This is a genomic window from Bacteroidales bacterium (genome assembly GCA_014860575.1).
Lineage (GTDB): Bacteria > Bacteroidota > Bacteroidia > Bacteroidales > JAAYJT01 > JAAYJT01.
The window spans coordinates 57,672-170,644 of sequence record JACZJK010000056.1; the positions used below are offsets into that span (position 1 = coordinate 57,672).

The 112,973-nt window shown below is 44.0% G+C and carries 91 protein-coding genes and 1 riboswitch (1 of these 92 only partly in view); of the genes, 43 read left to right on the forward strand and 48 right to left on the reverse strand.

Annotated elements, in window-relative coordinates; all coding sequences use genetic code 11:
• The 13 genes from IH597_15060 to IH597_15120 all read right to left on the reverse strand — a co-directional run.
• Positions 1–1,702, reverse strand: the 5' portion of a protein-coding gene (locus IH597_15060; protein MBE0663773.1) for a toprim domain-containing protein. The gene continues 791 nt to the left of window position 1, outside the view; 1,702 of the gene's 2,493 nt are visible here — the first part of the coding sequence; the start codon lies at positions 1,700–1,702; its stop codon lies beyond the left edge, outside the window.
• A 26-nt stretch (positions 1,703–1,728) separates the two neighbouring features.
• Positions 1,729–2,457 (reverse strand): hypothetical protein, encoded by a 729-nt coding sequence (locus tag IH597_15065; protein MBE0663774.1) that lies wholly within the window; start codon positions 2,455–2,457, stop codon positions 1,729–1,731.
• Positions 2,458–2,489: 32 nt separating this feature from the next.
• Positions 2,490–3,425 (reverse strand): phage Gp37/Gp68 family protein, encoded by a 936-nt coding sequence (locus tag IH597_15070; GenBank protein ID MBE0663775.1) that lies wholly within the window; start codon positions 3,423–3,425, stop codon positions 2,490–2,492.
• The gene (locus IH597_15075; protein MBE0663776.1) at positions 3,422–4,006 is read right to left on the reverse strand and encodes a hypothetical protein; all 585 of its coding nucleotides are present in this window, start codon (positions 4,004–4,006) and stop codon (positions 3,422–3,424) included. Before IH597_15075 ends, IH597_15070 begins: the two co-directional genes overlap by 4 nt.
• Before the next feature lie 12 nt (positions 4,007–4,018).
• Positions 4,019–4,354, reverse strand: coding sequence for a DUF4406 domain-containing protein (locus IH597_15080; protein ID MBE0663777.1), 336 nt, complete (start codon positions 4,352–4,354; stop codon positions 4,019–4,021).
• Positions 4,355–4,416: 62 nt separating this feature from the next.
• Positions 4,417–6,069, reverse strand: coding sequence for a DNA cytosine methyltransferase (locus tag IH597_15085; protein ID MBE0663778.1), 1,653 nt, complete (start codon positions 6,067–6,069; stop codon positions 4,417–4,419).
• 12 nt (positions 6,070–6,081) lie between these two features.
• A complete protein-coding gene (locus IH597_15090; protein MBE0663779.1) occupies positions 6,082–6,636 on the reverse strand; it encodes a hypothetical protein in 555 nt (184 codons plus the stop codon).
• Positions 6,629–6,943: a hypothetical protein gene (locus IH597_15095; GenBank protein MBE0663780.1), complete on the reverse strand. Its 315-nt coding sequence runs from the start codon at positions 6,941–6,943 to the stop codon at positions 6,629–6,631. The genes IH597_15090 and IH597_15095 overlap by 8 nt, the downstream gene beginning before the upstream one ends.
• A 17-nt stretch (positions 6,944–6,960) precedes the next feature.
• Positions 6,961–7,134, reverse strand: a complete 174-nt coding sequence (locus IH597_15100; GenBank protein ID MBE0663781.1) for a hypothetical protein — start codon at positions 7,132–7,134, stop codon at positions 6,961–6,963.
• Between the two features lie 2 nt (positions 7,135–7,136).
• Positions 7,137–7,337: a hypothetical protein gene (locus IH597_15105; protein MBE0663782.1), complete on the reverse strand. Its 201-nt coding sequence runs from the start codon at positions 7,335–7,337 to the stop codon at positions 7,137–7,139.
• 10 nt (positions 7,338–7,347) lie between these two features.
• The gene (locus IH597_15110) at positions 7,348–7,506 is read right to left on the reverse strand and encodes a hypothetical protein (protein ID MBE0663783.1); all 159 of its coding nucleotides are present in this window, start codon (positions 7,504–7,506) and stop codon (positions 7,348–7,350) included.
• Positions 7,507–7,522: 16 nt separating this feature from the next.
• Positions 7,523–8,077 (reverse strand): response regulator transcription factor, encoded by a 555-nt coding sequence (locus IH597_15115; protein ID MBE0663784.1) that lies wholly within the window; start codon positions 8,075–8,077, stop codon positions 7,523–7,525.
• A gap of 12 nt (positions 8,078–8,089) precedes the next feature.
• Complete coding sequence (locus IH597_15120) at positions 8,090–8,314, reverse strand: hypothetical protein (GenBank protein MBE0663785.1); 225 nt, start codon at positions 8,312–8,314, stop codon at positions 8,090–8,092.
• A 149-nt stretch (positions 8,315–8,463) separates the two neighbouring features.
• On the opposite strand from IH597_15120, the gene IH597_15125 reads away from it, so the two are divergent.
• The 5 genes from IH597_15125 (at position 8,464) to IH597_15145 (ending at position 13,294) form a co-directional block, all read left to right on the forward strand.
• Complete coding sequence (locus tag IH597_15125) at positions 8,464–8,841, forward strand: helix-turn-helix transcriptional regulator (GenBank protein MBE0663786.1); 378 nt, start codon at positions 8,464–8,466, stop codon at positions 8,839–8,841.
• Between the two features lie 277 nt (positions 8,842–9,118).
• Positions 9,119–10,648 (forward strand): trigger factor, encoded by a 1,530-nt coding sequence (tig, locus tag IH597_15130; protein ID MBE0663787.1) that lies wholly within the window; start codon positions 9,119–9,121, stop codon positions 10,646–10,648.
• Between the two features lie 42 nt (positions 10,649–10,690).
• Positions 10,691–11,368, forward strand: coding sequence for an ATP-dependent Clp endopeptidase proteolytic subunit ClpP (gene clpP / locus IH597_15135; GenBank protein ID MBE0663788.1), 678 nt, complete (start codon positions 10,691–10,693; stop codon positions 11,366–11,368).
• Positions 11,369–11,397: 29 nt separating this feature from the next.
• Positions 11,398–12,639, forward strand: a complete 1,242-nt coding sequence (gene clpX / locus IH597_15140) for an ATP-dependent Clp protease ATP-binding subunit ClpX (GenBank protein MBE0663789.1) — start codon at positions 11,398–11,400, stop codon at positions 12,637–12,639.
• A 64-nt stretch (positions 12,640–12,703) separates the two neighbouring features.
• A complete protein-coding gene (locus IH597_15145) occupies positions 12,704–13,294 on the forward strand; it encodes a DUF4294 domain-containing protein (protein ID MBE0663790.1) in 591 nt (196 codons plus the stop codon).
• 241 nt (positions 13,295–13,535) lie between these two features.
• Here the strand turns inward: IH597_15145 and IH597_15150 are convergent, their stop codons facing one another.
• From IH597_15150 to IH597_15160, 3 genes are read right to left on the reverse strand one after another with little or no spacing between them, the layout of a single operon-like run.
• On the reverse strand, positions 13,536–14,951 hold the full coding sequence (locus IH597_15150) for a sugar transferase (GenBank protein MBE0663791.1): 1,416 nt from the start codon (positions 14,949–14,951) through the stop codon (positions 13,536–13,538).
• A 12-nt stretch (positions 14,952–14,963) separates the two neighbouring features.
• Entirely contained in the window at positions 14,964–15,923 is a 960-nt protein-coding gene (locus IH597_15155; protein MBE0663792.1) for a hypothetical protein, read from the reverse strand.
• A 29-nt stretch (positions 15,924–15,952) separates the two neighbouring features.
• Entirely contained in the window at positions 15,953–16,942 is a 990-nt protein-coding gene (locus IH597_15160) for a Gfo/Idh/MocA family oxidoreductase (GenBank protein MBE0663793.1), read from the reverse strand.
• Between the two features lie 110 nt (positions 16,943–17,052).
• On the opposite strand from IH597_15160, the gene IH597_15165 reads away from it, so the two are divergent.
• Positions 17,053–17,703 (forward strand): protein-L-isoaspartate(D-aspartate) O-methyltransferase, encoded by a 651-nt coding sequence (locus IH597_15165; protein MBE0663794.1) that lies wholly within the window; start codon positions 17,053–17,055, stop codon positions 17,701–17,703.
• 523 nt (positions 17,704–18,226) lie between these two features.
• Here the strand turns inward: IH597_15165 and IH597_15170 are convergent.
• The 5 genes from IH597_15170 to IH597_15190 all read right to left on the reverse strand — a co-directional run bounded on the left by IH597_15170 (position 18,227) and on the right by IH597_15190 (position 26,078).
• Positions 18,227–18,991, reverse strand: coding sequence for a hypothetical protein (locus IH597_15170; protein ID MBE0663795.1), 765 nt, complete (start codon positions 18,989–18,991; stop codon positions 18,227–18,229).
• A gap of 231 nt (positions 18,992–19,222) precedes the next feature.
• Entirely contained in the window at positions 19,223–21,604 is a 2,382-nt protein-coding gene (locus IH597_15175) for a TonB-dependent receptor (GenBank protein MBE0663796.1), read from the reverse strand.
• 200 nt (positions 21,605–21,804) lie between these two features.
• A complete protein-coding gene (locus IH597_15180; GenBank protein MBE0663797.1) occupies positions 21,805–23,421 on the reverse strand; it encodes a T9SS type A sorting domain-containing protein in 1,617 nt (538 codons plus the stop codon).
• A 124-nt stretch (positions 23,422–23,545) separates the two neighbouring features.
• Complete coding sequence (gene miaA / locus IH597_15185; protein MBE0663798.1) at positions 23,546–24,457, reverse strand: tRNA (adenosine(37)-N6)-dimethylallyltransferase MiaA; 912 nt, start codon at positions 24,455–24,457, stop codon at positions 23,546–23,548.
• A 382-nt stretch (positions 24,458–24,839) separates the two neighbouring features.
• Positions 24,840–26,078 carry a glycosyltransferase gene (locus tag IH597_15190; protein ID MBE0663799.1) on the reverse strand — a complete coding sequence of 413 codons (1,239 nt, stop codon included), beginning with the start codon at positions 26,076–26,078 and terminating at the stop codon, positions 24,840–24,842.
• A 90-nt stretch (positions 26,079–26,168) separates the two neighbouring features.
• Here IH597_15190 and IH597_15195 point away from each other — a divergent pair, with 90 nt between their 5' ends.
• Positions 26,169–27,893: an aromatic amino acid hydroxylase gene (locus tag IH597_15195; GenBank protein MBE0663800.1), complete on the forward strand. Its 1,725-nt coding sequence runs from the start codon at positions 26,169–26,171 to the stop codon at positions 27,891–27,893.
• Between the two features lie 26 nt (positions 27,894–27,919).
• On the opposite strand, the gene IH597_15200 is transcribed toward IH597_15195, so the two are convergent.
• From IH597_15200 to IH597_15235, 8 genes are all read right to left on the reverse strand, one after another.
• The gene (locus IH597_15200) at positions 27,920–28,768 is read right to left on the reverse strand and encodes a DMT family transporter (GenBank protein ID MBE0663801.1); all 849 of its coding nucleotides are present in this window, start codon (positions 28,766–28,768) and stop codon (positions 27,920–27,922) included.
• A gap of 378 nt (positions 28,769–29,146) precedes the next feature.
• Entirely contained in the window at positions 29,147–30,025 is an 879-nt protein-coding gene (locus IH597_15205; protein ID MBE0663802.1) for an MBL fold metallo-hydrolase, read from the reverse strand.
• A gap of 79 nt (positions 30,026–30,104) precedes the next feature.
• Positions 30,105–30,848 (reverse strand): outer membrane lipoprotein-sorting protein, encoded by a 744-nt coding sequence (locus IH597_15210; GenBank protein ID MBE0663803.1) that lies wholly within the window; start codon positions 30,846–30,848, stop codon positions 30,105–30,107.
• A gap of 91 nt (positions 30,849–30,939) precedes the next feature.
• Positions 30,940–32,214 (reverse strand): ABC transporter permease, encoded by a 1,275-nt coding sequence (locus IH597_15215; GenBank protein MBE0663804.1) that lies wholly within the window; start codon positions 32,212–32,214, stop codon positions 30,940–30,942.
• Positions 32,211–33,386, reverse strand: coding sequence for an FtsX-like permease family protein (locus IH597_15220; protein MBE0663805.1), 1,176 nt, complete (start codon positions 33,384–33,386; stop codon positions 32,211–32,213). The genes IH597_15215 and IH597_15220 overlap by 4 nt, the downstream gene beginning before the upstream one ends.
• Positions 33,387–33,398: 12 nt before the next feature.
• Positions 33,399–34,091, reverse strand: coding sequence for an ABC transporter ATP-binding protein (locus IH597_15225; GenBank protein MBE0663806.1), 693 nt, complete (start codon positions 34,089–34,091; stop codon positions 33,399–33,401).
• Between the two features lie 29 nt (positions 34,092–34,120).
• Positions 34,121–35,185, reverse strand: a complete 1,065-nt coding sequence (locus tag IH597_15230; GenBank protein ID MBE0663807.1) for a hypothetical protein — start codon at positions 35,183–35,185, stop codon at positions 34,121–34,123.
• A gap of 70 nt (positions 35,186–35,255) precedes the next feature.
• Positions 35,256–35,840: a TetR/AcrR family transcriptional regulator gene (locus IH597_15235; GenBank protein ID MBE0663808.1), complete on the reverse strand. Its 585-nt coding sequence runs from the start codon at positions 35,838–35,840 to the stop codon at positions 35,256–35,258.
• Positions 35,841–35,995: 155 nt separating this feature from the next.
• Here IH597_15235 and prmC point away from each other — a divergent pair, with 155 nt between their 5' ends.
• Entirely contained in the window at positions 35,996–36,883 is an 888-nt protein-coding gene (gene prmC, locus IH597_15240) for a peptide chain release factor N(5)-glutamine methyltransferase (GenBank protein MBE0663809.1), read from the forward strand.
• Between the two features lie 4 nt (positions 36,884–36,887).
• Here prmC and IH597_15245 read toward each other — a convergent pair whose 3' ends face one another.
• Both IH597_15245 and IH597_15250 read right to left on the reverse strand, forming a co-directional pair.
• Complete coding sequence (locus IH597_15245; GenBank protein MBE0663810.1) at positions 36,888–38,912, reverse strand: alpha amylase C-terminal domain-containing protein; 2,025 nt, start codon at positions 38,910–38,912, stop codon at positions 36,888–36,890.
• A 71-nt stretch (positions 38,913–38,983) separates the two neighbouring features.
• Complete coding sequence (locus IH597_15250; GenBank protein ID MBE0663811.1) at positions 38,984–40,492, reverse strand: NAD(P)H-hydrate dehydratase; 1,509 nt, start codon at positions 40,490–40,492, stop codon at positions 38,984–38,986.
• Positions 40,493–40,903: 411 nt separating this feature from the next.
• On the opposite strand from IH597_15250, the gene hydE reads away from it, so the two are divergent.
• Both hydE and rlmD read left to right on the forward strand, forming a co-directional pair.
• Positions 40,904–41,998, forward strand: a complete 1,095-nt coding sequence (hydE, locus tag IH597_15255; protein ID MBE0663812.1) for a [FeFe] hydrogenase H-cluster radical SAM maturase HydE — start codon at positions 40,904–40,906, stop codon at positions 41,996–41,998.
• A 4-nt stretch (positions 41,999–42,002) separates the two neighbouring features.
• Positions 42,003–43,403: a 23S rRNA (uracil(1939)-C(5))-methyltransferase RlmD gene (rlmD, locus tag IH597_15260; GenBank protein MBE0663813.1), complete on the forward strand. Its 1,401-nt coding sequence runs from the start codon at positions 42,003–42,005 to the stop codon at positions 43,401–43,403.
• Between the two features lie 19 nt (positions 43,404–43,422).
• Here rlmD and IH597_15265 read toward each other — a convergent pair whose 3' ends face one another.
• The 3 genes from IH597_15265 to IH597_15275 all read right to left on the reverse strand — a co-directional run bounded on the left by IH597_15265 (position 43,423) and on the right by IH597_15275 (position 49,909).
• Complete coding sequence (locus IH597_15265; protein MBE0663814.1) at positions 43,423–44,673, reverse strand: T9SS type A sorting domain-containing protein; 1,251 nt, start codon at positions 44,671–44,673, stop codon at positions 43,423–43,425.
• 172 nt (positions 44,674–44,845) lie between these two features.
• Complete coding sequence (locus IH597_15270; GenBank protein MBE0663815.1) at positions 44,846–48,967, reverse strand: VCBS repeat-containing protein; 4,122 nt, start codon at positions 48,965–48,967, stop codon at positions 44,846–44,848.
• A gap of 417 nt (positions 48,968–49,384) precedes the next feature.
• Positions 49,385–49,909, reverse strand: a complete 525-nt coding sequence (locus tag IH597_15275; GenBank protein MBE0663816.1) for a shikimate kinase — start codon at positions 49,907–49,909, stop codon at positions 49,385–49,387.
• A 193-nt stretch (positions 49,910–50,102) separates the two neighbouring features.
• Between IH597_15275 and IH597_15280 the strand changes: the two genes are divergently transcribed.
• Positions 50,103–52,022: a RecQ family ATP-dependent DNA helicase gene (locus IH597_15280; GenBank protein ID MBE0663817.1), complete on the forward strand. Its 1,920-nt coding sequence runs from the start codon at positions 50,103–50,105 to the stop codon at positions 52,020–52,022.
• A 238-nt stretch (positions 52,023–52,260) separates the two neighbouring features.
• On the opposite strand, the gene IH597_15285 is transcribed toward IH597_15280, so the two are convergent.
• Together IH597_15285 and IH597_15290 are read right to left on the reverse strand one after the other, a co-directional pair.
• Positions 52,261–52,410 (reverse strand): hypothetical protein, encoded by a 150-nt coding sequence (locus tag IH597_15285; GenBank protein MBE0663818.1) that lies wholly within the window; start codon positions 52,408–52,410, stop codon positions 52,261–52,263.
• 2 nt (positions 52,411–52,412) lie between these two features.
• Positions 52,413–53,258: an esterase family protein gene (locus IH597_15290; protein MBE0663819.1), complete on the reverse strand. Its 846-nt coding sequence runs from the start codon at positions 53,256–53,258 to the stop codon at positions 52,413–52,415.
• A gap of 99 nt (positions 53,259–53,357) precedes the next feature.
• Here IH597_15290 and IH597_15295 point away from each other — a divergent pair, with 99 nt between their 5' ends.
• The 5 genes from IH597_15295 (at position 53,358) to IH597_15315 (ending at position 58,517) form a co-directional block, all read left to right on the forward strand.
• Complete coding sequence (locus tag IH597_15295; protein ID MBE0663820.1) at positions 53,358–54,080, forward strand: esterase family protein; 723 nt, start codon at positions 53,358–53,360, stop codon at positions 54,078–54,080.
• Between the two features lie 39 nt (positions 54,081–54,119).
• Positions 54,120–55,127, forward strand: a complete 1,008-nt coding sequence (locus IH597_15300) for a hypothetical protein (protein MBE0663821.1) — start codon at positions 54,120–54,122, stop codon at positions 55,125–55,127.
• A gap of 43 nt (positions 55,128–55,170) precedes the next feature.
• The gene (locus IH597_15305) at positions 55,171–56,271 is read left to right on the forward strand and encodes a carboxylate-amine ligase (protein ID MBE0663822.1); all 1,101 of its coding nucleotides are present in this window, start codon (positions 55,171–55,173) and stop codon (positions 56,269–56,271) included.
• A 174-nt stretch (positions 56,272–56,445) separates the two neighbouring features.
• Positions 56,446–57,279, forward strand: a complete 834-nt coding sequence (locus tag IH597_15310; protein MBE0663823.1) for a GMP synthase — start codon at positions 56,446–56,448, stop codon at positions 57,277–57,279.
• Positions 57,276–58,517, forward strand: coding sequence for a hypothetical protein (locus IH597_15315; GenBank protein MBE0663824.1), 1,242 nt, complete (start codon positions 57,276–57,278; stop codon positions 58,515–58,517). Before IH597_15310 ends, IH597_15315 begins: the two co-directional genes overlap by 4 nt.
• Here IH597_15315 and IH597_15320 read toward each other — a convergent pair.
• Together IH597_15320 and IH597_15325 are read right to left on the reverse strand one after the other, a co-directional pair.
• On the reverse strand, positions 58,496–60,334 hold the full coding sequence (locus IH597_15320; GenBank protein MBE0663825.1) for a type IIA DNA topoisomerase subunit B: 1,839 nt from the start codon (positions 60,332–60,334) through the stop codon (positions 58,496–58,498). The two genes, IH597_15315 and IH597_15320, sit on opposite strands and share 22 nt — an antisense overlap.
• 348 nt (positions 60,335–60,682) lie before the next feature.
• On the reverse strand, positions 60,683–61,471 hold the full coding sequence (locus IH597_15325) for a sulfite exporter TauE/SafE family protein (protein ID MBE0663826.1): 789 nt from the start codon (positions 61,469–61,471) through the stop codon (positions 60,683–60,685).
• A gap of 535 nt (positions 61,472–62,006) precedes the next feature.
• On the opposite strand from IH597_15325, the gene IH597_15330 reads away from it, so the two are divergent.
• The 10 genes from IH597_15330 to IH597_15375 all read left to right on the forward strand — a co-directional run bounded on the left by IH597_15330 (position 62,007) and on the right by IH597_15375 (position 70,933).
• A complete protein-coding gene (locus tag IH597_15330) occupies positions 62,007–62,801 on the forward strand; it encodes a glycyl-radical enzyme activating protein (protein ID MBE0663827.1) in 795 nt (264 codons plus the stop codon).
• A gap of 127 nt (positions 62,802–62,928) precedes the next feature.
• On the forward strand, positions 62,929–65,292 hold the full coding sequence (locus IH597_15335) for a glycyl radical protein (GenBank protein MBE0663828.1): 2,364 nt from the start codon (positions 62,929–62,931) through the stop codon (positions 65,290–65,292).
• Positions 65,293–65,522: 230 nt separating this feature from the next.
• Entirely contained in the window at positions 65,523–66,434 is a 912-nt protein-coding gene (locus tag IH597_15340; GenBank protein MBE0663829.1) for a DUF3078 domain-containing protein, read from the forward strand.
• A gap of 106 nt (positions 66,435–66,540) precedes the next feature.
• Positions 66,541–66,942, forward strand: a complete 402-nt coding sequence (mscL, locus tag IH597_15345; protein ID MBE0663830.1) for a large-conductance mechanosensitive channel protein MscL — start codon at positions 66,541–66,543, stop codon at positions 66,940–66,942.
• Positions 66,943–67,170: 228 nt separating this feature from the next.
• Positions 67,171–67,641: a hypothetical protein gene (locus tag IH597_15350; GenBank protein ID MBE0663831.1), complete on the forward strand. Its 471-nt coding sequence runs from the start codon at positions 67,171–67,173 to the stop codon at positions 67,639–67,641.
• Positions 67,642–67,791: 150 nt separating this feature from the next.
• The gene (locus IH597_15355; GenBank protein ID MBE0663832.1) at positions 67,792–68,223 is read left to right on the forward strand and encodes a hypothetical protein; all 432 of its coding nucleotides are present in this window, start codon (positions 67,792–67,794) and stop codon (positions 68,221–68,223) included.
• A gap of 127 nt (positions 68,224–68,350) precedes the next feature.
• Complete coding sequence (locus tag IH597_15360) at positions 68,351–68,929, forward strand: hypothetical protein (protein ID MBE0663833.1); 579 nt, start codon at positions 68,351–68,353, stop codon at positions 68,927–68,929.
• A 40-nt stretch (positions 68,930–68,969) separates the two neighbouring features.
• Positions 68,970–69,299, forward strand: coding sequence for a membrane protein insertion efficiency factor YidD (locus IH597_15365; GenBank protein MBE0663834.1), 330 nt, complete (start codon positions 68,970–68,972; stop codon positions 69,297–69,299).
• The gene (locus tag IH597_15370; GenBank protein MBE0663835.1) at positions 69,277–70,122 is read left to right on the forward strand and encodes a hypothetical protein; all 846 of its coding nucleotides are present in this window, start codon (positions 69,277–69,279) and stop codon (positions 70,120–70,122) included. Before IH597_15365 ends, IH597_15370 begins: the two co-directional genes overlap by 23 nt.
• Positions 70,088–70,933: a hypothetical protein gene (locus tag IH597_15375; GenBank protein ID MBE0663836.1), complete on the forward strand. Its 846-nt coding sequence runs from the start codon at positions 70,088–70,090 to the stop codon at positions 70,931–70,933. The genes IH597_15370 and IH597_15375 overlap by 35 nt, the downstream gene beginning before the upstream one ends.
• 221 nt (positions 70,934–71,154) lie before the next feature.
• Here IH597_15375 and IH597_15380 read toward each other — a convergent pair whose 3' ends face one another.
• Complete coding sequence (locus tag IH597_15380) at positions 71,155–72,078, reverse strand: hypothetical protein (protein MBE0663837.1); 924 nt, start codon at positions 72,076–72,078, stop codon at positions 71,155–71,157.
• A 273-nt stretch (positions 72,079–72,351) separates the two neighbouring features.
• Here IH597_15380 and IH597_15385 point away from each other — a divergent pair, with 273 nt between their 5' ends.
• A complete protein-coding gene (locus IH597_15385; GenBank protein MBE0663838.1) occupies positions 72,352–72,807 on the forward strand; it encodes a ferritin family protein in 456 nt (151 codons plus the stop codon).
• A 257-nt stretch (positions 72,808–73,064) separates the two neighbouring features.
• Positions 73,065–73,607, forward strand: coding sequence for a dTDP-4-dehydrorhamnose 3,5-epimerase (gene rfbC / locus IH597_15390; protein MBE0663839.1), 543 nt, complete (start codon positions 73,065–73,067; stop codon positions 73,605–73,607).
• Here rfbC and IH597_15395 read toward each other — a convergent pair.
• The 3 genes from IH597_15395 to IH597_15405 form a co-directional block, all read right to left on the reverse strand.
• On the reverse strand, positions 73,604–77,194 hold the full coding sequence (locus tag IH597_15395; protein MBE0663840.1) for a PAS domain S-box protein: 3,591 nt from the start codon (positions 77,192–77,194) through the stop codon (positions 73,604–73,606). The two genes, rfbC and IH597_15395, sit on opposite strands and share 4 nt — an antisense overlap.
• 12 nt (positions 77,195–77,206) lie before the next feature.
• Entirely contained in the window at positions 77,207–77,623 is a 417-nt protein-coding gene (locus tag IH597_15400) for a response regulator (GenBank protein MBE0663841.1), read from the reverse strand.
• Positions 77,624–77,839: 216 nt separating this feature from the next.
• Complete coding sequence (locus IH597_15405) at positions 77,840–79,939, reverse strand: response regulator (protein ID MBE0663842.1); 2,100 nt, start codon at positions 79,937–79,939, stop codon at positions 77,840–77,842.
• Positions 79,940–80,581: 642 nt separating this feature from the next.
• Positions 80,582–80,784, forward strand: a riboswitch (cobalamin riboswitch).
• 303 nt (positions 80,785–81,087) lie between these two features.
• On the opposite strand from IH597_15405, the gene IH597_15410 reads away from it, so the two are divergent.
• The 3 genes from IH597_15410 (at position 81,088) to IH597_15420 (ending at position 86,528) form a co-directional block, all read left to right on the forward strand.
• Positions 81,088–83,022, forward strand: a complete 1,935-nt coding sequence (locus IH597_15410; protein MBE0663843.1) for a TonB-dependent receptor — start codon at positions 81,088–81,090, stop codon at positions 83,020–83,022.
• Positions 83,019–84,071: a hypothetical protein gene (locus IH597_15415; protein ID MBE0663844.1), complete on the forward strand. Its 1,053-nt coding sequence runs from the start codon at positions 83,019–83,021 to the stop codon at positions 84,069–84,071. Before IH597_15410 ends, IH597_15415 begins: the two co-directional genes overlap by 4 nt.
• Positions 84,072–84,401: 330 nt before the next feature.
• Positions 84,402–86,528, forward strand: coding sequence for a M3 family metallopeptidase (locus IH597_15420; GenBank protein MBE0663845.1), 2,127 nt, complete (start codon positions 84,402–84,404; stop codon positions 86,526–86,528).
• Positions 86,529–86,606: 78 nt separating this feature from the next.
• Here IH597_15420 and IH597_15425 read toward each other — a convergent pair whose 3' ends face one another.
• The 3 genes from IH597_15425 to IH597_15435 all read right to left on the reverse strand — a co-directional run bounded on the left by IH597_15425 (position 86,607) and on the right by IH597_15435 (position 91,410).
• Positions 86,607–87,944: a polysaccharide deacetylase family protein gene (locus IH597_15425; GenBank protein ID MBE0663846.1), complete on the reverse strand. Its 1,338-nt coding sequence runs from the start codon at positions 87,942–87,944 to the stop codon at positions 86,607–86,609.
• Positions 87,945–88,150: 206 nt separating this feature from the next.
• Positions 88,151–89,440, reverse strand: a complete 1,290-nt coding sequence (locus tag IH597_15430) for a glycosyltransferase family 4 protein (protein MBE0663847.1) — start codon at positions 89,438–89,440, stop codon at positions 88,151–88,153.
• Positions 89,437–91,410 carry a glycogen debranching enzyme family protein gene (locus IH597_15435; GenBank protein MBE0663848.1) on the reverse strand — a complete coding sequence of 658 codons (1,974 nt, stop codon included), beginning with the start codon at positions 91,408–91,410 and terminating at the stop codon, positions 89,437–89,439. The genes IH597_15430 and IH597_15435 overlap by 4 nt, the downstream gene beginning before the upstream one ends.
• Positions 91,411–91,914: 504 nt before the next feature.
• Here IH597_15435 and IH597_15440 point away from each other — a divergent pair.
• From IH597_15440 to IH597_15490, 11 genes are all read left to right on the forward strand, one after another.
• Positions 91,915–93,375, forward strand: a complete 1,461-nt coding sequence (locus IH597_15440) for a hypothetical protein (protein MBE0663849.1) — start codon at positions 91,915–91,917, stop codon at positions 93,373–93,375.
• A gap of 122 nt (positions 93,376–93,497) precedes the next feature.
• The gene (locus IH597_15445; protein MBE0663850.1) at positions 93,498–94,061 is read left to right on the forward strand and encodes a helix-turn-helix transcriptional regulator; all 564 of its coding nucleotides are present in this window, start codon (positions 93,498–93,500) and stop codon (positions 94,059–94,061) included.
• A 108-nt stretch (positions 94,062–94,169) separates the two neighbouring features.
• A complete protein-coding gene (locus IH597_15450) occupies positions 94,170–94,511 on the forward strand; it encodes a heavy-metal-associated domain-containing protein (protein ID MBE0663851.1) in 342 nt (113 codons plus the stop codon).
• Positions 94,512–94,578: 67 nt separating this feature from the next.
• On the forward strand, positions 94,579–98,460 hold the full coding sequence (locus IH597_15455; protein ID MBE0663852.1) for an efflux RND transporter permease subunit: 3,882 nt from the start codon (positions 94,579–94,581) through the stop codon (positions 98,458–98,460).
• Positions 98,457–99,689 (forward strand): TolC family protein, encoded by a 1,233-nt coding sequence (locus IH597_15460; protein MBE0663853.1) that lies wholly within the window; start codon positions 98,457–98,459, stop codon positions 99,687–99,689. The genes IH597_15455 and IH597_15460 overlap by 4 nt, the downstream gene beginning before the upstream one ends.
• 2 nt (positions 99,690–99,691) lie before the next feature.
• Positions 99,692–101,464, forward strand: coding sequence for an efflux RND transporter periplasmic adaptor subunit (locus IH597_15465; GenBank protein ID MBE0663854.1), 1,773 nt, complete (start codon positions 99,692–99,694; stop codon positions 101,462–101,464).
• 393 nt (positions 101,465–101,857) lie between these two features.
• Positions 101,858–102,094, forward strand: coding sequence for a hypothetical protein (locus tag IH597_15470; GenBank protein ID MBE0663855.1), 237 nt, complete (start codon positions 101,858–101,860; stop codon positions 102,092–102,094).
• A gap of 30 nt (positions 102,095–102,124) precedes the next feature.
• A complete protein-coding gene (locus IH597_15475) occupies positions 102,125–102,511 on the forward strand; it encodes a DUF302 domain-containing protein (protein ID MBE0663856.1) in 387 nt (128 codons plus the stop codon).
• A 512-nt stretch (positions 102,512–103,023) separates the two neighbouring features.
• Positions 103,024–105,447, forward strand: a complete 2,424-nt coding sequence (locus tag IH597_15480) for a copper-translocating P-type ATPase (protein MBE0663857.1) — start codon at positions 103,024–103,026, stop codon at positions 105,445–105,447.
• A gap of 56 nt (positions 105,448–105,503) precedes the next feature.
• Positions 105,504–105,995: a DUF305 domain-containing protein gene (locus tag IH597_15485; protein ID MBE0663858.1), complete on the forward strand. Its 492-nt coding sequence runs from the start codon at positions 105,504–105,506 to the stop codon at positions 105,993–105,995.
• Between the two features lie 95 nt (positions 105,996–106,090).
• A complete protein-coding gene (locus IH597_15490; protein MBE0663859.1) occupies positions 106,091–108,382 on the forward strand; it encodes a multicopper oxidase domain-containing protein in 2,292 nt (763 codons plus the stop codon).
• A 124-nt stretch (positions 108,383–108,506) separates the two neighbouring features.
• Here IH597_15490 and IH597_15495 read toward each other — a convergent pair whose 3' ends face one another.
• From IH597_15495 to IH597_15505, 3 genes are all read right to left on the reverse strand, one after another.
• Positions 108,507–109,526: a hypothetical protein gene (locus IH597_15495; GenBank protein ID MBE0663860.1), complete on the reverse strand. Its 1,020-nt coding sequence runs from the start codon at positions 109,524–109,526 to the stop codon at positions 108,507–108,509.
• A gap of 61 nt (positions 109,527–109,587) precedes the next feature.
• A complete protein-coding gene (locus IH597_15500) occupies positions 109,588–110,367 on the reverse strand; it encodes a T9SS type A sorting domain-containing protein (GenBank protein MBE0663861.1) in 780 nt (259 codons plus the stop codon).
• 246 nt (positions 110,368–110,613) lie between these two features.
• On the reverse strand, positions 110,614–111,807 hold the full coding sequence (locus tag IH597_15505) for an aspartate aminotransferase family protein (protein ID MBE0663862.1): 1,194 nt from the start codon (positions 111,805–111,807) through the stop codon (positions 110,614–110,616).
• Positions 111,808–111,957: 150 nt separating this feature from the next.
• On the opposite strand from IH597_15505, the gene IH597_15510 reads away from it, so the two are divergent.
• Entirely contained in the window at positions 111,958–112,767 is an 810-nt protein-coding gene (locus IH597_15510; GenBank protein MBE0663863.1) for an SDR family oxidoreductase, read from the forward strand.
• Positions 112,768–112,973 lie beyond the last annotated feature (206 nt).

A 112,973-nucleotide genomic window follows, 5' to 3' on the forward strand; every position in this document is an offset into this window, starting at 1 on the left:
TTTGTGTGAAGGTGATAAACAGCATACGACTGAACAAAGCTATGTCTGCCGTGGGCATTTCTTGTCCTGACAACATTAGCCCAACATCAACACTGGTAGTTTCCTTTTTCTTATCCTTTTCCATGTTCATGCGGGTGCGGCCGGTACCATCCCAGATGCCTTTGAGGAACTCAATTTTTTCGAACTCCATGTTATTTTTATACTCATCAATATGGCAAAGGGCGTTGCAATGCTGTGCAATGTGATCGGCCAGGGCAGCCTTGCTGGTGTTGTTGATGTTTGGCCCACGGTTTTGCTTACCGAAGAAATGCAACATGCTGATGGCCATTTCGGTTTTACCGGCGCCCTTGGGTCCGAAAAGATTAAGCATAGGGAAGAAACCAAAGCGGCCAACAATGATGTCGCGGAAGCAAGTAGCGAGGTAAAAACAGTAAGCAATGCGGGCATTGGGGCCGAACACTTTTTCGAGGCTGAACACAATATCAAACATTTCGGCTGCACCGGGATGGTGGATAAAGCGGCGCTCGCTTACAAAGAGGTTGTGCTCGCCGACATAAATTTTTGAGAACGCGGGGATGTAGTAATTCGACTCGTTATGATCAACAATTCCGAACTCGTTAACGCCATGGTAGGCTCCGTTATAGATGCCGTTGCCCCATGCCCAGAAACCTTCTTTTTGCCAGCCAAGTTGTTTGATCTCGATACAGGTGGCTGTTTTTTCGTAGATGTAACGCTTGAGCTTGTTGAGTTCAACATCGCCGGCTTCCCACAAAAAATTACCAATGCTTTCAACCCGGAGCTTGAAGCTCTGCAGGCTTACCAGGTCGCGCTGGGCTAGTTCAATCACCCGCTTGTATCCAAACTCATTGATGATCTCAAAGAGTCGCTTGGCCTCGTTTACGCTCTCAACATGGAAGAGTGGGCGCATCACAAAGTTGCTGCCCCGGATGATGCCTTTTGAGGTTCGGAAAAAATAGCGGTACTGATCTTCATAAAAACCGTATTCCTCGAAGGTATTTGCATCAACATGCTGGGGAACGATAAAGCGATCTTCTTTTTCGGATTTTGGGGCATCGAGTATGCTGAGCTGCTTGAGTTCGTCGGTCCAGGCTTTTTTGGGTTTGATGAGCTTGCATACCTGCTCAACATACAACTCGTGGCTGCTTTCGGGCAGGCAGTGTATGAGTTCGCTGATGTGACCTATGAGTTCGTGCTTTACATCGGGGCGTTTGGCTTTTTCGGCTTTTTGTTGTGCGAACCAAAGGATGTAATCCTGGTGGTTTTCTTTTTCGTATGCGGCAAAATCGTGGGCGGCGAAGAAGCTATCAGGGTCTTCTTTGCTATCGTCGGGCAGGGTGATCAAATTCACGAACAAACCAAGGCGGATCAATATTTCTGCATTGCGAACCACGGCTTTCTTGCCGGCATCGTCGCTGTCGCCAATGATTGTTACGCGGGTGCATTGTTTTTTGAGCCATTCGGCCTGATCCTGGCTGAGGGCTGTTCCCAGCGGTGCAATGGTGTTGGTGATGCCGATTTCATGCATGCGTATCACATCGGGGTTTCCCTCCACCAGATAAGCGGATCCTGATTTTCGGATCCCGGCAAAGGCTTGCGTGAGGCCGAAGAAGGTTTGCCCCTTGGTGTAGAGGGATGTTTCGCGGGAGTTGATGTATTTGGGAATCGTTGCTGTGTCGGCCATAGTGGTTAGATGTTACAGGTTGCTGGTTACTGGTTGCTGGTTTCTGGTTGATCACCGATAGGATCGCTTGGAGCGATAATATCGGGTGGGATTGGGGTTTTGGATACATCACTTAAATCACGTCCGCTGAAGGCAATCACTTTGCCGTTGAGGTTGGTGATGGGGAACATAAGGCGGTTACGGAAGGTATCAAAGGTTTTGCCTTTGCTTTCGCTGATAAGACCGGCTTCTTTAAGTTCAGCGTCGGTAAAACCAAGGGCTTTGGCGTGGTTTTGCAAGCCGTGCCATTGGTTTGGTGCATAACCCATGCTCCAGGTTTTTATGGTTTCGGGGTTCCAGCGGCGCAGGGCGTAAGTAAAGGCGGGCTTGTTTTCAGGATCCTTTAACTGGTTCACAAAATATTGCTGGGCGTGGTGCATAAGTTCCAGCAGGCGGGTGCGGCGCTCACGCGCCGTTGGGTCAGCTTCTTTTTCTTCTTTAAAGTCAAGAGCAAGGCCATGATCCTGTGCTATGAGTTTGCAAGCTTCGATGAAATCGAGTTGCTTCAGCTCCATGATAAAGTTTATGGCATCGCCGCCTTTGCCGCAGCCGAAGCACTTAAATGTGTTGGTTTTGCCAAATACAATGAAAGAGGGCGTTTTTTCATTGTGCAGCGGGCAGCAGGCTGTATGGTTAGCACCTTGCTTTTTGAGGGCAACGTGTTTCTCTATCACTTCGGCGATGGGGAGGTCGTGGATTGGTTCGGAGATTTTCACAGATTCAAGATTTTAAATTCAAGATTCAAGATTCAAAAAGCAGTCGGTTCAGGGCATGGGGCATGGGGCGAAGGGAATTCAGTATGGGTTTGGCCGTCGAGGGTGTTGCCGGAGGCTTTTTTTCCGGTTTTCCACATTGGATAAACTGGGTATTCAGCATCTTGAAAGTCGGCACCACGAACCAGGTGCTTCCCTGTAAGATCAATACATTTATCGAAATCTCTGCGCCATTCATTACCGGCCAGCCATGTTTGGGCTTTGTTTACCCAATGCTGTAGTGAATGAAAGGGTTGAAAATTGGGTTTGAACTCTCCCCAGGATTTAAAGAAAAACGGGGTGTTGGATTGCTGGCATTGATTGCGAAGTGAGCGGACCCAATCCGGGTGCATGGGGCGGGATGCTGGACCGGTTTCGCCACCGGCAATGATCCAATTTAATTTCGGATTGAGGAAAGAGGTAAGATCAATGGATCCTAATAAGGGTTCGGCGCTGATGAAGCGGATATGAGCAGGAATCTTAAGGAGATAGGGGATACGGAATTCGGCTTGTTCCTGATCTTCCGCACTTACGCCAAACCATACATTACCTGGTAGGATGGTGATATTGTTGCGGCGTAGGAATTCAACGGCACGTTGCGGGCGTTTGGTGAGAATTTGAAAGGTGTGCTGAGGGCATTTCTTAATTGCATAGAGGACTTCACGGATAAATACATCAGTTACATTTTCGTGAAACAGATCGCTCATTGAGCACACAAATACCATGGATGGCTTGCGCCAGCGTTCAGGCCGGAATAGTTCATCTATATGCATTACTACTTCGTTCCCTTTTTTGTATTTCTCGGCTGTGAGTGGTATTTTTTGCAAGCGTTTAGTGATGCGCATTGCATAGCAGTTTTCGCAGCCCCGTGAAGCGAGATCACAGCCGGTTACGGGGTTCCAGGTGCGGTTGGTCCATTCGATTTTGCTCATGATTCAAAATTTGAGATTTCAGATTCAAGATTGGGTTTGCTGGTTGTGGAAATGATTTTGAAGGTTATGACCCAGAGCCAGGGGTTTGCATCCCAGGAACCGGGGCCGTTGATTTTAGTCCAAAGTTTTTCAAACCAATCTACGGGGGAACTGTAATCGCCTAAAGGCTTTGGCATGCCTTCCTGCAAGATGTCCTGATATGTGATATCCTGCAACCTTTCAACCCGGATTTCTTCTATTTGCAGCCAGATGCGGGCGGCGGCTTTGGGCATGAAGCGGGAGGATTTCCATTTGGCATCTTCACCCATTTCTTTTTCTTCAAAAGTCCAATCACTGTCGGCTTTATAACGCCATCGGGTAGAGGATAAAGCAAACGTTTCTTTTACCCAGAGCAGGTCGCCGGGATGGCCGTAGGGGCATTTGATGGGTATAGGTACACAGTCTTCTTCTATCAGCCACGGGAAGTTACCATCATCGTGTGAGTTTGGTTGCGGCTTTATAATTCGCCGGGTTTGGGTTTTGCGGCCATCGAGGATGGCCTGTAGCATTGGGGTTGAGAAAAGGATAGGGGATTCTTTCATAAGTTTATTGTGTTAAGCGGTTATACAGTGTTGCTGTGATGCAGTGGTGGGTTCTTTGTAGCCCTGATAGTAGATTGGGATGTTGAGTTCTGTGGCGATGGCGTGCTCGATGCGGGCGCCTTTGCTGAATTCCCAGTTTGGGAGCATGTAGATGGCCTGGCACTGAAACAAAAGGCGGATGTCTTCAAGCATGTATTCTTCCCATGTGCCGACGTTGTTATGGCCGTGGGTAAGTGGATTTACGGTTTTGTGGCCTTTTGATTTCAATAAGTTTTCGGCGTGGCCGAAGTGTTTGAGCGCTTCGCTTTTTGGCAGGTTTGAGATTTGGCCGGAGATGTAGATTTTCATAGTTGCGTGGTGCTGGTTACTGGTTTCTTTGCGTCTTCGCGTCTTTGCGGTTATTTTAATTGTTAAGCGGTTTTACTCAGTATATTATTTAAGGATCCGGCTACTTCACGGATCAGTATCTCGGCCATGGTGACGTGCACTGCATTGCCGATCATTTTGATGATCTGCTTTTTGTTGAGCTTCAGGCCGGGGCGTTTGAAATAACCTGCAGGGAAACCCATGATGGCAGCTAGTTCATCTTCACTAAGGAACCTCATTTTCACATCGAAATCAATCATGCCGTTGGTGTTGGCTGTGATCAAAGCCTTTTTGTTGGTTCCGGTTAGAATGGTGTTCAGCGGTTGCTCAAGGCTTTGGTTCTGGCTCCCGGGATTGCCGCTGCTGTTAAAATATGCGGTAATGAACTGGAACTTCTCCTTTGTTGTGAGAGCGCCCAGCGGTTGATCAATGGATTTGTTGTTGTTTCCGTTGCTGTTGTTTTGTTGGCTGATGAACTGTGCCCTGGTGCTGATCAGTACATTGCGGTTTACAGTAGTGATGGTTGGAAAAGGAACTTCCACCGGTTCGCAATGATGCTGTACATTGCCGTTCTGACGTTTGCCATTAAAATATTTTGCAATGAACTGGGCCCGGCATGTGATCAATCTTTTGGACCCGCCTGCAACCACAGTGTTGGTGGGTTTGTCAATAGATGAACAAACATTGTCGCGGTTATAGTTTCCATCCATCAGCAATTGCTTTTCAACCGTAATTAGTTGCTTGGTTTGCCTTGTGAGCTGTGTGCGAAGCGGTTCATCAAGCGTATCATGGTAATCCATGTGGCAATAATCCTGAATGAACTGCATCTTCTCAACAGTAATGAGCGCGTGGGATTCGTGGGTTCTTACCGTGTGCAATGGCTCATTAATGCTCTGGCAGTTGTGGCCAGTGCCGTAGTATTTCATAATGAAATGGACTTCCGGAGCGAACTTCTTAATGCCTCCGGCAATGCGGCGAAGGGTGTTCACTGAAAGTGGATGGCGCTTGCCTTTGGCTACGTTTGGATTTTTAGCGCGGCCAAAAATGGAGTTTCCTTCGTTTTCGAGGTTAATATAATCGCGGCACGGAACCCACTGCGGCAAGCCGAAGATGTTCATAGGACTTTGGTGGTGGCTTTGCTCGGGCCAGTTGATTTTGATCCCGGGTTTTGTGAAGATCCCAAAGTAGCGGATCCGGCGTGTGGGAGCTCCAAAATCGGCGGCGTTCAGGAAACGGTATTGGTAGTTGCTCCAACCCATTTCCCTGATGGTATTCACCCATTTAATGTATTCTGAACCTTCTGATTCCTTTACCCTTTTGCCATTCTTCAGCTCTCCCCAGCGAACGAATTCGCTGACGTTCTCAATCATCAGCGAGTCCGGGTTAACTGCGCGCAGGTAGCGGTACAGCTCCCAGCCCAGGGTGAAGCTACCAACGTTCTTTTCTTTACCGCCTTTGGCTTTGCTGTGCTCAGTACACTCTAAAGATGCCCAGAGAATATCAACAGGTTCAAGTACGTTTACGTCCTGGGTGCGGATGTCGGCCTGGTAATGTTTTGTTTCCGGATGAGCCGCAGCGTGTGTTGCGATCGCAACCGGATCATGGTTGAGTGCCCAGGCAACGTAAAGATCAGGCACATTCAGCGCTCCTGTAGTTGTGCCGCCACCTCCGGCGAACATATCTGCAAATTTCAGCATCAGGTTAAATCGTTAAGTGGTAGCGTTGACCCTGAGACTTGTTCTGAAGTAAGGAGGCGCGATAGTTCTTGTGCGCGTTCCCGGAAGTGCCGGCTTGCAGCGCCGAGGATTTTGGATTCTATTTGCCGGTTGAATGCGCGGCGGCTTGATGCGTTGTCTGAGTTCAATTGGAGTGTTTGCTTTTTGGTTTTCATAACCTTTGATGATGAAGGGTAATAATAATGTTTCGGCGTGCTTGATCAAAGGAAGGAAAGCCTTATCCTTCGAATCAATCATATTGTCAACCTGGCGAATGCTATGGAGGACGCTGGCATGATCTTGATTAAAGTGTATGCCTAGTCTCGCAAGGCTGTGAAGGGTGTATTTTTTCCCGAGCCAGTAAAAGGTATGGCGGGCTTTTACTATTTCCCGTTTGCGGGAAAGTTCTCCGCTTTCGTTTTTCTCCCGTAGTTTTTCAGGAGTAACAAAGAAAGCTTCGCACACTGCCTTCTCAATGTTATTGAGAGGTATGTTGTGACGTATAGCGCTGGTGCCCGTGAAGCCGGGGAAACTGTATGCGCTAAACATGCAGATCGAGTTTACGGAGTGAGGCAAGGCGGAGATCAGTCCAGCGTTTGATTCCTTCCACGGTCGCGGTTTCTTTGCCGTTTACATGGCAGGTTATTTCAACCTGGTCGCCAGCGGCAACCCCATCGAGCAGGTTGATGCCTTCGTTAAGGGCTTGCATTGTAAGGACATGCTCTTTGTTGTGTAATTCGCCGTTGGGTTTTAAAGTGGCTTTTTCAACCACTTCCATCTTCTGGATGCTCACTTTGGTGAGGTGCTGCACCGGGTACAGCTTTTTAATGGTTACTTTGGTGGGTCTGGTTCTCATAATAGATATTTAAAAGGTTAATAGGCTGGTTTTTTCTTTTTGCGAACAGGCCAGGCGCTGATCAGTCGCCGGTCGGGTGTGATGCCTGATTGTTTCAGGTTCTCATATACTGTGTTGATTGCCTGGTCGCGGGTTTCGGCTGGGAATACTCCGCTGCCGCGTCCGGCGTAGGTGGTGATGAAAGTTTGCATGGTTATAGCATTTCAGGTAAGTACTTCTGCAAGAGTTTCAGGGTGCGGCCTTGCTGGATTTCAGTAAAATCTCTGCCATAGTATTCAAACTTGCGTTTGAGGCTTTGAAAAAGTTCTCCTATCTCGGGATCATTTTCAATATCGTCTGATGGATATTTTTCGAGAAAGGTGTCGAGGATTACTCCGATGGATTTTGGTAACATACTTTTAAGATTAGAGGTTAAACTTTTGCTCATCGAGGTGAGACAGGTAAAAGAGGTAACTGAGGCATCCGGCAATAATAAATACAATGAATTGCAGGTGATAGCCTAACAGCCCTGCAATAAATGCGGCGATGGCAAGTGCTCCGAAAGCGATACTCCAGAATTTCATGGTTTCAGTATTAAGGTTAACATAAATTGTGACGGATAGCAAAAGAGGCGATAAAGCTGCGGGTGTTTCGTCCGATTTTATCACCAATATGAGAAATGTGTGTTTTCACGGTGTTGCGTGAAATGAAAAGCCTTTCAGCTATTTCATCGTCGGTAAGGCCATCGGCAACTTTTTGCGCGACTTCAACCTCACGTGGGGAAAGATTTCCAAAGGGTGCGTGATAGGATCCTTTGCCGCACAGCACTTCAGAGAAATTGCATTTGCCGGTACCCCGGGCATCGCACTGGCAGTATTCATAATCCTGCCTGTTATTCCGGCCATTGATGAAATCAGGCTCATTGTTCAGATCGCCATGGTAGCAATTGGCAAAATGGTACAATTGATCCACACCGTGGATTCCGGCACGTTCCAGGGCAGCTTCTTTTTCCGGGAAGCGGTCAAGATCCCGGCGAAGCATTTCAAGTTCGCTGCTTTTGATTTCATTCCAGGGATGTACTTTGCTATCCCGAATGATGTTGAGTTCGCCGTTGAGTTTAAAGAACTCAATTCCTTGTGTAATTGTAATTTGCATGATTAAAAGGTTTTAGGTTAGTGTATTGATGCGCTCCTGCAGAGCGATTTTTTTGCATTGGTTGATGTGGGCAAGTTCAATGGCTGCATCAAGGATTTCATCATTATTGCGATCGCCGCGCAAGACTTTTTCTATAAGGCTTTTTGACCATTGCCCTTTAAGGGTTTCAAAAAGGGTTTTCAGGTGGTTTGATGGGAGGTTTTCTCTTATTTTAATTAGCTCGTCCTGGGTAATCATTCTTTTGAATTATTAATTTGTGTGATCGTTGTGTTATATTTGTGCGTGAATTGTGCGACAAAGATACAGTAAAATGTGTGAAATCCTATTTTAGTGTGTTAAAAAAACTCATTTTAATACTTATTTAGAAAGCATCTAAATATAATTCCATGAATTACAATAAGATAAAAGAAGAGGTTGAAAAGCGATTTCCTTCTCATATAGAGTTTTGTAGAAAAATTGGAATGCCAAAATCAACTTTCGATAGGATTTTTAATGAGCAAAACACCCGTATAAGCACTCTTGAGATGATAAGTGATGGCTTAGGTGTATCACCATCATATTGGTGGGAGGATGAAGAAGCACAACTTACTATGGTAAAAGAAGGAGCTATTCACTATGGGGGTTACATTCCCCGCTCTGTATATCTTGATATGCTTGGAAAATGGAACGAGGACCGGGAGAGCAAGAAAAAACTGGAAGAGCATATTGATTTCCTGCAAAAGCATTTTGATGATCATAAAAGAAAGAGCGCACAATGCGGATAGTGTATATATGCCCAAAATACAAAAATAGCAAAGACAATTATACAAATCAGACAAAACAGACATAACGGGAAGTAAGGAATAGCGCGGAGTACAGAGGGGGGATGAAGTCCCCTCTTCCGCACTTTTTTTTGAAGGAATTAATGAATAGAAAAGACCCAAACAAGGAATTAATAACACGGACCATAAAACCCGGAATCTGAAAACGATCAGGCACGAAATGCCTGAATAAGCAGGCAACCGGTCTCCTATCTACCAAAATATCCCAATTTTTTTATACATGAATATTACAAAAGAACCAAGCAGCGAACTCACCGCTACATTAAAAGTTGAGATCAAAGAAGAAGATTATCTCGAAAAAGTTAATAAGATACTGAAAGATTATCAGCGAAAAGCCAACGTGCCAGGTTTCCGGCCGGGCAAGGTTCCCATCGGAATGGTGAAAAAAATGTACGGTACTGCCGTGATGGCTGAGGAGGTTAACAAGCTGGTTTCAGAAGAATTAACCAAATATCTGCGTGAAAATGAGGTAAAATTGCTTGGATACCCAATACCCAACGATGAAAAAACCGGCATGGTTGACTGGAACTCCCAAAGCAGCTTCGATTTGTATTTCGATATAGGCCTGGCTCCCGAATTTGAACTTAATTTCTCGGATCAGATCAGTGTGGACTATTTCAAGATCAAACCCGACAATGAGCAGATTGATGAAGAAGTGAAACGCCTGGCACAGCAACATGGAAGAATGGATAAGGTGGAAGCTTCCGAAGAGACTGACTGGATTGACGGTCACCTGGTGCAACTTGCTTCTAACGGAAATGAACTTGAAAAAGGCTTTAATGTTGACACTTACATTTACCCGCCTTCCATCAGCACAGAGGAACAGAAAGCTCGTTTTATAGGACTTAAAGCTGATGATATACTCGATTTTGACCTACGAGAATTGTTTCCTGAAAACAAAGACATTGCACGTTTGTTAAAAATAACTGAGAAAGAAGCGGCAAACAAATCAGGAATGTTCCGGTTCACGGTGAAAGACATATCAAGGATGGTTCCGGCTGAAATTGACAATGAACTTTTCAATAAGGTATATCCCGGAGAAGAAAGTCTTGATGAAGAAGCTTTTTGTGAGCGGCTTGCAGGGCAAATTGAGAAGAACTTTTCAACAGAAAGCGATAAAAAGTTCTTGCAGGATGCTGTAGATAAGATTATGGAACTTAACAGCTTTGATTTACCCGAAGATTTCCTGAAACGTTGGATGCTCGAAAGCAATCAGGGAAAAGTAACAGAACAGGAAATTGAAAAGGACTTTCCAAACCTTGCTAAAAGTCTGAAATGGGATCTTGTAAAACAAAAGATTGGAAGACAATACAACATCAGGGTTACGGAGGAAGATCTTGAAAATTATGTGAAAGCCTATTTCACCGGAAGGTTCGGGCAAACATTCGATGAAACTGACGACAGGATGAAGGACCTCATAAAAAGGGTTTTGAGCAAGGACGAAGATGCTGAGCGTATTGAAGCTGATATTTTCAATGGCCGATTGCTGCAGGTTATGAAAGAACAATTAAATCTGCAAACCAAAGAACTTTCATTACCAGAATTCATTGCGTTGATGGGCGCAAGTCACCATCATGACCACGATCACGACCACGATCACGACCACGACCGCGATCATGAGCACGACCACGACCACGACCATCATCACCATCACGACCACGATCATGACCATCATCACCATCACGGCCATGATCACAACCACGATCATGATCACGATCATGATCATGACCACGAAGGACATCGCCATTAAAAGAACACGTGATACTAAATTGATTTTTGAAATACAGAAAATATGAAACAGGACGAATTCAAAAAATACGCCACCAGGCACATGGGCATTAACAGCCTCACCCTCGATCATTACACTTCAACAGTGAACGGCTATATATCGCCAACCATTATTGAAGAACGCCAGCTCAACATCGCCACTATGGATGTTTTTTCAAGACTGATGATGGATCGCATCATCTTCCTGGGCGTACCCATTGATGATTATGTTGCTAATATTATTCAGGCCCAACTTCTTTTTCTTGAATCATCTGATGCAAAGAAAGATATACAGATATACTTGAACACCCCCGGTGGTTCGGTGTATGCCGGCCTTGGGATTTATGATACCATGCAGTACATTGCCCCCGATGTGGCAACCATTTGCACCGGTATTGCAGCTTCAATGGGCGCAGTACTCTTGTGTGCCGGAGCACCGAAGAAAAGAACCGCACTGAAACATAGCCGCATCCTCATTCATCAGCCGATGGGTGGTGCCCAGGGACAGGCTTCGGACATTGAAATAACAGCCCGGGAAATTCTTAAGCTTCGCGCTGAATTGTATGAAATCATTGCATCGCATTCGGGGCAGAAATTTGAAAAAGTAGAAAAAGACTCTGACAGGGATTACTGGATGACTGCCGAAGAAGCTAAAACTTACGGCATGATTGACGAGGTCTTATTTAAGAATGTTAAAAAATAGTTGGCTTTAGCCGGCTTAAACATTTACACATGGCAAAAAATTATGAACGCTGTTCGTTCTGCGGAAGGGAAAAACGCGATACCAACGTTTTGATAGCTGGTATTGATGCCCACATCTGCGATTTCTGTATTTCGCAGGCTCAGGAAATTATTACTGAGGAAGCAGGCGCAAAAAGCAGAAAGTATTCAGCACATATCGAGTTACTCAAGCCTGTGGAAATTAAAAAATACCTCGATCAATATGTGATTGGGCAGGATGATGCCAAAAAGGTGATCTCAGTGGCAGTTTACAACCATTACAAACGTATTCTGCAGCCCAAGGGCAAGGAAAAGGCTGATGATGTTGAGATCGAAAAATCGAACATCATTATGACAGGCGAAACCGGAACCGGGAAAACATTGCTTGCCAGAACCATTGCCCGCCTGCTGAGGGTTCCTTTTTGCATTGCCGATGCTACCGTGCTTACTGAAGCGGGGTATGTAGGAGAGGATGTTGAAAGCATCCTGGCACGCCTGCTCCAGGTAGCAGATTACGATATCGCTGCTGCCGAACGCGGAATTGTTTTTATTGATGAGATTGATAAAATTGCACGCAAAAGCGATAACCCGTCCATCACCCGCGATGTTTCAGGCGAAGGCGTTCAACAGGCATTATTGAAAATGCTTGAAGGAACAGTTGTGAATGTTCCGCCACAGGGTGGCCGCAAGCATCCCGAACAAAAAATGTTGCAGGTGAACACTCAGAATATCCTTTTTATTACCGGAGGCGCATTCGATGGTATTGAGAAAATCATTGCTTCACGCTTGCAAACCAATGTGGTTGGATTCAAAAAAGAACAGGACCGGCAGGACTTCGACAAAGGTAACCTTACCCAGTATGTGGCTCCACAGGATTTGAAACGTTTCGGTCTGATTCCGGAACTCGTAGGCCGTTTGCCTATAGTTACCTTCCTGAATCCCTTGGATCGAGATACATTAAAAAGGATTTTGGTTGAACCGAAGAATTCATTGATCAAGCAATATGAGCGTCTGTTTCAGATGGACAATATTGCACTTAGTTTTAGTCCCGGTGTTTACGATTTCGTGGTTGATAAAGCCGTCGAGTTCAAACTGGGTGCACGCGGTTTACGTTCAATCCTTGAAGCAATAATGACCGATGCCATGTTTGAGATGCCTTCGCAGGCAAACCATGCCCATGAACTGAAAATCACAAAGCGGTACGCCGAAGAAAAGCTCAACCATTCAAGCATTGCAAGGCTTAAAGTTGCCTGATCCTTTAGCGTTGGCATACTTATTGCCTATTTCCCGGCGTTTGAACTTCAAACCTATTTGGTCAATGATGAGAGCGCTACTTTGCACAATCATATTTTTTTTATTGGGCATTTCATCTTCATACTCCCAAAATGTATGGCCCGTAATAAGCGAAGCCATTATTGACGAAAATGGAGATACCTTAGCTATTATTACCCTGCCCGAGTTTGTGAAATTTGCGCCCCCGGTTTTCAAAAATGCAGCCGAACAACGCCGCTACGACCGATTAGTAAGAAATGTAAAAATCGCTTATCCTTATGCAAAACTTGCCAGTATCCGGTTAATTGAATATGAAAACCAGCTTGCACTTGTAAGCACTGATTGGGAAAAGAAGGAACTGATGCGCGAGGCAGAAGATCAGATCCGTGAAGAATTTGAAGAAGACCTGAAACAACTAACTTTTACTCAAGGCTGGATTGTGCTGAAACTGATTGACCGTGAAACCGGTAATACTTCCTATGATTTGGTGAGTGAGTTCAGAGGGAAATTCAGGGCATTTTTCTGGCAGTCTTTTGCAAGGATTTTTAGCTTCGACCTCAAAGTGAAATACGACCCGTTTGGCACCGACAAAGACATTGAACATATTGTAAGAATGATCGAAGCCGGAGCAATCTGAAATAACAGCGATTCAGTCCACGGTTCAGAAGATTGGTTGCATGTTACTGCTGGCTGCTTATCTCTTCCTCTCTTTGTCTCCCCATCCTTCGTCTCTTTGTCTGTTCGTCTCCTCGTCCCTTCGTCGCCTTCTTCTCTCTGTCTCTTCGTCCCTCGTCCCTTCGTTTCTAAGTCCCCCAATCTCATCTTCTCATTTTCTCACCTTCTCCAATTCTCCAACTCTCCACTTCTCCCACTCCCAACTACTTCCCCCTGCCCATTGCCACAATCAGCACTGTATAGATCATGATCTTGATATCCATGGCTATGGACATGTTTTCGATGTAGAGGATATCATATTTCAATCGTTCGATCATTTCGTCCACATTTTCGGCATAGCCAAACTTTACCTGGCCCCAGGAAGTAATTCCGGGTTTGACTTTTTGTAATATTCTATAATGTGGTGCACGTTGAACAATCTGGTCAATGAAAAACTGGCGCTCCGGGCGAGGTCCTACCAGCGACATATCGCCGATTAAAACGCTAAAGAACTGCGGTATCTCATCCAATCTCACTTTACGGATGAACCGGCCGAAAGGTGTGATACGGCTATCCGCCCGAGATGAAAGCATCGGAACACCTTTTTCTGCATCGGAATACATTGAACGGAATTTATGCATCTTGAAAGGTTTTCCATAGATGCCGATGCGCTCTTGCGAATAAATGATGGGCCCTTTGGAAGACCATTTAACACCAATGGCAGTGGCAATGTAAACTGGTGATAAAATAATTATTGCCAGAATTGATAGTACTATATCCATAGCCCTTTTGATGCTTTGCTGCCAGGGTGGCATCAGATCAGGCGAAATTTGTATAAGAGGCGTGTGGAAAATGGATTGCACCTTAACGGTTCCCAAAAGAAAATCCTGCATATCGGGAATAACCTTGATGATCACATTCACGTCCTGCAGTTGTGTGATAATCATTTCAATGGTTTTATGCTCCGACCGCTCAATGGCAATAATCACTTCTTCAATCTTATTGTCTGTTACGATCCTTTTCAGGTCGCTTAGATCCCCAAGGTGTTTCAAATACTTTTCGACTTTGTAATTATCGTAGGATTCAACATTTACAAATCCAATGAATTTATTGCCGGAAGAACGCTCCTGGTTTTCAATGTCATTAAATACTTTTATAGCGTTGCCATTGCTTCCTACAATTACAGTATTGAAACCAATAAGTTTATGATGGATTTTATATGCCGTAATTGAGGTAATAATTAACCGGATGGGATAAGTGATCCCAAAATGCAAGGCATATAGAACAAGAAATGATTGGTAATAAGTTTTGTATGAAATTACGATGTCGTCGAGGATTAGGGCGAAGAAGATGATAATAACGCCCAGCAATGTGATGAAGAGTGTTTGACCGAGCTCTTTAAGCCGCGATTTACGGTAAATACGCCGGTAAGTCCCCGCCATTGTGTAGAGGATGAGCCAGAAAAGAGGAACGACTGTAACGCCAATATAGTAATTGGCATCGGCATAAATCTGACCGTAATTTTCCTGAATTTCAATATCGTGAACTGATTTTCTGTAAAGAAAGAACAAACTCCATGCTATTGCGGCTGTTAAAAGATCTGCAATAACGTACTTGGCAACTTGTCGTTTTCTGTTCATGTGGTTCGAGGGTTAATAAACAAGCTTGAGATTGTCGAAGTAGATGGTGGCTGTTTCAGTTTCAGGAGTTCTGAGTAAACCTATGAAAATCCTGAAGTCGGTAGCATTGTAAAAGTATGATATTGTCGGCGTTAAATTGATATAAATCTTATTCCAGGTTTCAGAAGGGTTGAGTACCAGCAGCGCTTGCTGGACAGTCTGGCCTGATGAAACCATAGTCAGGCCAACCGTAAGATTATGATTGTTTTTGTAATTCATCTCGAGGAATACAGGTTTGCCGCCTTCAGGGAACTCAAGACTTTGAATAGTAGCACATTCAAACAAAAGGGTATCGCCCGAAACTGAAGCCATGGCTGAATAATCGTTTGGCTCGTTATCGAAGCTGAATATAAGATCCGGATCGGAGATTCTTACCAAATTGGTTTCGCTGTTTGAAGTTGTGTCAATGGAGAGTGCACCGTCAAAGTCCTCCATCCACGAAAAAGTTGTTTCAGGATCGTAAGAAACTACTGCATTGCTGATGGTGTCAACAACACCAGGCGTAAGGTTCACATCAACGATTATGGGCGTGAAAAACGGGTAAGCCGAACGTGTAGCAGCAATTCCATTTATTTTGATGCCTGCATAAATTGTAACTTCCTGATCACCTTGTTGCAGTACAGGAAAGGTAGCTGGCAACTCAAAAACGCCAATTAATTTCATGTCAATATACACCCAGGCATCGGTGATCTTATGCGAAGCAGTTCCCTGTCCAGGTTCCGTTGTTAGTCCGATTTCTTCGATGTGGATATACGCCGGAATTCCATCATCACCTTTTGGATCGCAAGCATTGAGAGCGGTGGCGATGAGAAATAAAATTAAATAGCGTTGTAAAGAAGTGGGTCGCATAGCGTAACTTTCCGGTGCTGTGGAGTCTTGCGAAAGGAACGCATATCCGGAGCTTATATTGCGCCTAAATGGAGCTGAAGGCATAATGAAAAATTCAAGGATTAAACTAGGAATCAGACAATATTCAATGCCGTTTGATTGATCTTTTTAATAATCTGATGTGCGACCTCCAAAGCAATGTAGCCATCGTTGATGGTCACCGGAGGTGTTTTGTCGTTTTGGATCGCGATTTGAAAACTTCTCAATTCTTCAACGATTGCATTTACAGCCGGAACTTTCGGCCTGTCGAAAAATAACTGCCGGGGTGTTTTTCCGGAGCCCATATCAAGGATCATTGCCAGGGGGTCAATATCTGCTGATTCAACATTTTTCATGCGAATGATCTCAACGGCTTTGTCAAGAAAGTCAACGGATATGTAGCTATCACGCTGGAAGAAACGGGATTTGCGCATGTTTTTCATTGAAATGCGACTCGCAGTCAAGTTGGCAACACAGCCATTTTCAAATTCAATGCGGGCATTGGCAATATCGGGCGTGTCGCTTACCACTGATACCCCGCTGGCATTGATTTTTTTAATGTTCGATTTAACCACACTCATTATAATGTCAATGTCATGGATCATCAGATCGAGTACCACGGGCACATCGGTTCCGCGTGGATTGAATTGTGAAAGCCTGTGTGCTTCAATAAACATTGGGCTTCCAAGGTAAGACTGGGCTGCAAGAAATGCCGGGTTGAAGCGTTCAACATGACCAACCTGGACTTTCACACCGGCTTCGGTGGCAATGTCAATGAGTTTGAGCGCTTCATCGGGAGTTGCTACAATGGGCTTTTCAATAAATACATGACGAAACTTGCGGAGAGAACGTTGTGCACAATCGAAATGTGAAACCGTTGGGGTCACAATATCCACCACATCAACGGCATCAATCAGGTGTTCAATATCATCAAAGAGTTTGACGCTTTCTTCAGCTTCCACTTTCCTGGCAATTTTTTCGCTTGGATCGAAAAAGCCAACCAACTCATATTCCGGGATTTGTTTAATACATCTGATATGGATCTTGCCAAGGTGTCCTGCGCCTAGAACGCCAATCTTTAACATAGGTGTTTTTTTTGCAAATCTAATATTTTTCCCGAACCGAATTACTACTTTTGCCATGTGACCGCATTTAAGCTGAAAATTTTGTATTTCAATATATTATGGCTTTAAACCTGGAAGATAATTACCGGCACAAAGGACTAAGAAAGAAACTTGTTGAAACAATCAGGAGTAAAGGCATCGCCTCCAGGGAAGTACTTTCGGCTATTGACGCAGTGCCACGGCACTTTTTCTTTGAATCTTCTTTTCTTGAATTTGCTTACGATGACAAGCCATTTCCTATTGGCGCCGGACAAACTATTTCGCAGCCTTATACAGTAGCTTTTCAAACCCAGTTGCTTGAAGTTAAAAGAGGCGATAAAATTCTTGAGATAGGAACCGGTTCCGGTTATCAGGCAAGCATTCTGGCAAGCATGGGAGCCAAAGTGTTTACCATTGAACGCCACAAATCCCTGTATCAGAAAGCCAGGACTTTTCTGCCCGCCATCGGATTTAACACAATCAAAGTCTTTTACGGCGATGGGTTTGTTGGGTTACCTTCTTTTGCACCTTTCGATAAAATCCTGATCACCGCTGCAGTTTCATTTATTCCCGAACCATTGTTTGAACAGCTCAAAGCCGGAGGCTTGTTAGTCCTGCCCCTGGGCGCTGAGGATGTTCAAACCATGACCGTGGTTCACAAAACCAGTGAAGGCGAAATGCTCAAAGAAAAGCATGGCACCTTCAGGTTTGTGCCGATGCTGCCGGATAAGAGTGAGGGTTGAAGGGAAGAAAGTGAGAAGGGGAGAATGGGGAAGAAATGTGATGCTTTTTAATTGTGATGCAGTGATGCGGTGATGCAGTAAGTTAGTGTGCGATTGGTTAATTAGTCAATTGGTTGATTGAATTGGGGTGATGGAGTAATGGGTTAATGGAGTGTTGGAGTGATGGAATATTGTGACAATGTCTGCGAAGAACTCATCTCCCTTTGAAAAAGGGGGGCAGGGGGGATTTGTATTTTTGTAAACTTATTTAGTACAAGACTAACCTATAGCATTATCAGCAACCACCTTGTATTGAGCTCAGCCCCCTTTGAAAAAGGGGAGCAGGGGGGATTTATTAACTTAGGATATTTTGTGATGCAGGGTTACAGTGTGTGATTGGTTAAATAGTCAATTGGTTGATTGAATTGGAGTGATGGAGCAATGGAATGATGGAGTAATTGGGTGGTGGAATCTTTTGACCAAGTTTGCGAAGAGCTCATCCCCCTTTGAAAAAGGGGGGCAGGGGGGATTTAATTGAGTATCTTCAGGGTAGCCGCACAATTACTTTTCCAACAATATTCAATGCTGTCGTAAATGTTGAAAGCTCGGTGTAAAGTTCCCCGTCTTTGCCTGAGTAATGGCTGTGGCCAATGGGTTTCATTTCAAATTCCTTTTGCCCGGAAGCCGTATTAACGATGGATTCATAAACCAGCGCCGGCTGACTGGATGTTTTATAATCTTTATCATCGGGATATTTATTGTTGGTCCAGTAATTATTCCAGTCCCAGGCCTGGTTGATTTCCATCAATATCCTGAATTGCTGGGGCAATTTCCCGTCAGCGCGTGTTTGTAGAATAAAATCTGATGTTGGTGTTGCACCAGTGTAGGCATCTGGAACCGGGTTCTCAGGCGAAGGAAGGTACAGCCCATCATCAGCCTTGATCCCACGCTGGTGAGCCCAATATGGCAGCGATGCCGGACGACGCACCACCGCTTCATCCCAATGTCCCCAACCGGCCTGTCCGTGGCGAAATACACTGGTAGCTATGGATTGCGAAACATAAAGCGTTTGAATGTAATTACCTTCCTCGTCTTCAACCCAGATAGCGAGCAAAGGATAATTATGCGATTTGCCTTTCCAGAATTCAATAATGATCTCACTTCCATTGCCTTCCGGATTGGTGATGATCACTGCAGGTTCTTCGGCCATTTTTTTCTTTTTTTGAGGATCAAACTCCTCTCCAGCCATAACCGGACTTGTCATTAAAAGCGAAGCCAACGCAAATGCCAGGTTTAGTCCAAACTTCATTTTCATTATTTTAAGATTCAAAATTCCACATTCAAAATTCAAGATTCAAAATTGAGCCTATTCCGAAAAGTCACAAATTGCTGATTTTTATCGTTTTTAGCCCTGATCTGCCGCGGCGGAGAAACGCTAAAAATCAGAAATTTGTGAAAGTCCCCTTTAGGGAATTTAGGGGCGAATTGTCTATTATGAGAGGTCTCAATATTCTCCCTCAACACTCTATATTTTTATAAGTTAAAATTCCACAATAATCCCAATCGTCGGTAGCACGGTTCCACTTAAATTTTCAAGTTCCCGGAGGCTGTATCTGCCATCACTGATCAACGGATTTCCATTGGCATCAAATTCCCGGACCAGGATATTTTGGTCTTTCACCTGGAAATTATATGCATTTTGAATATCTGTGTAAAGCATCAGCGACCAGCGGTTGAAGAAAAACGATTTATCAATGCGGATATCAAGCTGGTGGAAATTTCCAAAACGTAGCGAGTTAAAGCGGTTAAAATCAAGATAGCCGCGGCTGTTGGCTTCCCATGCATCTATGCGTGAGGATTTCTCTATATCCCATGGCGTATAAGGCGCCCCGCCAACAAAACGCCATTTGGCGCCGATATCCCAGTTGCCTTTCAGTTGCCTTCCAACGGTGAGGTTAAGAATATGCCGGTTGTCCCAGGCCGAAGGTATATATTCATTGTCCGTATTCTGAAATTCGCTCCTCACAAAGGTGTAAGCCATAATTATATTGAATCCTGCCAGGTCTCTTTCCTGCAAAAGCACTTCCATTCCATAGGCGCGGCCTTTTGAGATCGAAACAACCTCTTCGTCGCCATAGGTTCCAAAATCGGCGCCCTTATTGGCGATTGAGATAGAATCAGCAACAGAGAACGGATAATTGCGGTAGTTTTTAAAAAACCCTTCGATGGTGAACTTTGCCTCCTCGTTGCGCTGGTATTCAATGCCTGCCACCAGATGGTCGGCCGAAATATATTTCAGATCATTGTTTTTATTTACAAGTTCCCGGTCATTATTCCTGAACCCCAACGATGTATATGGCGGCAACTGGTAGAACCTGCCGGTATTGAAATTCAGGTAGAATTTTTCAGTAAGGGCGTATGAAGCCGAAAACCTGGGTGAAAGCTGGTCAATCAGGTTTGACATGCTTTTGGAATAGCTGTTGGCATCGGATCGGAGGCCCAATGAAAGGTTCAGTTTTTCCTGCAATACACTTTTGCTTACCTGCCCGAAAACGCTCCACTTGAAAAGGTCAATATAAGAGTCGTAATTGATCGCAAATGCTTCGTTACTGCGGAAAATTTCCCGGTAGGTTTCATTCAGGTACTTTGCATATTCGGTTCCGGCACCATAATTAAACCGAAAACCGTTGAGGGTCACATTGCGTTCGTAACGAAATTTATTTTCAATTTCATCAGAATCGTAGTCGAAAATCCTTGCTTCCGTTTCATCGTTGTTACGGAATTTGAAGGCAGCATTGCGCAGCATATTCCGGCTGAGCACAAACATGTGGTTGCCGTTTTGGGTAAAATGACGGTAAACCCCGCCAATGGTATAATTCCATTGTTCGTTCACCGGAAGGTAATCCAGGATGTATTGCTGGTTTTCGTCCGGATTTTCAATGCCGGTGTTTAACCTGAACTGGTCAATGGCGCCCAGCCCGATGATGGTAAGTTGGTTCCGTGTATCGAAATTGATGCGGTATCTGGCCTGGAAATCATTATAGGTTGGAAGGAAAGGAAGGCCAATGGCATCAAAAAGAAACTGCAGGTAGGATCGCCTGGCCGACATGATAAAATTGGATCGCTCACCCAAAGGTCCATCGAGCGTAAGCGCCAGATCAGATGCACCCACCGAGCCACGAAAATTTACTTTGTCGGGGTTGCCATCGGTCTGCCTCATTTCAAGAACCGCACTTAATGCATTGCCGCGGTTTGACGGAAAAGCACCTGAATAAAGATCCACTTCCCTGATAAAATCAACATTGATAATGCCCACCGGTCCACCCGAAGCGCCTTGTGTGGCAAAGTGGTTCAGGTTTGGGATCTCAATGCCATCGAGGTAAAAACGGCTTTCACTGGGGCCGCCGCCACGCACGATCACATCGTTGCGGTAAGCAGGTGTGGAAGCCACACCGGGCAAGGATTGGATCACACGGCTGATATCGCGGTTCCCACCCGGATTTTTTTCAATCTCCTGAATGCCCAGCGTTCGCATGGAAACCGGGCTTTCCTCCTTGCGTTTGAATAGCGAGGCCTGAACCACTACCTGTTCAAGTTGAATTGCGATTTCACGCATTGGAATTTCGATGGTGGAGGTTCTTGCATTGGTAACAAGAAATTCGGTGGTGGTCACGGATTCGAACCCAACGAAGGAAGCCGAGAGTTTGACAAAACCCGGGGTTATGCCGGTAAACAAAAAATTGCCGTCAAGGTCGGAGGTTGAACCAATGCTTGTTCCGAACACAACGATATTGACAAATGGCAATGGTTCGTTGGTTTTTTCATTGAAAACCCTGCCGCGGATGGTTCCGGTTTGGGCAAGCAGCCATGCAGGCAGTAACAGAAGTAAGGCGAGTAGTAATATTAGCTTAGCAAGTCTCATGGGTTAATCTTTGGGTTGTGATGTTTAAGAAAATTTATAAATCATTAAACACATATTGAACCAAAAAGTTTAAAGATGGTCAGGTTATTTTGGAAAATTCCGGAGGATTTCCTTTTCCCGTCCGACCGCTCCCAGCGGTCTGACGGATATTATTGCCTGGGTTTTTTACCCATCCGATCGCTGGGAGCGATAAGATGGGGCTACTGCACTACAAACTTCCCTCTCCCCACCGACCTGCCATCGCTATACACCACCACCACATACATTCCCGGTGGCCAGGCGCTTACGTTGGCGCTGGCTTGCTGCTGGCCGCGGAGTATTTTTGTTTGATGTTGTTGTACTCCCAGCAGGTTAAAGCACCGCATCTCTATATTGCGGTGGTGCTCTGTGTTTTCCAGGGCAAAAGTAATGTGGTCTTTTGCCGGGTTGGGGTAAATGGTGATGGGGATGGTGTTTATTCTTGCCCTGTAATCCGCTGCTGTGGGCATTTCCGTGCCCAGCACTATATCGCAATCATTTAGGTAAATAAACCCGCTTTGTGGTGGACCGGGGATGCAAAGGCTATCATAAGTAAGGTTGCCGGTGTAAGCCGTATCGTACTCTAAATTGAGGTTGAGTTTGGCGAGGAAGATATCGTAGTTGGTGGAGGAATGCCGGTACGTAGAACTGCTAAGCAGTTTATTATCATGTGATACTCCGTTGAAGTAAGGGTATAGATTGTTATTACTCAACTTTATGATTGCTGGTTCTACTGTGAGTTCATCAATATCCAAATTCAAAATACAATCCACTATCACCTGATGATTGGGGTTGAAAGAAAAGGAACCACCGGCAAAAACGATTGAGTCTAAAAGTTTTACTTTGTTGAATGCTCCTGCATAAAAACCTGAATCTATTTGGTGATTCTCGAAGTATCTGAACATCAATTCCTGACCATCGTTATTAAAAAACAGAAAGCTCGGTTTTGTAGCATCATAATCAATAAACGCACCTATCCCCATGAACAATGTGTCATTTATTTCAATAACATCCAGGGCTTTACCAAGGATGGTGTCATTGAGACCAAAAGGCAAGACCCATTCTTCGTTTCCATCACTGTCGGCCATTGCAAAGAAATGTCTGATAGCAAACACTCCCTGTGGGTTCCATGGATCACGCCAGTAACCGTAGCCGCTCATCAGGTATTTATCATTGGAAGTGATCATCAGGCTTTGGCCAAACTTCATGTGTGAGTTTGGATGGTTGTAGGTGGTTGCAAAAGCTTGTTGCCATAATACCTCGCCGCTGGCGCTGAGCTTGAACAAAATCAGGGTTTCAGAAGGATAACTTCCAAACTGGTTTAATAGTACAACGATCTCTCCGGAGTCTGTTACTTTTATATCCCGAGCTGAAGGAAGCGCTGTTTGGCTACCCGTAAAAACTTTACACCACTCTTTTTCACCACATGCATTGAACTTGGCAATCAATGGATTAATGACATTCTCAATCAGTGTAACGTTGCCACATAAAACAAATCCACCATCATGAGTTGTCGCAATGGAATTCGGATTAATATACTCTAAAGAATTTTCTAGTATCTTGTCCCAAATTATATTCCCATTTATATCAGTTTTTATTATCCAGGCCCATCTTTTTGTATAGTCGTTACTAAAGTAGTCACCACAGATCAGGAATCCGTTATCATAGCTCTCAATTAGAGCTTTGGAATATTCAGGCCTATTTTGCTGCCCGTAGTATTTCGGCCATGACTGGGAATGCACATCCCCAATTATGAATGTAATAATACAAGCCAAAATGTAAAACTCTTTTCTTAACATAGCTTTGTGGATTAAAAAGCCGTGCCTTGCTGGGTGCAAAAGCAGGTGTAAAAATATGAAAATCCTGCGGATTGCAGTTCGGTTTAGCACAATAATAGCTTTGTGCTTTATGGCTGCTTATCCGTTAGACAGCCCGCAACTCCATTATCCTGGAAACCTTATCTTCAAGGCTCATTTCCCCTTCCAGCCAGTGAATCTGAAATCCTTTGCGTTCCATACGGCGGAACCAGGTCATCTGCCGCTTGGCAAACTGATGAATAGCGGTATTAAGCAGGCTGAACATTTTATCGTAGGTGATACTGCCAAGGATATACTGCGAAAGGTAACGGTATTCAAGTCCGTAATAATCAAGTTTTTCAGCGCTGATCCCCTGGTTCATCAGCGCCTCAACTTCTGCAATCATGCCGTACTCCAGCCTGTCGCTCAGCCTTTGTGTGATCCTTTGCCGCAAGGTTTCGCGCTCGTAGGCAATGCCGATGATCAATGGGTTCAATACAGGAATGGCCTTGTGATTATCCGCGTTTTCATTTTCATAGGTAGCAATTTCAATGGCCCGGATGCAGCGTTCACGGTCAATGGTGTCGGTGGTGTTGTGCAGGGGACGGAGGGAAGCCAGGTAAGCCACAAGCTGTTCCTGGTTTTTACTTTTAAGAAATTCACGCAGCGTTTCATCTTCCGGCGCTTCGGCAAGTGTGTAACCTGCCAGTACCGATTCAATGTACATGCCGGTGCCACCGCACATTACAGCCGTCTTGCCACGGCTTATTATTTCATTGTAAACTTTGAAAAAATCCCGCTGATACCTGAACACATTGTATGCTTCGCCGGGTTCAAGGATGTCAACAAGATGGTAGGGAATCTGCTTGCCATCAACAAGGTAATCGTCGTAATCCTTGCCTGTTCCCAGATTCATACCACGGTACACCTGCCGGGAATCGGCGCTGATGATTTCGCCGTTTAGACGGGCAGCCAGCAATGCAGCCAGCCGAGTTTTGCCGCTAGCCGTGGGGCCGAGGAGGGTGAGAAGCAAGTTCATAGTTCGGGGTTCAAGGTTCAAAGTTTCGGGTTTGAAGTTCATGATTCCAGATTCAAAATTCCAGATTGAGTCCACTCCGAAAAGTAAATCTGCCCCTAAATTACTCACTTCGTTCGTGAGATCGCTTCGCTAAGTTCCCTAAAGGGGACTTCCACAAATTGCTGATTTTTAGCGGTTCCCCTTTTGGGGTCAGGGGTCAAAAACGATAAAAATCAGCAATTTGTGACTTTTCGGAGTGGGCTCCAAATTCAAAATTCAGGGTTTGGGGTTCATAATTCGAATGTTCTATTGTTCTACTGTTCTATTATTCTATTGTTCAATTATTCTATTATTCTCCTTTTCTCTTTTTCTCCATTTCTCCATTTCTCCTTCTCTCCTTTTCTCATTTTCTCCTCTTCTCCCAGCTTTCCCTCAACATCCCATCTTCTTTATTAACCAACATCTCCCTTATCATGTTCAGCGTTTCTAGTGGAAGGGTTGAGAAGTTGAATTCTTTTATTGCCGGGAGAATGGATAAAATGTTTTCATCAGGATAGTGTTGTGAAAGAAATTCAATAAGCGATTCAGCATCGGATACAGGAGCTTGCCGCTGCCGCCATTTCAGGTATTGCAGTACCCGCAGGCCGTCAATCTTTTCATGGCAGGCGCGGATGAATTTATCAACCGAAGCAGCATTTTTACGGAGTTTTTCCCAGATCATTTCCCCGGGGAAGGCTTCTGCAAGAAACTGATCCATTGGGGTAGCTATGTCCTGTGCATAAAGCGTTGGAAAAAGATCGTAAGTTGCCTTGATTTCAGTGAACCAATCCTGATGATAGATGGGATAGCTGCTCCAGTCGCCGGCAGCGCCTTTGATCATGGCAGGGCCGGTGCCGAAGTAAACGCGGTCAGAAAAACGGGCCGCCGGGTAAGCTTTTTCTTCATTCCATAACAGCAAAGGCCCTTTCTTCCGGAGTTTCTGCAAAAAGTAAAAATCCTCACCACTCATTTTGGGTGTGATCCCACCAATACCTTTATAGTTTTTTACGGTCAGGGCAATGGCAGAACCCAAGGCTGTAAAAGCATAAGGCGAACCAATAAGAAGCATGTTGATGGCATAGCATCGCATGTAAATTTCATAACGAAGTATGGCCCGGTCAGCAATTTCGTTACCGCTAAGATGGTGGTAATAAGTAACGGAAAGCGCCGTGGCTTCAGGGTTTGCTTTCAGAGCTTTTGCAACTGAGCTTAAATAAGCTTTGCTGAAAGTTGTATCCGCATCCAGTGAAATAATTACATCGCTGTCGTTTGCGGTTTCAATAATTGCCTGCATCACTTCGCGGCGGGCGAAGCCTACACCATGCTGTCTGCCCACCCAGCCCTTTCCTCTGCTACTCCTGTCAATGATTTTGATATGCTGATCGTCCAGGCTTTTTAACATGGCCAAACTCCTGGCATTATCAAGGCATACAGGAAGTTTTTCGGGCTTATCCCACCATTCGTCGGGTTGGTTCACACAAACAAAAAGATTTACCTTTCCGGCATAGTCCTGTGCCTGAATGTTGTGGAGAAAAGCAGGCAGATTTTCGTGTTCGCACAAAACCGGTAATGCAATAAAAATGGCTGGTGTTTTTTTTGTCATTGCGAAGCCCAAATCTAACTTTTTACTGATTTTGTTGTTGAGTTATTAAGCAAAATTCCTGCTGACTGCAAATCTACAAAATACCACACGATGGAATCGAACGAAGTTTTGGACAAACTCCCCCGTCACCTCATGTCGTTGGTAATTGACCAGCCCTACAATGATTACACGGCTCAGGATCATGCCATCTGGCGTTATGTGATGCACCGCAATGTGAAGTATTTGCCGCAGGTTGCCCACGGTTCTTACCTCGATGGTTTGAAAAAGACCGGTGTAAGCATAGAGAAAATTCCCCACATGTATGGTATGAACCGCATTCTCAAGGAGATTGGCTGGGCTGCGGTGGCGGTGGATGGATTTATCCCTCCATCAGCATTTATGGAGTTTCAGGCGTATAATGTGCTGGTGATTGCAGCCGATATGCGCCCTATTGACCAGATCGAATACACTCCTGCACCCGATATAATCCACGAAGCCGCCGGTCATGCTCCCATCATCGCCAACGAAGAATATGCCGAATACCTGCGGCAGTTTGGCTGGCTTGGCGCCAGGGCATTTTCCTCGGCAAAAGACTATGAACTTTACGAAGCCATCCGCTATCTATCTATCTTAAAGGCAAATCCTTATACTCAGCCTGCTGAGATCACGGCAGCGGAGCAAAATCTCGCCGGCCTTGAAGCCAGCATGGGCGAACCATCCGAAATGGCGCTGATACGCAACCTGCACTGGTGGACGGTGGAATATGGCCTCATCGGCGATCTGAACAAGCCAAAAATTTACGGAGCAGGCTTACTATCCTCTATCGGTGAAAGTTTCAACTGCCTCAAGGCCCATGTGAAGAAACTGCCTTACACCATTGATGCTGTCAATTATAGTTTCGATATTACTAACCAGCAACCTCACCTCTTTGTTACACCTGATTTTGAAAACCTGAACACGGTGCTCGGGCAGTTTGCCAATACAATGGCCTTGCGGGTTGGTGGAAAACACGCTGTTGAAAAGGCAATTGCATCGGGCAACACGGCAACCTGTGTATACAGTTCCGGATTGCAGGTTTCCGGCACATTTAGCGAAGCAATTTACAAAGGTGGTTCGCCAATTTATGTGCGAACCGAGGGCCCAACTGCTTTAAACTTTAACGGAAGCATCTTGCCTGTCCATAGCAAAGATTATCATCAGGATGGTTTCGGTTCACCAGTTGGTAAACTAAAGAACAGTAGCAAACCGATTGAAACCATGAGCGATGGCGATTTATTGGCTATTGGCATTGAAAAAGATACATTTTGCGAACTCAGCTATGAATCGGGCGTAAAGCTGAGCGGCAAATTGCAAAAGATCCTTCGCAAGAGGGGTAGCATACTGCTGATGAGTTTCAGTGATTGCAAAGTTGTTTACGAAGATCAAACCCTGTTCGAACCATCCTGGGGAATGTATGACATGGCAGTAGGGGAGAGGATTGTATCGGCTTTTTCGGGCCCTGCCGATCCGGATACTTTCGGGTTGAGTTTTGAGGTTCCAAAAGTGAAGACCATGAAAATTCACCATTCTCCGGAAGCGGTTCAATTGCATGATTTGTATCAGGAAGTAAGGGATATCCGAGAAGGTTCGTGGAGCCATAGCGATTTGAGAAATATATTTGAACAGTTAAAAATTAATTATCCCCACGACTGGCTGTTGCCGGTTGAAATCGCTGAATTGCTTAAACTCACCGGTTCCGACCCAAAACTTGAAAAAGAAATCAGGATGTATCTGAACATGTTCGCTTACCAAAGCGCGGATCACAGAGAACTGGTATTGAGCGAACCCGGGTCATGACAATGACGCTGGCCGGATGTTTCAGATCAAGCCAGCATTAGCAAAATAGCCACCACAGCAAGCGCAACACCCACCCAATTCAATGGCCTGAGTTTTTCTTTAAATGCAAAGTAACCGATCAAGGCCGCAGCAGAAACAATGCTGATATTGATCATTGGGATCACAAAGCTAACATCGTATAAATCCAGGCCGAGTAACAGGAAATATCCTGAATACCAATTCACCAGTCCGATCACAACACCTGCAACCAACTCTTTGTAAGTGAAACTGGCCTGCTGTGGTTTGCGCAGAAAAAGGAAAATGATGCCGAACACAAGTGCGGCAAGAAAAACCGTTGCAAGGAAAAGTGTGAAATCGCCACTGATGTAGTATTGCTGCCCGATTTTCATGGTCAGATCGCTGATTCCATGAACCATAAGCAAAGCAATGGGGAGGAAGATAAGTTTGCGGTCAACTTCCACCATGCGGTCGCGGTGAAACGTAAAATAGAATGCTAAAATACCCAGCAGAATACCGGTAAACCTTAAAATCCCGGGTTGGTCGCCAAAAACAAGCAATCCGGCTATTACCGAAACAATCAACGACATTCTGCTGGCCATTCCGGTTAAAGCTACACCGGCATGATGAGCTGATAAGGCAAACAAATTGAACCCAACTATAAAAAGCAAACCTGAAATAATTGATAGCAGGAACCATGGTCTGGAGGGTATTTCGGACAACAGAAAGCTGTTTGGTTCGCTCAGAAACCCAAATATTGTGGCTACTACGTAGTTAACCAGGATAGTGTAAAAAGTATTGATTTTCAGTTTGCTGAAAATCTTAAACAATACGATGATGCTGGTAGATGAAGCAATGGCGAGGATCAGATAGAGCATACCGTATCAGGCAATAAATAGTGATTTGATTTTTGGCTTGTTTCAATCATAAAATCTCTCGTTAAGATGGGAGGAAAGTTTAGAGGGTTTAGAAGTTTAGAGGGTTTAGGGGTTGGTTACTGGTTACTGGTTGCTGGTTGCTGGTTCGAGGTTAATAATTCTAATGTTCTATTATTTTAGTGTTCTATTGTTGGTTCAAGGTTCGAGGTTCAATGTTCAAAGTTCCGGGTTAAGAGAGATTCAACTATTTTGTGAACTGCTGCTGCCGCTGCCTACTGCCGGTTTTCAGGGTTCATAAATCGAATGTTCTATTGTTCTATTATTGGTTCAAAGTTCAAAGGCTCAAGGGTTAAAAGTTTAGAAGGTTTAGAGAAGGAATTATTCATTTCCAACATAAGGAAATACGGTATCAATCCAGCGGTCTTCGGTGATAAAGAATGAACCGAAGCTTTCCCATTTTGCAAGAATACGGTTTTCTTTCATTTGCGCTGCGTTGAGGCCATCCTGTTTTGCATCTGCAATAATTTCAATGGTTTCTTCGAGGTTCGATAACCATTCCTGCAATTGCTGCATGTTGTAAACCGGGCCATGTCCGCCAACAACCACTGCATCCTGTGGGAAGTGTTTAATAATCCATTTCACATTGTTGATGTAACCCAATGGATTTCCACCTTGGCCGGTGTCAACGTAAGGGAAATAATCGGCAAAAAGCAAATCGCCTACCATCAGCACATTTGATCCGCTGAAATAAATGATCACATCTCCTGCTGTATGGCCTTCCGGAAGGTGATACATTTGCAACACCTGTCCGTTAAATTCCATGTTAAATGTTCCCTCGAATGTGAAGTTTGGAATACCTTGCTGGGGCATAGGGCCGGGAACGCGATCGCCCTGTTTTCGGTCGGAGGTAAGCCATGTTTTAACAGAATGATGCGAAATGATGGTAGCGCCTTTGCCAAGTTCAACATTCCCACCGGTATGATCGCCATGCAGGTGGGTGTTAAGCAGGTATTTAACAGTATGACTGGTAATGCGTTTGAGTGTATCCAGCAATTGCGAAGTGGTTTGTTCATAGGCAGCATCAATCACCATAAGGCCGTCATCGCCTGTAAAGGCCACCACCGTAACAATATCGCCAACAAACAAACGGTGGATGCCGGGAGCCAGCTCAGTGTGGCTGACATGCATTGTTGAATAATCTCGTTGGGCAAAACCAAGGATGGGAACCAGAAGAATAAGATGGATAAGCTTTTTCATAATCCGCATTTTTGTTTAACTCTAAACAATAAAATTCAGTCCTTGTTCTTTGGCTTCACAAATACTGTAACTCAGAAGCTTACTGTTTCAAGGCTGCTTTAGTGAAAATGTATTCAGGAATTTCCTGATTAAACCTGATGTTTGTTATTTTAAAAGCAGTTCCCTCACCTTCCTTTAGCATGTCTTTGAAAATCATCGTAGTCGGAAACCAACGCCCTTCAATTTTCTGAACATCCTTCAATTCAGTTCTTTTCAGAAGCTGGCCGCTCTTTGCAAACATTTCCTGCAACAAGGGTACATAACGTTCTGAATCAACCCAGACTTTCTGGGAATGGTAGGCGGCGTCGCTGACCTTCGCTGTAAGTTCGAGCACCAGGGTGTGACGATCTTCAATAATTTCTTCGCCGGTAATCACTGCATTGTAGATGTCGGTGAGTTTTCTGTCATCCATCATGTCTTCGTAAGAGAGATCGGAGCCCATCACCGATTGTTTCAGCATATGACCTGAAATTTGTATGGTGCGATCGGTAGAAGGGGAATAGATCCATAGCTGGTTTTCCAGTTTAAGCATTTTTGTTCCCTGTTCCCTTGGTGGAGATAAATACTCTGTAAATGCTTGTTTCTCGCCAACCGAATAGGTTCGTGAAGTTATAGTCCGGCTGCTTCGCCTTCCATGAATCGTCATACTTGATTCTACTATCCGGTTTTCGGATGACAGGTTCTGATCCACTTTTTCAAGGATTTTATCGGCATCCTGAGCGCAAAGACCCAAGGTAATGGTACTTAATAGAAAAATACCGAATCTTAATTTATATACTTTCATTTCTTTTAAGTTTCTGATGATTAACAATTTATTTACCAACTCTATAGAATAACTTTAAGTTGCAAACTGTTTTTCCTGTTGCCAGCTTTTTTCAAGCTTCCAATTCTTTAAACAGTTTTGCCGTTTGCCGCTTATAAATCCCAATTCCCGAAAGCAAAGTTCCTATCACGGTAGAGAGCAAGCCTGGCACAAACCCGATATAATAATCCATCGGTGTGATACGGGCCCGTATTTCTGAGGGCATCATGATTGCAGCACCTTCCATCATGCCGCTGATATCAATGCCATAAGTCTGGATCAGCCACGCAAAGAACAAGCCAAACATGGTTCCTACAACTGACCCTGCAAGGCCGATAAAAACTGATTCGTAGATCATGGTTCGGTAAACATGTCCTTTTTCTTCACCCATAGCCAGCCTGATCCCGATTTCGCCATAGCGGCGCAAACCTCCCAATAAACCGGCATTCCACAAAACAAGCGACATAGCAAACACAAATACCATCGAAATGTAAAGCGCCCATACTTTTGAAAGTGCAACATAGGTTCCCAAACCACCCTGCTGACTAAGGCTTTTCATTACAGGTGCAAATTCATCCGTGAGTTCTTCATGCTTTTCGTTGAAAGTTTTTGCAGTTTTTATGGCCAGGTCATCATCATAAAAATTTCCGGACAGGAAACCCACAATTTCACCTGCGGCATCATTCATATCGAGTGCAAATCTCACATCTTCGATATCAGCAATAACTGCGCCCCTGTCCATTGCTTCAATCCCAAAGGCCACGGTACCAGATATCTTAAAGTTGTGCATAATCATCGCAGCATTCATGGTTGAACTGATCAGTGTAACATCATCACCTGGAAATACATTGAGTTTTTGTGCAAATTCATCGCTCAATAATATTTCACCCGGGTTTTGGGGCAGCCCTCCCCGAACAACTGAGTTTCTGAGGTTCAAACGCTGTATTTCCTTCGAAGATGGTGATAAGAGATCAATCCCAAGCCCAAAGGCCGGGCCTTGAGACCTGGTCTCACCAGATTCATTGGGGGCGTCAATTAAACCACCAAACTGAATTCTTGAGGTCCAATCCATTAGAGGAAAATCACTTTGCAATTCTTCTTGAAGACTGCTGACTTCCAGTAGGGCAAGGTCGTTAGGGATCATGTCCATATTTTCTGCATAAGCTCGGGTCATCACCTTAACATGACCTGCGTTAAACCTGGCATTCATTTCAATGGCGTCGCCCATGAATCCGGTTATATATGCATGCATTAGCACAGTGAGCATCACACCTATGGCCACCACAATGATGGGCAACCTGCTGCGACTCTTATCGCGCAGCAATCCTTTGATCAGAAATTTTATCATTGCAGTTTCCCCCTTAATGCTTCAGTTGGGTTCATTTTTGCGATTTTCCTTGAAGGAATGTAGCTTACCACTGCCGTTGTGAGTGTTAGAAGTAATACGGTTGACACCACCAGCCCGACACTGTAAACCGGGAAAAGTGTTGGTGCCATCGCCATTCCAAACTGGCTGCTATCAACAGGCATGGTCCACCCGACTTTTGCCTGCCAGGCGAGAAACGGGATTCCGTAGGCAGCAGCAACGATGGCTGCCATCACCGCATGCATGGTTCCTTCAACTGTAAATAACCCCACTACTTCTCCTCTTGTATATCCAAGCGCAACATAAGTTCCGATTTCTTTCTGACGCCGGAAGATGGAAAGTACCTGGGTGTCGAAGATGGCAAGCATGGCAAGCAGGATTAAAATTCCATACATGATTGACTGGCCTACTGTCTTGCTCTTTATCATATCATCAACCTGTTTTGTCAGTTCTGACTTTGACTTTAGCATCCAGCCTGCGATTTCGGGCCGGGCAACTTGTTCGTTGCTGATAGTCATAACTGTGGCGTGATTTGGCAATAACATCATGTCCCATAGTTTTTCCAGGGGTATATAGATTTGTGAAGCTTCCGCTGCAGGAACATTGCTTGAGAAGATTTCCACGATCACTATTTCAGTTGCATCGAATGTGCCGTTCACATCGCGCCAACGCAAGGTTGTGTAATCACCAATTTTAAGACGGGCGCTGTTTGCGGTCATGGAACCTATAAAGACCGGGATCGCATCTGTTAAAGTATCAAGTTTATGCGAAGGCAATTTAAAGATGTTTTGCTCAGGGCGAATTCCTTTGATCATAATTGATTGCGTGCGCCCTTGCGGAAAAATACTGCCCTGCACGATGAGAAAAGGTTCCATTTCACCATTTGCGATTTCGGTACTAAATTCATCAGGAATTTGTGCATGGCTGTCAGTTAGGGTAAAAGGATCGAAAGGATCATAGTCTTCATGCCAATACTGGCCATGCCCGATTTCGTAGTTAGTCATATCGTTCTTGGCCTGGTAATCCCAACCGGTCATTACTCCTTTGAGCCAAATGATGATCACAAAGGAAAATGACAACACTATTACATTGAGCCAGGTTCTTAGCCCGGCGCCTATCAGATTGCGGTATGCAAGTTTGATTGCTAATAACATTGTTGCCGGATTTTAATTTGCTGAAATTATTTCGTCTTTATCAACCCTGCCGTCTAGCAGGAAGATTTTCCTTCGCAGGTAACTGATCACTTTGTCATCATGGGTGGCAAATAGAAAAGTTGTGTTTAGCTCACGGTTCAGATTTACCATGGTTTTAAGGATGTTATGCGAATTGGTTGCATCGAGGTTGGCGGTGGGCTCATCTGCAAGAACCAATGAAGGCCTTTTAACCATGGCTCGTGCAATGGCTACTCTCTGACATTCTCCACCTGAAAGCTGCGGCGGCTTTGATTTAACCTTATCTGTCAACCCAACCCATTCCAGTGCATCCATCACCATTTTTTTCCTCTCTGATGCCGAATAGCTGAGGAGCAATAACGGAAACTCAACGTTTTCAAATACTGTGTGAACCTGCAAAAGGTTGTAGCTCTGAAAAATGAACCCAAGGTTTTCTTTACGAAGCCGTGCAGCTTCCCTGGAGCTAAGTTTCCCGATTGATTTTCCAAGTACATTCACATCGCCCGAGGATGGCACATCCAGTGATCCTATTATGTTTAGAAGCGTTGTTTTTCCAGAGCCACTTGGACCAATCAGGCCGGCAAATTCCCCCTTCTCGAAATTCAGGTCAATGCCTTTAAGAGCAACAAACTCACCTTTTCCCATTGGGAATTTCTTGGTGAGATTTTGAATTTGAATTGTTTCCATTTTTTAAGTTTTATAGTATAATAAAATCGTTAATGATTATATACCACCATCACCTGCAACCCTTTACCGCCATAGAGCATCCTGTCAGTATTTTGTGCAGGCATGTTGTAAATTTCCGGATTCCAGTAGGCCATCAGGTTGAAATCGAACTTGTTAAATTGTTTCCCCCAGTTAATGAAGTTGTAAAATGAGTTATTCATCCAATCGTAGTAGATGATTGCCTGCAGATTATCAAAAATACTTACCGGATAACTGGTTGCTAAACCTGAGAACCAGTAGTTAGCGCTGAAAGCAAATGGTTTGCGGTCGAATGAAAAAAGAAGTTGCTCAAAAACCATGTTTAGGCCGTTCCCGATACCGAAAGTGTAATCCAAACCTACGTTGAAAATCTGCTGGTTCGTCAAGCTGCCCACATTTTTACTTTTGGTAATCCAGGCAGCTTCGAACCAAAGGCCAACTCCAACATCCCATTTGCCATCAATGCCGAAGCGGTTTTCAGCAACTTCATCAAAGGCAATTGAAGGGCTGTCAAACTTCCTCGTGTCAGCAACCCTGAAATGGTAGGTAAACGCAGTTTCTCCGCCGCCTAAGGGCGATTGATACCTGCCGCCAAATTCCGGATACTGTTGATCGGTTTTGCCGGTTTCCCACATTTTGGGTTCTTTGTTGCCCCATAGGCCCCAGATCCAGAGGTTCGCATTATTGAGAAAGTAATATCTTCCGAGTAATCCCCAAACACCATCGGTGAGCTGCAAGGGGTCGCGCGGATCAACCTGGTCGAACCACATGAGTGGCCTCAGCATCATTGCCGACCCGAAGTTTATTTTCTGCAAACCCAGGCGCAATTCAAACTGCTTGCCCGAATAGCGGGCCCAGGCACGATAGGGTTTGAGGTTGCCATCAGTTTCAAACTGACTAAATGGCTCCATACCCACATTACCGTATATGTTTGCCGATGCCTCAAAATCAATAAGGTTTTTTTGTGGAAGGTTTATACTATAGTTGAGTTGGGGAATGTAACGGCCACCTGTCCAAAGTTGCAATTCATTAGTTGGATTGTAATGCGTATAGGCTGATAGCTGCCCTTTGAATATAAGCGTATCTTGAGCGTTCGACAGGATCGCAAAAGAGAACATGAGCAATATCAGGTTTATTGTTTTCATTTCAGTTGCGGGGGGAAATTCCGTAAGCAATCAGATTGGCCAGTTCCATTATTAATTCCTGCGGATTGGCATACAGTTGCTGAACTTTCTCATCATTGGCAAGTTCAATCAGTTTCTGACCTGCGAACAGGATTATTTCTGGCTTAAAATCTTCACGAAACCAGCCCTTGTTTTGTCCCGATCTGAAATCTTCAATAATGTTTTGCCAGTATTCATTTGTTTTTTGCTCAATATAAGTTGATAAGCCCAGGTCGGGGTTGCGATAGAAATCCTGGATAAACTCATGGCTCACATCGGCTGTCCCTTCCATTTTAAGCGTTAATAATCCATGCATACGTTCGTTTACTGTCAGATCCTCAGTCATCAAATTCTTGAATTTATCCATCGCGCCCTCCACCACTGCATCAAACACAGCTTTTGCCAACTCAAGTTTGTTGGGGTAGTATTTGTAAAATGTCATCTTACTTATGTTGGCCTTCCGGCAAACCTCCTCGATGGTGACACGTTTGAAACCATGCTTCCAGAATAGATCGTGGGCGGTTTGCATCATGGCCTTGTATTTTGCAACGTTCTTAATAATATTCATTTGTTTAATCTTACGAATTGACAGCTAATGTACGATAAAATTAATATCAAACAATAAACGTAAGAAAAATATTTTTCTGTAATTTAAGTTCACATATTAAACCCCAGGTTCCTACACTTTTTTTTTCTAACCCCAAAGCATAATAACTTTGCGCCATGGCAAAATTTACAGAAATATCTGCAACCCTTCTATTTCGGCAAATGCGTTCACAACTTGAGTCAGAATACTCGCCCAATGAATCAAGGCAATTTGCCATGATTTTACTTGATCATTTTGCCGGAATAGATATCAGGGAAATGATCATCAATCCAGGCCGCATCGTGGAAAGATCAACGCAAGAAAAGATTAATCAATCTGTTTTACGGTTATTGAAGCATGAGCCAATTCAGTACATTACCGGCATCGCTCATTTTTGTGGCTATGAGTTTCGTGTAAACCCGGACGTGCTGATCCCAAGGCCAGAAACCGAAGAGCTGGTACGCTTGGTGCTGGAAGATTATGCTGATCAACACAATTTAAAGATTGCTGATTTGGGAACCGGCAGTGGCTGCATCGCCATTTCGTTGTGGCTCAGATTCCAGGATGCAAGTGTGGATGCTTTTGATATTTCTGCTGAAGCGCTAACAATTGCCAGGAAAAACAATATTGAATTTGGTGCAAGGGTTTCTTTTTTTCAAACTGACCTTTGTGATCCGAACCTATGGCCAAATGAAAACTATGATGTAATCGTAAGCAATCCGCCGTATATCCCGATTAAAAACAAAGAATTATTGCCCATCAATGTTGCCTGGTTCGAACCGGCGACTGCCCTTTTTGTGCCTGATAACGACCCGCTTCTATTTTATAGGATCATTGCTGATTTCGCAAACTCACGGCTTAAGAAAAATGGGCAAGTATATATGGAAGTACACGAAGATTTTGCCGATAAGGTTGTTGAGCTGTTTGTAAAATCAAGTTTCGATCCTGTAGTGCTCCGTAAGGATATCAACGGTAAGAACCGTATGGTGAAAGCACGGAAGTCAGCAGACCATACAGACTATTGAAATACTAGAACTTCTCAAAAACCAATACGCTACGGTTCACATTATAGATTTTCAGATAAGAAAGCCCGTTGGCCGGATTGGTGTAACTGAAATGCTCAATGCTTTCATCCACACGTCCCCAGCCTCCATATTCAGCATTGTCGGAGTTAAGCACAATGCGGTATTTGCCAGGTTCGGGAACCATAAATTCATAATCCGGAATGGAATTGTAAACATGGAAATTGAAAACGAATACCAAGCCACCCTTCTCAAAGATCATGGTTTTATTGTTTTCGTCCAGCATAAGCTGTTGGCCATATCCGGCTTGCAGGATTCGATGTTCTTTTATGACCGCTAGCATATCCTTGTCAAATGCAGCAAGGAACTTGTATTTCAGATCAGGATTATCCACCAACGACCATTGCCTACGTGCATACCAATGGCTCCAGTTATTGCCTTCCCTCGGAAAGTCTAACCATTCGGGATGGCCGAACTCATTGCCGATAAAATTCAGGTAAGCCTGTCCGCCCAGTGCAATTGTAACAAGCCTAATCATCTTATGCAGGGCGATACCGCGTTCAATCACGGGATGGCGATCGCCAACAGTCATGTGATCATACATTTCCTTATCCATAAGCCAGAAAGCGATAGTTTTATCGCCTACCATCGCCTGGTCGTGCGATTCGCAGTAGGCGATTGTGTTCACGTCTTCTTTCCGGTTGACCAGCACGTTCCAGATATCATTCACACTCCAATCCTCATCGCGTTTGTTTTTAAGTGTTGCGATCCAGAAATCGGGTATGCCCATGCCTAGCCGGTAATTAAACCCGATGCCGCCATCACGGATCGCACTTGTAAGACCCGGCATGCCAGTAACATCTTCAGCGATAGTAATTGCTTTAGGATTAATGGCATGTGCAAGTTTGTTGGCAAGTTGCAGGTAGGTTACAGCATCAAATTCAACGCCATCGGTAAAAAATTTCCATTGATCAAAATCACCGGCATTGCCAAAATGAAAATACATCATTGATCCCACCCCGTCAAAGCGGAAGCCATCGAAATGGAATTCCTGCATCCAGTATTTGATATTGCTCAGCAGGAAGCGTTGCACTTCTGTTTTACCGTAATCAAAAAGCCTTGAATCCCATTGCGGATGATTGCCACGCTCGCCACCATGACTGTAATGAAAATCGGTTCCATCAAAAGAATTGATACCTTCGAGAAAGTTTTTAACGGTATGACTGTGAATCATGTCCATGATTACAATCAGACCCATTTCATGCGCTGTTCTGATTAGCGTTTTCAAGTCTTCGGGAGTGCCAAAACGCGATGAAGGTGCAAAGAAATTCGAAACATGATAGCCGAATGAGCCATAATAAGGATGCTCCATCACCGCCATCAATTGTATGGCATTGTATCCGGCAGCCTTGATACGGGGAAGAACATTTTCTGTAAACTCATTCCAGGTTCCCACACCAGGATTTTCCTGAGCCATGCCTGGGTGACATTCATAAATAACCAGATCAGTGAGTGTTGCTAATGGAGATTTATCACCTTTCCAGTCAAACGGTTCGGGAAGCCAGACCTGGCCTGAAAAGTTTTTCGATTCTTCATCCTGCACTACCCTGCGGATATAAGCCGGAATGCGCTCGTATCTTCCGTTGGCGCCGTCAACAAGTACCTTTATTTTGCTGCCATGTGTGAAGCGGTTTTTATATTCTTTTTCCGTCAGAAATATTTCCCATATCCCAAAAGGGTTTTTCTGCATTGGGTGCGAACCGTAATCCCAATCATTGAAATCGCCGATGAGTTGCAGGGCAAAAGCGCCGGGAGCCCACTCACGGTAAATCCAGCCTTTGCGTTTGCTGTCGTAGTTTATGCCGAAGTGCTTATAGCCGTCGGCGAATTTCAATAAACTGCCAAAATCATTTTCAATCTGACTCAAACGTTGGCGGTAACGTTCCTGCCGCATCCAAACACCTTCGGCAACGGGTTCGAGCCAGGGATCTTTTTTAACAAGGGCCGGGATTGGGAAATTCTTGGTGTCCATATTTTATTGATCTGTTTATAGTGGCCAAATCTACGTAAAATTAATCATTGCAAGGTCTTGAGTTTTTGTGTCTACAACTTTAAGAATGCCTTGCCCAGGTTATCAATAATATCGCTCGCTATCAAAGCTTCGTAGCCTCTTTTTGCTGCGGCAAGATCGCCGGCAAACCCATGCAGGAAAGCGCCAGCCATACAAGTTGTAAGCGGTGAATAGCCTTGTGCCAGTAAGCCTAATAAAATACCGGTAAGCACGTCGCCGCTACCGCCGCTTGCCATACCCGGATTTCCCGTAGGATTAAAATAGCACGTCCCATCAGGGGTCGTAATTGAAGTAAACGCTCCTTTCAGGATCACGAAAACATTGTACTTAGCCGAAAATTGTTGCTGTAATTCCAGCCTGTCGAGTGAGTTATTGGATTTGGATGCGATGCGCTCAAATTCCTTAGGATGAGGGGTAAGAATTGATCCGGGTGGAAGAAATGATAACCAAGTCTTGTTCTCTCCAAGAATATTCAGGGCATCTGCATCGAGAATAAGCGGGGCGCGACAGTCTTGGATCAGTAGTTTTAAACCGGTTTTCGTCTGTTCCGCTGTCCCGATTCCCGGGCCAATTGCAATGGCATTGTATGGCTGAAGGTCTTTCACCCCTGAAAAATATTCCTGCTCTTCATCAATGCTTACCATAGCTTCGGGGAATGCTGTTTGCAAAATGTTATAACCTTTTGCCGGGATATGTGCCGTTAACAATCCGGCACCAGTTCGCATGCATGCCTTTGCAGCCAAAATAGCAGCTCCCATTTTTCCGTATGAACCTGCCACAAGCAAAGCATGCCCGAAATTGCCTTTGTGCGAAAACCTTTTCCTGGGTTTTAACAAAGCGGCAATGTCCCCGGCTTCAACAAGGAAATGATCAGTATCAGTAGATTGAATAAAATCAGGGTGCAAACCAATAGGCAATACTTCCCAGATTCCTGTATATTGTTCGCTTTCGGCAAAAAAGAAACTTAGTTTTGGAAACTGGAAAGTGAGTGTGTAATCAGCCTGGATGATGGCTCCATTCCTGCTATCAGGCAATTGATTGGCAAACATGCCCGAGGATATATCAATCGCGATCACCACCGCCCCGCTTTTGTTGATATGTCCGATAAGGTTTTCAGGGAAGGTATTTACTGGCTTTGATAATCCTGTGCCAAACATGGCATCTATCACCAGTTCATCCGGTTCGATAACCGGCAATTCATCACCACTTAGAACATCCTGGATCGGTGAAGGCCCTGATTCCTGCAACCGTTGCAGGTTAATAAGGAAGTCGTCGGAGCATTTTTCGGAGAATTTTACGAGGAAAACTTCACAATTATAACCTGCTTTTGTAAGCAAGCGGGCAATAACAAGCCCGTCGCCGCCATTGTTTCCGGTTCCGCAAAACAGTTTAATGCTTTTGCCAAATGGTTTCTTTTTTACGATCCAATCGTAGCAAAGGCCTGCGGCTCTTTCCATCAGATCAACCGAAGCTATTGGCTCATTGGTGATTGTAAATGTATCAGCCTCACGGATTTTTCCGGCTGGAAGTATTTTAATCATATTTGGTTCAGGTATGTGGCCTAATTTCTAATCTTGTTTTCGATTGCGTAAAGTTAGGGTAAAACTTGGAATCACACCACAAGGATGCCGAGAGTCAAACAAAACCCTCTTAAAAACAAGAACCCGCCGGAGCAGCGGGTTCCTGAACGATATGATTATTAGGAGGGGGAGGGAGGGAAAATGAACCTTTTGGTTCACCAGTACATCAGGCATCACCCTGCTGTACCATTTATACAAATCCTGCATGCAAATATGTAACATTCCGAAATGCCAAATGGAACAAATGTATATTCGTAGGGGTTTATTTATTATTCGTAGCACTTTTGCCAGTATTCGTAAAATTGAACACATTTTTTTCTCGTCTGCAAAGTGTATTTTTGCAGAAAATTGCAGCCAATTTCGAAAAAACATATGATTCAGGAATTACTCAATAAGGACTTTCTCGAAAAAGATGATCTTGCCGAGCTTTTGAACACCGGCGAGCAGGATCGAAAACTGATTTACCAGAAAGCTGCTGATGTGAAAGCTGCGTATGTTGGGCGCAAAGTGTATTACCGAGGGCTGGTAGAATATTCGAACCGTTGCAAGAAAAATTGTTTTTATTGTGGTGTGAGGGCAGGGAATCATAAGCTACATCGTTACGAACTCAGTGAAGAAGAAGTACTTGAAACTGCTAAATTCGCTTTTGAGAACAAATATGCATCTATGGTGATCCAATCCGGCGAGCGCTCCGACAAGTCTTTTATCCGTAAAATCGGTAAGATGCTTGTGAAAATCAAAGAACTCTCGGATGGGAAACTGGGGGTTACACTTTCATTGGGTGAGCAAACTGAAGATACCTACCGTTATTGGAACGAATGCGGTGCTCATCGTTATTTGCTCAGGATCGAAACTTCTAACCGTGACCTTTACAAGCGTCTGCATCCCGATAATATGCTTCACAGCTACGACAAACGAATTGAAGCCCTGCATTTTCTGCGTAAGACCAGCTACCAGGTTGGAACCGGCGTCATGATTGGCTTGCCCTTTCAAACTGTTGAACACCTGGCTGACGATTTGATTTTTTTCCGGGATCTCGATGTGGATATGGCAGGCATGGGACCTTACATTGAACATGAGCACACGCCATTGTATAAATATAAGGATCAGCTTCTGCCCAGGATTGAACGCTTCAACCTGAGCCTGAAAATGGTGGCCCTGCTTCGCATCATCATGAAAGACATTAATATTGCTGCCACCACAGCCATGCAGGCCATTGATCCACAAGGCCGTGAAAAAGCACTGATGGCAGGCGCTAATGTGATAATGCCCAACCTCACTCCCGTAAAGTACCGTGAAAACTACAAACTCTACGAAAACAAACCCTGCATTGATGAAGAAGCAGACGAATGCCGCAATTGCCTCGAAATTCGAATAAAGATGGCTGGCGACACCATAGGTTACAATGAATGGGGAGACTCAAAACACTTTATTGAACGCAAACAAAAAGCACGGAAAGAATCATAAAAGCATGGCCAGAAGAAAGTTACCGCTGCTTGAGAAGGCAGAAATAGTCAGTGCAGGTGCCGAAGGCAAAGCCCTGGCAAAAGTGGGAGGTATGGTTGTGTTCGTGCCCTTTGCTGCTCCGGGCGATATTGCCGATATTCAGGTAGTAAAAAAGAAAAAGTCATATTATGAAGGAAGGGTAACCAGGTTTCATGAATATTCTTCGTTGCGAACCAAGCCATTTTGCGAACACTTTGGTCTTTGTGGCGGATGCTCATGGCAACATATGGAATACCGGCATCAGTTGGCTTTCAAAAGACAACAAGTAATTGACAGCTTCCAGCGAATTGGCAAGTTTGAGTTCCCTGAAGTGGAGCAAACCCTGGGTTCGGAAAATGAAACACATTACCGCAATAAGCTGGAGTATACTTTCTCCACCCGTCGTTGGCTTACTGACCCGGATGGCCCCGATGTGGATCAGCAAGATATGAATGGCCTGGGCTTTCATATTCCCCGCCTTTTCGATCGCATACTCGACATCAACACTTGCTATCACCAGCCCGAGCCTTCAAATAGCATAAGGCTGGCCGTGAAAGCTTTTGCTCAGGAAAACACTTATGATTTTTACGACCACCGGAACCGGAAAGGCTTTCTCCGCAATCTGCTCATCCGCAATTCGAATACCGGCGAATTTATGGTCATACTTGTTGTGAACCACAACGACAAGGAAAAGATATTTGCCATGCTCGACCACCTCGGCTCACTGTTTCCACAAATCACATCGCTGGGATATGTTGTGAACACAAAACTCAACGACAGTCTGGGCGATCAGGTAGCGGTTCACCATCGCGGGAAGCCCTACATAACGGAGAAAATGGAAAATCTGCAATTCAGAATTGGTCCGCTCTCGTTTTTTCAGACCAACAGCAGCCAGGCCTATCAGCTTTACAGCATCGCCCGCGAAATGGCTGCATTAACAGGAAATGAAATTGTGTATGATCTTTATACAGGAGCTGGCACGATTGCCAATTTTGTAGCCGCTTCGGCAAAGAAAGTTATTGGCATTGAATACGTTGAAGCTTCTGTAAATGATGCCATTGAAAATGCAATGATCAACAACATTTCAAATACCAGCTTCTTTGCCGGTGATATGGCCAGGGTGCTGAACAACGACTTTGTTGCTGAGCACGGCACACCTGATGTGATAATTACCGACCCGCCCCGTGCCGGTATGCATGAAAATGTAATTAAGATGTTGCTGGAAATGATGCCTGCAAAAATTGTTTATGTCAGTTGCAACCCTGCAACCCAGGCCCGCGACATTGCATTGATGTCAGCACATTACAAGGTTCTGAAAGTGCAACCGGTTGATATGTTCCCGCACACACATCATATTGAGAATGTGGTGCTGCTGCAAAAACATTAGGTTTTAGAAAAGGAGTGCATCAGTCTTTTATACAGCGGACGGAAAGCCCTGAAATTTTTTCATCATCGTCCCGTTCCACTCCCTCGTTCTCAGATGCTAATAACCTGAACCAGGCATCGTCTCCTCCACTCTGGCTGGCCGACCACCAACTGCCTTCCTCGTTTACAGCCTCAAAGTTTCCGTTATCTTTTCGTATACCGCCAGGCAAGGCTGTGAAACCTGATTCGTTTGTTGCCCCTGTGTTGGGGTCTTCCCAATGAAAAATGCCGGTTTCTTTCAGTTTTCCACCTGCTATTCCATCACCACCAAGAAAATCCGTTAATATTGTCCAGTCAGCATCCGTAGGAACATGCCATCCGGTGGGACAGAGCATGCCAGTGTTTACTGCGAACCAGTTGTATAAGGCTCCATAGGAAACTCCAAAGAAAGCTTCGTCGTTTTCATACCAGCAGTAAGCTGCTGTGTTTAAATCCCGCCATTCATCACGATCGGTCACAAGCGGTATTCCATTGCCGTTATTGTATGTTGTTGTTTTCATGTTTTTAGCCATCCAGGTTTGTGTTCCGATGGTCACAACAGAGTAATTGTTCTCATCTTCATCGGTACATGCCACGAATTCAAAATTGACAGTCTGGCTTTGCGTAGGCAGCAAAGTGTACACAACTGTATGATCGCCTGAAAAACCTTTAAACAGAATCATTTCCCCTTCATCGTAAGCCATTTGAATCAACTCGGTTGTGTTTTTTAAGTCCTTATTCTGAGAAATTTCACTGCTTCCCCGATGGCGGATTTCCGGATTCCCGGAACTATTACCTAGTGCAATGAGTTTGGAGGAATAACTCCGTTCCGAAGCGACTACCATTACACTATATACGCCAGCACTCAGATTATTAATTTCGAATTTCTGAACTCCACGTTGAAGCGTAAGGCTCTGACCGACGACTAGAATACCTGTTTCATTAATGATTTCAATTCTAACCAACCCGGAATGCAGATTGTCATATTCAAGCCTGGTTGTTTCTATCATAGGGTTTGGGTACAGCCTCATGTTATCAATATCTGCTGTTATAGAGTTTATGCCTAACCCACTCACCAGATTTAAAATATCGTCACCGCTGATGGAAAGTGTTGTGCCCTGCGTCAGGTTCTCAACATAAACGCTATCAACTGAAGTGCTCGCACCCGAAGCAGTAAAATCAATCTGGTAATCCTGTGCTTGCATAACCGTAGCGGCAAGGGTAAATGATGCTAAAAATGTAAAAGTTTTCATAGTCTAAAAATTACAGGTTAATATGGTTTTATTATATCGTTCTGAACCAAAAAGCTATTAGTGTGCGAGCTCCATGAGTATATTGATTTCAAGGATTTGTGCCGTGATTTTTAATAACAGGGAGGGGTATTTATATCAGTATAAAAAATGAGCTTTGGGAACTCATGCTCAATCATTCCAGAACTATCATTTTTCGTGTTTCATTAAACCTTCCGCTTTTCAGCGTGTAGAAATACATTCCAGCTGTAAGCCTGAGATCAGATGTTGTTATTGAGTGTTTTCCGGCAGTTTGAAATTCGTTTACAAGGCTTGCAACTTCTTTTCCGACAAGATTATAAATGATCAATGAAACAAAGCCATCGTGCAGAATCTGGTATTCAATGGTTGTAGCGCTCGTAAAGGGATTTGGATGGTTCTGACCCAAATTATAATTCTGCTCCGTCGCATTCAATGATTCAACAAATGTTGTCCCAACATTAAACTGTCCGGTAGCAACAGTACTACCTGAATACGCCGCGTCAACTGCACGAACCGACCATTCATAAGATCCATCCTGCAGTTCGGTTAAAAGCCACTCTGTCACAGCACTAATACTTCCAGGTTGAGGAAGGCGATTTGGCAAATCTACAGGCATGTTATTGTGGTAAAGTTCGAGATCATAAGTAAGCGCCAGGCTGGGGGTATGATCATCTGTGGCGGCAATCCACGATAGCAGCATAATATTTTCTCCCTGTGGAATTACTTCCAGTCCTGTTGGTGAACTTGGCGGACTGTTCACATTCTCGGCATCATTGCGATAAATATGCATCTGCGCTTCTACAAGGCCATTTCCGCCGGGTACAAAGTATCGGCCTGCAATGAAGTAATCCAGATCGCCATCATTGTCGAGGTCGAACCATGAAAAAGTACCACCGGTTGAACCGCTGGAACGTGGCGCAGGCAAATCGTTTTCTGAATCCGTGAAAACCCCGTTATCATTGATATAAATCTTAGTCCTTCCTTCAATCTGAGAGCCAGGGTTGTAGGTTCCGGCCAAAAGAATATCCATGTCACCATCAGAATCATAATCAGCCCAGGTGGCGGCCGTAAGGTCAAACCAACCTTCACAGGAAATGCATTCAAGAACGTCTATTGTTTCATAAGTTCCGGAATTATTCTTATAGATGCGGAGAACCATGTTGTAAGTTCCATTGGTTTCTTTTATGTTTCCTACAACCAGGATATCCAGATCACCATCGCCATCATAATCTCCCCATTGGGCTTCGCCATGTTCAACACTCAGCGAACCAAGAATATCCTCGCCTGTAAACACTCCGTTACCCTGGTTCGTATAAATCCGAATGAACCCATCGTCGGTAAGTGGTGTGATATTAACGAGTAGCAGATCAAGATCACCATCACCATCATGGTCAGCCCAGGCACTTTGAGCATGCGCAGTAGGAGCAAAAACCGAGTCAATTTCTGTGAAATTCCAACCAGCTGTTCCATTCGGGCCATCATTTCGCATCAATGCGGTTCGGTATGAAAAAGTGTTAAAATCATATACTGAAGGTATGAGTAGATCAAGATCGCCATCATTATCATAATCAGCCCATGTAATTGAGCGCAGGTCAAAATCGGCTTGATCATTATCCTCCCAGTAGCCCGGGAGTTCAGTGTCAGACAATACCAATGTTCCGGCATCGTTGCGGTAAAGCACAGTGTTTCCGTTTGTTCCGACCACTAAATCGAGATCACCATCACCATCCACATCGCTCCAGGCAAGATCGGATGAACCTATCGCAAGATCGCCGAGAGGCACGTCAATGTAAGAAAATTCCCATTCAGCAGCGCCAGCAGGCCCATCGTTACGGATCAAAACCAGTTTATGTTCCACACTCTGATTATAAACCACATAATATCCAAGCACAGCAATATCGAGATCGCCATCATTATCGTAATCGGCAGGAGCAGTAGTAACAACCCAGAAATCTTCTTCCTGTGGAGTGACAAACAATGAATCCCATGGTGTAACTTCAGTAAAATCACCGAATATACCGCCCGGGCCGGGTTGCACTACAATTGCTTGCCCGACGCTCCCGGTTTCTCCATCATCGTCAGTAACCGTAAGATATACAATATACGTGTTCGCTGTATCAAATGTGTGAGTGGGGTTTTGTTCGGAGGAACTGTTGCCATCACCAAAATTCCAGTTCCAGCTAACAACTGTGCCATCGGGGTCGTAACTGGCTTCATCAAAAGCGACTGTAAGTCCCGTGGTGATAAACTCAAAAGAAGCAACCGGTGGTAAATTAAGAGGTGGCGGTGGCGAACCGGTAAAATATTCAATATAACCCTGGTAACCCACTGTCCATGCTTCGCCATCCGGGCTTGCCGCAATTGCATAGAATGATTCAAATCCTTCCGATCCAATTTGCATCACAGCCCAATTCTGACCTCCGGTAGCCGTGTAATATGCTACATCATTGCTTGTGCTTAGCCAGAATTCATTTGGCCCAAGCAGATAGATATCAGTGAAAGTATGATTGCTGTGCGGGGTTGTCAAAATATCCCAGGTAATGCCGCCATCATTCGTACGGAAAACATAACCCCACATTCCTACTGCATACCCAATATTTTCATTGTAAAAGTCCATATCATTGATCTGGAGCGGGTCAGCAGGAAGATCGCCTTGTATCCATGTGCTTCCTCCATCGTGACTTCTATAATACCGGCCGCCAACATTTGCTGCCCAGATGTTCGTTCCAACAACATCCACTTTAACATAGTACCCGAGAAAATCAGTGACAGCTATCCATGAATTACCGCCGTCAGTTGTATGGTAGAGTGCGCCGGTATTAGAACTTTGGCCAATCACCCATCCATCAAGCATTGTTGAGAAGTGTACATCCTTTGCGCTGGCCAGGAATGCAGGTTTGGTGGTAGCAGCCACCCAGGTATCGCCACCATCTGTGGATTTATAAACCCATCCTTCTTCATCTAAAACTACCGCTTCGGTAGAAGAAAGGATATGAACGGCTGCAAGGTCATTGGGGGTAAAAACTTCATCCAGTATCCATGGCGAGGTGCCGTCGCCCTTTAAAAGCGTTCCATTATCACCCACAATGATCATGTCACCATCGGGAAACCGGTCAATATCCTGCAAGGATTCGCCGGTTCCACTTGATATCTGAAACCAGGAAGCGCCGCCATCAGTAGTTTTTATTACGAACCCGGCGCCATAACCAAAGTAACCAACTTGAGAAGATTCGAAGGCCGGAACGGTACTGCTCAAATATCCAGGCTTTTGGCCACGTGATATAAATGATTGGGTCCAGGTAAGACCCGAATCAGAAGAAAAATACATATTCCCTTCCAGTCCTGCAGCTACTATATTTTGCGAACCCGAAACTGTGATAGCGTAAACTCCGTCAGGAATTACCTCATCCAGATCAGTCCAGGTTAGACCTCCATCCGTGGAACGGAACATTCTGTCGTCATAGTCAGGATAATTGCCGCTGCGCCCCCATGCCAGGACAATATCCGCTGAGACAACCACAAGATACTTGCGCTCACGGGCTGAATCAACTGAGCTCCAGTTAAGCCCGCCGTCGGTTGAGCGGATAAAAGTGTCATCAGCGATTCCAATGGCGATGTTGTCTGATAGAAATGCAATATCCGTAGGATTACCTGAATATACGGAGGCAAAGTTAGAACCTCCATCAGTGGTTCGGTAAATGGCGGTATTGGATATTCCAAGTCCGGTTGTGCCGTTAATAAAGTCGAAGGCATGAATTTCATTTGGCGAAACTACCCAATTCATTCCACCATCGTAACTGATATATTGTCCGAAATTACCGGCGGCCAATCCAAAAGAGGCAGTATAAAATTCCATGAAATACGTTGATCCCAGGGATGGGATTTGAGTCCAGTTGGTACCTCCATTGGTGGTTCGGTATTGTTCGTTGCCAAAAGCCCAACCGTTGAGGTTGTCATAAAAAAACAATCCATAGAAAGAGCTACCTAAACTTGCAGGAACATCAAGCTGAACCCAGGTAATCCCACCATCATTTGATTCAAACAGGGAACCGCCATTATCAAATGAATCATCTTCGGTTGCTAGGAATACCCTGTCTGTTGCGGGCGCAGCAGTACCTCTGATATCGAGGTGAGTGGGGACGGGGCTTTGCGTTGTCCACTGTGCACTAACACTTGTTGTTAAAATAGCCAGGGTGAAGGTTAGCAGATAATACAAATTGTGCGATGGGTAAAATCCGCAACCTCCGGTTTTTTGAGGAGTAGTTTTCTTAAACATGTGATGATTTTTCTCGTTATTTTGAATCTATCTAAATAAAACACGGGAATTATCCTTTTGTTCTGAGCTGGATTTTTTTTGAACCGTGTAAGAATGTGTAATTATATTGCTAATCATTACAATACTTCCATTTCGAATTGAAATTTGATATTATATCGTCTAATAAAATATGAGACTTTCATCAACAGTTGCGATTAATTCTTTTTCTCAACAATAAGTCTGTGGAGATCCAACCCAGGTTAAGAAAAACGCAGGAATAGAGGCAGATAAGATTATTATTTCAGACTAAAGTAGCCCGACAAAAGCTCTCCGGTAAGGTCTGGATCAGCTTACTAATACTGTGGAATCAGGCTTTTTGAACGATTCTCAGAAACTTGACAATGTGATAAAAAAATGAGCTGAATAGGCAATACACGATCACTCAGGATTTTCGTGCATCAACAGTTGGCTCAGAATATCATCTGTTTTCATCTCAAACACATCAATAATCACTTTTGCCTGATTGTAAAATTTTTCTCTTTCGATCAGGTGGCTTGTTACCGTTTCCAGCAACTCTTTTTTATCAAGCCCCTTCAGCTTTGGCCTCCGGTAACGGAAAGGTGAGTTGCTGAGGCGGCTGGCAAGTACTGCCGGCGGAAGTTTTAGGTAAACGGTAGTTCCATTACGGTTCATCAAATCTATATTATTGAAGAAACAAGGCGTGCCTCCACCTGTTGAGATCACAATTTTGCCGTGTTTTTCAATTACTTCCTTCAGCACTTCGTGTTCAAGCTTGCGAAAGGAATCTTCGCCGTAGCGTTCAAAAAATAGAGTGATGCTTGTACGGAATTTTTGCTCGAAATATTCATCCAGGTCAATGAAATCCAGCTTCAACTTGTTTGCAAGTCTCTTGCCAAGTGTGGATTTCCCGCTACCCATATAACCGGTTAAGAATATTCTCATCAGCTTTCAGTGAAAGGGTAAAAATAGCAAAAAGCACTCGTCTACGTTTGTATGTGCCGGAATTGTGTAATTTTAATTTTTGAACCAGCAACCAGAACAACTGTATGACAACCATATGACAATTGTATGACCCAAATCGAGTAACCAGCAACCAGTAACCATTAACCAGCAACCAACAACCACTCATCCTCCCATGCCACTAAAAAACATTTTAGTAAAATACTGGGGCCATTCAGCTTTCAGGCCTTTGCAGGAAGAGATCATTCAATCTGTTCTGGATGGGAAAGATACGCTTGCATTGTTGCCGACAGGAGGAGGTAAATCCATCTGCTTCCAGGTTCCTGCCTTGGCAAAAGAAGGCTTGTGTTTGGTGATCACACCTTTGATTGCACTTATGCAGGACCAGGTTGAAAATCTCAAGCGCAAAAATATCAATGCCGTAGCAATCTACAGCGGGATGCACCGCAACCAGATCGAACTCGCGTTGGATAATTGTATGTTTGGCGATGTTAAATTCCTGTATCTCTCACCAGAACGGCTTGAAACAGAAAAGTTCCGCGCGGTGTTGAACCGGCTGAATGTAAATATCATTGCTGTTGATGAGGCACATTGCATTTCGCAATGGGGATATGACTTCAGGCCGCCTTACCTCCGCATTGCCGCCATCAGGGAGTTTTTGCCCAATGTTCCGGTGCTGGCCTTAACAGCCACCGCCACTCCCGATGTTGTAAAAGACATCCAGGAAAAATTAGGGTTCGCAAAAGAAAATCTTTTTCAGAAAAGCTTTGAGCGAACCAATCTAACCTATGTGGTTCAAAATGAAGAGAACAAACTGGGGCGCCTGCTTAAAATCTGCAACCGTATTCAGGGGACTGGCATTGTGTATGTCCGTAATCGTCGGCGAACCAAGGAGATTTCAGATTTTCTGAATACCCAGAAGATTTCATCCGACTTTTATCATGCCGGCCTTGATCCTGCCACCCGGGATAAGCGCCAGACAGCCTGGATGAATGGCCAAACGAGGGTTGTTGTCTCAACCAATGCTTTTGGGATGGGGATTGATAAACCCAATGTGCGTTTTGTGGTTCACATGGATTTGCCCGATAGCCTTGAAGCGTATTTCCAGGAAGCTGGCAGGGGAGGGCGCGATGGCCTTCAATCTTATGCCGTTGTGCTGTATGAAAATTCGGATGTTTTTGATCTCAAGCACAACCTTGCCCTTTCATACCCGGCCATTGATGTGGTAAAGAAAGTGTATCATTCGTTGGGTAATTATTTTCAGCTCGCAACCGGAGGTGGCAAAGACAGGGGATTTGACTTTGAATTATCAGAATTTTGCAATCAATACAAACTAAACCAGGTGATAGCCTTCAATGCGTTGAAATTTCTTGAAAAAGAAGGATACATCATGCTTAGCGAAGATGTTGGAGCGCCATCTCTTGTGCATATCAAAACCAAGAAAGAAAACCTTTATCGTTTCCAGGTTGAGAACCCTGTATATGATGCGTTTATTAAACTGCTGCTACGCTCTTACAGTGGACTTTTCACGATGTTTGTGCGCATCAGCGAAGCAGAAATTGCCCGTCGTATGCCCATGCAGTTAAGCGATGTTATTAAAACCTTGCAGGTGCTGAACCAATTCGGACTTATCACCTATGTGCCCCGAAAAAACAAACCGCAGCTTATTTATCTTACCGAACGCCTCGATGTCAGCTCATTGCAAATATCAAAACAGCACTATCACGACCGCATGAAATCGGCGGAAAAGCGAGTTGAAAGCGTGATCAATTACGTGAGTGGTACAAATAAATGCCGGAGTCAGCTCTTGCTGGAGTATTTTGGTGAAAAAAGCAGCCAGCGTTGTGGCAGATGCGATGTATGCATTGAGCGCAATAAACTTGAACTAAGCGACTTTGAGTTCAAAAAAGTGGCTGAACAACTTGAACCCCTCATCACAGGCAAGGCTTTGAACCTTGAAGAAATTGTTGACAGCATCAAAGGCCTGAACGACGACAAAGTAATAAAGGCATTTCGCTGGCTGCTTGATAACGATAAAATAGTTGCCACGGCTGACAATCGCTTTTTTTGGGCAAGGAAGGGGAATGGGGAGTAGTGAATGGTGTTGGGTTAATTTGTCAATTGGTTAATCGGTTTGGAGTATTGGAGTGATGGAGTAATGGGGTAATGGATTTGTTAATTCAAAATTCCAGATTTAAGATTCGTAAATCTACAAATGATAGCCATTTTGAATCGAACTTTGGATTTCGGACTTTGATCCTTGGTTGATTAGCGCACAGTATACTCAAGGCCGATAGCCTCGCCAGAGGCTAAATATTGGTAGCGAATGATGATCAGCAAACAGTATCTTCAAAACCGATAGCCCCGCCAGGGGCTAAATGTTGGTAGAAAAAAAATAATCCCAAATCCGTTAAGCCCGCCAGCGGCGGGCGACATGTATTTATTTCTTTTTTAGCAATTTCATTTTCTTTTTTCGGATTCATTTTTATTGATTCCGTGTTTTATTGCCATAAGCCCACACCAGAAAATCCTTCATTGCAATAGCCCAGGTTTCAGGATGATGTTTCCCGCCCTCAATTTCCAGGTATTTTATTCTTTCGCCGTTCAGGATATTTTGTTTCTCCAGCTCTTTGATCAGGTCGAGTGTATCATCAATAGAATCAATAACACCGTTGCCATTGCGGTCGCTTTTTTCATCGAGGGTTCCGGTTTGAAACCAAAATTTTAAGCTGGCAGGAGCATTTTCAGTTGTACGAACTATATCATGTGCAATTCTGAATCTATCAACATTCCGCCCTTTTTTCCACTCTCGTGTTCGCCACCAGAAACTACCGGAAAAGCAACCTACATTTCCAAAATGATCAGAGTTGTTCCAAGCAATGTCAAAAGCTGATAGCGCTCCCAGGCTGTAGCCTGCGATGCTATTGTGCGAACTTTTTTCAGAAACTGGTAGCCAGGTTCCCAAATGTGGAATGAATTCGTGCAATAAAAATCGGGTGTATAATCCAGCCTTGGAACCCCGCCCCGCATAGTCGCCTTGTTGCGCAATCCCGTATTCCTGCATTCTTTCACCGGCATAAACTCCGGCGACAATGATGGGTTCTATCAGGTTCTCACCGGTTAATAATTCAAGTGTTTCTTTGATCTTTATCGAACCGCTTTCCTGACCATCGTTCAGGATCAGCAAAGGGTATGTTTTGCCTGCGATCAAAACTTCCGGGTAGAAGACTTTATAAGTGATTCTCCGATCCAGGGCTTTACTTTTACAGTAAGCTTTGAGTTTTTCAGTGTAGCGCAATTTCTTTCCGTTGTGTTGTAAGGCGTGGAACAATATTACACTCTTTTTGTTTATTGCGAATGATTTCAAAACATGTTCTCTGTTTTCATGCAATGAATATTAACCAATCCAAATCCGGCAAAAACTGACTTTATGCAAGAAACTACACATAAATGGTTCTCCAACAATATTGGCGCTGAGATTACTACGCTTTCATTTGGCCATGCCGGATTTCCGGTTGTACTTTTTCCAACTTCAATGGGAACCTATTATGAGAACAAGGATTTTAAGCTGGTAGAATCGGCACGCTGGTTCATTGAGCAGGGATTAATTAAGATTTATTGCCCCGACAGTGTGGATCGCCAAAGTTGGTACAACAAAGGCATTCATCCCTTTGATCGTGCCAGGAACCACATCTGGTATGATAAATTCCTGCTTGAAGAGCTGGTGCCGCTGGTTCGGAATGAAACCGCTGTGCAACGTATAGCATTTGCAGGGTGTAGCTTTGGCGCTTACCATGCCATGAACTTTGCTTTCAAACACCCCGATGCTGCAAGTTATGTGCTTAACATGGGCGGCGCTTACACCATCAAAGACCTTGCTGATGGCTTTCATAATGATGATATTTATTTCAACAATCCTGTTGATTTTATCCCTCAACTGAATGATCCGCGCATCTGGGATCTTTTTGTGATCCTCGGCACCGGCGAACATGATATTTGCAAAGACGACAACCTGCAAATGGCTGAAATACTGCGAAACAAGAATATCGAACACTGGTTGGATGTACGCCCGGGTAAGGACCACGATTGGCCAGTGTGGCGTGAAATGTTCCCTCATTATCTTTCTGCTATTACTGCCCGGCAATTTCGCTAATTTTGAATATTCCTTCATAAAACCAAAACCACAAAAACAATGAAGAAAATCGGAATTTTATTCGGGATGGAAAATACTTTCCCACAGGCATTCATAGAAGAAGTAAACAGGCAAAACATCAAAGGCATCCAGGCCGAAGCAGTCAGCATTGACCAGGTTAAGCAGGGCGAATCTAGCGGTTATGCAGTAATCATTGACCGCATTTCGCAGGATGTTCCCTTTTACCGGGCCTTTTTGAAAAATGCAGCAATTTCAGGTACTGCCGTCATCAACAACCCATTCTGGTGGAGCGCCGATGAGAAATTCTTTAACAATGCCTTGGCCGTCAAAATCGGGGTTCCGGTTCCGAAAACGGTATTGCTTCCATCGCATGAGCGGCCCACTGACACTTCTGAGAATTCTTTCAGAAACATGGCCTTTCCGCTTAGTTGGAATGAGATTTTTAGCCACATCGGATTTCCTGCCTACATGAAACCCCATGCCGGCGGAGGTTGGAAAAGTGTTTACAAAGTGAACAATGAAGAAGAAGCTTTCCGGGCCTTAAGCGAAACCGGGCAGTTGGTCATGATGATCCAGGAAGAGATTCAGTTTACAGAATATTTCAGGTGTTATTGCATTGGTGGGAAATATGTAAAGGTTATGCAGTACGAACCGCGAAACCCCTTCCACCTCAGGTATGTGATTGACGGGCCAAAGCCATCCGCAAAACTCATTAAATTGGTTGAAAATTACGTACTGAAATTGAATCATGCCCTCGGCTATGATTTTAACACAGTTGAATTCGCTGTCAGGGATGGCATTCCTTACGCTATTGATTTTTGTAACCCGGCGCCTGATGCAGATATTAAATCCGTAGGACAGGAAAACTTTGATTGGGTCATAAAGCACGCCGCAATGTATGCGATTGAGCGAGCTAAAGCCCAGAAAGACGGAGTGTTGAACCTCACCTGGGGAACCTTCGTCAAAGCTGCTGTTGATGGTCATGCACCTGACGGATCGCAAAAAGAAAAGCCTGCAAGCGGGAAAGCCAAAGCCGGTAAAAAGTAATACAGAGAATCAAACTGTTGCCAAACCATTAAACCAACACGTTATGTCTGACTTCTCAATTGGAATAGAAGAGGAATACATGATCCTCGACCCGGAAACCCGCGAACTGACCTCTCACGATCAGAAAATCGTTGAGATTGCCTCCAAACTGCTCGACGATCAGGTAAAAGCAGAAATGCATCAGGCAGTAGTTGAAGCCGGTACCAGTATCTGCGAAAATATCAAGGAAGCGAAAAAGGAAATCTGTATGCTCCGGAAAAATATTGCGGAAATAGCCCATAGCCTTGGTTTCAGGCTGGGCGCTTCGGGTTCGCACCCATTTTCTCATTTTACCAATCAACTGATCACCCCCAATCCACGTTACGACCAGATTGTGAATGAACTACAGGAAGCCGCAAGATCAAATCTTATTTTTGGCTTGCACGTGCATGTGGGTGTTAGCGATCGCAACATGGCCATGCATATTGCCAATACCATGCGTTATTTCCTGCCGCATATTTACGCGCTTTCAGTCAATTCGCCCTTCTGGGAAGGACGGAACACCGGTTATATGTCGTTCCGCTCAAAAGTTTTTGAACGCTTTCCGCGAACCGGAATTCCCGATTATTTTACCAGCTACGACGATTACACCCGCTACATAAAATTGCTCGTAAAAACCGGCTGTATTGACAATGCCAAGAAAATCTGGTGGGATTTGCGGGTGCATCCTTTTTACCCGACCATTGAATTCAGAATTTGCGACATCCCTACACGGGTTGAAGCAAGCGTTTGCCTGGCTGCATTGTTCCAGGCTTTGGTCTACAAACTGTATAAACTTCGCCTAAGAAATGTTACATTCATCAATTACCAGCGGGCACTGATCAATGAAAATAAGTGGCGGGCTTCGCGTTACGGCATTGATGGAAAGCTGATTGATTTTGGCAAGGAAGAAGAAGTACGTACGCGCGTGCTCATCATGGAATTGCTCGATTTTGTTGACGATGTACTGGTTGAACTCGACAGCCGTGAAGAAATTAATTACATCTATACGATCCTGAAGGAAGGAACCGGCGCCGATAAGCAACTCGCTGTATTTGAGAAAACCAAAAGCCTCGAAGCTGTGGTTGATTATATCATTGAAGAATCTGTGCAGGGACTTGATTGAAAAGTTGGCAATTGGCAGTGGCAGTAGCAGTAGCAGTCTCAGTAGATAGTAATTTAAAGCTTAACTTTGCATCCTTGAACATTGAACTTTGAACCCGGAAATTTGAACCCAAAACGCCGAACACCGAACGCCACTTCGACAAGCTCAGTTTCCGGAACCTTGAACCTTGAACCTATGACTCAGACTTCTTTCCGCTTTGCGATGATTGATATGTACGATGGCCACGAAAACCAGGGCAAACGCTCTATTGAAACCATCGTTCATGAATTCGCGAAGTCTTTTAACCTTGATCTCACATACGATATTTTTGATACCCGCGGCAAAGGGGAAATTCCTGATTTGTCGTACGATGCCTACCTTTCAACCGGAGGACCGGGAAGTCCGCTGGACAGCGAAGGCTCTCATTGGGAAGCGAAGTTTTTCAACTTCGTGGAGCAACTTAGAGCCCATAACCGCAGCGCTGCTGAGAATAAGAAACCTCTTTTTCTGATTTGCCACTCATTCCAGGTTTTCTGCCGGCATTATGGACTTGCCAGGGTCGGACTGCGAAAGTCAACAAGCTTTGGTGTGTTTCCGATCCATAAAACTTCCTTTGGAAAGGAAGAACCTTTTTTCAATAATCTTCCTGATCCATTTTGGGCAGCGGATCACCGCGATTACCAGGTCACCAAAGTTGACTTTGAAAAAATGGAAGAGTTTGGAGCTAAACTGCTTTGCCGCGAAAAAATCCGGCCTCTTGTTCCTCTCGAAAGAGCGGTGATGGCCGTCAGATTTTCCGACTATATTTTCGGAACCCAATTCCACCCCGAAGCCGATCCTGTTGGCATGCTTCATTACTTTTCGATGCCCGAAAAACGCGAACAGATCATTGAGAAATATGGAGAGGACAAGTTTGAGCACATGATTGCCCACCTGAATGTTCCCGGCCATCTGGTTCTTACACGCAACACCGTTTTACCTTCATTTCTTGAATCTGCGCTCACATACAAAATGATATTGCAGGCATGATCAAGGAATTACGAAGGCAGTTCAACAACTGGTTCAGCCAGGCAAAATTTGATGCTTACGCGCATGAGATGCATACGGATTACAATTGGAAGGTTGGTTTTCGCCTTGCCGAAACCCCTGTTTTTCTTCCGCCTCGGCTTGTTGGGGATATACTTACGGCATCGGAAACGATAGTTGATTTCCTTGTGAACCACGATATCAAATCCATCACCCAGCCTGCGATTGAAAATGAATTTAATGTTCCGAACGAGGATCAGCATACCATGTTCCTGGCTATGGATTTTGGGATTTGCGAAGATGAAAATGGCAACATTGTTCCTAAACTGATTGAACTGCAAGGTTTCCCCTCGCTTTACAATTATATGGTTCAGATTGGGGAAACCTGGCGAAGGCATTTCCCGCTTCCTGAGAATTATGGATATCTCCTCACCGATAAAGGACTGGATTATTATCTTGCCCGCTTGAAGCGAGCCATCTTTAATGGCCACGAACCAAAACATGTTGTTTTGCTTGAGATTGAACCTGAAAAGCAGTCAACCTCCATTGATTTTTATGTTGCTGAAAAAGAATTTGGCATCAAAGTGCTTTGCCTCAGCAAGGTCATCCTCGAGGATCGCAAATTATATTATCTCGAAAACGGGGAGAAGGTTCGCATCAGGCGCATTTATAACCGCGTGATCTTTGACGAACTCAAACAGCGCCCCGACCTTGAACGGCAATTCAATCTCACCGAAGATGTTGATGTGGAATGGGCAGGCCATCCGAATTGGTTCGCAAGAATTTCAAAATTCCTGATGCCTTATTTACCATCCAGCGAATTCATACCCGAAGCACGTTTATTGAGCAGTTTTAAGGTTTTGCCTGAGGATCTTGAAAATTATGTCTTAAAACCACTTTTTTCGTTCAGCGGCAGTGGTGTGGTGGTTGATGTAAGCCCGGAAGATATTGCTTCAATTCCCGAAAATGACCAGCACCTCTTTATGCTTCAGCGCAAAGTGAATTATGCACCGCTTATTGAAACTACTGTGGGCGACGGCGAGAAAGCCAAAATTGAATTCAGGTCGCTTTACCTGTGGCAGGAAGATGAGCCCCGCCCGGAACCCATGATTCACCTGCTGCGCATGAGCAAAGGCAAACTGATCGGGGTGAAATATAACAAGGATAAAACCTGGGTAGGCTCGTCAGTTGCGTATTTTGATCTCGAAAAAGCAAAAAATCAGGCGCGCTCTTCCTCGTAGCGCAGGTTTAGCATAATAAATTGTTGTCTTTCGGGTGTGTTGCGGCCCATGTAAAATTCAAGCGCTTCCTGTATTTCAGAAGATTTTTTCAGGATCACCGGATCGAGGCGCATGGCGGGCCCGATAAAATGCTTGAACTCATCGGGACTGATTTCACCAAGTCCTTTAAAACGCGTGATTTCGGGGTTCTGACCCAGTTCTTTGAGCGCTGCAACCCGCTCTTCGTCGCTGTAGCAATAAATGGTTTTCTTTTTATTCCGGACCCTGAACAGCGGAGTTTGCAAAATGTAAACATGCCCTGATTTTACCAGGTCGGGATAGAATTGCAGGAAAAAAGTGAGCAGCAGCAGGCGGATGTGCATGCCGTCAACGTCGGCATCGGTGGCAACAACAATATTATTATAGCGCAAATTTTCAAGGTCTTCTTCGATATTGAGCGCTGTTTGCAGCAGGTTAAATTCCTCGTTTTCGTAAACAATGCGTTTGCTCAGGCCGTAGCAGTTCAGCGGCTTGCCTTTCAGGCTGAAAACGGCCTGGGTATTCACATCTCTCGATTTTGTGATCGAACCGCTGGCCGAATCGCCCTCGGTGATAAACAAAGTGGTTTCGAGCCGGCGGTTGTCGTTGCTGTTGTAGTGCACCCGGCAATCGCGGAGTTTTTTGTTGTGCAGGCTGGCTTTTTTAACGCTCTCTTTTGCAAGTTTCTTGATGTTCGCCAGTTCCTTGCGTTCTTTTTCCGACTGCAGGATCTTACGGTAAAGCGCCTCAGTCGTATCGGTGTTGATGTGGAGGTAATTATCGAGGTTGCGTTTTACGATATCGCCTATGTAATTACGAATGGTTGGTCCGCCGGTTTCAATGTGTGATGAACCCAGCTTGGTTTTGGTTTGGGATTCAAAAACCGGTTCAACAATTTTGATACTCAGCGCTGCCACAATGGAGGATCGGATGTCCGAAGCATCAAAATCCTTTTTGTAAAATTCGCGGATGGTTTTTACGATGGCTTCGCGGAATGCAAGCTGGTGCGTGCCGCCCTGTGTGGTGTGCTGGCCGTTCACAAATGAATAATATTCTTCGCCATACTGTTTAGACGTATGCGTGAAGGCACATTCAAAATCATCTTCCTTGATGTGGATGATCGGGTAAATCTGGTGGCTGCCGTTGATTACATTCGAAAGCAGATCGTGCAAGCCGTTTTTCGAATAATACGATTGCCCGTTGAAACGGATCGTAAGTCCGCGGTTCAGATAAACATAATTCCAGAGTTGCTTGTCAATATATTCGCTCAGGTAGTGGTAGTTACCGAAAATACCATCATCGGGTGTGAACGCAATGAGGGTTCCGTTGCGCTCGTCGCTGTCGTGCTCAGGATGATCCTTTACAAGGTTCCCGTTTTCGTATTCAACTATTCTGGTTCTTCCTTCACGAACTGATTGCGCCTTGAAATACTTGGAAAGTGCGTTCACCGCCTTGGCTCCGACCCCATTCAAACCTACGGCTTTCTTGAAAACCTTTGAATCGTATTTGGCGCCGGTATTGATTTTTGAAACGCAGTCAATCAGTTTGCCAAGCGGCATACCACGCCCATAATCGCGGATAGAAACCAACTGGTCTTTAATAGAGATATCAATGGTGCGGCCGTGGCCCATTACAAATTCGTCAATGGCGTTGTCAACCACTTCTTTGAGCAACACATAAATGCCATCGTCCTGCGATGAGCCATCGCCAAGTTTGCCGATGTACATGCCCGGGCGCAGGCGGATATGCTCTTTCCAATCGAGTGAGCGTATGCTTTCTTCAGTATATTTTTCAGTCATGATGTGTGAACCCATTTCGGGCTGCAAAGATACAGGAAAGAAACGCAGCAGTAGGGGTTTTGGTGCAGGAGTTGTGAAACGGAGCGGGGAAGTTATTCACAGCTTGCCATGCTAGAAATCAAATGCAGCTACAGCGAAGGCGCGAAGACGCGAAGGCGCAATGAAAGAATCAAATACAGTTAACAGCGAAGGTTTAAAGACGCAATAAAAAGTGACTTAAAACACATAGACACATAGTACGCATAGAGGGTGCACAGTATAATCTATTGATTTAAAACTATGTGTGCTATGAGGCTGTGTGGTAAAAAAGGTATCAGGTTTTTCAGAGTGAACTCAAAATCCAGCCATTTAAATGATTCCAGACCCAAGAAGCACCCCCATCACCAGGATCAAAAACCCAACGGATAACTGAACGGTTCGCATGGTGACTTTTTTCAACATCCTCCTGCCAATAAATGACCCTGCAAAGGCAGCCAAGGTTGCGACCACCACCATCCAGACTGAGTTGTCGTTGCTGATAGCCGCAAAATGTTTTGAGAAAAATGATGTTCCGTAAATGCTAAGCCTCGAAATATCTATCACAATGGCAGCGGCAATGCCTGTGGCGATAAAGCCCTCTTTGCCTAATCCTGCCCTCAACAGAAACAATGAGCGCAGAGCACCCTGGTGCCCCGACAAACCTCCGAAGAAACCAGACAAAGCCCCTCCGATGGGAAGGTATTTGCGGGGCAGGGCCAACTTATCGAAGCGTTTGTCAATTTCAATGATGGCAAAAATGATCAGCAGCAAGCCAATAATAAGCTTGATTAGCGTGACTTCAAATTCCTTGTTGCCAAGATGATAGGTAAACAAAGCGTCATCACTGCTAAGATAGTTCAGCAACAAAGCGCCGCCAATAGCAAACAACGCTGCCGGAATTGCAAACAGGGCAGCAACTTTCAGATTGACGGCTTGCCAGATCAGGCTCATCTTAAAAAGATTGTTGATCAGGTGCACTATGGCTGTCATGGCAATGGCAATCTCCACTGGAAAGAAGATGGCAAATACCGGTAAGAGTATGGTTCCAAGTCCGAAACCCGAAAAGAAGGTCAGCATGGCAGCGCCAAAGGCAACGAGGGCGATGAGAATGTATTCCATTTTTTTTTATGATGCAGTGATACAGTTAAACAGTAATACAGTGTTGCAGTTCCCGAATCAACGCCAATCTAAAAATTGTAGGTTTATGATTAATTATCATCCTGAGTGTAACGAAGGAACTGGTTTTGAAGCTTGGAAGAGATCCTTCACTTCGTTCAGGATGACAAGGTATGACATTTTTAGAGAGAATGATGTTGTTGCAGTCACTGCTCTCTTATTTCTTTTAAACCAAATCTTTGCGTCTCCCGATAGCTATCGGGAGCGTCCTGGCGGTGTGAATTATTTCGGTTAGTAAAATAAACGGACAAAACTAAACTTTTATATCTTTGTATCAATCATTCGCAAAATGAAACACCTCATCATTTCCACCCTCTATCACAACAACGGCAAAGGCCTATTCTCCTGCTGGATTTTATGATTTACGCCTGCCTGTAGGCTTCCTATTATTTTTTGTTTATTTTTTAGCTATTGCCTGAGCCAAACTTCGCAAATCAAAAATCGTTGTTCCTTGTTCTAAAATCAAATTGCAATCGCCGTGCAAGGTATAATTTTCGACATCCGCAGCTTCTCCATCCACGATGGACCCGGAATCCGCCAAACGGTTTTTCTGAAAGGTTGTCCTTTGCGATGCGCCTGGTGCCATAACCCCGAGAGCCAGGAAAATATCACTGAAACCATGACGAGCCACAAGAAACTTGGCGGTCAGACTTTTACCCGGACTGAAGAAGTGGGCAAGCTGATGAGCGTTGAAGGAGTGATGCAAAGCATTGAAAAAGACATTCCTTTTTTCGAGGAATCCGGTGGTGGTGTGACCTTTTCGGGTGGAGAACCATTGATGCAGCCGGAGTTTACAACGGCTTTGCTTACTGCAAGCCGTAAAAATGGGATTCATACCGCACTTGATACCTGTGGTTATGCCGAACCTGAAGTTATTGACAAGGTGTTGCCCCTCACTGATTTGTTTCTTTACGACCTCAAGCTTGCCGATGATGAAGCCCATAAACAATTCACAGGAGTAAGCAACCGGCCCATTCTTGAAAATCTTAATAAGATCAGTGCATCTGGCAAGCCCATCATTATCCGCATTCCGTTGATCCCGGGTATTACCGATACAGAGGAAAACCTTTCAGGATTAAAATATATCATTGAGCAAACACAAGGAATCCAGCGCATTGATCTGTTGCCTTTCCATGCCATTGCCAAAAGCAAATACGAGCGAATGGGCAAAACATGCTGGCAGCAAACTGAAAACGGCTACGATCAGTTTAAAGCGCAGGAAATTAAGGAGTATTTTATGAACTCGGTACAGACAGTTACAATTGGGGCATAATTTTCCATATTCAAAATTCCATATTCAATATTCCCTGAATGAGTGATCAAAGTCCGCAAAATCTTGAATCTCAAATTTGAAATCTTGAATTAAATCTGAAATCGTAAATCGTAAATCCGAAATTCAAATGAATTCCAGAATAACAAACCTCAGAAACCAAAGCCTCGAAGCTGTTAACACGCTTTCCGTTGAGCGGGCATTGCTGATCACAGCATTTTATAAATCCATTGCAGGTCAGGAAGTTCCTGTGCCATTGCAAAGAGCAATGGCTTTCAGGCATATCATGGAAAATAAAAGCATCTGCATTCTGCCTGATGAACTCATCGTGGGTGAGCGTGGGCCAGCTCCAAAAGCTGCGCCTACATATCCTGAAATTTCCCTGCATTCGCTGGAAGACCTCGATATTCTTCATAAGCGTCCGAAAGTCTCTTTCAGGGTTGATGAGGAAACGCGAATTGCTTACCGTGATGTCATCATTCCTTTCTGGAAAAGCAAAACCCAACGCGACCGGGTTTTCACTGCTATGTCGCCGGAATGGAAAGATGCCTATGCAGCAGGCGTTTTTACTGAGTTCCAGGAGCAACGTGCCCCGGGCCATACGGTAGCCGGCAAAAAACTGTTCGGCAAAGGCATGAAGGATCTGAAAGAGGAAATTGCTTTAGCATTGGCAAAACTTGATTTTATTAACGATCCGGAAGCATTGGCAAAACAGCATGAACTTCATGCAATGGAAATGGTTGCTGATGCCATTGTTGCCTTTGCGAACCGCCATGCTGAGGCATTGCAAAAAATGGTTTTAGATGAAATAGATGAAACCCGCCAAAACGAATTGCTTGAAATGATAAGGATTTGCAGGCGCGTTCCTGAAAACGCCCCGCAGACTTTTCATGAAGCGCTGCAGCACTACTGGTATATCCACGTTGGTGTGATCACAGAATTAAATCCCTGGGATTCGTTTAATCCCGGACGGCTGGATCAGCACCTTTTTCCTTTCTACCGCAAGGATTTGGAAGATGGATCGCTGGATCAGGAAAAAGCAAGGGAATTATTGCAGGTTTTCTGGATCAAATTCAACAACCATCCATCGCCGCCTAAAATGGGTGTGACTGCACTTGAAAGCAATACCTACACCGATTTCGCGCTCATCAACCTGGGCGGCGTGAAAGAGGACGGTTCGGACGCGGTGAACGAACTTACCTATCTCATCCTTGATGTGATTGAAGAAATGCGCCTGCTGCAACCCAGCAGCATGGTTCAGATCAGCAAAAAGAACCCCGATAGCTTCGTGAAACGGGCGCTTCAAATTATCAAAACAGGTTTCGGTCAACCATCGTTTTTTAATACCGATGCCATTGTTCAGCAGTTGCTGAGCCAGGGAAAATTATTGGTGGATGCACGAAACGGTGGCGCCAGTGGCTGTGTTGAAACCGGGGCTTTTGGCACTGAGGCGTACACACTTTCCGGATATTTCAACCTGAACAAAGTATTGGAAATTACGCTCCACAATGGGTTCGAACCGAAGAGTGGAAAACATACCGGACTACAGACCGGCGAAGCTGGAAATTTTAAAGACTTTGAAGATTTGTTCCTGGCGTTCGAAAAGCAACTCAATTATTTTATTGACATCAAAATTGAGGGAAATAACCGCATCGAAAAGTTGTTTGCCGAACACATGCCTGTTCCGTTCATGTCGCTGCTAATTGAGGATTGCATTGCCAATGGCAAGGACTATAATGCAGGAGGAGCGCGCTACAACTCAAGCTATATTCAAGGAGTTGGCCTCGGAAGCATCACCGATAACCTGAGTGCGATCCAGAAATGGGTTTACAAAGAGAAGCAAATGAGCATGAAGGATTTGCTTGATGCGATGCGGTTAAATTTCTCAGGCTTTGATGACCTGCGTTACAAATTGGTTTATGAAACACCAAAATGGGGCAATAACGATGATCTCGCTGATATACATGCTGTGCGGGTCTTCAATAGTTTATACAAGGCTGTTGATGGAAGGCCATCGTGGCGGGGCGGGAAATTCCGTATTAACATGTTGCCTACCACCAGTCATGTATATTTTGGAAGTGTGATAGGGGCAATGCCTGATGGAAGGCTTGCCGGAGAGCCGCTCAGCGAAGGCATCAGTCCCGTTCAGGGTGCGGACCAAAAAGGCCCGGTAGCGGTTCTGCAATCGGCAGCAAAGATTGATCATATCAAAACCGGTGGCACCTTGCTGAACCAAAAGTTTTCGCCCTCGTTTTTCGGTTCCGATGAAGCCATTAATAAACTCTGTGCGTTGGTTCGAACCTGGTTTCGCCTCGACGGCCACCATATCCAGTTTAATGTGGTGGATGCCGAAACCCTGAGAGATGCCCAGAAATATCCTGAAAAGCACCGCGATCTGATCGTAAGGGTAGCAGGCTATTCAGATTATTTTAACGATTTGGGCGAATCGCTGCAGAATGAGATCATCAGTAGAACTGCGCATGAAGGATATTGAACCTGACAGTTTATATTGAGCATATCTTCTGGCTTTAACACCGGTATGATGCTGTATCAGTCGCAATCTTAAAAATCTTCGTTGAACATTCGTTCAAATGTTACGTTTCTAAAAGTTTGCCAGATGCTTGCAAATACCTAGCAGTTGTTATACATTGCGTTATTATTTCAAATTGTGATCATTGTTTTTTAAAATATTAAGAACTAATTATTTAACTAAATTCCTACACCATGAAAAAACCTTTATTCATCCTCGTCATTGCATTGTTTACTGCTTCATTTAACTATGCTCAGGTTACTGATGCTGAGGCAGCCCTGAAAAATGTGAAAGAAGAATTGCCTGATGGCTGGCAGAAAGGTGGACTGTTTTCAGTCGGCTTTAACCAGGTTTCGTTGACCAATTGGGCAGCCGGTGGGCAGAATTCTTTATCAGGGAACAGCCTTTTTAACTTATTTGCCGATTATAAAAAAGAATCGCTGATCTGGAACACTTCTCTCGATCTTGGCTACGGCCTGATGAAGCAGGGAAAGGACCAGGTAATTAAGACCGACGATAAAATTGATTTGCTCTCAAAGGTTGGATTGAAAGCCACAGAGCATTGGTTTTATGCCGGCTTGTTGAACTTTAAAACTCAAATGACTCCGGGATACAATTATCCAAACGATTCTGTTATCATTTCGAAATTTCTTGCACCTGGCTATCTTCTGGGCGCCTTGGGTATGGATTATGTTCCCAACGAAAATTTCACAATGTTCCTGGCGCCTCTTACCGGCAAAATCACATTTGTAAACGACCAGGCTTTGGCTGACCTGGGTTCTTTTGGAGTTGACCCCGGTAAAAAATCACGTACCGAATTCGGCGGTTATATCCGGGCTTTGTATAAAAGGGATATTACTGAAAACATTACGTTTCAAACCAAAGCCGATTTTTTCTCTAATTATCTCGATGAACCCCAGAATATTGACGTAAACTGGGAGACCCTGCTTTTAGTGAAAGCCGGAAGGTTTATTACTATTAGCTTTGCTACACACCTCATTTACGATGCCGATATCCTTTTCAACGTAAATGAAGATGGCACCGGCGGAGAATCCAAGGTACAGTTCAAGCAATTGTTGGGTGTGGGATTGTCGTATAAGTTTTAGTTTGAGCAAATTCTCGTCCGACCGTTCCAAGCGGTCTGACGGATAATAGAGAGCAACCATCACAAATAATTTCAAGTATTAACAACCAAATCAAAAAACAAAAATTATGAGCATGATTAAAGAATTTAAAGCATTTGCAATGCGCGGCAACGTAGTTGACCTCGCTGTTGCGGTAATTATTGGCGGCGCTTTCGGTAAAATCGTCGCCTCTTTTGTAAGTGATATTCTTATGCCACCAATAGGAATGCTGTTGGGTGGTGTGGAATTTACTGATCTGGTGCTAGTGCTTAAAGAGGCAACTGCTGATGCCGAGGCCGTGACCATAACTTATGGCGTGTTTTTACAGAATGTAGTTGACTTCGTTATCGTCGCTTTTGCCATCTTTATGATGATTAAAGCCATAAGTGCCACCAAGAAGAAAGAAGAAGTCCTCCCTGAATCCCCTACGCTACCAACAAAAGAAGAGGAATTGCTTACTGAAATCAGGGACCTGCTGAAGAAGCAATAGGTTTCTTTTTCGTATTTTTTATAAGAGGCTGTCTCAAAGTCCCTGAGTATTGTTTTTTGTCATTCTGATCCGCCGTGGCGGATCAGAATTTAGTATACATACAAATAGAGTTCCTTCACTTCGTTCAGGATGACAAGATTTTACGTTTTGAGACAGCCACTTTTTTACGACCCGAAATAAACCAACCCGCCTGAAATACTTATTTTTGTGAGCCACCATGATAAGCTTATGGAAAATCAATTTGATGATGAGCGGGAAATACTGCAACTGTTCCGGAAATCATGGCCTGCTTTTCCGAAGGGCAGGCTTATAAAAACCGAATCTCCTGATTTTATCCTTAAAACCAGCCGTAAAAACTCCATTGGCATTGAGATCACAAGAATAGACACGCCAACTTCCGGCAAACATTTCAACAGCAGCGAAACAAATAATTCTTTAAGCAAGAGTATCTCCGGCGCTGAAACCACACAGTTCATCACCGGGAAGTTTCTGGAATCAACCATAGAGCGCAAAGAACAAAAACTCTCGCTTTATCGCAAGCAAATGTCGGATGCTTACTGGTTGATAATTACCACCAAATCATCAAATTGGGAAGGTTCCAGGCTGCCACAATCCATCCACGAATGGAATTTTGAAACAAAGTTTGACAAGTTGTTCCTCTTCATGCTTCCTGAGTGCAAAGTGTTTGTTTTCAAATAATTTTCAACGATCTTCTTCCATGTCAACAGCAATTCCGCTCCCGAAAAGCTTAATCTATGTAAGTTATTAAGTTTGCCATATCTTTTTTCTAAAATAGTTGGTGAGCTTAAAAGAATTATTATTTTTGCCTTCTAACCAAAACATATCACTATGAGAAAAGCCTTACTATCCTTTACATTGATCGCTGTTGTTTGCTTTGCAAATGCAGCTGGTACCGCCGATGTATTTCGGCTCGACGAACAAAAAATTGCCACTGAGTTGGCTGACCTCAACGCAGTTGAAGCCTATGTGAACAGCAGCAATGCAACACTATCGCAAATGTATGCTGAAAACAACAGCCTTGCAGTCAGGGCGCTCGTTCCTTCCTACGGTGCAACAAGCATCGCTGCTGATGGTGATGGCCCGCCACTGGGTATTCCCAGTATGGTTTGGGGTTTCTGTTTCGGAATACTCGGAGTTGCATTTGTTTACATTCTTACTGAAAGCAAGGGTGAAACCAAGAAAGCATTCTGGGGTTGCATAATTTCAGCCGTAGTTTGGACAGTGCTCAATTTTGCTGTTTTCAGTACGAGCGTTATTTAACGATACTTAGACTTACAGAAACATTTTTATTGTGAATTTTCGCAAACTGCTGCCCATAATTTGCCTAGCGCTTTTTGCCTATGCATCTTATGGGCAGTCTTATTTTCGTATCGAAGCGGATGTTTCGATGAAAACCAAACCAACCGACGAAAAAGGTCAGTTGATTCTTGGCAGGGTTTATTACGACCGCACCCACAAGAAAATGGTGTACAATATCCGTTTCCCCGAAAATGAGGTCTGGGTAATCCAGGATACAGCAGCTTACACATTTCGCGATAATTTACTGGTTCGAACCGACAAGCTTAACCCGTTTATTGAATCAACAATTTTCCATAAATGCCTTGAGGGTAAACTCAGCGATTTTGGACTGCGGGATACTTATTATAAAGTCAGCAAGGTTGAAAAACAGGAAGATTTGGTTGTAACAACATGGCTGCCGCCAGAGAATTTCGTTTTTAAAGGCAGCGTGCTTACTTCAAGTAAAAACAACCTGCTTCATGGAGTAGTTATTTTAAATGAAGAGGGAACCGTGCTTAGTAAGCAGATATTCAGGGAATATCAATTGGTTTCCGGACTAAGGATTCCAACCGAACTGATTCAGGTTGTTTTCATCAATGAGCAGGAAGTCTACCAGACAATCAATCTATCGAATATCAAAATCAACAATGTAAGCAATGAGGATTTTTATAATCATCCTACTCGTTAGTTGTTGGTTTGTATCAACGGCACAAACAAAAAGTGAATTGATGCTGGTTCGAACCACGCAATCCAATGCACTCAAATCCTCAGCGAATGAGCATGAACATGAGGAACACAGCGGAAGTATGAGCAGTTTGATTTTCGGCTTTTATAAGAAGACCCTGTCGTCGCAGGATTATTACTCCTGCAACTTTTCTCCTTCCTGCTCGGAGCATGCTTTTCAGGCTGTCACAAAACAAGGTTTATTTATAGGCATGTTGAATAGTTTCGATCGCCTGACCCGCTGTCACGGACTGAACCGCCACAGTTACCAGGTTGATCCTAAAACACTTTTACTTATTGACCCCGTACGCGATGCCCATTTTAATACGCTGTAAGCCGGCATTGCTTTTACTTATCCTGTTTTTCCCGGGATTTGCCAGCAGCCAGAACCTGTTCGATAGCGTGCATACTGCCCAATATGCAAATTATCTTTTTTTATCAGGCAATTATAAACTTGCCGCCGACGAGTACGAACGCCTTTTGTTCCAATACAAGGCAGATGAAACCCAGGCATTGCGGCTCATACAATCATACCGGCATTCGGGTCAGGAAGATTTTGCCATGCAACGCATGGATTTAATCTGGGACACGCCTTTGCAGATTTCGGGAAATGTAGCCAATGAATATCTCATCCTTCAGATCTTGGCTGGTAATTACAATTTTGTGATCCAAAATTCAAGGGAAAATACTTTGCTTGCGCCTCAGGAAAAACTGTTCTTTGAAGCATCTTCCTTGATGTTGGAGCAAGACTATCCCCAGGCGTTTTCAATGATCTGGTCGGCAGACCAGGAACCAGAACCGGTTTTAAAGTCATACAGTTCAATAGCCGCGGAGGCAATGAGCATGAAACTTAAAAGCCCGGCTTTGAGTGGAATCCTATCAGGGATCATTCCCGGCAGCGGAAAGATTTATACCGGTGAGTGGCAGGACGGACTCACCACTTTTGTGTTCGTAGGCAGCACAGCATGGCAATCATACCGTGGGTTCTCAAAATACGGGATCAGCAGTCCCTACGGCTGGATCATGGGAGCCATCAGCGCTGGTTTTTACGCCGGGAATATTTATGGCAGCGTAAAATCGGCGAACAAATACAATACAGAAAAAAGAAACAATATCAATATCCGTGTTCAGGCAGTTTTTTATAATCATATTCGTTAGCCTAGTTTGCAGCAGCGCTTCGTATGGGCAAAACCTGGATCAGACCCGGGCGCTTGCTGATGAAATGTTTGCTATGCAGCAATATGAGTCTGCGCTGAAGCATTATCACCGTGTAGCCTTTTTTGCCGATGACAGCGTGCGTGGAACTATCTTCCCGCAAATGGCACAATGCTATTTTCAAACCGGTGATTACAGGAACAGCATTTATTACTATGACCTCGCCGCCAATTCAACCATGAACGACAGCCTGGCCAATGAATACCTTTTTGCCCGCATTCTTTGCTTTTATATGCTTGAGCAATATGATTTTGCCCTGCAGTATCTGTATGCTTTTCAAACTTCTGAAAGCGATTATTTCAGGCAGCGTTATCATTTTTACAATGCTATCATCAATATGAAAAAGGGTTTGCCGGATGAAGCCCAGGCTAGTTTTCTTGAATTGGTTGATGAAGCGGAAGCGAAAGAAGCTATAAAAAAGGAATTTTCCAGTGTAAACTTGAATCGTCCAAATCCAACTGTAGCAACAATACTCAGCATTGTCTTGCCCGGAGCAGGCCAGCTTTATGCCGGGGATTACAGCAATGCGGCCAATTCATTCATGCTCAATGGACTTCTGATTGGCCTTACTTATGTGATAGCCATCAATTATTCTGTCATGGATGCTGCCATGAGCACCGCTTCCTGGATGCAGCGGTATTACATGGGCGGTTTTACACGGGCCGGCTATATTGCTATTAACCGTAAGCAGGAAAAAAGGGAACAATTGCTTGATAGAACATTGGGGATTATTGAGCTGTATAATGAAGAGTAAATGCTTAGGGTTCGAAACTAACTCCCGTACCTACGGGATCGCTATTTTTGTGATACAGTGTTGCGGTGATACAGTGATGCAGTATGGGGTTTTTGCCAACCCGTCCGAATGGATTCATCCGGGCGGGCTGCAGTCTGCCAACCCGTCCGAACTGCGTTTAGCCGGGCGGGATGCCAACTTTTCCCTGAAAGGCATTTCTCTGGAACGGAGAAATTAGTAGCTTATTCGGTTTCGCGATCCAATTGACCGATGAGATATGTTTTTTGTTCAGGCATCAGGTTCGAAACGGCAATCATTTGCCTTAGTTCATTCCTGGCTTTCTGCGAACCCAATCCCTGGGAATCGAGTAAATTTATCCACTCGATTTGGTAGATTATATTTCCTGGATTATTCTTAATAAGATGCTGAAGGTAAGAACTGGCGGCAGTCAGGTCTTCATTTATCTCCTTCTCAATTTTATAAAGAAAGTAGGCAGCTTCCGTTGCCATTGCCTGATTTCCTGACTTAGTTAGTTTTATCAGCGCTTCCTTGCCCTGTTCCGGATTTGCAGATGGCATGAGCATAAAAAATGGCCTCAAGATATAATACTGACTTTTCAGGCTGCCGGCAGCATAGTTATATACACCTGCAAGTAGGGCATATTCTTCATTTAATGTAGCATTTGCCAGTACTTCTTTGAGAAAGGGTGAAATTGAGTGAATGGTTTTTAAACCTGAGACCCTGTTGCCTTCGATCCCTGCCAGGCGAATCTGAAAAATGCCACAGCTGAGCTGCAACACATTGTCAGATGTGCCGGTATCTGAAAAGTTATCAGATGTTGAAGCGCATTGGTTTGTCATCACTTTTAGTTCATTGAGAAAAATATTGTTTGGGCCGCTTAGCAGTCCTTGCCACCAGAGTAGGTTCATGGAGGCGAGTTGTTTTTCAATAGGATTTCCTTTAAACGTTTCGATCATTTTTTCAGCTTCTACGAACCTGAACTTCTGGATTAAACCAAGCGAGGTGTAAAAGCCTTCATCACTAAGCATTCGTTTACCGGTTTCCTGGGCGCAGATGTTTTGGGTCGTGATTAGTATTATCAACAAAGCCAGCATCCGGGTAAGAACCAGGATTTGTTTGTGGCGTCGGAAAAAGGCTCGCTTCATGTAGTTTCAGTGAAAGTCTTTGCGGGTGCAAACATAAGAAACGCCAGAGGATCTAACCTGAATAATTCACACCGCCAGGACGCAATGGCGCAAAGATTGATTTAAACGAGAATGATGATTGCATTAAACAACATTATATCTTCTTCCACTGAGTGGCTTATTATGAAAGCCTTAGCGGATTATCATGAAGGAATATGAATAATACAGGTTATCTACTTTTTCTTTACTTTTGGACTTTCTTTACCTAATGTTTAACCAATTTACAAACGACCTATGGAAAAGTTCGGTTCAGTAAACGAGATACTTGATTTTGCGATCCAACAGGAGCAAAACGCTGTTGACTTTTATACAGCGCTTTCAACCAACGCTGCCAATCAGGAAATGAAAGCAACCTTCATTCAGTTTGCGAAGGAGGAAATGGGCCATAAAGCCCGCCTTTCAACAATCAAAGAAACCGGCATCATGGAAGCTTCAAGCGAGCAGGTGGCCGATTTAAAAATCTCTGACTTTGTGGTCAGAACCACTCCTGAACCAAACATGAGTTACGAAGAAGCGCTTGTACTGGCCATGAAACGTGAAAAAGCCGCCTTCAAGCTTTACACCAAACTTGCCGAACGCACTACCAATTCTGAACTCAGTTCACTTTTCCAATCACTGGCCGTTGAAGAATCAAAACACAAGCTCCGCTTCGAGATTGAGTATGATGAATTTGTGCTGAGGGAGAATTAGATGAGAGTGGGAGAAGGGGAGACTTGGAGAAATGGAGAAATTGAGTATTTGAGAAAATAAGACTGAGTGACTGAGAAATAGAAAAGGGGACAAGGGACGAGGAGCCGAGTTGCCAGAAACCTAGTAACCCGCTACCCGCAACAACTGTATGACAACCGAATGACAATGGTATGATCCAAATCAAACAACCCAAAACCCGAAAGGCTGAACGCCGAACTTTGAACCTTGAACCCGTGACCTTGAACTAACCCGCCTGCATGAAAGTAACCTACACCGAAATTCCTGATGTGCTGATCATTAAGCCACAAGTTTTTGCTGATGAGCGTGGATATTTTTATGAATCCTATCAAAGGGATATGTTCAGGGAAATTGGCATCCACGAGGAGTTTGTGCAGGATAATGAATCCAAATCGCAGAAAAATGTGTTGCGCGGATTGCATCTTCAAAAACCACCTTATGCCCAGGGCAAACTGATCAGGGTTATCAAAGGCTCCGTTCTTGATGTTGTTGTGGATGTCAGGCCTAACTCACCTTATTACGGAAAATGCGTTTCCACCATTCTTTCTGAAACCAACAAGCTGTCTTTTTGGGTTCCAGCAGGATTTGCCCATGGTTTTCTGACCCTTGAGGACAATACGATCTTTGCCTATAAATGCACACAGGTCTACAACCGGGAGGCTGAGATGGCAATCCGATGGAACGATCCTTTGCTTGCTATCAACTGGGGAATAGAAACGCCTTTGCTTTCAGAAAAAGACAAGTTCGCACCTCTGTTCAGCGAGTTTATCAGCCCGTTTTAGGAGAGCGAAGCCTCCTCAAGCTGCTTTGGCAGCGTGAAGAAAAATGAGGTGCCTACATCTAAGTTGCTTTCTACCCAGATCTTGCCACCATGTTTCTCAATAAATTCCTTACAAAGGATCAGTCCGAGGCCTGAACTGGGTTCGCCCTCCGTGCCTTGTGAAGACACCTTCATATCAATCCTGAACAGCTTGCAGATAATGTCCTTGTTCATGCCGATGCCATTATCCTTAATTTCAAATTGAACATGATTTCCATTATGTGAATTTGCCAATATTTCAACTTTTCCACAACGACCCGTAAACTTGATAGCGTTGCTTATAAGGTTTCCGGTAATTGACCGCAGCATTTTTTGATCACCATGAATGATGAGATCTTCCGGAACCCGGTTGATGATCTCAATTTGTTTTCTGTCTGCCGCCGCCTTTAAAAATCCAAGACTCTCCCGGATGATTGTATTCGCACGCATCAATTGTGGTTTGAACTCGCTAGACCCACTTTGGGTTCGCGACCATTCAAGCAAATTCTCAAGAAGCTGATAAAGTCCGTTTGCTGCCTTTTGTATGGATTGTGCAAATTCCCGCATTTCATCCATGCTCAGTTCAATGGTTTCGTCGGTCATGAGTTCGGTGAGGCCCAGGAATGAGGTAAATGGACTTCGCAGATCATGTGCAATAACAGTGAAGAGCTTATCTTTTTCAGCATTCAGCTTCCGCAGTTCCTTTTCGTTTGAAACCAATTGTTCAAGCATTCTGGTTCTTGCTACAACCAAAGCGATCTGGTAGGCAGCCATGGTTCCGAGTTCTATTTCTTCTTCAGTGAAATGATGAGTTTTACTAAATCCTATCAGTACAGCACCCATTTTTTTCCCATAGGCAATTAAAGGCAGACCGAGAAGCGACTTTGAAGGAAATTGTGCAGCAACACTGGGACTAATATACGGAGAGTTGAGAACATCTCCTGCTACAAGTACTTTCCCTGTTTTCAACACTGATTCGGTCATTGTTATTTGGTCGGTGCCATATCGAAAACCTCTTAAGCTATTTTCATCTATGCCAGAGCCGGCAACCGGAACAATTTTGTTTGTTTCACTATCCCACAAAGTAATGAAACTAATATCGGAAGACAATAGTGAATGCATGTGGATGGCAAGCAAATTGAAAAGGTCTTGCGAACCCAGCGTTTTTAGCGATAAATTGGTGATCTCGTTCAAATGGGAGAGAAACTGCTCTCGTGACCTAAGCTTATCTTCAATAATCTTTTGTTCAGTAACATCATGCGAAACACCCACTAAGCCAACAACATTGCCCTGTTCATCGCGTATTGGGACCTTGGTAGCCGACATCCAGCGCCACTTTCCACCGGTTTTAAAATATTCCAGTTTGCCTATAACGGCTTCACCTTTTCGCAAAACCTTCTGCTCATCGTCATACGTGATTTGCGCATGTTCAGTGTTGAAAAAGTCAAAATCGGTTTTGCCGATTGCATCGTCGGTGGAGCTTACACCAAGTACTTTTGCCTGTGCTTTGTTGATCCTAGTGAACCTGCTTTCGATGTCCTTGAAATAGATGGTGTCAGGAATATTATCCATCAGAGCCTGAAGCAAATCCCTTTCATACAACAACGCTTGCCTGAATTGTGTACGTCCAAGTGCATGACCCATAACTTCGGCAGTTATCTTAAGAATTGCCAGGTCGCTATCTGACCAGGACATGTGTTTTTTCACAAAATCAAATCCTATAAACCCTTTCAGTTTGCCTTCAACATTTACAGGAAGTACGAGTACCGATTTGATATCCTGCTGTTCGAGGAGTTGCTTTTCCGCTTCGGCCCCGGCTGGCAGGTTACCTACATCTTCAATCATTATTGTTTCATCAGCATAAAGCTTTTCCATCCACCAGGGCATCAGGCTTATTGGAATCCCAATAAGGTTTTCTATCTGGGGTTCAATTCCTGGGGCGCACCATTCATGGGTATTATCCACCAGCTGTTCGTCTTTTCTGATTAGAAACAAATATGACCTGTCAGCCTGACTTAGTGATCCAATTTCAGCTAATGTATCAATGATATCTGTATCGAGATTCAGTGTGGATGCAAAGCGCGTAGAAACTTTTACTGCATATTCCTGGAAAGCCATCCTGCGATTCAATTCAAGTTCAGTTTTTTTCCTTTCGCTGATATCCTGGTAAATTCCGTAAATGGCTTCTTGCCCTGAGTTTACAAATACAGGTTTACCGGTAATTGCAACATCCACCAGTGAGCCATCTTTCCGCTTTCGGGTGGATTCAGAGTAAATTTCCTTTCCATGGGCAATGCTGAATGAAATTCCGGAAGCTTCTTGTTTCAGTTGTTCCGGTACAATCAACGAATTGATTGGTTTGCCTTGAACATCCTCTTTTGTATACTGGAACAGGCTCGTAAAATCCTTATTACAGTCAAGGATCACATCCTCATTGCTAAGCAAAACTATCCCAACAGGTGCACTTTCAAATAGATGCTCATAATAAATCCGTTCATGCTGGAGAGCATTTTCATTTTGCTTCTGGGCGTTGATATCAGCTACCATTGAAATAAACAATGGCTGTCCGTCATGGTTCTCTGTTACTTTTGTTACACTCAGACATCCCCAGATGATATGGCCATGCTTATGGATGTAGCGTTTGTCCATTTCGTATTTGAGCCGTTTGCCATCTACAAGTTCTGCGAATAATTGCCTGTCGGTATTTAAATCCTCAGGGTGCGATATCAGTGGAATGCTATCTCCAAGAATATCTTCCTGATTGTAACCCAGAAAATTACAAAGTGCGTGGTTCGTATGAAGGATAATCCCATCTGCATTAAGAATAGCTATGCCAACTCCGGAATGGTCGAAAACTGTCCGGAATCTTTCTTCGCTCGATGCCAACTCACACGTGCGTTTTGCTACTTCATGTTCGAGGTTTTTATTCGACTGCTCAAGTTCAAGTTTTTTTCTATCGAGCTGAAAACTCAAAAAGAAACTTTTTCGTTTATTGAATTCGATATAGTAAGCAGCCATCATGCCTATCAGGTTCGCCGAAATGAAGAAGAAGTTAAATGCCATTATCACGGCTTGAGGCACTTCGGTGAAACCCCAAATTATCCCATTGAATAGCAACATAATGATCCATCCCGCAATCGAGGCTTGAACAAAACGCAAACGGAGAAAGAAATAACCGGCCATGTAAACCAGCATCAAACCCGGATAGTAAGTCAGGTTTTCAGGAACGAGTTTGATCATTGCAACGATTCCGGCCCCCATGACTATATACGTGGCAAAGAGGACCCATTGCCAGATTTTTTCAAAGAAATTGAGAAATGATAGTATGAGAACAATAGCTAAAAATGGCAATATTGCTCCAAACCTGATAAATAAAAAGTTTTGTTGCTGGTAGGGAACTAATGCTGCATCCAGGAAAACAAAAAGGCTATACACCACTGCGACACAAACAATAGCTATGCGCATAAATTTCAGCGATTCACGAAAATAGTAAGCCCTGTATTTCTTTTCCAGCGTATCAGGAAAAGAAAGATTGAACTTATTTATTTTCATTACTGATATGGGTTGCATGACTCGAAATTTTTACTCAGTGTCAGATTTTAATGAATGGTTGTTCGGTTTGATATATTTTTGAATGGTTGCGATGAGGACATCTTTCTTTACCGGTTTTGGGAGGTAATCATTGCAGCCGAAGTATTTTGCCTTTTGCTCGGTATTCTGAAATGCATAAGCTGTTACCGCAATTACAGGCAATTCCTTGCGAAAGGTTTTAATCTGCGACGTAGCTTCAAAACCATCCATCACAGGCATGTTTATGTCCATAAGCACCAGATCAATATCATTGTTTGCCCTGCAAATATCCACGGCTTCCTGTCCGTTGTTGGCCCGTAAAACATCAATAGGTTCTTTTTTCAGAATGCTGCTGAGGTATAAAAAACTGATTTCTTCATCCTCAGCTATCAAAACGATTGATTTTTGCCCGCTATCATTTATAGTCATCCTACTTTATTATTTTATAAGTTGTTGTTTCTTTTTGCGATCGCAAAGTAAGATAGTAATCCGACCCATTACAGGCTCACTTATTAAACTCTAAATATCCTAATCCATAAACTCTCTAAACATTCTAAACTCTAAGCACTCTAAACATCCTAAACTTATAAACACTCTACTTTTAAACCTTCTTAGCGTCATTTTTGTGAATCATACAGCCTACCTTCACGTGTTTATCCCATATTTGTTCAATGTCATCATGAGCAGGCTTTTTTTCATAGGTTTCGAAAGGTAATCATCAAATCCCGCATCAAGTACCCGGTTTTCATCACCACTCAATGCATAGGCTGTTACCCCAATTACAGGCAAGTCTGCCCTGAAAGATTTGATTTGCTTTGTTGCTTCAAATCCGTTCATCACGGGCATTTTAACATCCATTAGAACCAGATGTGCATTTTTGTGAACGCGGCATAACTCCACCGCTTCATTGCCATCTTTAGCCCGTAAAACTTCAATGTTGGCGCGCTGTAGAAGCACCTCAATATAGTAATAGTTTGAATCATCGTCTTCTGCAACAATTACCAGGGGCTTGCCTGATGTTTTCCCGCTAGTGTCTTCTGCAGTTTTTTCCTGCTTTTTTCCCAGATCAGCATCATACGGAAGGTTAAAATAGAACACCGAGCCTTTGTCTTTTAATGATTCAAGCCATATTTTTCCTCCAAGTTTGGCTATAATCCCTTTGGCTATTGGCAAGCCTAGTCCACTTCCTTCGTATTTCCTGGTATTGGAGTTCTCTTCCTGGTCGAAGGCTTCGAATATCCTTTGTTTCGCATCTTCCCGTATCCCGATTCCTGAATCCTCCACAAAAAACTCAAGGTAACCATTCATGGTTTTGTAACCAAATGTGACCACTCCATGCTCTGTAAATTTTACGGCATTGTTAAGCAAATGCTTGAGCACCTTGGTCAGGAGTTCCTTATCCATATTAATCTGGAAATTATGCGACCCTGCCGGTAATACGAGATTGAATTCGAGGTTTTTGGCTTTACAGGCAGCGTAGAATGATGAGTGAATGCCGGTGAGTAACTGGTTAAGCGGAAAAGCTTTTTTTAAAGCCTTCAGGTTTCCCGAAGCAATCAGCGAAATATCCATGTAATCCGTTACCGTATTGATCAGCCGGTCAATACTGCTTTGGAGAATGTCAATAAATGCCAGGCGCTCTTGATCTGTAACATTGGGCTGTGCAATCATCTGACCGAAGCCCAGGATGCCGTTTAATGGCGTCCGGATCTCATGCGAAATATTATTCATGAAAGCGGTTTTAAGCCGATCGCCTGCTTCTGCCTGTTCTTTCGCATTGCGCAGTTTTGATTCTATTTCTTTGCGCTCGGTAATATCGGTTAATATTACAGCCAATTGGTTGGTGCGTGGCCGGTAAACAGTTACATCGTAGTAACGATCAAGCTCAATGGAGTGGTTCTCATAATAGGCAGGCACGCCGCAGCAGGCTACAGTTTCGAACCTTTCATTCCAGAATTCTTCAGTTTTTGGAAAGACTTCCTGTATGGTTTTACCAATAATTTCGCTTTGCTTTAAACCAGTTAACTTTTCATAATTTGGGTTCACGAGCACATACTCGTAATCAACCGGGTCATTCTTATCATTGTATAGAATATGGAAAACGGCTAGTCCTTGCTGCATTTCGTTCACCAGCGACCTATATTGATTCTCGCTTTCAGTCATATCTTTCAATAGGTTCGAGTTGTCTTCCTGGTCCTTAAGTATTTTTCCAATCAACACGGTTGCAATTGGATAGGTCGCCAGGATGGTAAGCCCCATTGTTTGTAAAGTATACAGCCGCATATCCGATGGCAATGCGATCATGAACAGGATCATAGCAGCATGTACTACCAGGCCGAAGCGAAAAAGATAAAATGCGTTAATTTGCTTGTTGTGTTTATGGCGGATCCAATAATAAAGATAACCAATCACAAACGACGACAATATCACTGAAACGCCCATGTAAATTCCGATCCCGCCAATGTAAAGCCTCATCAGAATTGCCATAACTGCAGCAATGGCGCCAGAAAATGGGCCAAAAAACAAGACGCAAAGGCTAATTACAACCGATCTGCCGTCGAAAATCAATCCTGACGCCAGAACAAAAGGATTAAGCATAGCAAAAATTGCTACCCCACCGAACAACAAACCTTGAATTATCGAACCGAGCCTGGTATTTCGTGGCCAGCGGTTATCAATGAAACCGGCAAGCACACTTACCGCTACAAGTATTGCAAGGTTATAGATAAGGTCTATAACTATCATTTAAAATAATTGTTAAAATTAACCCTCAGCCTGTTTCTTTGCTAACCAGGTAAATATTGATGTGCGATGACAATTAATGTCAACTCCGGGCACATCAAAAAATAATGCCGTAAATGTAATGATTATTTACATCCAGCCTTCAAATCGTGTAAAAATTTCAGTTTGTAGAAAGTGAAGAGATTCAACGGTTCACTTTGTTTTCTAACCGATCTGATGGCCTGAGAATAATATTTCCATGCATTACACTTTTTATGACTCACTGGTTTCTATCTCTAAAAATATTTTCAATGCGCTGCACCATTTTCCTTAGTGATCATCAGGTCGTTCAATGAACTTCCGAATTTCAATTTCTCAGAAAACTGATCTATATCACTTAGCCTGAATAATTCTCCTCGCAAGCGTAAAGCTTTGATTTTGAAGAGAACATAAAAATGACGTAGTTTCCCCATAAACAACGCTCAACCCTCAAAATATCCTAAACACTCTAAACCTTCTTAACAGACTAAACCGTCTAAAATGTCTATACTGTCTAAACACTCTAAACTTCTAAACCCAGGTTCCCTGCTCCTGCATATTAATACCAAACCAGCCGAAAAGTTACAAATTAATTACTACGAACCGTTGCCGGATCCCGCTCAATGTTTAATTTTGCCACAAATTGGTGCTACTGATCTCGAAACAGGGATCGGGCTTAAAAGGGAATCCTGTGAAAATCAGGAACAGTTCCCGCTGCTGTAAGCTCTTTCATTCTTTTTGAAATTATTTGCCACTGTTCGCCCTGGCGGATGGGAAGGCATTCAAAAAGAGAGTAAGTCAGAAGACCTGCCAATTAAACTTTTTTGAATTCAGCGCTTTCGGGACAGAAGCCATGGATACGTTGCTGTTACGCAAACATCAGTTTATTCATCACTTATTTCCTGAATCGTTTTGCCTTTTATTGTTATACAACGGGAAGAGTAATATTGAACAACATTATAGATTTAACTATGAGTCCAAGCTAAGAAAACGAATTACTGATGTTTAGCGTTTTAGCCCCTTACCCCTAAAGGGGAAACGCTAAACATCAGTAATTCGTTTAAGTCCCCTTTAGGGAATAACTTTTCTGAATAAACTCAACCTTCGTACCAAATGAACCCAAAACTCCCTGCATGAAATTATTACTGGTATCACTGTTGCTAATGTTTTCAACGCTTTCCCTGGCGCAGGAACCGCTGATTGACACGGTTCGTACGCTTGAAGAAATAGTTATCAGCGGCAAACGGCTTGAACGCTTCAGTGCAGGATTGCAGGTGAAATCACTCGAGCGCAGGGATTACGGGAATTTTCCTGGTATCCTGCTTTCAGATCTGCTGGTTTCTAGAAGCATTCACTTCATCAAGAGTTATGGCGGCAGTGGGCTGGCAACCATCAGCATGCGCGGAACTGCAACTCAGCACACAGGAATTTACTGGAATGGTTTCAACATCAATCCTCCAAATATTGGCATGGCCGACCTTTCGTTGCTGCCGGTTTTCCTCTTTAACCGTATTGACCTGGTTAGTGGTGGCAGCAGCGCCTTGTTTGGCAACGGGACCATCGGCGGAAGCATTCATCTAAATAGTCAAAATGGGTTTAAGGGAAATAATCTCAAACTGGCTTTATCCATTGGGTCTTACAAAGACCGGCTGGTTGCATTGAAAAGCGATTACAAATTACTGAAAGCACAGCTTTCAAGTTCTGTTTGGTATAATTCAGCTGCGAATGATTTTGTTTATGTGAACCATGCAAAATTTGGCCGACCCAAAGAACGACTTGAAAATGCTGATGCTACCCATATCGGATTTTTACAGGAATTCCATTTACCTCTGAACAGCAGGCAATATATAAATGCAGGATTCTGGTATCAACAGCGGGAAGCCGGAATCCCGCCCAGCATGACAATGCTGAGCAGTGTGGCGCGCCAATCCGACAAAATACTGCGAGGCTATGCGCAATGGAGCCATGAAACCACGAAAATACATTACACCCTGAAATCGGCCTACAGTCATGATTTCCTGGAATACACTGACAAAGCAATTGGACTCAAATCAGAGATAGGGGTAGGGGCATGGACAAACGATGGAGAAGTGATGTTTAAGGTTTCTCCGAAAACGCAGCTTACAAGTGGAATAAGCTTTCAGCAATTCAGGGCTGAGGTTGAAGCCTACCAATCCATAGTAACTCCTTATCAGTTCTCAGTTTTCATGCTTGCAACGCATGAATTCCCTGAATTGAAATGGACTACAACGGCAGGGGCAAGAAAAGAATACAACAGCGATTTTACTGATGTTCCACCCGCACTTTCCCTTGGCTGGAAAGGGCGTCTAAGTAAGTCGCTTGAAGGAAGAATCAACCTTTCTACAAATTACCGGATGCCAACGCTCAACGACCGTTACTGGCAGCCCGGGGGCAATCCCGACTTGAAAGCTGAATCCGGCTTCAATATGGAAGCCGGGATTAATTTTGGGTTCGAAAAGGAAAAAACCAGATTGGCGATGTCAGCAACATTCTATAATAACCGGGTCAATAATTGGATCGCATGGTTGCCGGGTTCATACAATTACTGGAGCCCGGAGAATATAACAACAGTGTTTATTTATGGATCCGAAGCTAACATACATTTCACTTATAATGCAAACAAATTCCGGCACGAGGCTGGCTTGAACTGGGCAGCAGCCAAATCAATCTATGGAGCAAAATCTTTCAGCGAAAGCAAAGGCAAACCCCAGTTGATTTATACCCCGGTTCATACAGCATCAGCTTATTATACTGCTACTTCTGGCAATTGGTCGTTTCAATACCTGCATAAACTGGTGGGAACCAGGTTCACTGACAGGGCCAATACCAACCAATTGCCGGCTTTTCATACGATTGACATCAGCCTGGCACGAAAAACTGATCTTTCAAAACACGTACTTACGATCAATGCTTCAATCAAAAATCTGACAGGCCATGCGTACCAGGTAATTGAATACCGGCCTATGCCCGGGCGGACCTTTAATGTTTCGCTGATACTTGATTTTATATTCAAAGACAAACTAACAACCGAAACCATTCTACAATGAAACCATTTTTCAACATTTTAATCATCATTGCCACATTCGCATTGCTGTTGACTTCTTCCTGCAAAAAAGACGACAATACGCCTTCGGGTAAGTACAGCAAGGGCATTTTAATCAGCAATGAAGGGCCTTTTACCGATGGCAGCGGTACAATCAGTTTTTATGACCCGGCTGCCAAAACTATTGAAAACAACATCTTTGCAAATGTTAACAGCCGGCCGTTGGGCAACATTGTCCAGAGCCTAGAAATTTTTAACGAAAGAGCTTACATTGTTGTGAATAATGCCGGCAAAGTTGAAGTAGCTGATGCTGCAAGTTTTGAGTCAATAGGCGTTATTGAAGGACTCACATCGCCGAGGTATTTCGTTGGGATCAATAATACCAAAGGATATGTGAGCGATTGGGCAGGGCATATTGCAATCACTGACCTGAGCACCCTCACAAAAACCGGCACTATTGTCACAGGTGCAAGCCCCGACCGTATGTTGTTGCATGAGAACCACTTATGGGTCATAAACTCAGCAGGCTGGACATCGGATTCAACAGTAACAATTATTGACACACAAACCGATACACCTTTGCAAACCATCGTTGTGGGCGATAATCCTTCGGGAATTGTGAAAGATGCAAATGGAAAAATCTGGGTTTTATGTGGCGGCATTTCCGATTGGATGAACCCTGCAAACAATACAAACGGTTCGCTGGTGAGAATTAACCCCGATTCATATGCTGTAGAACTCAGCTTAGAAATAGCTGGCAGCGATTTTGGCCCAAGGATCGCGATCAATGGCCCCGGCAATAAAATCTACTTTTCATTCCTTGGCAGCATTTACCCGCATGAAATTGATGCTGTTACAATCAATTCCAACCCTTTAATCAGCAAACTTTGTTATGCATTGGATGTTGACCCGCATTCAGGTGAAATATATTTCTGCGATCCGCTTGATTATGCCCAGCCTGGCGTAATTTACCGCTATGATGCAAACGGCGCCACCATGCTTGACTCTTTGAAAGCCGGGATAATTCCAGGAAATTTTGTGTTCCAAAATTAATTTGACTCGCAGGTTATGATTTGAAACTAATGCATGGCTTGAAGCCAGGCAGGATAAGGAAATCTTTTGGGATGGGGCGATTTCATTTATAGCCTACTCGGTTAAAGTATTGCCCTGTAAATGGCTGTCTCAAAATTGATTAGCTTACTGATTTTGTCATTCTGAGCGAAGCGAAGAATCTAATATACAGACAAATAAAGTTCCTTCACTCCGTTCAGGATGACAAGATATGACCTTTTGATATAGCGCACTTATAGCAGTTTGTGTCTTTTAGGAGTTCAAGTAAAAAACACTAATTTTGTGGCCAATAAATCATTAACTTAATTAGAGATGAAAAAAACAGGTTTAATCTTTTTAACAACATTGCTTATGCTTGCTGCATGCACTCCCGAAGCCGAAGTTAAGAACCCTTTCTTCGCCGATTACAACACCCCGTTTAATGTTCCGCCTTTCGATGTGATCACCGAAGATCATTATATGCCAGCCTTTGACGAAGGCATGAAACAACAAAATGCCGAAATTGAAGCTATAGTAACTAATGTCGAGGCTCCTACTTTTGAGAACACCATTCTCGCATATGAGTACAGTGGCCAGTTGATTGGTGAAGTATCGTACGTATTTTATAATGCCAACTCGGCAAACACCAACGATAAGATTCAGGCCATTGCCCGCGAACTGTCGCCAAAAATGTCGCAGCATAGCGATAATATCAGGTTGAACCCGGTTCTTTTTGAAAAGATAAAAACCGTTTATGATCAAAAGGAAGCATTGAACCTGAATGCCGAACAGGCCAAATTGCTCGAAGAAACCTACAAACGTTTTATCCGTGGTGGTGCCGGTTTACCTTCCGACAAGCAGGAAAGGCTGCGTGAGATCAACCAGGAGCTCTCTATGCTCACATTGCAATTTGGCCAGAACGCCCTGGGCGAAGTCAATAACTTCAGGCATGTGGTTGAAAACGAAGCGGAACTTGCCGGTTTGCCAGCTTCTGCCATCGAAGGCGCTGCCGCTCTTGCCAAAGCAGACACCCTGGAAGGGAAATGGATTTTTACCTTACAAAATCCAAGTGTAATGCCGGTATTGTACAATGCTGAAAACCGCGAATTGCGTAAGGTGATGCAACAGGCATACATTAACCGTGGGAACAATGGCAATGAGTTTGACAACAATGAGATCATTGGTAAAATTGTAAACCTGCGCCTTGAGAGGGCCAACATGCTTGGCTACAACCACCACGCCCATTTTACGCTCGAAGAAACAATGGTGAAGGATATTGAAACCGCTTCAAATTTCATCAAACAGGTGTGGGATGCCGCCCTGCCAATTGCCAAGGATGAAGCAAAACAGCTTCAGGATATGATCAAAGCCGAAGGCAATGATTTTCAACTGGCACAATGGGATTGGAGATATTATTCCGAAAAGGTTCGTAAAGAAAAATATGATCTCGATGAACAGGAAGTTCGTCAGTATTTTGAGCTGAACACGGTTCGTAATGGGATTTTCATGGTTGTTGATAAACTGTATGGGTTAAAGTTTGTTGAACGCAATGATGTTCCCAAATATCACGCTGATGCACAGGTTTTTGAAGTGCAGGAAGCTGATGGTTCGCACGTTGGGATTTTATACATGGATTTCCACCCGCGCGAAAGCAAACGTGGTGGCGCATGGATGAGTAGTTACCGCGACCAGTTTGTTGATCAAAAGGGCAATTACATTTCACCGGTGATTACGATGGTTTGCAACTTTTCGCCACCAACCAGCACACAACCTTCATTACTCACTTATGATGAGATGACCACATTCTTCCATGAATTCGGACATGCACTGCACGGCCTGCTTTCAGATGTCACTTATCCAAGCCTTTCCGGTACTTCCGTTCCCCGCGATTTCGTGGAGCTTCCTTCGCAGATCATGGAAAACTGGGCCAACGAACCTTCGGTGTTGACGACTTTTGCCAAACATTACGAAACCGGCGAACCCATGCCACAGGAACTGATGGATCGCATACAGGCCGCTGCTGATTTTAACCAGGGCTTTGCCACGGTAGAATTTCTTGCTTCGGCGTTTCTTGATTTTGAATACCATACTATTACAGAACCTTATGCCGCTGAGACCTTAAAAAATGTAGCTTCTATCACCGATCAGAAAACCATACAGAATACCGGGATGATTCCTGAAATTCATTTCAGGCACGGAAGCACACACTTCCAGCATGTATTTTCCGGTGGATATTCCTCAGGTTATTACAGTTATGTGTGGTCGGGTTTGTTGGATGCCGATGCATTTGAAGCCTTCCGCGAAAGCGGTGACTTCTTTGACCAAACCACAGCCCAATCGTTCCGCACGAACATTCTTGAACGTGGCGGCACGGGCGATGCTATGGAAATGTATGTAAATTTCCGCGGTAAGAAACCCGAAATCGGACCGCTGTTAAGGCAACGGGGATTGGTGAGATAAGCCAATTTTCAATTGACATTTAAAAAACAAAACGGCTGCCTGTTAAGGGCAACCGTTTTACTTTTTAGAAATTCCGGGCTATTTCTTTTTTGAAGCCTTCGTGGTAGGTTTCTTTTCTGCGGCTTCTTTTTTCTTTGCTGCTTTTTTAGGCTTTTCTTCAACCAAGGGTGCAGACTTCTTCTCAGTTTTAGGTTGGTTCGAGCTAAGCACTATGGTTTCGCTGGTTTGAGGGCAGGCCTTATCAACGCGCAATATGAAATCAGAAATCACATTCATATAATTAATGTAGGCTTCGTAAGGGGTCGGATAGTGGTTGAAAGTTTTGCGAATCTCACCGTCAGAGAACCATTTGGTGCTCATATAAAAGAAATGATCGCTGGTTTGTAGATAATTCCAGTCGCGCAGCAGTTCCGGATCGGTGCAATGCTTTACTTTTTGCTCAATAGAGTAAAGACTGTCAAAAGCATCACTTTGCAGATCATTTCCCGTCCAGGATGTAATATCGCGCTCGGCATCCGCCCACGACATGGGATAGGGCACCTGAACGCTTGAAACCGGTTGCAATTTCTTTGCAAGTTCGGTAGGAGTGTGAAAACGGTATTTCGTTTTTTTCAGGATGATGGTCGGTAAAGCGCGCAGGAAGTCAAAAATTCCGGTATCGGCCCATTGGTGTTCGCCAAAGGTTTCATAATCCATGAACAGGTTTAAGACTTCGTGCTTTGGATCAAGGGCATTCACCCAACCGGCAAACTTGTCGGCTGTCAATGGCCACTCTGACCATCCCTTGTTTGAGAACCTGAAGGCAATATCTTCGCTGAGCTGGAAGTTGCGCATCAGCACTTTAAGCTTTGGGTTCACCGAATTGCAGTACATTAAATTCGGACTTTTCCAACCAAGTATGTGTTTGGCTCCTTCGGTCAGCATGACATCAAACCCCATCCCGGCTACCACAGCGCCGATGGTGTCGGAATAGATCAGCTCGGTATTGCGGAATGCTGTAGGCCTGGTTCCGAAGAGTTTTTCCATTTTGTTTTGATGCAGCTCAACCTGACGGGTGAATTCTTCCTGACTGCGCAGTGACGACAGGTTATGGGAATACGTTTCAGCAAGGAATTCCACACAGCCGGTTCGCGCCAAGGCTTTGAAACTTTCAATCACCTCAGGCGCATACATTTCGAACTGATCAATGGCATTGCCCGAAATAGAAAAGCTTACCTTAAACTGTTTTCCGTGTCTCTCAATAAGTTCGAGCATTAATTTATTGGCAGGCAGATAGCAGCGGGTAGCGACTCTTTTTACGATTGAACGGTTTTGAAAGTCATCATAATAGTAGTGGTTATCGCCGATGTCGAAAAACCTGTATGTTCTGAGCCTGAAAGGCTGATGTACTTGAAAGTAAAGACAGATTGCGCTCATAGAGGGTGTGTTTTTGTTGCTGGTTACTGGTTGCTAGGTTGTTAGGTTGTTAGATTCTCATACTGTGGTTAAGCGATGGCCAAATGGTGTCATATAATGGTCATACGATTGTCAAACATTGGTCATACAGTTGTTATTCAATTGTTTTATAAAACATTCTTTTTTTTCGTTCGCTCATTTCGCGATGTTCGCTTCGTTCGCTCAACTTACTCAGTATAAACTGCTTTATAATAAACATCTATCACCTTCAAGGCTGCGTTTTCCCATTTCAGGTTGTCTACTTCGGCTCGTCCGTATTTCTGGAACATGGCTGTAAGGCCTTTGTAGTTGAGCAAACCGTAAATGTGATCGGCCAATGCTTCTGTATCCCAAAAATCAACTTTGTGGGCATGCGTAAGGATTTCTGCTACACCCGATTGCTTGCTGATCACCACCGGAACATTGGTGCGGATAGCTTCAAGCGGCGCAATACCAAATGGTTCGGAAACCGAAGGCATCACGTACACATCGCTCATGGCATACATGCGATCCACATTTTCGCCCCTTAAAAATCCGGTGAAATGGAAGCGGCTTCCCAGGCGGCGTTTGGCAACCTGCAAAATCATTTTATTCAGCATATCGCCCGATCCGGCCATCACAAACCTGACGTTGGGATCGCGCTGTAAAATCATGTGCGCCGCTTCAACAAAATATTCCGGACCTTTCTGATACGTTATCCGGCCGAGGAAGGTGACAATTTTTTCTTTCACGGCTGCATGTACATCATGCCAATCGGATTTATCGGCCGGCTCAACTGCATTGTGAACAGTGATCACCTTATGTGGCTCAATGCCATATCGCTCAATAACCGTATTGCGAGTGAGGTTGCTCACGGCAATCACGTAATCGGCAGCCTTCATCCCCGATTGTTCGATCCTGAAAACATCCTGGTTCACATTTTCACCTGAACGGTCAAATTCAGTGGCATGCATGTGAACCACCAAAGGTTTTCCGGTGGCGTTTTTGGCTGCGACCCCGGCGGAATATGTGAGCCAGTCATGGGCATGGATCACATCAAAATCATGTTGGGTTGCCAGCACCGAAGCCACCATAGCATACCGTGAAACCTCTTCCATGAGATTATCGCCGTACTTGCCCGAAAAATCAAACTTGGTGCTCAGGATATTATTTACACGTGTTTCGCTGCTAACGTTTTCATACTCAATGATACGTTCAAATTCTTCCGGTCCAACGTAAGGAATCAGGTTCGACCCAATTTCCATATAAGTGATCTTTTCCCAGAAATTCAAAACCGCTTCATCCTTTATATTCAGGGTCACATCGCTGGCGTTGAGAATCCTTACGGCTTCTTCACTTTCGTCGCCATAGGCTTTTGGAACCACAAACAATATTTCGGTATCATGCTTTGCCAGGCCTTTGGTAAGGCCAAAACAAGCGGTTCCCAAACCACCGGAAATATGCGGAGGAAATTCCCAGCCGAACATCAGTACTTTCATACGTTGTCCTCCTTCATTTTAAATTCATCTTCAAACTCGTTGAGCAACTGCCCCATGCGCAACACTTCGGCAACGCTCCAGGCCATTGAAATTGCTCCACCGGGTTTATGTGGCGGATCGCCGTCAAATAGCTCTGATATGGAGCCTATGCCGTGTTCTGTGATGGTTTCTTCGAATCCTGCGTATAAATTATTTATCAGGTGTATGGCACTGCGGCCGTGTATTTTTAAATACGCTTCGGCAAAATGACCCATTAACCAGGGCCAGGCAGTGCCCTGGTAGCAAGCCCGGTCGCGGGCCGATTGATCGCCTGCATATACACTTTGATAGTTTTTGTTTTTGGGTGATAATGTCCGTAATCCCCGGGAGGTTAATAGTTCGGATCTCACAATATCGAGCAATAATTTTCGGATTTCTTCACTTACCGGGCTGTAATCAAGAGAGGCGGCCATAACCATATTTGGGCGAACCGACCAGTCTTTGTATTCACCATGCACGAAATCAGCCAGATAACCTTTTTCAGCATCCCAGAAAGCGCTGGTGAAAGCTTCCGGAATCATATCAGCAATGGGCTGCCATTCATTAATAAAAGTTTTGTCTTTTGCCGATCCGGCACATTCGAGGGCAAACATGATGGCATTATACCATAAAGCATTCACCTCAACAGGCAGCCCAATGCGCGGCAGCAGTGGTTGGCCATCAATAAACGCGTCCATCCAGGTAACTGCGCTGCCTTGTTCGCCTGCAAACAGCAAGCCGCTGTCGAGCATGTGGATATTGTAATCAGTTCCTTTTTTGAAGGCGTTGAGAATGGTTTTCATTGGCCCGGCATACTTCTTCCAAATCTGAACCGTATTCCCGGTATGAATGGCATATTTCTGCAAGGCCCAGAAAAACCACAAAGGCGCATCAACAGAGTTAAAGTTGGCCTTCGTACCATGTCCATCATTTGGAAAAAGTGCTCCATTCATTTCTGAAACCAACGTATCCACCACTTCCCTGAATGTTTTCTCATCATTGATGGTCAGCATCAAACCGGGGAGTGATATGAATGTATCTCTGCTGCGACGACCAAACCACGGATATCCTGCCAATAAATGTACTTTGTCGCCACGCCTTACAATGAACTGTTGCGCGGAGTTATTCATGCAATGTTCAAAACTGCTGCGCGGAATCCTGGAATTTACTTCGGTTGAAAATAATTTTTGAAGGCGTGAAGGAATGATCTCGTTCAGCCCTGCACTGAAATAAATGCTTTCACCTTTTTTGATATCAAGTTCGAAGAAACCCGGGGTATAAAGATCCTCAACTGATTCATATCCCCGAATCCTTTCGCGGATGTACTCGAAATTGTAGTGCCAGTCAGGCACATGTGTGTAGAGGACAGTTTTTGAAAATTGCATGAACAATTGTGTATAACCTGTGTACATGCGTAATTTGATGCCGTTGAGGATGGGTTCGAACTTGGTATCAACAAATACGTTTGCCTTGCTGAGTGAATGTATGTTTCTGAATGCCAGCAATGGCCTGAACCTGATTTTGGTTGGAGAATTTGCTTCAACCAATGTGTATTTGATAATTGTACGGTCGTCGTTACGTGCCAGGAGGATTTCTTTTGTGAGTACAACGCCACCAACCCTGTAAGTAAGCTTTGGTATCGGGTCGGTAGTAAAATTGCGGATATACTTATGGCCTTTTGGATTGTAGTGTTCACCTTCAAATTTATGGATAGCAAGGTTGAATTCAGCATTATGCTGAATCACTGTTTCATCAAACGAAGAAAGCAATACGTGATTGTCGTCGTCAATGCCAGGCTGTGGGGTTACCAGCAAACCATGGTATTTGCGAGTATTGCAGTTTGTTATGGTGGTGCTTGCATAGGCCCCTGCGCGGTTGGCCCGCAGCAGTTCCTTAGGCAGTGAATATTCGAGGTTGATCAGTTGTTCTTTGTCGAACCTTATGTAACTCATATATCAGATGGTTTGGCTAAATGGTACTTAATTGTGCCCGCGAACAAATTTAAGGCAATTCCTATTATGAAGTTACAATATATAGAAATCTTTATAGATTTTTAACGAATAGGCAGGTTAAAACATTATTATGCCGCTAAAAACCAGCTTAAAACCAACAATGCCTCTCTTTGTTCAGCGATTAAACTGATTTGGTTCTCAATAATCCACACCGCCAGGACGCCAGGATTTTAATTAAGAAGAACAAGCAAGTATTAATTGCGGCAAACATCATTATCTCTGTTTCGATTAAGTGGCTTAATATTTAGCACCTACCGGAAAAGCCCCGCTAGGTGCAAAATATTGGTAGAATAAAGAAATCCCCGAATCTGTTTTGTCCACCAGAGGTGGACGACATTTATTAGAAACGCCGAGGAATATTCATGGATTAATTTGTGCAAAGCGGCAATAATTATAAGGTTCGCACGTAATTAATAGCAACAATTAAAGCGTTAAGTGAGCAAATTGAAAAACATAAATAAACTCCTGGCCTGTTGCCCGATTTTGCCGGCTCTGGCTTTTTTACTGATCATCAGTTCCTGCGATCGAAAAGAAATATTTGAAACCGGCCCCGACAGCAAACTCGAGTTTTCGAGCGATACCATCATTTTTGATACAATTTTTACAAGCATTGGAACCGCCACAAGAAACCTGCGTGTGTACAACCCGCATAGCCGCACCATTAAAATCTCAGAGATTCGGCTTGCCAGTGGTGACAATTCCCCTTTCCGGCTGAACGTTGACGGACAGGCAGCTTCCATGCTACAGGACGTAGAAATTGCAGCAAAAGACAGCATGTTTATTTTTATACGTGCCAATATTGATCCCGGTGATCAGAGCGCGCCATTGATTGAAACGGATTCAATTGTTTTTATAACCAACAATAACCTGCAAGACGTCAAGTTGGTAGCCTGGGGCCAGGATGCCTATTTTTACACGAACGCAATCGTTGCCAGCGATTATACTTTCAATAACGACAAACCACATGTAATATACGGATTCCTGGCTGTGGATTCGCTCTTCACACTTACTGTCAACGCCGGGGCACAACTGCATTTTCACCGTGGTTCATTCATGCTTGTTTATCGCGATGCAACCCTGAAAGTAATGGGAACACTCGAAGATCCTGTTGTTTTTCAAAACGATCGTTTGGAAATGTATTACCGGGATTTGCCCGGGCAATGGGGCCATCCGCAGGCCGGTGTGTGCATTTATTTATACCCCGGAAGCGTAAATAATGAAATTCACTACGCAGATATAAAAAACGGCATCGTTGGCATACAGGCTGATACGACCGGAAACTCGCCCAATCCAACATTAAAGCTTTACAACTCTCAAATCAGAAACATGTCGGGCGTAGGATTGCTGGCACGTGGCACACATATCGAGGCCGGTAATACTGTGATCGCCAATTGTGGCGAAAGCGCTATCGCCATTTTGTATGGTGGGGAGTATGACTTCAGGCACATGACCATTGGTAATTACTGGAACCGCAGCGCCAGGCAAAGCACGGCTGTTTTTATCAACAACTACTATTTTTTTGATGGCAGCGAAATATCCCGCGACCTGACCAAAGCTTATTTTGGCAACAGCATCATTTACGGAAATCTTCAGGACGAACTGGAATTGGATGCCGGAACAAGCGGCGCCTTCAATTACACTTTCGACCACTGTTTTATCCGAACCAGGATTCCAATTGGGTCTGACCCAAATTTCATTTCCGTTACTGCCAATGAAGATCCACTGTTTATTGATACGTCTATTCACAACCTGATTCCGGACACTTTATCGCCGGTGATGAATATTGGCAGCGCAACGGTTATCAATAACGCCCTGTTCAACCTCACTTTCGATCTCAAAGGTGTTAACCGTACCACTGATGCAGGGCCCGATCTGGGAGCCCACGAATTTCCGGGTCTGAAATAGGTTCACACAGGCTGTCGCAAACTTTCATAGCAGGCAGTTGTTCAATAGACAAGTGGACAGCAATGCTTTTCTTTTGGCCATGTTCGCCACCTATTTATAAGGTTACCAATTCACAGCCGGGAATGAAGATTTACATCAAGAACATGGTATGTAATCGCTGCATCATGGCAGTTAGCAAAGTGCTTGCTGATCTTGATCTGCACCCGATACACATTGAACTTGGGATGGTTGATCTGGCAGAACAGGAATTACCTCCAGAAAAGCTTTCCAAACTTGACAACATACTTCTAAATCTTGGATTTGAAAGAATTGATGACCGAAAAAGCCGGCTTATTGAAAAAATCAAAACAACTATCATCAACTATATTCACCAATCTGGTGAAGAACAGGCCTTGAACTGGTCATCATTAATTGCTGATGAATTGCTTTACGAATACAATTATCTGAGCAACTTGTTTTCATCCGTTGAAGGAATAACACTCGAACAATATATACTCAGGCAAAAGATAGAAAAAGTGAAAGAGTTACTCACGTATGATGAACTAACCCTCAGTGAAATTGCATGGAAGCTCGGGTATAACAGTGTGGCACATTTAAGCAGCCAGTTCAGGAAAATCACTGGATTTTCACCGAGCAACTTCAAAAAGTTGAGAAACATAAGCCGGCAATCGTTAGATAATCTGTAAATTATAGAACATATACATGTAATTATGTAAATACTAAGGCACTCTCAGGTAGTATTTTTGTACAGCGATTAAAACAGTTATTTAGTCGCTAAAATAAAAACTACAATTATGAAGACTATTTTTTTTATTTCCTTATTCAGCCTGATTTCCCTGACCTCTTTCACCCAGTCTATAAAAACCACAGACTTTAAAGTTTATGGTAATTGTGGAATGTGCGAGAGCCGAATAGAAAAAGCTGCAAAAATTGATGGTGTTACCTCTGCCGAATGGTCGCAGGAATCAAAAATGCTCACCCTTAAATACGATACCCAAAAGGTTAACCTGGATGATGTGCATCAGAAAATTGCTGATGCCGGCCACGATACTGAAAAGGTGTGTGCCCAGGATGAAACTTACAGCAACTTGCATGCTTGCTGCCAATACAAAAGGCCGGAACGCAAAAACGACTAGGATGTACTTTTAGCGCTTCGGTTATAGGACCGACTCCATTTTGCCAACCTTCATAAGACTCAAATTCATGCTCAACAAGCTCATTCGGTTCTTTCTTGAAAACAAACTGGTAACTGTTTTATTGCTTGCCCTTTTTATTGGGTGGGGCATTATTACTTCACCATTTGGGTGGCAAATTGGGGCGTTGCCTTCTGATCCTGTTCCGGTGGATGCCATTCCTGATATTGGCGAAAACCAGCAAATCGTTTTTACCGAATGGATGGGCCGCTCACCGCAGGATATCGAAGACCAGATTTCCTATCCGCTTACCACTTATTTGCTGGGAATTCCGGGTGTTAAGTCCATACGGAGTTCTTCCATTTTCGGATTTTCCAGCATCTTCATCATTTTTGAAGAAGGCATTGAATTTTACTGGTCGCGCTCGCGAATTCTCGAAAAGCTGAGTTCACTTCCATCCAATTTGCTGCCTGAAGGCGTCCAACCAGCGCTTGGCCCTGATGCCACCGCCTTGGGGCAAGTTTACTGGTACACAATTGAAGGCCGTGATAAAGAGGGCAATCCTACAGGTGGCTGGGATTTGCACGAAATCCGTACTGTTCAGGACTTCTATGTAAAATACGGGCTGAATGCCACCGAAGGTGTTTCAGAAGTCGCCTCAATTGGTGGTTTTGTACAGGAATATCAGATTGATGTCAATCCTGATGCATTGAAAGCTTACGACATTCCACTTCACAAAGTGATGTTGGCTGTGCAGAAATCGAACAGGGATGTTGGCGCAAAAACCATTGAAATCAATCAGGCTGAATACCTGGTTCGCGGATTGGGCTATATCAAAAGTGTGGAAGACATTGAAAAAGCAGTTGTAGCTGTTCAGGAAAATGTGCCCATCCGTATTCAGGATATCGGCAAGGTAAGCTTAGGCCCTTCCACCCGACGCGGCGCCCTTGATAAAGACGGTGCCGAGGTAGTTGGAGGCGTTGTAGTTGCCCGTTTTGGCGCTAATCCATTGCAGGTTATTAACAACGTGAAAGATAAAATCGTAGAAATTTCGCCCGGACTGCCAAAAAAGGTGCTTCCTGACGGAACGGAAAGCCAGCTTACTATTGTGCCATTTTACGACCGGTCAGGTCTCATATACGAAACACTGGGAACGCTGGAGGAGGCTATTTCACTCCAAATTTTGATTGTCATTCTAGTCGTCATCGTTATGGTTTACAATCTACGGGCTTCGTTTCTGATTTCCAGTTTATTGCCCATTGCCGTACTGATGGTTTTTATCGCCATGCGCTATTTTGGAGTTGATGCCAACATTGTGGCTTTATCGGGTATTGCTATTGCCATTGGAACAATGGTTGACCTGGGCGTGATCCTTTCGGAGAACATCATCAAGCATGTCGATGAAGCCCCGCCCGGTCAGAAATTGATAACCACCATTTACAACGGCGCTTCCGAGGTAAGTTCTGCAATACTTACCGCGGTTTCAACCACCATAGTGAGTTTTATCCCTGTATTTACCATGCAGGCTGCCGAAGGAAAACTGTTTGGGCCGTTGGCTTTTACCAAAACCTTTGCACTGATAGCAGCACTGATTGTTTCCTTGTTCATTTTGCCCACGCTGGCCCACTGGTTTTTCGGTACCCGCATTAAAAGCCGTTCAATTCGAAAATGGGTGAATTTAATTCTCATTCCCATTGGAATTGCAGCTCTTTTATTCGGGCAAACCTGGGGTGGATTGATGCTGCTGGCTTTTGGATTAGTAGGAGTGTTAAAAGAGTTTAGAGGAGAGAAGTTAGAGGTCAGAAATGAGAAGTTAGACGAAGGCGTTACTTCTAACAAGACCTCAATTCAGGAAAAATTCAAATTATTCGTCCAATGGATTCTTGACCATGCCGAAATTATCATTGTGGTTATTGGTGTAATCTGGCTGCTGGCCAAATACTGGCTTCCGCTGGGTCCTGCCAAAAGTCTGGTATTGAATGTGACGTTTGTCGCCTTGATTGTGATTTTTATTTTAGGATTCTTTACCATGCTGGAGTATTTCTACAAACCAATACTTCGCTGGTGTCTGGATCACAAAATTACTTTCTTGTTGATACCTTCCTTCCTGATCCTTTTCGGGGCAATTACCTGGATGGGGTTCAACAATATTTTTGGTTTTGTGGCCAAAGGTTATGATACAGTTGGATGGAATATCCGCACCACCAAAATATGGTCTGGTTTAGCCCATACTTTTCCCGCAATCGGAAAAGAATTCATGCCTTCACTCAACGAAGGCAGTTTCCTGTACATGCCCACTTCCATGCCCCATTCTGGTTTTGAATACAACCGAAAAGTTTTAGGGCAACTGGATATGCTAATTTCCAACATTCCTGAGGTGGAAATTACTGTGGGAAAATTAGGAAGGGTAGAGTCGGCGCTTGATCCGGCGCCCATTTCAATGTATGAAAACGTGATAAACTATCGTCCGGAGTACATGCTCAACGAACGAGGGCACCGGATGCGGTTTAAGGTGGATAAAAATGACCGGTTTATACTCAGCAACGGAGACTCACTTACCAATGAAGAAGCTTTAAAACGTAGTGTAACCAATCAGGAACTAATACCCGACGGCAAGGGGAATTATTACCGCAACTGGCGGCTTGAAATCAAATCGCCCGACGACATTTGGAATGAAATAGTAAGAGTTGCTAAAATCCCGGGGGTTACCTCTGCGCCAAAGCTGCAGCCCATTGAAACACGGCTGGTGATGTTGCAAACAGGTATGCGCGCCCCTATGGGGATTAAAGTGTATGGCCCCGACCTGCCGACCATTGAAGCATTTGGGATGCAACTGGAAGCGGTATTAAAAGAAGTACCATCGGTTAAGGCCGAAGCGGTATTTGCCGATCGTATCGTAGGCAAACCTTACCTGCATCTCAACATCAACCGCGATGAGATTTCGCGCTATGGTTTAAACATTGAAGATGTCCAGCAAACCATCGAAACGGCCATTGGAGGTATGACAATCACTTCTACGGTTGAGGGGCGTGAACGTTTTCCGGTGAGGGTGCGCTATCCCCGCGAACTTCGGGATGACCCTGAATCCTTGGGAAAAATTTTAATTCCAACACCAACAGGTGCACAAATACCAATCTCCCAGATTGTGGACTTTGAATATGTAAAAGGTCCGCAAGCAATCAAAAGTGAGGAGACTTTTTTGGTGGGTTATGTTTTGTTTGACAAACGGGATGGTTTTTCTGAGGTAGCAGTGGTTAACGATGCGCAAAATACAATTCAGGCCCGGATTGATTCAGGGGAATTAAATGTTCCGGCTGGAATCAGTTATAAGTTTTCGGGAAGTTACGAGAACCAGGTACGGGCTGAAAAGCGCCTTTCTATCATTGTCCCCCTGGTGTTGGTCATTGTATTTCTGATTCTCTACTTCCAGTTTAAGTCTGTTACTACCTCCCTCATGGTCTTTTCAGGCATTGCCATGGCCTTTAGCGGTGGATTTATAATGATATGGCTATATGGGCAGGGCTGGTTTGTTGACTTCTCCATTTTTGGTGCCAACATGCGGGAGCTTTTCCAGATGCACACCATCAACCTGAGTGTGGCGGTTTGGGTGGGTTTTATTGCCCTGTTTGGGATTGCTACCGACGACGGCGTTCTTATGGCCACCTACTTGGACCAAAGCTTCGCCCGGAACAAAACCAATAATCTGAAAGGCATACGGGCGGCTGTGGTGGAAGCAGGCTACCGAAGGATTAAACCTGCGGTAATGACTTCGGCAACAACAATTATTGCATTGCTGCCAATTTTGACCTCAACCGGCCGCGGTGCCGATATTATGATTCCCATGGCCATACCGGCTTTTGGAGGGATGATTTTTGCAGCGGTTACTTATTTTATTGTACCTGTGCTTTATAGCTTGAGGGAAGAGAGAAAATTAAAAAGGATACAATCATGAAGTTCATAATAAATATTATAATTCTGATGCTTCTGAGAACTTCAGCAGGGCAAACCCAAACCCTGGATGATTATTTCAGAATTGCTGCCGAAAACAATCCCGGCCTGCAAGCCAAATACAAGGAGTTTGAAGCTTCGTTGCAAAAAGTACCACAGCTAAGCACGTTGTCCGACCCAACTTTTACTTTCGGTTACTTCATTTCGCCTGTTGAGACTGGGGTGGGGCCGCAACGGGCAAGATTTTCACTGACCCAGATGTTTCCCTGGTTTGGTACACTTAAGGCACAAGGTGATGCCGCTGCTTCACTGGCCGAGGCCAAATACCAGTCGTTTCTGGATGCACGCAACCAATTGTTTTATCAGGTTGCAGCGGCTTACTATCCACTTTACGAACTCAAGCAGTGGAAAAAGATTGAACAGGAAAACATCGACATTCTGGAATCATATAAAAACATTGCCAATTCAAAGTTTAAAAGCGGCACCGCGCCCATGGTGGATGTGCTGAGGGTGGATATTATGCTGAAAGATGCCACAACCAGTCTGAGTATTCTGAATCAGAAAGAAAAACCACTTCGCACCTTGTTTAACAAACTACTCAACAGAGACGAAAATGAAATGGTTGCAATAAATGATTCTCTGCCTGCAGAAACTTTACCGGCGAACTTCCAAAAAGATTCCCTGCTGACAAATAACCCAATGCTAAATGCACTCGACCTGAAAATTAAGGCGGGCGAAGCCGGTGAAAGGGCAGCACAAAAGCAGGGTCTTCCAAAGGTGGGTGTTGGATTGGACTATGTAGTGGTTGGAGAACGAACCGATATGGCTCTGACCGATAATGGCAAAGATGTGATCATGCCCATGGTTTCGGTCAGCATCCCGCTATTCAGGAAAAAGTACGATGCTGCTGAAAAAGAAGCACAACTGATGCAGGAAGGCTATACTCTCCAAAAAACTGAAATGGAGAATACGCTCATTGCAAGCTATGAAATGGCCTGGTTTCAAATTCAGCAGCAAAAGCAACTTTTATTGCTTTACGAACAACAAATTCTAACATCGCAACAGTCATTGAATTTGCTTTTTACTTCCTATGGAAACTCAGGGAAGGAATTTGAAGAAGTACTGCGCATGCAACAGCAACTGCTGAAATACGAAAAGATGAAAGCCACGGCAGAGGTTCAATACCAGATTGCTCTTGCCAAATTGAATTATCTAAGTGCAAAAACATACTAAAGATGAATACAAATAGAAAAACCATATTATTAGCCCTGGCAACACTGGCAGTTGGTTTATTGTTGGGTTGGTTGATTTTCGGCGGTTCGGAAGATGAGCATGCCGAGGAAGACCAGTATGATACAGAACTGACAGAAGAAACAACCTGGACCTGCTCCATGCATCCTCAAATCCGTCAGAATGAACCTGGCGATTGCCCCATTTGCGGCATGGATTTAATACCATTGGAAGATGAAACCGACAATGATATTGACCTGATGGCCATCAGCATGTCGCCAACAGCTATGCAACTGGCCAGCATAAGTACTGCTCTGGTTGGTTCTGCTGACCCGTTCAAATCTGTCCGCTTAAATGGCAAGGTACAGTCTGATGAACGCCTGGTATTTTCACAGTCATCTCACATCCCCGGCAGGATAGAAAAGTTACTGGTAAACTTTACAGGCGAATTTGTGAGCAAAGGCCAGGTAATTGCTGCTATATACTCACCCGAAATGCTTACAGCCCAGGAAGAGCTATTCGAGGCAGAAAAGATTAAAGATTCGCAGCCACAGCTTTTCAATGCAGCTAAAGAAAAACTGAAAAACTGGAAACTAACAGAAAGCCAGATAGAACAAATTTTGCAATCTCAGCAAATTGAAGAAGTCTTTAATATTCAGGCAGATGTTTCCGGTTATGTAACCGATCGCAAAGTAAATGTTGGAGATTACATTTCGCGCGGACAATCTATCTACGAAATTGCTGATTTATCGTGGGTGTGGGTGTTGTTCGATGTATACGAACAAGATATGCCGTGGATTAAAAAAGGCGATAAAGTAAGCTTTACTGTGGCATCCATTCCGGGCGAAACATTTGAAGGGACCATTTCTTTTCTTGACCCCGTAATTGATGCCAAAACACGTGTGGCCAAAGCACGGGTTGACATGGCAAACAGCGGATTGAGGCTGAAACCGGAGATGTTTGCTTCGGGAACGTTAGAAGCAAAACTTCCTGCAAAAGCCGGTAATCTTTCTGTACCTAAATCCGCCGTAATGTGGACAGGAAAACGCTCGCTGGTGTATGTAAAATCAGAAACAGAAGCCGGCGTAAGCTTTATGATGCGCGAAGTAACCCTCGGCCCGGCACTTGGAGAAAGTTATCTGGTTGAAAACGGACTGGATGAGGACGAAGTAATCGCAGTTAACGGCACCTTCAGTATTGATGCAGCCGCGCAGTTGGCCGGAAAACCAAGTATGATGCAACGGCCCGAATTCAAAACTATGGAAGTGCCACAGGCTTTTCGCAAACATATTACAGCGGTGGCTAGTGCTTATTTCGATGTAAAAAATGCCCTGGTGAATGACGACGCGGAAACGGCACGAAAGGAAGCTGGGAAAATTACCGGCACACTCGGGAAAGTCGAAATGGGACTGCTCGAAGGAGATGCCCATAACCACTGGATGGCTCTGCAAAAACAACTGGAAGAAGCTGCTAAAATGATTTCAGAAACCAAAGACATTGAAAAGCAACGGGAGCATTTCAATATGCTTTCCGAAGCTATTCTGGAAACCACTGAATCGTTTGGGCTTGAAATACATAAAACCTACCGGCAGTTTTGCCCCATGGCTTTCGAGGACGAAGGCGCTTTCTGGCTAAGCGAATCCGAGGAGATTCTGAATCCCTATTTTGGAGATATGATGCTGCGCTGCGGTGAGGTGAAACAAACTTACCGCAAAGGGCAGCGTGTATTTAAAACCGCAACCACTCAAAACACACCGGAAGCGGGACACAATCATTAAATTTTTAGTTATTAAATATTTGAAATTCAAAAAGATGAAGACAAAATTTTTAAGTTTAGCAGTACTTTTCGTTTTGGAACATTCACAGTATTTGCCGGAGAAAAAAAAGAAAAAATCAAAGTTAAAGGAAATTGTGGCATGTGTGAACAACGCATCGAAAAAGCTGCAAATTCATGGCTGCTGAAAATATGATCGTACTTCTGGAACAGAGAAGGCAACCGGAAATGAACACAGCCATCGCAAGCATTAACAATTTGAAATTAATCAGAAACGATAATCGATGGATAATGTTTGAAAACTCAGAATCATATAAATCATCCAACGAATTATGTAACAATTTAATAAATTGACCTTGGTATCTTTGAAATCGTTAAATTTTAAAAATCATGTATTATGAAAACATTAAAAGAACTTTTTACTGGAGAAAAGAAGAAAGAAATAACGGGGGCAGGAGGTCATGGTAAAGACACTACACAGGCTGGCGAGCCAAAAACCCAATTTGAGTGTCCCATGAAATGCGAAGGTGATAAAACCTATAATGCAACCGGCAATTGCCCGGTTTGCAATATGAAACTGGTTGCCGTGGATAGTGGCAAGGAAGCACACGGTCATTCACACGGTTGCTGTTAAAATAGTATTAATCACTTAAAATTTAATTTTATGAAATATTACATAAATAAAACAATCACGGCAAATTTTGACCAAGCCATAGAGCTTGTTACAGAAGCCTTAAAAAAAGAAGGTTTTGGAGTACTTTCTACAGTTGATATTCAGGAAAAGTTAAAAGAAAAACTGGACGTTGATTTCAGAAAATACATAATCCTTGGCGCATGTAACCCTCTAAGTGCGCATAAAGCACTTCAGCAGGAGGATAAAATTGGCACTATGCTTCCCTGTAATGTAATCGTGCAGGAAATTGGCGAAACAAAGGTAGAAGTAGCAGCCGTTGACCCTACAGCCTCAATGATGGCTGTTGACAATAAAGAACTTGCAAACATTGCCGGTGATATTAAGGCAAAACTCGAGCGGGTTATCGCATCGTTATAATATAAATAAGAAAGGAGAAAAAAATGCAACATGGAATTGATGGTACGATGTTCGGAATGGGCTGGTGGTGGATAATTGGGCTTATTCTGATCGCCGTTGTAATATGGGCCGTAGTACGCTCATCCAAACAGAAAAAATAACAGCAATGCAGTATATCATAAAACGGTTCCTGATAATCTTAACAAACGATGGGCCCGGTGCGTTATTGACAAAGAGGAATACGAATTGAAACAAAGAAACCTCGGTGTTAAATTAAATTGTACGAAATGGAACATAAAGAGCAGAACAAATTTTACTGTCCTATGAAATGCGAGGGTGACAAGGTTTATGACCAGCTCGGCGACTGCCCGGTCTGCAATATGCACCTTGTTCCGATAGAAGAACAAAACAAGGCAGATCACAGCCATTCTCCGGCGAAAGTAAATCAGCACCATGATCATCGTCAGAAACACCATCATGATCATGATAAAGCATACGCCGAAGGGAAAAATGGCGGGAAATATTACTGTCCCATGCGTTGTGAGGGCGATAAAACATACGATCAGTCTGGCGATTGCCCGGTCTGTAATATGCACCTTGTACCGATAGAAGAACAAAATAAGGAGGATCACCGGCATACTCATGCGAAAGGGAATTATCACCATGATCATCAACATGTGCACGACCACGAGCATCAGGAAGCGAAAGCCGGAGGGAAAAGTGGTGGAAAATATTATTGTCCCATGCATTGTGAGGGCGATAAAACCTACGATCAACCGGGAGACTGTCCGGTTTGTGGAATGCACCTGAAAAAGGAAGAATCCCGGCCAATGCCTGGTGGCAGTAAAACCATCTATACATGCCCGATGCACCCGGAAATTAAACAGGATCACCCCGGCAGTTGTCCGAAATGCGGAATGGATTTGGTACCTGAAAACGCAGTAGAAACCAGCGAGGAAGAAAAAGCCTATAAAAAAATGGCTAAAAAATTCTGGGTTGCGGTCATTTTGAGCGTTCCAGTTTTTGTGATTGCCATGTCGGATATGATCAGTTTTCTCAATCTCGAAGCTTTTGCCTCAAAAAATACGCTGGGCTGGATTGAGTTTGTTTTGGCTACGCCGGTTGTTTTTTATTCCAGTTGGGAATTCTTTAAACGGGGCTGGAGTTCCATCGTACGAAGGATGCCCAATATGTGGACGCTCATATCCATCGGGGTCGGATCTGCTTATCTGTTCAGTGTGTTTGCCTTGATGATACCGGGCGTATTTCCCGATCAGTTTAAAGATGCGAACGGAAACGTACACCTCTATTTTGAAGCTGCCGCCGTTATTTTAACACTGGTGTTGCTGGGACAGGTGCTCGAACTGAGGGCGCACAGTAAAACCAATTCGGCCATTAAGGCACTGTTGAACCTTGTTCCACCCATTGCACGGATCATCCGTAACGGTGAGGAAGAAGAAATACCGATGGAGGAAGTTCAGACTGGTGATTTGCTGAGAGTCAGGCCTGGTGAGAAAATACCTGTTGACGGGACGATCACAGATGGTACTGCCGTTATCGACGAAAGTATGATCACCGGCGAATCCATTCCCGCCGATAAATCAACAGGAGATAAAGTTACTGGAGGAACCATCAATGGGAAAACCTCATTTGTTATGAAAGCTGAAAAAGTGGGCAGTGATACCCTACTTGCACAAATCATTGAAATGGTGAACACAGCCAGCCGCTCAAGGGCGCCAATTCAAAAACTGGCAGACACCGTTGCAAAATACTTTGTGCAAATCGTTATCTCAATCGCTATTGTCACTTTTGCTGTTTGGGCAATTTGGGGGCCGGAACCAGCCTATGTTTACGCTTTTGTGAATGCAGTAGCTGTGCTTATCATTGCTTGCCCCTGTGCGCTGGGACTGGCCACACCAATGTCTATTATGGTCGGTTCGGGCAGGATGGCACAGGCCGGCGTGCTGGTGAAAGATGCCCGCGCCATCGAAGAAATGAACAAAGTAAATACCCTCATCATCGACAAAACTGGTACCATTACCGAAGGCAAACCTGCTTTAAAATCATACAAATCATTTGGAAGTTTGGCAGATAAGGAAATCCTACGCCTTGCTGCGTCGGTTGATGCCCACAGTGAACATCCGGTAGCTGAAGCCATTGTTGCCGGGGCAAAGGAAAAGGGAATTGAAATTTCCAGCGTTGAAAATTTTGAATCGGTAACAGGGAAAGGTGTAAAAGGGATCTTCGAGGGAATAAAAATTGGCCTCGGAAACAACCGCCTGATGGAAGATTTTGGAGCAAGCCTTACGGAAAAGCAGAAAGAAGATGCGAAAGAGTGGCAGTTAACCGGGCAAACCGTGATGTACCTGCTGCTTGAAAACAAAGTGGAAGGCATTGTAAGTGTGGCCGACACCATTAAAGCAACTTCGGCCAAAGCAATTAAGGCGCTACAGAATATGGGCGTGAAAGTTTACATGCTTACCGGCGACAATAAATTTACAGCCAAAGCAGTAGCAGAAGAGCTGCACCTTGACGGATACGAAGCAGATTGCCTGCCTGAAGATAAATTCAAAAAAGTAAAAGAACTACAGGAGAAAGGAGAAATAGTGGCAATGGCCGGCGATGGTATAAACGATGCTCCGGCGCTGGAGCAGGCCAATGTGGGAATCGCCATGGGAACCGGAACCGACATCGCCATGCAGAGTGCAGCAATCACGCTTGTAAAAGGCGATTTGAATGGGATTGTCAGGGCAAGGGAATTGAGCCACAAAGTAATGCGGAACATCAAACAGAATCTCTTTTTTGCGTTCGTTTACAACTCCTTGGGTGTTCCGGTTGCAGCCGGTATTTTGTTCCCGTTTTTTGGCATCCTGCTGAGCCCCATGATTGCCGCCGCTGCCATGAGTTTTAGTTCAGTTTCGGTTATTTCAAATGCATTACGGTTAAGAAAAGTATAGTTTATTGCTTCGGTCGGTATCTGCAAACAAAAAAACAAAATCAAAAAAAAAGTAAAATGAAAAATAACCACAAAATGAATCAAAACAAAGAAAACAAAAGTCAATATGCTAAATTCATATTGATGTTGCTTGGTTCCTTTATCGCAATGTACATAACAATGTATTTTAATACCTACGAGATAGGCCACGTTTATTTCAGTCTTACCCGTTTTTACATGGCTTGCACGGGGATTTCAGCAATGGCAGTGATAATGCTGTTATTTATGTTAAGTATGTACAAGAATAAAAAGAAAAATATTGCTATTATTTTGGGCAGTTTAATTCTTTTTACAAGTGCTTTAGCCTTGGTAAGGTCGCAAACTCCGATTGGTGATGTATTATATATGGAAGCAATGATTCCACATCATTCTATAGCTATTCTCACCAGTAAAAGAGCAGCTATTAAAGATCCGGAGGTAAGAAAGTTGGCCGATGAAATTATAGAGGCCCAGGAAAGAGAAATTGCAGAAATGAAAGAGTTTATTAAAAGATTACAGTCAGATAAGTAATCTACTGTCTCGGATAACATCTTGAGTACTTGCCTGTCAGCGCTTAGCTTCTGTAATAATGTGCGTAGGCTAAAAAGATATAAAGTACTAATAATATGAAAAAAAATATAATTACAGCGATTTGCATATTAATCATTTCACAAATCGCTTTTGCCCAGGTGGGTACAAACGGCGAAAATAGAAATGAAGAAGGAAGGCCTGTGAAGGAATTTAACCTCACGATTGAGCAAAATGAAATGACACTTGGCGGCGTAAAAGCAAAAGCCATGACCATAAACGGAAGCATTCCAGGTCCGGTACTTGAATTTGATGAAGGCGACTTAGCTGTAATTAATGTGTTCAATAAAATGGATGTTGAAACTTCGGTGCATTGGCACGGGATAATTCTTCCAAACTTTTTTGATGGTGTTCCATACCTTACCACTCCTCCAATTAAACCCGGAACTACCTTTCAATACAGAATACCTCTCAACCAATCGGGAACATATTGGTACCACTCCCATACCATGTTACAGGAACAAAAAGGGGTGTATGGTTCTATTGTGATTCAACCCAAAGAGAAAACCCTGGAATATGACAAAGATTTGGTAGTGGTTTTATCAGACTGGACCAACGAAAAACCTATGAATGTGCTGCGAAACCTCAAAAGAGGCAACGAGTGGTATCAGATTAAAAAAGGAACAGCAGTTCCATTAAGCAAGGCTGTTGCGCAAGGAGGATTTGGTGCACAGCTTAAGATGTGGCGCGACCGCATGGAAGGAGCCGATATTGCCGATATTTATTACCCGGCTTTTTTAAGTAATGGAAAAAAACAGGCTGAATATCCTGATTTTGCACCGGGTGAGAAAATCAGTCTAAGGCTTATAAATGCTTCTGCCTCTACTTATTATTGGATGGATTTTGGTGCAGGCAATCCAATGGTGGTAGCAAGCGATGGTATTGATGTTCATCCCGTACACAAAAACAGATTTCTCTTTGCCATTGCCGAAACCTTCGATGTTATTGTCACTATCCCGGAAGGCAAACTCGAAATTATTGCCACGGCTCAAGATGGCTCCGGCTACACGACCATTCGTCTGGGCAGTGGGAAATTGTTTGCTGCGAAAGTTATTGACAGACCCGATAAGGTGGCCATGATGAAGGAAATGGCGCAAATGGATATGAAAATGGGAGCACCTGCTTTAACAGGAAATAAAAAGAAGAATACACCGGAATTCCTGATGAAAAAATATGGCATGGAAATGAACATGGATATGGACCATTCCCAAATGAGCAAAGAAGGTAAAATGCCGATGAATGACGAGATGCATATGGATCACATGAACCATAACACCATGCTGGAGAAAGACACTACTGGAGATTTCAATCACCATGAACGCATGATGCATTTTAACTACAATTACCTTGAAGCAATAGAAGAAACAAACTTTAATCCGGATATCCCGGTAAATGAATTGCTCTTAAATCTTACCGGTAATATGAACCGTTACGTTTGGAGTTTAAACGGCATCCCGCTCTCAGAGGCCGACAAAATAAAAATTAAAGGAGGAGAAATTACCCGCATTACCCTGAATAACATGACTATGATGCATCACCCGATGCACCTGCACGGTCATTTTTTCAGGGTTATCAACGAAAACGGGGAACGTTCTCCATTAAAGCACACGGTGAATGTACCACCAATGCAAAAAGTCATCATTGAGTTTCACAATGAAGAATACGGCGATTGGTTTTTCCATTGTCATGTACTTTACCACATGATGGTTGGTATGTCACGTGTATTTAGTTATGGAACACCAAGGGATGAACGAATGAAGGATTTCCCGGTAAAAAAAATCCTTGGTGAAGCAAACCACTATTATTCCTGGGGTTTGGCAGAATTAAGTTCTAATTTTTCTGAATTAATGCTTACATCCAGCAGCATACGCAATGAATTTAATTTACGTGTAGAAAGCGATTATAACAGGAATTCAGAAATTGAGCTTAGTTATAACCGGTATTTAAACGATTGGGTGCGAATTTACGCGGGTGTCAATACTGAAAATACGATTGCCGACTCTTATGATATTTTTAACACTGTTGGTTTAGTTGGTGTAAAGTATTTCACGCCTTATATGTTCTATGTTGATGTGAGCCTGGACCATCAGCTTCGCCCCAGGATACGTGTAGATAAAGAAATTCTTCTGTTTCCAAGATTTTTCGTGGAAGGAGAATACGAATATCGTGCAGACCTTGGCTGGGTGAATGAGTTAGAAGGCAACGCAAGTTTTGAGGGTGAAGACGAATGGCTAATCAGGGCTTCTTATATATTATCCCGTAATTTTTCCATCCAGGCCAATTACAATAACCATTATGGTTGGGGTGGAGGCTTAAGTGTCAGATTTTGAAAAATGTTCCAAGCGCCAATGCAACTGCGGATTGGCCAGGGGCAGCCATGACGCCATATTCGGTAATGGTGGTGACAAACAGCCTAAGGCAAAGAGAAATGAACGTTATTTAGGAAGGTACCTGCTAATCCGCCGCATCAAAAGGAATTTCCTTATCTCTTGCTAAGGTGAAACGATAGGCAATGCCGGCAGTTATTTCGGTTTGGGAAGCAATTTGGGTTTTGTTCACATGCTGGTAAACAGGAATATCACTTTGGATAAAAATTGTAAATCTATCAGCAAAAAGAAAGCTTAACTGTGGAGCAATAAAAAATTTCCTGCTGCCGGTTGCTTCCGGATCATAGCTTAGGAACCTGACCATTTCAATATCAGGATTAATCTCCATCTTTCCGATCCACTCGCCTTTTGCCTGGATCGAAAAATTCAAAACATCCCACAGTGGATAGCCAATTTGCAAGCCGATACCCGTGTAGTTGCCTAGTTTTTCGCTGATTGGATTCCAGCCTTTTAAAATATGCAAGGCGCTGGCTGAGAGGCTGAGCCGGGTATTTGGAATTTTTCCCGAAAAGAATGCGTTAAGAAGCATGTCGTACGAGCCTGAAGTAGCCTGAACCGACAGCGGTTTTGTGATGTAAATGATTGATCCGGAAAAAGGCTCAACCAAACCAATGGAATCATTATAGCTGCCCAAAGGTATTTTAAAGCCTAAGCCTATCGAAAGTTGTTTTACAAATTTTCCGCTTCCTGGCTGTATTACATTGTACCTCGGAAATATCATCAGGTCAGCAATTCCTTTCGAACTATAGGTGTCGCGTTCAATAAGGCCGGTCTGTGTCTTGTCAATCCAGTACCCGGACTCAAGTGAAATTGTTAACCTATCCGACAAACCATAGGCCAGCTTAGTATAAAGATATTTACTCGAAAAATGATCCAGATAATTTGCTTCGGGTTTGGTTTCAGTCAGAAATTTTTCGGTGTTTACAAACTGGAAGTTCGAGCTTAGCTCAAACTGACGTTCCTTCAACACACCTGTAGTAGCATCGCCGGCAATAGGACTTCCTCCACCCACAGCACAGCATTGCCCGTAAAGGGTTCCCGGAAGATAGATAATTGCAATCAAAAATAAAAAGCTGAATCGAATCATGAAAATCCCGGATTGATGATTTGCGTTTATATACGACCTTAGCATGAGCTATAGGATCTAACTACCTTTTTGCTACAGTAAATTTTCTTACAAAAGTATTGTTGTCGAACCTGAGCTGCAGCAGGTAAATGCCAGGCATCAGTCCCAGCAGATCTGCGTTAAGAGAAATATCTTTATGATGAGCCATTCCCTGGAATAAAATTGATTTTTCCTGTCCCGTCATATTGAGAACACTAAGTGCGATTTCGCCCGGTGCATCCAATCGGATGGAAACGATTGTTTCGTCGTTAACCGGATTTGGATAAATATTCAGCACTTTTTGATCAGGGTTCAATTGCGGTACGGCGGTTGTCAGGCTTTCAATGGCCTGGTCAATGCCCTCAATGAGCTTATTGTGATCAACCTGATCATCGGCAATATAATAGACTTTCCGGTCGGCGCCAATAACTACCACTTTGGGCATTCCGTTCGAACCGTAATCCATCATATGAATAGCCGGATTTGAGAATCTGCGCGTATTGATCAGTCCATTTGTATTTGCCCAAACCTGAATGATATTGCAGGGTGTATTGGCATAATCGTCGGCAAGCAGCATTTCTACAACTCCAGGTTGTGAACTCTGGTAGCTTTGAACCACATTGTATGTAGTTGATAATGGAAGGATACATGAGCTACAGGGCATGGTCCAGCCAATAACAACGATCTTGCCCGCATCAAGATTCTCGTAGAGATCATAATTAACTCCCAGGCAATCGGGAACACTGAAGTTGGTGGCATTTTGTGAAACACCGGGCTTTATAAACAGATGGAGTACAATAATAAGAATGTAAATTCGGATCATGAGTTTAATATTAATATCAAATAGCAATTAAACCTGCTAATAGATAAATATGTTCATGAAAAATCCGGTGCAGAAATAGTTTTATTCAAAATTTGGATAAGTCTGAATAATTCAATTGGCTTGATTGTCAATGGTGGAGCACATCTAACGGCATCACGCCTGAAAAGAAACCAAACCGTTTTCAGGCAGCTTTGATGGCATTTTTTAAAGACCTTGTGAATAAGTTTTTCGCCTTGCTAAGCGGCATCAACCTGCAACCTCCCTGATAGCCTCCCTAAGTATTTTCACCGCGCTGTCAATTTCTTTATGGCTAATAGTCAGCGGGGGGGCAATCCGCAGCGCATCTGGTCTGAATAAGAACCAATCGGTGATCAGCCCTTTTTCCAGGCAACGTTTTATTACTTGTTGGTTGATAGTTTCATTCTCAAACTGAACCGCTATTAAAAGGCCAGCATGTCTGATTTCCTTCACTGTTTCGATATCCTTTAATCCTTCGATGAACAAATCAGCTTTGGCTTTCACATCAGAGATCAGGTTTTCTTTGATGATTACGTTAAGGTTGGCCAGGGCTGCTGCACAACTCAACGGATGACCTCCAAAAGTAGTGATATGGCCAAGCACAGGATCATGGCTAAGGCATTGCATAATTTCTGCGGAAGCGATAAATGCTCCAAGCGGCAAGCCACCTCCAAAAGCTTTTGCCAGCAGGATGATGTCAGGCGTAACTCCGTAGCCTTCAAATGCAAACATGCTTCCGGTGCGACCCATCCCGGTCTGGATTTCATCAAAAATCAGCAGACTTCCCGTTTCATCGCACTTTTCACGAAGTGATATTAAATATTCCTGCGTTGCCGGGACGATCCCAGCTTCTCCCTGAACCGGTTCGATGATCACACAGGCCGTTTGCTTGGTGATCAGACTAAGATCATTGAAATTATTAAACTCTAAATGTTTTATTGAAGGAAGTAATGGCCTGAACCGTTGTTTAAGATCCTCGCTGCCTGTAACGCTCAACGCCCCATGAGTACTTCCATGATAGGCGTTTTTGAAGGCAATGATTTCATGCCGGCCGGTGCAACGCTTTGCGAGTTTCAGGGCGCCTTCCACCGCTTCGCTTCCTGAATTTACAAAATAGGCAGTATCCAGTGAAGACGGCAATAATTCAGCCAGGCGTGCAGCCAGCTTTACCTGTGGTTCCTGGATTAACTCCCCAAACACCATCACGTGTAAGTGCTTGTCGAGTTGGGCTTTTATCGCCTTTATTACTTCAGGGTGGCGGTGACCTGTGCTGCTAACCGATATGCCCGAGATCAGATCCATGAATCTTTTGCCGTTGGTATCATAAAGGTAGCATCCTTCAGCACATTTAATTTCAAGCGCCAACGGTTCAGGAGAGGTTTGTGCCAGGTGCTGGTAAAAGCTGTTTTTATTCGTTAGCATAATTTTATGTTTCCGTAAATGTTAATGCAAAGTTAAAAGAATGCCCTGGTTGAAAACTGATTGTTTTTTTATTGGCGACAAACAGTAATTCTTTTTATTATTGCAGCCACATTCAAGTTGGGGATTTCAACTGCAAATATGGGCAAAACCCTGCAAGATAAGGTTGTCATTATCACCGGTGCTTCATCAGGAATTGGTGAAGCGCTTGCTTATGCTGTTGCAGCAGAGGGCGCAAAAGTTGTGATTACGGCCAGAAATATCAACAACCTTCAGAAAATTGCCTCCGTACTATCAGAAAAAGGCACAGAGGTTTTAACCGTTCAGACCGATGTTTCAGTTGAAGACGACTGCCGCCAACTCATTGAAAAAACAATTTCCCGCTTCAGAAGCATTGATGTGCTCATTAATAATGCCGGTATATCAATGCGGGCAATTTTTTCCGAACTCAACCTGGATGTGATCAGGAAGCTGATGGATGTGAATTTCTGGGGTACGGTGTATTGTACGAAATTCGCGATGCCTTATTTACTTTCAAGCAAAGGATCGGTGGTTGGTGTGATTTCCATTGCAGGCCATGTTGGGCTTCCGGGGCGTACAGCTTATTCGGCCTCAAAGTTTGCGGTTCGTGGTTTCATGGATGCTTTGCGGTCGGAAAATCTTAAAACCGGACTGCATGTAATGCTTGTTGCACCTGGGTTTACAGCATCAAATATCCGGAATGTGGCGCTTACTTCCGATGGCAGTCCGCAGGGAGAGAGTCCACGGGATGAAAAAAAGATGATGAGCGCCGAAGCCGTTGCAAACTATATTGTTAAAGGAATTGTTAAGAAACAGAAGAATATTGTACTAACTTTTAAAGAGGGCAAACTGACGGTGTTTCTCAATAAATTGTTTCCTTCGCTGGTCTCCAGGCTAGCGTTTGACCATATGGCCAAGGAACCTGATTCGCCTTTTCGGTAATGCAGGAGTGGGAGAAATGGGGAAATGGGGAGATGGAGTAATGGAGTAGTGGAGAAATGGAGAAAATGGGAAGATCGGAAGATGAGACTGTCTAGTCCTGAAATAGGTTTACACGAAAAGTAAACTAAAAACAGGATTATGAAGAGAAAAGTAAACTTTTATCCGGACGATTTTAAGTTGAAAGTTGTTCAGGAGTATCTGACCAC

What these genes read in the sequence shown, in the direction of transcription:
- IH597_15315 (MBE0663824.1), top strand. Translation starts at nt 57,276, where the DNA reads ATGATCAAGGAATTACGAAGGCAGTTCAACAACTGGTTCAGCCAGGCA.
- IH597_15410 (MBE0663843.1), top strand. Translation starts at nt 81,088, where the DNA reads ATGAAATTATTACTGGTATCACTGTTGCTAATGTTTTCAACGCTTTCC.
- IH597_15405 (MBE0663842.1), bottom strand. Translation starts at nt 79,939, where the DNA reads ATGATAGTTATAGACCTTATCTATAACCTTGCAATACTTGTAGCGGTA.
- IH597_15385 (MBE0663838.1), top strand. Translation starts at nt 72,352, where the DNA reads ATGGAAAAGTTCGGTTCAGTAAACGAGATACTTGATTTTGCGATCCAA.
- IH597_15095 (MBE0663780.1), bottom strand. Translation starts at nt 6,943, where the DNA reads ATGAGAACCAGACCCACCAAAGTAACCATTAAAAAGCTGTACCCGGTG.
- IH597_15465 (MBE0663854.1), top strand. Translation starts at nt 99,692, where the DNA reads ATGAATACAAATAGAAAAACCATATTATTAGCCCTGGCAACACTGGCA.
- IH597_15450 (MBE0663851.1), top strand. Translation starts at nt 94,170, where the DNA reads ATGAAGACTATTTTTTTTATTTCCTTATTCAGCCTGATTTCCCTGACC.
- IH597_15265 (MBE0663814.1), bottom strand. Translation starts at nt 44,673, where the DNA reads ATGAAAACTTTTACATTTTTAGCATCATTTACCCTTGCCGCTACGGTT.
- IH597_15500 (MBE0663861.1), bottom strand. Translation starts at nt 110,367, where the DNA reads ATGATCCGAATTTACATTCTTATTATTGTACTCCATCTGTTTATAAAG.
- IH597_15090 (MBE0663779.1), bottom strand. Translation starts at nt 6,636, where the DNA reads ATGTTTAGCGCATACAGTTTCCCCGGCTTCACGGGCACCAGCGCTATA.
- IH597_15215 (MBE0663804.1), bottom strand. Translation starts at nt 32,214, where the DNA reads ATGATAAAATTTCTGATCAAAGGATTGCTGCGCGATAAGAGTCGCAGC.
- IH597_15195 (MBE0663800.1), top strand. Translation starts at nt 26,169, where the DNA reads ATGGAATCGAACGAAGTTTTGGACAAACTCCCCCGTCACCTCATGTCG.
- clpX (MBE0663789.1), top strand. Translation starts at nt 11,398, where the DNA reads ATGGCAAAAAATTATGAACGCTGTTCGTTCTGCGGAAGGGAAAAACGC.
- IH597_15070 (MBE0663775.1), bottom strand. Translation starts at nt 3,425, where the DNA reads ATGAGCAAAATCGAATGGACCAACCGCACCTGGAACCCCGTAACCGGC.
- rlmD (MBE0663813.1), top strand. Translation starts at nt 42,003, where the DNA reads ATGGCCAGAAGAAAGTTACCGCTGCTTGAGAAGGCAGAAATAGTCAGT.
- IH597_15150 (MBE0663791.1), bottom strand. Translation starts at nt 14,951, where the DNA reads ATGAACAGAAAACGACAAGTTGCCAAGTACGTTATTGCAGATCTTTTA.
- IH597_15160 (MBE0663793.1), bottom strand. Translation starts at nt 16,942, where the DNA reads ATGTTAAAGATTGGCGTTCTAGGCGCAGGACACCTTGGCAAGATCCAT.
- IH597_15305 (MBE0663822.1), top strand. Translation starts at nt 55,171, where the DNA reads ATGTCTGACTTCTCAATTGGAATAGAAGAGGAATACATGATCCTCGAC.
- IH597_15480 (MBE0663857.1), top strand. Translation starts at nt 103,024, where the DNA reads ATGCGTTGTGAGGGCGATAAAACATACGATCAGTCTGGCGATTGCCCG.
- IH597_15360 (MBE0663833.1), top strand. Translation starts at nt 68,351, where the DNA reads ATGAAAACCAAACCAACCGACGAAAAAGGTCAGTTGATTCTTGGCAGG.
- IH597_15300 (MBE0663821.1), top strand. Translation starts at nt 54,120, where the DNA reads ATGAAGAAAATCGGAATTTTATTCGGGATGGAAAATACTTTCCCACAG.
- IH597_15200 (MBE0663801.1), bottom strand. Translation starts at nt 28,768, where the DNA reads ATGCTCTATCTGATCCTCGCCATTGCTTCATCTACCAGCATCATCGTA.
- IH597_15205 (MBE0663802.1), bottom strand. Translation starts at nt 30,025, where the DNA reads ATGAAAAAGCTTATCCATCTTATTCTTCTGGTTCCCATCCTTGGTTTT.
- IH597_15320 (MBE0663825.1), bottom strand. Translation starts at nt 60,334, where the DNA reads ATGACTGAAAAATATACTGAAGAAAGCATACGCTCACTCGATTGGAAA.
- clpP (MBE0663788.1), top strand. Translation starts at nt 10,691, where the DNA reads ATGAAACAGGACGAATTCAAAAAATACGCCACCAGGCACATGGGCATT.
- IH597_15220 (MBE0663805.1), bottom strand. Translation starts at nt 33,386, where the DNA reads ATGTTATTAGCAATCAAACTTGCATACCGCAATCTGATAGGCGCCGGG.
- IH597_15250 (MBE0663811.1), bottom strand. Translation starts at nt 40,492, where the DNA reads ATGATTAAAATACTTCCAGCCGGAAAAATCCGTGAGGCTGATACATTT.
- IH597_15325 (MBE0663826.1), bottom strand. Translation starts at nt 61,471, where the DNA reads ATGGAATACATTCTCATCGCCCTCGTTGCCTTTGGCGCTGCCATGCTG.
- IH597_15125 (MBE0663786.1), top strand. Translation starts at nt 8,464, where the DNA reads ATGAATTACAATAAGATAAAAGAAGAGGTTGAAAAGCGATTTCCTTCT.
- IH597_15365 (MBE0663834.1), top strand. Translation starts at nt 68,970, where the DNA reads ATGCTGGTTCGAACCACGCAATCCAATGCACTCAAATCCTCAGCGAAT.
- IH597_15225 (MBE0663806.1), bottom strand. Translation starts at nt 34,091, where the DNA reads ATGGAAACAATTCAAATTCAAAATCTCACCAAGAAATTCCCAATGGGA.
- IH597_15400 (MBE0663841.1), bottom strand. Translation starts at nt 77,623, where the DNA reads ATGACTATAAATGATAGCGGGCAAAAATCAATCGTTTTGATAGCTGAG.
- IH597_15280 (MBE0663817.1), top strand. Translation starts at nt 50,103, where the DNA reads ATGCCACTAAAAAACATTTTAGTAAAATACTGGGGCCATTCAGCTTTC.
- IH597_15105 (MBE0663782.1), bottom strand. Translation starts at nt 7,337, where the DNA reads ATGTTACCAAAATCCATCGGAGTAATCCTCGACACCTTTCTCGAAAAA.
- IH597_15115 (MBE0663784.1), bottom strand. Translation starts at nt 8,077, where the DNA reads ATGCAAATTACAATTACACAAGGAATTGAGTTCTTTAAACTCAACGGC.
- IH597_15505 (MBE0663862.1), bottom strand. Translation starts at nt 111,807, where the DNA reads ATGCTAACGAATAAAAACAGCTTTTACCAGCACCTGGCACAAACCTCT.
- IH597_15085 (MBE0663778.1), bottom strand. Translation starts at nt 6,069, where the DNA reads ATGCTGAAATTTGCAGATATGTTCGCCGGAGGTGGCGGCACAACTACA.
- IH597_15470 (MBE0663855.1), top strand. Translation starts at nt 101,858, where the DNA reads ATGAAAACATTAAAAGAACTTTTTACTGGAGAAAAGAAGAAAGAAATA.
- IH597_15380 (MBE0663837.1), bottom strand. Translation starts at nt 72,078, where the DNA reads ATGAAGCGAGCCTTTTTCCGACGCCACAAACAAATCCTGGTTCTTACC.
- IH597_15460 (MBE0663853.1), top strand. Translation starts at nt 98,457, where the DNA reads ATGAAGTTCATAATAAATATTATAATTCTGATGCTTCTGAGAACTTCA.
- IH597_15175 (MBE0663796.1), bottom strand. Translation starts at nt 21,604, where the DNA reads ATGAGACTTGCTAAGCTAATATTACTACTCGCCTTACTTCTGTTACTG.
- IH597_15370 (MBE0663835.1), top strand. Translation starts at nt 69,277, where the DNA reads ATGCCCATTTTAATACGCTGTAAGCCGGCATTGCTTTTACTTATCCTG.
- IH597_15340 (MBE0663829.1), top strand. Translation starts at nt 65,523, where the DNA reads ATGAAAAAACCTTTATTCATCCTCGTCATTGCATTGTTTACTGCTTCA.
- IH597_15245 (MBE0663810.1), bottom strand. Translation starts at nt 38,912, where the DNA reads ATGGACACCAAGAATTTCCCAATCCCGGCCCTTGTTAAAAAAGATCCC.
- mscL (MBE0663830.1), top strand. Translation starts at nt 66,541, where the DNA reads ATGAGCATGATTAAAGAATTTAAAGCATTTGCAATGCGCGGCAACGTA.
- IH597_15445 (MBE0663850.1), top strand. Translation starts at nt 93,498, where the DNA reads ATGAAGATTTACATCAAGAACATGGTATGTAATCGCTGCATCATGGCA.
- IH597_15110 (MBE0663783.1), bottom strand. Translation starts at nt 7,506, where the DNA reads ATGAAATTCTGGAGTATCGCTTTCGGAGCACTTGCCATCGCCGCATTT.
- IH597_15075 (MBE0663776.1), bottom strand. Translation starts at nt 4,006, where the DNA reads ATGAAAGAATCCCCTATCCTTTTCTCAACCCCAATGCTACAGGCCATC.
- IH597_15100 (MBE0663781.1), bottom strand. Translation starts at nt 7,134, where the DNA reads ATGCAAACTTTCATCACCACCTACGCCGGACGCGGCAGCGGAGTATTC.
- IH597_15170 (MBE0663795.1), bottom strand. Translation starts at nt 18,991, where the DNA reads ATGAAGTTTGGACTAAACCTGGCATTTGCGTTGGCTTCGCTTTTAATG.
- IH597_15210 (MBE0663803.1), bottom strand. Translation starts at nt 30,848, where the DNA reads ATGAAAGTATATAAATTAAGATTCGGTATTTTTCTATTAAGTACCATT.
- IH597_15180 (MBE0663797.1), bottom strand. Translation starts at nt 23,421, where the DNA reads ATGTTAAGAAAAGAGTTTTACATTTTGGCTTGTATTATTACATTCATA.
- IH597_15420 (MBE0663845.1), top strand. Translation starts at nt 84,402, where the DNA reads ATGAAAAAAACAGGTTTAATCTTTTTAACAACATTGCTTATGCTTGCT.
- miaA (MBE0663798.1), bottom strand. Translation starts at nt 24,457, where the DNA reads ATGAACTTGCTTCTCACCCTCCTCGGCCCCACGGCTAGCGGCAAAACT.
- IH597_15145 (MBE0663790.1), top strand. Translation starts at nt 12,704, where the DNA reads ATGATGAGAGCGCTACTTTGCACAATCATATTTTTTTTATTGGGCATT.
- IH597_15490 (MBE0663859.1), top strand. Translation starts at nt 106,091, where the DNA reads ATGAAAAAAAATATAATTACAGCGATTTGCATATTAATCATTTCACAA.
- IH597_15285 (MBE0663818.1), bottom strand. Translation starts at nt 52,410, where the DNA reads ATGAATCCGAAAAAAGAAAATGAAATTGCTAAAAAAGAAATAAATACA.
- IH597_15435 (MBE0663848.1), bottom strand. Translation starts at nt 91,410, where the DNA reads ATGAGTTACATAAGGTTCGACAAAGAACAACTGATCAACCTCGAATAT.
- IH597_15495 (MBE0663860.1), bottom strand. Translation starts at nt 109,526, where the DNA reads ATGATTCGATTCAGCTTTTTATTTTTGATTGCAATTATCTATCTTCCG.
- rfbC (MBE0663839.1), top strand. Translation starts at nt 73,065, where the DNA reads ATGAAAGTAACCTACACCGAAATTCCTGATGTGCTGATCATTAAGCCA.
- IH597_15120 (MBE0663785.1), bottom strand. Translation starts at nt 8,314, where the DNA reads ATGATTACCCAGGACGAGCTAATTAAAATAAGAGAAAACCTCCCATCA.
- IH597_15425 (MBE0663846.1), bottom strand. Translation starts at nt 87,944, where the DNA reads ATGAGCGCAATCTGTCTTTACTTTCAAGTACATCAGCCTTTCAGGCTC.
- IH597_15395 (MBE0663840.1), bottom strand. Translation starts at nt 77,194, where the DNA reads ATGCAACCCATATCAGTAATGAAAATAAATAAGTTCAATCTTTCTTTT.
- IH597_15235 (MBE0663808.1), bottom strand. Translation starts at nt 35,840, where the DNA reads ATGAATATTATTAAGAACGTTGCAAAATACAAGGCCATGATGCAAACC.
- IH597_15415 (MBE0663844.1), top strand. Translation starts at nt 83,019, where the DNA reads ATGAAACCATTTTTCAACATTTTAATCATCATTGCCACATTCGCATTG.
- IH597_15275 (MBE0663816.1), bottom strand. Translation starts at nt 49,909, where the DNA reads ATGAGAATATTCTTAACCGGTTATATGGGTAGCGGGAAATCCACACTT.
- prmC (MBE0663809.1), top strand. Translation starts at nt 35,996, where the DNA reads ATGGCAAAATTTACAGAAATATCTGCAACCCTTCTATTTCGGCAAATG.
- IH597_15455 (MBE0663852.1), top strand. Translation starts at nt 94,579, where the DNA reads ATGCTCAACAAGCTCATTCGGTTCTTTCTTGAAAACAAACTGGTAACT.
- IH597_15295 (MBE0663820.1), top strand. Translation starts at nt 53,358, where the DNA reads ATGCAAGAAACTACACATAAATGGTTCTCCAACAATATTGGCGCTGAG.
- IH597_15155 (MBE0663792.1), bottom strand. Translation starts at nt 15,923, where the DNA reads ATGCCTTCAGCTCCATTTAGGCGCAATATAAGCTCCGGATATGCGTTC.
- IH597_15475 (MBE0663856.1), top strand. Translation starts at nt 102,125, where the DNA reads ATGAAATATTACATAAATAAAACAATCACGGCAAATTTTGACCAAGCC.
- IH597_15335 (MBE0663828.1), top strand. Translation starts at nt 62,929, where the DNA reads ATGAATTCCAGAATAACAAACCTCAGAAACCAAAGCCTCGAAGCTGTT.
- hydE (MBE0663812.1), top strand. Translation starts at nt 40,904, where the DNA reads ATGATTCAGGAATTACTCAATAAGGACTTTCTCGAAAAAGATGATCTT.
- tig (MBE0663787.1), top strand. Translation starts at nt 9,119, where the DNA reads ATGAATATTACAAAAGAACCAAGCAGCGAACTCACCGCTACATTAAAA.
- IH597_15430 (MBE0663847.1), bottom strand. Translation starts at nt 89,440, where the DNA reads ATGAAAGTACTGATGTTCGGCTGGGAATTTCCTCCGCATATTTCCGGT.
- IH597_15485 (MBE0663858.1), top strand. Translation starts at nt 105,504, where the DNA reads ATGAAAAATAACCACAAAATGAATCAAAACAAAGAAAACAAAAGTCAA.
- IH597_15355 (MBE0663832.1), top strand. Translation starts at nt 67,792, where the DNA reads ATGAGAAAAGCCTTACTATCCTTTACATTGATCGCTGTTGTTTGCTTT.
- IH597_15190 (MBE0663799.1), bottom strand. Translation starts at nt 26,078, where the DNA reads ATGACAAAAAAAACACCAGCCATTTTTATTGCATTACCGGTTTTGTGC.
- IH597_15270 (MBE0663815.1), bottom strand. Translation starts at nt 48,967, where the DNA reads ATGTTTAAGAAAACTACTCCTCAAAAAACCGGAGGTTGCGGATTTTAC.
- IH597_15080 (MBE0663777.1), bottom strand. Translation starts at nt 4,354, where the DNA reads ATGAAAATCTACATCTCCGGCCAAATCTCAAACCTGCCAAAAAGCGAA.
- IH597_15310 (MBE0663823.1), top strand. Translation starts at nt 56,446, where the DNA reads ATGACTCAGACTTCTTTCCGCTTTGCGATGATTGATATGTACGATGGC.
- IH597_15350 (MBE0663831.1), top strand. Translation starts at nt 67,171, where the DNA reads ATGGAAAATCAATTTGATGATGAGCGGGAAATACTGCAACTGTTCCGG.